Raw genomic sequence first — 113535 nt, forward strand, 5'->3', positions numbered from 1 at the left:
CGTCTGCGCCTGGCTGCTCAATGCGACGGCGAGGACGATGTGCGGGGCGGAGAAGGCGATCGAAATCGCCAGCTACGCGCTGATCGCAGCGTTCGGTGCCCGGCTGGTCTGGGTCAAGGGCGGCGGTTTTTTCCGGGCGCTCCAGCTGCCGCGTCCGGCGCTGGCGTTGGCCGGCACGCATCAGCATGACCATGACCATCACGATCACGTGCACCGGGACCATGGCCATGATCACCATCGTCACGCGCATGACGATCACGGCCATCACCACCACGAGCATCATGGCCACGACCACGATCATGACGCGGAACACGTCCATGACGAGCATTGCGGCCATTCGCACGGGCCGACGCCGGCCGAGCTCGCAGGCCCGGGCGGCTGGCGGCGTGGTCTGAGCGCGATCCTGACGGTCGGAATCCGGCCGTGCTCGGGCGCGATCCTGGTGCTGGTGTTCGCGCTGGCGCAGGGCCTGTTCTGGGCTGGCATTGCCGCGACCTTCGCGATGGGGTTCGGCACCGCCATTACGGTCGCCGCGATCGCGCTGGTTGCGGTGTCGGCGCGCGGCATGGCCGAGCGGCTGAGCGCGGTGCGCGACGGCGGCGGCATGCTGATCATGCGCGGCCTGGAATTCGCTGCCGCCGGTCTGGTGCTGCTGTTCGGACTCGGGCTGCTGTTCGGCTATGTCGCGGCCGAACGGGCGACGTGCTTGTGAGGTCACCTCGCCTGCTTGCGGGGAGAGGTCTCCTGAGTGAGGGGCGCATCGCTGCGAGGGTTCCCTCTCCCTTTGCGGGAGAGGGTTAGGGATAGGGGTGCCGCTTGCTCCACTGCTTGTTGGGTGCGAGCGCTTACCAGGCGGCGTGCGAGATGTTGGCTGATGGAGCTTTGCTCGCCCTCGTACATCTCGCCCGGGGCCACCCCTCTCCCCACCCTCTTCCGCAGGGGGAGAAGGAGCCTGACCGGCGCACTCACCTCACTAGGAACGGAGGCGGGGAGAGAGGCAACTCAGCTCGTCAGATATCCCCTGATCGCCGGCAGGAAGAAGATCGCGATGTTGATCGCGAAACCGATGCTCCAGAGGATCGAGCGCAGCGTCGGGCGGTTGCCGATATAGGTGAAGACGTAGGCGATCCGCACGATCAGGAACAGCACCGCGAGTTCGTCGATCAGCCGCAGCGGGCCGACGCGGTATTCGGCGAGCAACACGGCGAAGGCGAAGAACGGGAAGGTCTCGATGCCGTTCTGGTGGGCGCCGAGCGCCCGCGAGCGGATCGGGTCGTCGTAGAAATCGGGATCGCGCGGCCTGGAATTGTCGAAGCTGCGAAAGCTGATCCATTTCACCGATACGATCGTCAGGAGCGAAAGCATCAGCGTCCCGAAGACGCACCATTCGGCGATCGTCATGGTTCCCCCCATTCACGGGGCGGAAGGTAGCCAACTCGCGCTCTGCTTGACAAGGTTGGAGCAACGCGCGAAGCCCAAAGCCCCAAGCGAAGGATTTTAGGCGCAAGGCCATCATGAGCACGGTAATTCCCTTCGAGAGTGCGAAGCCTGCCGCGGCGCCGAAGCCGGAGCGGGTCGGCGTGCTGCTGGTCAATCTCGGCACGCCGGATACCGCCGACGCCGCGGGCGTGCGGGTCTACTTGAAGGAATTCCTGTCCGATCCGCGGGTGATCGAGAATCAGGGCCTGGTCTGGAAGCTGATCCTCAACGGCATCATCCTGCGCGTCCGTCCGGCCCGCAAGGCGCGCGACTATCTGAAGATCTGGAACACCGAGAAGAACGAGTCGCCGCTGAAGACCATCACGCGCTCGCAGGCCGACAAGCTGGCGGAGGCGATCGCCGATCACGACCACGTCGTGGTCGACTGGGCGATGCGCTACGGCAATCCGTCGATCAAGGAACGGATCGAGGCGCTGGCGGCGCAGGGCTGCGGCCGGCTGCTGGTGGTGCCGCTCTATCCGCAATATTCCGCGGCGACGTCGGCGACCGTCTGCGACGAGGTGTTTCGCGTGCTGGCCGGCATGCGCGCGCAGCCGATCTTGCGGGTGACGCCGCCTTATTACGACGACCCCGATTACATCGAGGCGCTGGCGGTCTCGATCAACGACCATCTTGCGACGTTGCCGTTCCAGCCGGAGGTCATCCTCGCCTCGTTCCACGGCATGCCGAAGGACTATGTCGACAAGGGCGATCCCTACCAGGCGCAGTGCATTGCCACGACCAACGCGCTGCGCAAGCGGCTCGGGCTCGATGCCTCGAGGCTGATCCTCACCTTCCAGTCGCGTTTCGGCAATGCCGAGTGGCTGCAGCCCTATACCGACAAGACCGTCGAGAAGCTGGCGAAGGACGGCGTGCGACGTATTGCCGTGGTGACGCCCGGCTTCTCCGCCGACTGCCTGGAGACGCTGGAGGAGATCGCCCAGGAGAATGCCGAGATCTTCCGGCATCATGGCGGCGAGCAGTTCGCGGCGATCCCCTGTCTCAACGACAGCGTCGGCGGCATGGACGTGATCCGCCAGCTGGTGTTGCGCGAGCTTCAGGGCTGGATCTAGCAAGGCTGAAGCGCTTTGTTAACGATCCGTGACAACCGACATCGCGGTTCGTTCAGCCTTCGTGCATCTGGTGGCCCGCACGACCGCCTCCTATGTGCTAGGGAGAACAACAGCCGGCTGAACCGGCGAAGCGGTCCTGCCGACCAATGCACGACCGTGCCTGGAGGACTTCATGACTGGCTTCGACATTTTCGCGATCGCGTTTGTTCTTCTCGTCATCGTCACGCTGTTCGCCGGGATCAAAACCGTTCCGCAGGGCTATGACTGGACCATTGAGCGGTTCGGCAAATACACCCGCACGCTGTCGCCCGGCCTCAACCTGATCGTGCCCTATTTCGATCGCATCGGGCGCAAGATCAACATGATGGAGCAGGTGATCAACATCCCCGAGCAGGAGGTGATCACCAAGGACAACGCCACCGTGACGGTGGACGGCGTCGCGTTCTACCAGGTGTTCGACGCCGCGAAGGCGAGCTACGAGGTCGCCAATCTCAACCAGGCGATCACGGTCCTGACCATGACCAACATCCGCTCGGTGATGGGCTCGATGGATCTCGACCAGGTGCTGTCGCATCGCGACGAGATCAACGAGCGGCTGCTGCGCGTGGTCGACGCCGCGGTGTCGCCCTGGGGCGTCAAGGTCAACCGCATCGAGATCAAGGACATCGTGCCGCCGGCCGACCTGGTCGAGGCGATGGGCCGGCAGATGAAGGCCGAGCGCGTCAAGCGCGCCGACATCCTGCAGGCGGAGGGGCAGCGGCAGTCGGAGATTCTGCGCGCCGAGGGTGCAAAGCAGGGCCAGATCCTGCAGGCGGAAGGCCGCAAGGAGGCCGCCTTCCGCGACGCCGAGGCGCGCGAGCGGTCCGCCGAGGCTGAGGCCAAGGCGACGCAGATGGTCTCCGAATCGATTGCCAAGGGCGACGTCGCGGCGCTGAACTATTTCATCGCCGACAAGTACATCAAGGCGTTCGGGCAACTGGCCGATTCACCGAACCAGAAGGTGCTGATGCTGCCGATCGAGGCGACCAGCATCCTGGGCTCGCTCGCCGGTATTGGCGAGATCGCCAAGGCGACCTTCGGCGAGAGCGCCGCATCGGCTGCGGCGGCCGCGCGCCGCGGCTCGGTGCCGCCGGCCGGTCCGACGCCGCCACCGCCGGTGCCGCCGCAGCGGTGAGGACGTGACGGCGTCGCGTCCACAATGGTAGAGGTCACGTCATGGCCGAGATGTTTTCGACATTGGGTACCTGGAACTGGCTGATCTTCGGCTTCATCCTGATGGCGCTGGAGCTTGCAGCGCCCGGGGTGTTCCTGTTCTGGCTCGGGCTCGCGGCGCTCGTGGTCGGCCTGCTGTCCTTCGTGTTCACGCCATCCTGGCAGATCCAACTCCTGATGTTCGCGGTGTTTGCCGCGCTCGCGGTGCCGGCCTGGCGGCATTTTGCCAGGGGAGCGACCGAGGCGAGCAGGAGCAATCCGTTCCTCAACCGCCGCAACGAAGCCCTGGTCGGCCGCGAGTTCACGCTGGAGAAGCCGATTGTCGACGGATCGGGCACTGTACGGATCGACGACACGGTCTGGCGCGTCGCCGGCCCCGACGCGCCGGCGGGAAGCCGCGTGAAGGTGGTGCGCGCCGACGGCGCCAGCCTGACGGTGGCCGCGGTCTAGCTGCCTGCCTGCCTGCTCCAGCGCTCGGCGAAGCGGTTGAGCGGTGTGAAGGTCGCAAACAGCTCCCAGCCGAGCGCGGTGAGACGGTAACCTTCCTCCGACAACTCGACGAAGCCGGCCTCGCGCAGCTCGGTCAATCGCGTTTGCAGAATGGTCGGCGAGGCCTCGTCGCAGGCGGTGCGCAGCGCACGCGAGGTCAGCGCGCCCTCGCGCAGCTCCCAGACGATGCGCAAGGTCCAGCGCCGACCCAACAGATCGAGCAGCGCCATGATCGGGCGGCCGGACCGCGAGCCGCGGACGCTCGGTTTTGCGCTCGGAACCTGCTTCGGCATGTCGCGCTCCCGCTCGAATCTCTCTTGCACACCGCTACAGATATTGTAGCGTATCGCTACATTAAATGTAGCAACAGGATCAGCCCATGTCACGCATCGCGCCGCTCGATCCGCCCTATGCGGCGGACGTTCAACAGCACATTTCGACCGCATCATGCGCGGCAAGCCGCCGCTGGTGCTGTTCCGCACGATGGCCGGCCATCCGCGCGCGTGGGAGAAGTTTCGCGGCGGCAGCCTGCTCGACCGCGGGCCGCTCTCCTTGCGGGACCGCGAGATCGTGATCGACCGCACCTGCGCGCTCAACGCCTGCGAATATGAATGGGGCGTGCATGTCACGGCGTTCGGCGCCGCGGCCGGGCTGTCGGAAGAACAGGTCCACGCCACCGTGCGCGGCAACGCCGATGCCGATTGCTGGTCGCCGGCCGAACAGGCGCTGATCGCGGCGGTCGATGCGCTGCACGCGCGTGCGACGCTGGACGACGCGGAGTTCGCGGCGCTGTCAGCACACTACGACGACGATCAGGTGCTGGAGATCATCCTGCTGTGCGGCTTCTACCGCACCGTCTCCTACCTCGCCAACGCGCTCGCCCTGCCGCTGGAGGCGACCGCGGCGCGGTTTCCGCAGTGAGCGTCATTCCCCGGTGCGCAATTGCGCATCTGAGGGCGACGCGAAGCGGCGAGCCCGGAATGACGGAGGAACCTACGCCACGCCGGCGCGCAGCAGATCGTGCAGATGGATGATGCCGACCGGCTTCTTGGCATCGGTCACGATCAGCGTCGTGATCTTGGAGGCGTTGAGCAGCTCGAGCGCTTCGCCGGCCAGCGTGTCGCGGCCGATCGTCTTCGGGGTCCTGGTCATGACCTCGTCGACCGACAGCGTCAGCAGGTCGGGGCGCGTCAGCTGCCGGCGCAGATCGCCGTCGGTGACGATGCCGGCGAGATGGCCGTGGCTGTCGACGATGCCGACGCAGCCGAAGCCCTTCGACGTCATCTCGACCAGCGCGTCCGACATCTTGGTGCCGAGCGGCTTCAACGGCAGCGCGTCGCCGGTGTGCATCAGGTCGCGGGCATATTTCAGCAGCGCGCCGAGCTTGCCGCCCGGATGCAGCACGCTGAAATCGGTCGAGGTGAAGCCGCGGCCCTCGAGCAGCGCGATTGCCAGCGCATCGCCGAGCGCCAGCATCATCAGCGAAGACGTGGTCGGCGCAAGATTGTGCGGACAGGCCTCGCGGGCCTTGGGCAGCGTCAGCTGCACGTCGGCGGCCTTGCTCAGCGTCGAGTCCTTGTCGGCGGTCATCGCGATCAGAGGAATGCCGAAGCGCGCCGCATAGGCGATCAGGTTGCGCATCTCGGGCTGCTCGCCGGACCATGACAGCGCAAGGATCACGTCGTCGGCGGTGATCATGCCGAGGTCGCCATGGCTCGCTTCCGCCGCGTGCACGAAGAACGCCGGCGTGCCGGTCGAGGCGAAGGTCGCGGCGATCTTGCGCCCGATATGGCCGGACTTGCCGAGCCCGGTCACGATCAGCCGTCCCTTGGCCTTGCAGATCAGCTCGGATGCAGCCGTGAACGGCGCGCCGAGATCGGACCGGAGTGCCGCGGAGAGCGCAGCGACGCCGCTGGCTTCGGCATCGAGGGTGCGGAGCGCCGACTGAACGGCGCCGTCATCGGGGCCGGATGATTTGGTCATCAGCGGTTTCGGTTTGGCCATTTCGGATTCCAGGGGAGGGGTTTTGCACCCGGGCATCTCCCTTAGCACGTTCGATTCCGCGACGCGACGCGCGGCGGCGGATCCTCAACGGCTCATTAACCATAATTGTTTTAACTCCATTAACGACGTTTTTCGCCGCCCGGCGAGATGCGTATGTCAAGTATATGAATTCGTTGGAGTATTTCCATCGTGTGGCGGCGGCCAGCAAGCGGCCCAAATCGGCGCGGACGTCTCGTTCGCGTGGCTTTGCCATGTCTTTTGCTGACTGCTCCTGAGCTGATCGCGACGACCGGGCTCAGCAGTGCCCAGACCGTGACGCCCGACCTGTTCAGCCCCAACCGGCAGAGCCAGGTGATCAACCCGGAGTCGCCGCTGCGCCGGACCACCGCCGACGCGATGGATCCGCTCAACGGCCTCAGATTGCCGGACGCCGATCCGAGCCGGCGAGCCTTGCCGTCGTCGACATCAACCTCAACCTCGGACCGTGTCGGGCAGGTCCCGACTTACGGTCTTCCGGCCGCCAATGGCGCCGCGACCTCGGGCTATGACGCGCTCAATCGCAAACGCCTGAAGCCGAAATACTATCCAGGCCAGGCCAAGCCGAAGCCGCCGCCGGGACCCGGCTCGCCGGTGCCGCCGCCGCCGCCGCTGACCGCGGCCGGGCAGTTGCGGCTGTCGATCCCGCCGTCGGAGACCGCCAACAAGCCGCCGCTGCCGCCGGCGATGGCCGGCACCATCGTCGGTCAGCCGCCGCGCAAGCGGCTCAAGATCGACGACGATCCGTTCGGCGCGGTCGGCGACTACGCCGGCTCGTTCATGGTCAAGACCGCGGTCGAGGTGATGGCCGGCTACGACACCAATCCGGGCCGCTTGAATTCGCCGCAGGGCAAGGCGTTCTACATGGTGGCGCCGGAATTCGTCGCGATCTCGGACTGGGAGCGTCACGCCGTGGTCGCCGATCTGCGCGGCTCCTTCACCGGCTACGGCTCCCAGCTGACGCAGATTGACGGCACGCCGCTGTCGGCACCGCTCGACGTCGACCGTCCGAGCTTCACCGGCCATATCGATGGCCGTCTCGATGTCTCGAGGGACACCCATCTCACGGCGCAGGCCCGCATGCTGGTCTCGACCGACAATCCCGGCAGCCCGAACGTGCAGGCCGGCCTCGCCAAATATCCGCTCTACTCTACGGTCGGCGGCACCTTCGGCATCGACCAGAATTTCAACCGCATGCAGGTCTCGCTCGGCGCCACCGTCGATCGCACCGACTACCAATGGTCGAAGCTGACCGACGGCACCTCGTCGTCGAACGACGACCGCAACTTCACCCAATATGGCGGCGTCGGCCGCGTCAGCTACGAGCTCAACCCGGCGGTGAAGCCCTTCATCGAGGTGCAGGGCGACAGCCGCGTCCACGATCTCTTCCTCGACCGCGCCGGCTACGCGCGCGATTCATCGGGCGGCTATGCCAAGGCCGGCACCTCGTTCGAGTTCACCCGGCTGTTGTTCGGCGAAGTCTCGATCGGCTACGCGATGCGCGACTACGCCGACACAAGGCTCAACCGGCTCGAAGGCCTGCTCACCACGGCCTCACTGACCTGGACCGCGACGCCGCTGACCACGGCCAAATTCTATTCCGACACCCAGCTCGGCGAGACCACGCTGCCGGGCACCTCCGGCGTGCTGTCGCGCACCTACACCATCGAGGTCGACCACGACTTCCGCCGCTGGCTGACCGCGATCGGCAAGTTCAGCTACGGCACGCTCGAGTACAAGGGCGACAACCGCAACGACACGATCTACTCGGTGTCGGCCGATTTGATCTACAAGATGACCCGCAGCCTGTGGATCAAGGGCACCCTGCGCCGCGACTGGCTGGATTCGAACTTGGCCGGACAGAGCTCGGCATCGACGGTCGTGATGCTGGGCGTGCGGGTGCAGAACTAGCGGTGAGGATACGCAAGTCGAACCACGCGTGAACTGTCATGCCCCGCGCAGGCGGGGCATCCAGTACGCCGCGGCCTCTCGGCTCAATCTCTGACGTTTCTGGAATACTGGATCGCCCGCTTTCGCGGGCGATGACAGCAGCGTTTGTGAGATGCAGTTCGACGTGTCTGCCGAGGGCTTACCCCGGCAGGTCGGTCTTGCCCATCAGGAAGCCGTCGATCGAGCGCGCGCACTGGCGGCCTTCGCGGATCGCCCACACCACGAGCGACTGGCCGCGGCGCATGTCGCCGGCCGAGAAGATCTTGGCGCGCGAGGTCCGGTAGTCCTGCAGCGATGCGCGGACGTTGCCGCGCTGGTCGAGCTCGACGCCGAGCGTCTTGAGCAGACCCTCGTGCACCGGATGGACGAAGCCCATCGCCAGCAGCACCAGCTCGGCGTCGAGCGTGAACTCGGTGCCGGGCAGCGGCTTGAACTTGTCGTCGACCTTGACGCAATGCAGCTTGCTGACCTTGCCGTCCTTGCCTTCGAACTTCGTGGTCAGCACGGCGAATTCGCGCACCGCGCCTTCGGCCTGACTCGACGAGGTTCGCATCTTCAGCGGCCAGTTCGGCCAGGTCAGGCCCTTGTTCTCGTGCTCGGGCGGCGCCGGCATGATCTCGAGCTGGGTGACGGACTTCGCGCCCTGACGGAACGAGGTGCCGATGCAGTCCGATCCGGTGTCGCCGCCGCCGATCACGACGACATGCTTGCCGCCGGCGAGGATGTCGGCGGCACCATTCAGCGGCTCGCCGGAGACGCGGCGGTTCTGCTGCGGCAGGAAGTCCATCGCGAAGTGGATGCCGGAAAGATCACGGCCGGGGATCGGCAGGTCGCGCGGGGCTTCCGCGCCGCCGGTCAGCGCCACGGCGTCATACTGCTTGGCCAGCTCCTGCGGATCGATCGCGCCCGGGGTGCTGCCGCCGACGGCCTTGCCGTAGTGGAAGGTGACGCCCTCGGCTTCCATCTGCGCCACGCGGCGGTCGATGATGCCCTTCTCCATCTTGAAGTCGGGAATGCCATAGCGCAGCAAGCCGCCGGCCTTGGCGAACTTCTCGTAGACATGCACCTCGTGGCCGGCGCGCGCGAGCTGCTGGGCTGCGGCGAGGCCCGCGGGGCCGGAGCCGATCACGGCGACCTTCTTGCCGGTCTTCTGGGGAGCGATCTCCGGCTTCAGCCAGCCATTGTCCCAGGCGCGGTCGACGATCGCGCATTCGATGGTCTTGATGGTGACCGGGTTGTCGTCGATGTTCAGCGTGCACGACGCCTCGCACGGCGCCGGGCAGATCCGGCCGGTGAATTCGGGGAAGTTGTTGGTCGAGTGCAGGTTGCGCGAGGCCTCTTCCCAGTTGCCCTGATATACGAGGTCGTTGAAATCGGGGATCTGGTTGTTGACCGGGCAGCCCGGCGTGCCCGGCTGGACCGAGCCGGTGCCGTGGCAATAGGGGATGCCGCAATTCATGCAGCGCGCGGCCTGGTCGCGCGTGTCCTTCTCGCTCAGCGGAATGACGAACTCGTTGAAGGTCTTGAGTCGATCGGCGACCGGCTCGTACTTGCGGTCATGCCGCTCGATCTCGAGAAAACCTGTGATCTTACCCATTGAAACCCGATGCCCCTGCATCTCAGTTGTTCCGTCGTTCCGGGCTGCGCCGCGGGGCGCAGACCCGAAGTCTCGAAGTGGCTTTGCGCAATTCCGGGTTCGCGCCAGGCGCGGCCCGGAATGGCGCGTGGTGTGACTTAGGCGCCGATCGCGATCTTCGGCTCGGCGTCGGCGTTGGCCTTCATCTCCTTCAGCGCGCGGCGGTACTCCACCGGCATCACCTTGCGGAATTTGGGCAGCCAGGCCTTCCAGTTGGCGAGAATCTCCGCCGCCTTCCTCGAGCCGGTCAGCTTGGCGTGACGCGTGATCAGGACATGCAGCCGCTCCACGTCGGAGTCGAGCAGGTTCTGGAACACGTCGACCCGGCCATGCGCCTCGAGATCGCCGGAGTGGTGGTAGGTGTCGGCGTTGATCATCTCTTCCGACAGCACCGGCTCGAGCTCGACCATCGACAGATTGCAGAGCTTGTTGAAGTCGCCGGCCTCGTCCAGCACATAGGCGATGCCGCCGGACATGCCGGCCGCGAAGTTGCGCCCGGTCTTGCCGAGCACGACCACGATGCCGCCGGTCATGTATTCGCAGCAATGATCGCCGGCTCCTTCGACGACCGCGACCGCGCCGGAGTTGCGCACCGCGAAGCGCTCGCCGGCGATGCCGCGGAAGTAGCATTCGCCCGCGATCGCGCCGTACATCACGGTGTTGCCGACGATGATCGACTCTTCCGGCACGATGCCGGAGATCTTCGGCGGCTTGACGATGATGCAGCCGCCCGAGAGGCCCTTGCCGACATAGTCGTTGCCTTCACCCTCGAGCTCGAAGGTGACGCCCTTGGCGAGCCAGGCGCCGAACGCCTGTCCGGCGGTGCCCTTCAGGCCGACATGGACGGTGTCGAGCGGCAGGCCGGCATGGCCGTAGATCTTGGCCACCGCGCCCGACAGCATCGCGCCGGCGGAACGATCGGTGTTGTTGATCTCTTCCTCGATCCTGACCGGCGCGCCGCGATCGAGCGCGGCCTGCGCCTGCTCGATCAGCCGGCGGTCGAGCACGGCTTCCAGATGGTGGTTCTGGCTCTCCGAGTGATAGATCGTCTGGCCCTTCTCCTCCTTCTGCCGCACGAACAGCTTGGAGAAATCGAGGCCCTTGGCCTTCCAGTGCGAGACCAGCGCGGTCTGGTCCAGCATCTGGACCTGGCCGACCATCTCGTCGAACGTCTTGTAGCCGAGCTGGGCCATGATCTCGCGGACTTCCTCGGCGACGAAGAAGAAGTAGTTGATGACGTGCTCGGGCTGGCCGGTGAAGCGCTTGCGCAGCACCGGATCCTGGGTCGCGACGCCGACCGGGCAGGTGTTGAGGTGGCACTTGCGCATCATGATGCAGCCGGCGGCGATCAACGGCGCGGTGGCGAAGCCGAACTCGTCGGCGCCGAGCAGCGCGCCGATCACGACGTCACGGCCGGTGCGGAAACCGCCGTCGACCTGCACCGCGATGCGGCTGCGCAGCCGCTGGCGCACCAGCGTCTGGTGGGTTTCGGCAAGGCCGATCTCCCACGGCGAGCCGGCATGCTTGATCGAGGTGAGGGGCGAGGCACCGGTGCCGCCCTCGAAGCCCGCGATCGTCACATGGTCGGCGCGCGCCTTGGCGACGCCGGCGGCAACCGTGCCGACGCCGACTTCGGACACCAGCTTGACCGAGACCTGGCCGTCCGGATTGACGTTCTTGAGGTCGTAGATCAGCTGGGCGAGGTCTTCGATCGAGTAGATGTCGTGATGCGGCGGCGGCGAGATCAGGCCGACGCCCGGCGTCGAGTGCCGGACGCGCGCGATGGTCGCGTCGACCTTGTGGCCGGGCAGCTGGCCGCCTTCGCCGGGCTTGGCACCCTGCGCCATCTTGATCTGCATCATGTCGGAGTTGACGAGGTATTCCGTCGTCACGCCGAACCGGCCCGAGGCGACCTGCTTGATCGCCGAGCGCATGCTGTCGCCGTTCGGCATCGGCTTGAAGCGGTCGGACTCCTCGCCGCCCTCACCGGTGTTCGACTTGCCGCCGATCCGGTTCATCGCGATCGCGAGCGTCGTATGCGCCTCGCGCGAGATCGAGCCGAACGACATCGCACCGGTCGAGAACCGCTTGACGATGTCCTTGGCCGGCTCGACGTCCTCGAGCTTGACCGGCTTGCGCTTGTCGTCCTCGGCGCTCTTGATCCGGAACAGGCCGCGCAGCGTCAACAGGCGCTCGGACTGCTCGTTGAGGATCTTGGCGAACGCCCGGTAGCGCTCCTGCGAGTTGCCGCGCACGGCATGCTGCAGGGTCGAGACCGATTCCGCGGTCCAGGCATGGTCCTCGCCCCGGGTGCGGTAGGCATATTCGCCGCCGACATCGAGCGCGGTCTTGTAGATCTGGCCGTCACCGAACGCGTCGGTGTGGCGCCGCACGGTCTCCTCGGCGATCTCGCCGAGGCCGACGCCCTCGATCCTGGTGTGGGTGCCGGCGAAATACTTGGCGACGAAGTCCGCCTTGAGGCCGACCGCGTCGAAGATCTGCGCGCCGCAATAGGACTGGTAGGTCGAGATGCCCATCTTGGACATCACCTTGAGCAGGCCCTTGCCGATCGACTTGATGTAGCGCTTGACGATCTCGTAGTCGTCGAGCGCGCCGGGCAGCCGGTCCTTCATCGCAAGGATGGTTTCGAACGCGAGATAGGGGTTGATCGCTTCCGCGCCGTAGCCGGCGAGGCAGGCGAAGTGATGTACCTCGCGCGGCTCACCGGATTCGACCACCAGGCCGACCGAGGTGCGCAGGCCGGTGCGGATCAGGTGGTGATGCACGGCGGCGCAGGCCAACAGCGACGGGATCGGGATCCGGTCGGTGCCGGTCATGCGGTCCGACAGGATGATGATGTTGATGCCCTCGCGCACCGCGCCCTCGGCGCGCGCGCAGAGCTCGTCGAGCACCTGCTCCATGCCCGCCGCGCCGAAGCCGGCGTGGAAAGTGGTGTCGAGCGTGCGCGACTTGAAGTGGGTCTCGGCGACGTCGGAGATCGAGCGGATCTTCTCCAGGTCCGCATCGGTCAGGATCGGCTGCCGCACTTCGAGGCGCTTGGTCGAGGCGACGCCCTGCAGGTCGAACAGGTTCGGCCGCGGCCCGATGATCGAGACGAGGCTCATGACGATTTCCTCGCGGATCGGATCGATCGGCGGGTTGGTCACCTGGGCGAAGTTCTGCTTGAAGTAGGTGAACAGCTGCTTCGGCTTGTCCGACAGCGCCGAGATCGGCGTGTCGTTGCCCATCGAGCCGGCGGCTTCCTCGCCGGTGGACGCCATCGGCGTCATCAGGATGGTGATGTCTTCCTGGCTGTAGCCGAACGCCTGCTGGCGATCGAGCAGCGGGAGGTTCGAGCGCACGCCCTTGGCCGGCGCGTCTGGCAGCTCCTCGAGCTGGATCTGGGTGCGATGCAGCCAGTCGCTATAGGGGTGGCTCTTGGCGAGGTCGGCCTTGATCTCGTCGTCCGGAATCAGGCGCCCCTGCTCGAGGTCGACGAGCAGCATCTTGCCGGGCTGCAGCCGCCACTTGGTGACGATCTGGTCCTCCGGAATCTTCAGGACGCCCATTTCGGACGCCATCACGATGCGGTCGTCCTTGGTGACGAGGTAGCGCGCCGGGCGCAGGCCGTTGCGATCGAGCGTCGCGCCGATCTTGCGGCCGTCGGTGAAGGCGATCGCAGCCGGGCCGTCCCACGGCTCCATCAGCGCGGCATGATATTCGTAGAAGGCGCGACGCTGCTCATCCATTAAGGGATTGCCGGCCCACGCTTCCGGAATCATCATCATGACAGCATGCGGAAGGGAATAGCCGCCTTGCACCAGGAATTCGAGCGCGTTGTCGAAGCAGGCGGTGTCGCTCTGGCCTTCATAGGAGATCGGCCACAGCCGGCTGATGTCCTTGCCATAGAGCTCCGAATGCACCGAAGCCTGCCGCGCCGCCATCCAGTTGACGTTGCCGCGCAGCGTGTTGATTTCGCCGTTATGGGCGATCATCCGGTAGGGATGCGCCAGCGACCAGGTCGGGAAGGTGTTGGTCGAGAAGCGCTGATGCACCAGCGCCAGCGCGCTGTCGAAATCGGCTTCGTGCAGGTCGGGATAGTACTTGCCGAGCTGGTCGGCGAGGAACATGCCCTTGTAGATCACGGTGCGGCACGAGAACGAGCAGGGATAGTAGCCGGCCATGCCGCGGTCGCGGCGCTGATAGATCGCCTGCGAGATCGACTTGCGCAGGATGTAGAGCCGGCGCTCGAAATCGTCCTCGGTCTTGGCCGCACCATTGCGGCCGATGAAGACCTGCATGTGATAGGGCTCGGTCGGCTTCACGGTGACGCCGAGCGAGGAATTGTCACTGGGCACGTCGCGCCAGCCGAGCAGCTTGAAGCCTTCGTTCTTGATCTCGTCGGCGATGATGCTCTTGATCACGTTCCGCCACGCGGCATCGCGCGGCATGAACAGCGCGCCGATGGCGTATTCGCCGGGCTGCGGCAGCTTGAAGCCGAGCTCGGAGGTCTTGCGCGCGAAGAAAGCGTGCGGGATCTGCACCAGGATGCCGGCGCCGTCGCCGGCGCGCGGGTCGGCGCCGACGGCGCCGCGATGCTCGAGGTTGCACAAGATGCTCAGCGCGTCGGAGACGATCTGGTGCGACTTCTGGCCCTTGATGTTGGCGATGAAGCCGACGCCGCAGGAGTCCTTTTCCAGGCTCGGATCGAACAGGCCTTCGGCTTCCGGACGCCAAGTATGAAGTTCAAGCGGGTGGAGCTCGCGGGCGGGTTCGGCGGCTTTCGAGTCCGCGGTCGCCGACAGCGCACCTGTCACGATGTTTTCGCGCTCGAATTCCGACCCGCTCATGTGTCCTCTCCCTTGCGTAAGGGGCCTCACCCTATTTGGCGCACCTTGGACGTTGCGGCACCCACCGGGCCACCGCTCGTCCGCCGCGAGCCGCATTTTCCTAAATTCAGGCGACGGGCGTTTCAACGTTCCCTGCGGAACGGCCCTGCCTGCAGCATTCTCGGAGCCCGGGGCGCCGAGGACCTCCTCGCGAAGGTTCTCGTTGCAATCCCCATGCCGGGATGGCCTCGAAATTGAGACAGCCTTGCTGTCCTAACATCGACCTTGCCAAATTTTTGTCTATCACACAAGCGCGAGGAAGTCCTCGCCCGCATGCTCGGAACGAACGGCTCGGGGGCCCCCGCCGCGCCCCCGATTCGAAGCAAACACGCCGTGATCTGGCCCAAGGAGCGACCAAGGACTGCCGGATTTCAAACCGAAATTTCATCGCGGACAAGCCAGCAAGAGAGCGGAAAGCTCCTGAAGTCGGGCCAGACAGGAGTTACGGCGATGAAGTTGTTCACAGGTTCGGTCGCTGCCGCCGCTCTCGCGTTCAGCGCAGCCTCGGCCGAGGCGCAGCTCGTGACCTCGGCTCGGGCCGGCAGCCCGTCCTTCGTCAGGGTATCCGACATCGACGGCCCCTACGCGGCGATGCCCGAGGTTCCGCCGCCGCCGCGTTTCGGCCGCGTCCCGAGCCTGTTGCCGCCGGTCGAGGTCTACACCGTGCTGCGCGAGAACGGCTACCTGCCGCTCGGCGCCCCGCAGCAGCGCGGCTTCGTCTACACGATCTCGGTGATCGACCAGGGCGGCGACGACGGCCGGCTGGTGATCGACGCCCGCGACGGGCACATCGTCCGCTTTACCCCGGCCTATCGGCTCGGCGACAATTACGAGGAGGAGATGAGCGCGACCTACGGCCCGGTCGGCCCGATGCCGCGGCCGATCCAGGCGAGGGTGCCACGGCCGCCGCTCCCGATTCCGCATGTCGCAAGCCGCGTGCCGGTACCGAAGCGGAGCCCGCTTGCGGCCAAGGCGCAGGCTCCTGCCGCAGCGGCCCAGGCCGCCGTGCCGCAGACTGCCGTGCCTACCCAGGCGGCAGTACCTGCGCCAGCCGAGCAGGCCGCGGCAGCGCCAGGGCCCGCCGAGACCCAGGCGGCGGCGCCGCAGGCCGTTCAGCAGGCCGAGGTCCCAACCGTCGGTCGGGCCGCGTCACCGCCGGCGGCGCCTGCGCCTGCGATCCTGCCGACGCAGGAGATGCCGAAGGTACAGGGGTTGGAATAGCGGCAACCGGCCGCAAAAAAACGCCCCGGTTTCCCGGGGCGTTTTCGCGTTCAGCCAATATCTGCTGACGCGGGGGGCATTGCTTAGGCCGCGACCTTCGCCGAGCCGTCGACCACCTGCGGGGCCTTCTCGCCGCCGCCGATCGGAATGCTGCGGGGCTTCTTGGCCTCGGGAATCTCGCGGACGAGATCGACGTGAAGCAGGCCGTTCTCGAGCGAGGCGTTCTTCACCTGCACGAAGTCGGCAAGCTGGAAGACGCGCTCGAAGGCGCGCGAGGCGATGCCGCGATAGAGCACTTCCGCGCCGTTGCCGGAGTTCTCGTTGGCGGATTTCTCGCCCTTGATCGTCAGCGTGTTCTCCTTCGCGACGATCGAAAGCTCGGCCTGCGAAAAGCCGGAGACCGCGACGCTGATCCGGTAAGCATTCTCGCCGGTGCGCTCGATGTTGTAGGGGGGATAGCCGGGGCTGCCGTCCGAAGTCACCTGATCGAGCAGGTTGAAGAGGCGGTCGAAGCCGACGGTGGAACGATAGAACGGAGTGAGGTCGTAGCTACGCATAGAATAGTCCTCCAGTGAGCGACTGTTTCAGTTACCCGCCCGCCATCGGGCCGGGCTTAGATGTGTGCAGCCTGATGTTTCGGGTCCGAAACACTGGTAGCGGCCTGCACTAGGGTGATATGGGAGGGGTCACGTCGCGTTCAAGAGGCGGAAACCGCGTCGCTTTTCTGGCGCCGGCGTCCTTGATCTCCACCCTGTCTCACCACGTCGGTCTCCCGCATGACGCTCGTCTCGATTCCCGCCAACCCGGTTCCGGACGACGTGGTCAGCGGCACTATCAAAACATCAGACGGAGCCGAGCTGCGCTTTGCGCGTTGGGCGCCGCCCCCCGGCCGCAAGGGCACGGTCTGCGTGTTCAGCGGGCGCGGCGAGATGATCGAGAAATATTTCGAGACCGTGCGCGATCTGCGGGACCGCGGCTTCGCGGTGGCGATGATCGACTGGCGTGGCCAGGGCCATTCGTCGCGGCGGCTGCGCGACCCACGCAAGGGTTATGTGCGCAACTTCGCCGACTACGAGACCGACGTCGAAGCCTTCGTCCAGCAGGTGGTGCTGCCGGATTGCCCGCCGCCCTATTTCGCGCTGGCGCATTCGATGGGCGGCGCGGTGATGCTGCGCATCGCGCATGCCGGCAAGCGCTGGTTCGATCGCATGGTGCTGTCGGCACCGATGATCGACCTGCCGCGCGGCCGCGTCTCCTTCTTCCCGAGCGCGCTGCTTCGGATCATGCGCCTCACCGGACAGGGCAGCAATTACATCCCGGGCGGCAACAGCGAACTGGTCGGCCTTGCGCCCTTCATCGGCAATCCCGTAACCAGCGATCCGGTGCGCCACGCCCGCAACGCGGCGATCCTGGAAGAAGACCCGACGCTCGGCATCGCCGCGCCGACGATCGCCTGGGCCGACACCGCGTTCACCGCGATGCGCACCTTCCGCGGCATGTCGTATCCCTCCGAAATCCGCCAGCCGATCCTGATGCTGGCGGCGAGCAATGACGAGGTGGTGTCGACGGCGGCGATCGAGGAGTTCGCCTACCATCTGCGCGCCGGCTCGCATCTCGTGATCGCCGGCGCCAAGCACGAGATCCTGCAGGAGCAGGATCGCTACCGCGCGCAGTTCTGGGCGGCGTTCGATGCCTTCGTGCCGGGCACGCCGCTGTTCAAGTGAGCAGCGGAGCGGTCACGATGCGGCGCGCTGCCCGCCCGGCTGCATATGCTTGAGCAGCACCGGCGCGGTCTTTGCCATGCCGTTGATGGTCTCGAAGGCGAGCTTGATCGCTACGGCTTCCGCGATGGCGCGTCGCGTTTTGGTCAGCACCTTCACGAGGGCGAGCTGAGACACGGTCGACAGGTCCGTGCGGCTGGGGAAAGCTGCGGTGCGGTTGGCAAAGGCGAGCCGGCGCAGCTCGAACGCAGCACGCAGGGGCGGCATTTTCGGCGCATGGCCCGGTGCGACGCCGAGCGGGACGAATCCCCATTGGCCTGCTGGGGCGTTCGGTCCGCGTGCCGCGGCATAGCTTTGATAGATCCCCGCAATGTCCGGAAAGATGCGCGGATCCCAGGCGCCGCCCGGCGCGCCCGCATGGGTCAGGATGCCGTAGAGGGCGCCGAACGTGCTCGTGATCGGGACCTCCCGCCAGTCGGTGCGATCGCCGGACAGCACCATGTTGATCCTTTGGGAGAAGATCGCGCGTCCGGGCGCGTACGGATGGTTGTCGACATCGAGTTCGTCGGCATTGCGCATCGCGCACTCGCCGACGAAAGCAGCCGTGGCGGAGATCATGTCTTCGCACCGGAACATGCCCTTGCTCTGCCCTTCAGCCATCGCTTGCGCGAGCTGCGACAGTCGCTCGACCAGATCGGAGTGTTGATTTTGCATTGCCGGCCGTCCTCGGAGGTTTGCCGGCGAGAGTTTGACCGTTCCTTCATTAAGAATTCTTATGCCGAATACCGACAAGCCGCTGCATCTGATCGCGGTTCGATCCGCTGTAGACAGCAGGGCGATTGCGGCATCCCCTATTCCGGACGCAACTGCGTCCCGGGAACTCAGCCGTTGAGCAGCGCGACGATGCGGTCGGGAAAGCGCTGCTCGACGAACAGGGTCCTGACTTCGGCGACGCTGAGATAGCGGTCCTTGCCTTCGCCCTTGCCCATGATGTCGAGCAGTACGGGCCATTCGCCGAGCATCAGCAGCGGATAGTAGCAGTGCAGGATGGCGTAGGACGGCGGATGCTGGTCCTTGGCGCGCTGGAAGTTCGCCGCCATGAAGGTCTTGATCTCGGCGGCCGACAGCCCGCGTTCGACGCTGCCGTCGGAGGCCTTGTAGTCCGAGCCGAAGGTGGCAAGCCGCGCGATCTCGTCTTCATGCACGACGGCATGCTGGTCGAGGATGCGCGAGCCGGCGCCGTGCTTGTCGAGCGGGCCGTTGCGCAATTGGTCGAGGATCGCGCCCTGCAACAGGCTGCGCATCTGGCTGAACGGGCTGATGCCGTTGGCCATCTGCGCGACCATGAAGATCTTGGCGCCGGCGCTGAGCGCCGCAAGGCCGGTCTTGCCGGTGGCGCGGTCGATGGTTGCGGTCAGCTGCGGTAGCGGCACGATGTGGCCGCCGACATAATTGCCGGCGACCAGCGCGCGCAGGAACGGGCAGGGATTGTCAGGGGAGACCTGCGGGGCGGGCGCCGCGCTTGCAGCCGTATCGGACATCAAACCACATCCTGAAAAGCTTCAGCCTAGAAAGCATCCGTTACCGGTGAATGAATTCGCTCAGGAATCGACGGCGAATTTCGACGCGGATGCAACCAGAGCGAGTTTGCCGAAGGGGAGGCCGGCTTTCAAGAGGCCGTCGCGATAATGCGCGATGTCGGCCGGGTTCTTCCAGTGGAAATTGCGCAAGTGACGTTCGACCGTCAGCTTGGGATGGTTGGCGAGTAGCGCCTCGGCCGCCTGCGCGGCTTCGTCGACACGGCCGAGCTGGGCGAGCGCGGCGGCGCGCACCGCAAGGCCCTGCAGATGGTTCGGGTTGAGGTAGAGCGTTTCGCGCGACCACGACAGCGATGCGTCATATTGCCCGAGCAGGTAATGGCTGAACGCGTTCAAGGCGCCCCATTGATAACGCGGGTCGCTGTTGCCGCGCTGGACCGCCGTCGAGAACAGCTCGACTGCCTGGCGATGATCGCCGATCACCATGTGGCAGATGCCGAGCACGCCGCGCGCGCCCATGTCGTAGGGGTTGAGCTCGATTGCCCGCTTGATGGCATCCATCGCGGCTTCGTAGTGGCCCTGCATCGCGTGCAGATAGGCCAGCAGCGAAAATGCGAACGATGAGCGCGGATCGAGCCGGACGCTGCTCTCGGCCAGGCTGACCGACGAGGCCCACAATTCGCGCGTGCTCGGAATCCAGCCGAACTGGACGCTCTGGATCTGGATCAGCGCGAGATAGGCGCGCGCGATCGACAGCGCGGGATCGAGCTCGATCGCCTCCTTGAACAGCGCGATCGCGGTTTCGCTATCGGCCTTGGTCTGGTGATAGTAGTGCGACAGGCCCTTCAGGAAGCGATCCCACGCGGTCAGCTCGGAGTTCGGCGAGCGGGCCGGCGCCGAGGCTTCGGCGCGGTAGATCTCCTGCGCGACCGCGGCGGAGAGGTTGGCGGTGATCTCGTCCTGCATCGCGAACAGGTCGCCCATGTCGCGGTCGTAGCGGCCGGTCCACAGCTGTTCGCCCTTCTCGGGCGCGATCAGCTCGGCGGTGACGCGGATCTTGTTGCCGGCGCGCCGCACCGAACCCTGGATCAGATAGGTGGCGTCGATCTCGCGGGCGATCAGGCGCGTCGAGACGTTCTTGCCCTTGTAGGCGAAGGTCGAGTTGCGGCTCAGTACGCGATAGAAGGATTGCAGCGACAGTGCATGGATCAGATCTTCGGTCAGGCCGTCCGAAAAATATTCGTCGGCGCTGCCGCTCAGATTGTCGAACGGCAGCACGCCGACGATCGCGGTCCGGTATTGCCCCGGCAGACGCGGCCCGTCTTCCGGCGTGTGCTCCTGGGTATCGGATCCGGCCGGTGCCCAGGTCCAGACATTGACCGGCTCGGCGATGTTCTTGAAGCGATGCGGGCCGGCATCGGTCAGCGTCACGGCAAGCCGCCGCCCCGCCTCGGTGCGGGCCTTGTCCGACACCGCGATGCCGCCGGGCGATGCCACCGTCTCGAGACGCACGGCGATGTTGACGTCGTCGCCGAACACCTCGTCCTCGTCGGCCATGACGTCGCCCATGTGGACGCCCATCCGGAAATGCATGGCGCGGTCGGCCGGCAAATGTTCGTTGCGCTCGGCCATCAGGGTCTGCATTGCGACGGCGGCCTCGATCGCTCCGATGATGCTCGGAAATTCCAGCAGGAAGCCGTCGCCGGTGTTTTTGACGATCCGGCCGCCATGGTTGAGGATGATCGGATAGATCGCGCTGCGGTGCGCCTTGAACGAGGCATGCGTCCCCGCCTCGTCGACGCCCATCATGCGGGAATAGCCGGCGATATCAGCGCAAAGAATGGCAGCGAGCCGTCTTTCCATGTCTCCCGTGCCCTGGAATGGCCACTTAGCCGAGGTGACCGAATCCGATACTTACAAGACAGCTCGGGTCCGGCGGAAGCTCGGTTTACGGGCACCTATAATGCATTGTAGCAGGAATTGGCATGCGACCAACGGATCGTACAGTCCGTTTCTCTACCGAATTCGTGTGTCGCTGGGATGGCGCAGCTTGGCTGACCGTCCTTTCCGGTTCGTTACTTACATAGGTTAATCTCGCCGCATGCTGGGAATTCACGAACTTTGGTTGTTTGTCCTGTCCGGGCTGCTGCTCAACGTCACGCCCGGGCCGGATACCGCTTATATCATTGGGCGCACGATTCAGCTCGGGTGGCGCGGCGGTGCGGCTGCAGCAATCGGTATCAGCTGCGGCTGCCTCGTCCACGTGCTGGGTGCCGCGATCGGGCTGTCGGCGCTGCTGATGGCGTCGTCGACCGCATTCCTGGCCGTCAAGCTGATCGGCGCGGCCTATCTGGTGCTGACCGGCCTGCAGATGTTGTTGTCGCGCACCAAGCCGATCGCGGAGGTCGCGGGGCAGGCCGGCGAGACCTCGATCTCGCGCGTGTTCTGGCAGGGCGCCCTGACCAACATCCTCAACCCCAAGGTGGCGCTGTTCTTCCTGGCCTTCCTGCCGCAATTCGTGGCGGCGGACTCAGCCCATAAGACGCTCGCCTTCCTGGTGCTCGGGCTGATCTTCATCACCGGCGGCACGCTCTGGTGCCTCGGCCTCGCGGCCTTTGCGGCGAAGGCCGCCGGCGGCATCCGGCAATCGGCGGGCGCGATCGGCTGGATCAACCGCTCGCTCGGCGCGCTGTTCATCTATCTCGGCGTCCGCGTCGCCATGCTGGAGGCGCGCTAGCGGTCGCCAGAGCGTTTTCGAGCGAGGTGGCTTACCGGTTCGCGTGAAGAAAACGCGTCAAACAAGAATCTAGCCGTGGATCTTGAGCAGCGCGCTGCCGGCGAGGTAGATGCCGAGCAGGATCATCGAGATCAGGAACCAGCGGCGGAACACGTCGGGCTGCATCCTTGTGCGGACCGCCTGGCCGATGAACATGCCGGTGAATGACGCCATCATCGCCACCGCACCCGGCAGCGCGGTCGCCGCAGTCAGCAGGCCCGAGGCCGTGAGGTTGAAAGCGAGCGCCAGGGTCGCGTTGGTGAAGAAGACGCCGAGCGCCTGCACCAGCTCGTCCTTGTCCATGCCGATCGCCTGCATGAACGGCACCGAGGGGATGACCTGGACGCCGGTTGCGGCCGAGATCAGCCCGGTGATGAGGCCGACGATGCCGCCGACCCATTTCTCATGGCGCCGCGCGACCTTGAAGTTGAACCGGCTCAGGCCGACGATCGCGTAGATCACCAGCAGGGCACCAAGCACCACGGTGCCGTAGGCCGCGTAGGGCCCGGTCAATAGTCCGGCATTGATCCAGATTCCGACGACGGTGCCGAGCATCAGCGGCCACAGCCGCCTGAGGATGTCGCGCAGATAGGGGCCGACGAAGGTCTGCCAGATATTGGTGACGATCGCCGGCACGATCACGATCGCAATCGCCTGGCCCGGCGCCATCGTGGTTGCGAGCAGCCCCATCGCGACCGTCGGCAGACCGAGGCCGAGCGTGCCCTTGACGAAGCCGGCGAGCAGGAAGGCGAAAGCGATGAAGATCAGCAGATGGTCGACCATGGCGGGACATTGACCGATCGACGCGATCGGCACAATCTGGAGGTTACGGAGTTAGCCTTCGGGCATCCCGAAGGGGCGGAACGGAAAAAATGATGCGGTTCGACCTGATCGACTTGCAGTTGTTCATTGCGGTTGCCGATGCGCGAAGTATCACGCAGGGCGCGGTGCGCGCAAACCTTGCGCTGGCCTCTGCCAGCGAGCGGATCAAGGGCCTCGAGGAGGCGCTCGGCGTCGCACTGCTCAAGCGCGGCCGCCGCGGCGTCGAGCTGACGGCGGCGGGCGAGAGCCTGCTCGGCCATGCCCGCATCGTGATCCACAATGTCGAGTCGCTGCAAAGCGATCTCGCCGCCTATGCCAGCGGGGTGCGCGCCAACGTGCTTCTGCTCGCCAACACCTCGGGTCTGTCGGAGCATCTGCCGCGCGCACTCGCGGCCTTCCTGCACGAACATCCCGATATCAGCGTCGATGTCGAGGAGCGCGAGAGCACCGATATCGCGACCGCGATCGCCAGCGGCGCCGCCGATCTCGGCTTCGCAGCCGAGCACGCGCTGCCCGACAGTGTCGAGCGCTTCCTGTTCAGCGAGGACCGCCTGATGCTGGTGGCGCCGCGGCGCAGCGATCTCGGCAATCGCCGCCAGATCGACTTTCAGGAGGTGGTCGGGCGCGATTTCGTCGGCCTCACGGCGACGTCGGCGTTGCAGGTCCATATTTCCCGCCATGCGGCAAAGCTCGGTGCGCGGCTGCGCTTCCGTGCCCGTCTGCGCGGCTTCGACGCGATCTGCCAGATGGTTGCAGCCGATGTCGGCATCGCGGTGATTCCGGAAACCGCGGCCCGGCGCTGCGCGGCTTCGATGCCGATCACGACGATAAGGATTCGCGACGCCTGGGCCAATCGCCGGCTCACGATCTGCGCCCGCAGCTTCAAGGCGCTGCCGCGCGCCGCCAAACAGCTCGTGGAATATTTGCAGGCCGAAGCGCAGCGCTGATCAAGGAGAGTGCCATGCTCACCGTCTGGGGCCGCCGCAGTTCGTTCAATGTGCAGAAGGTGATGTGGCTGATCGGCGAGCTCGAGCTGGCGCATCAGCATATCGATGCCGGCGGCGCGTTCGGCGGGCTCGATGCACCGGCCTTCCTGGCGATGAACCCGCACGGCCGTGTGCCCGTCATCAGGGATGACGAGGCAACCGTCTGGGAATCCCACGCCATCCTGCGCTACCTCGCCGCGCGCTATGGCAACGGTCGCTTCTGGTCCGACGATCCCGTCGTCCGGGCGCGGGTCGACGGCTGGATGGACTGGTCGCAGACCGCGCTGCAGCCGGATTTTCTCGGCGGCGTGTTCTGGGGATTCTTCCGCACCCCTGAAGCGCAGCGCAATTGGCCGGCGATTGAGACGGCGCTCGCCCGCTGCGAGCAGCATTTCGCCAAGCTGGAACGCCTCCTTGAAAGCAACCCGTTCCTGCTCGGCGAGACATTGTCGTTCGCCGACATCACCGCAGGGACCTCGCTCTATCGCTATTTCGAGCTCGAGATCGCACGCCCGCCGTTGCCGGCCGTCGAGCGCTGGTATCGGAGGCTGCAACAGCGCCCGCCGTTTCGTGAGCACGTCATGCTTCCGTTCGAGGAGCTGCGCGGCCGGCTCGATTATTAGCGTTACTTCGCCGTCACCACGCCGGCGTCCTCGATCACCTTCGCCCATTTCCTGATGTCGGCAGCGATGAAGTCGCGGAAATGCTCCGGCGTGTCGCCGGCCAATGTCAGGCCCTGCTCGGCGAGCTTTGCCTTCACGGCCGGATCGGCCATCGCCTCGGTGGCGATCATGTTCAGCCTCGTGATAATCGCCGGCGGCGTTCCTGCGGGGGCGACCATGCCGTACCAGTTCTCGATGATCAGGTCGGGCATGCCGGCCTCCGTCGTGGTCGGCACGTCGGGCGCGGTCGGGGCGCGCTCGCGGCCCCCGAGCGCGATCGGCCGCAGCGTGCCCGCCTTGATCTGCGGCAGGATCACCGGCAGGTCGAGGAAGGTCATCTGCACCTGCCGACCCAGGAGATCGTTCACTGCCGGCGCCGCGCCGCGATAGGGCACGTGGACGATGTCGATCTTCGCCGTCAGCTTGAACAATTCGCAGGCCAGATGCGGCAGGCTGCCGGGGCCGGAGGAGGCGAAGTTGAGCTTGCCCGGCTGCGCCTTGGCGAGCGCGACCAGCTCGCTCATGTTCTTTGCCGGCACGTCGGTGGCGACGACCAGCATTTCCGGCACGGTGGCGACCAGCGTCACCGGGGCGAGATCCTTCAGCGTATCGTAGGCGACCTTTTCCATGCTCGGGCTGATCGCGAGCGCGCCGGCGCTGGCGATCGCAACCGTGTAGCCGTCGGGCGCGGCCTTCGCGACCGCGTCGGTGCCGAGCACGCCGCCCTGGCCGGCGCGATTGTCGACGATGATCGGCTGCTTCACCAGTTCCGATATCTTCTGTCCGATCACCCGCGCGATGATGTCGTTCGGCCCACCCGGCGGGAACGGCACGATCAGCCGGATCGGCTTGGTCGGGAACTCCTGGGCCGAAGCTGCAATGGGCGTGAGAAGCAGGAGAACGGCTGCCAACAGCCTGCCGCAAATCGTCATGTGCGCCCACCCCTGACTTTTCTCGTTGCAGTCAGGATGTGCGCAGATCAATCGTCCGGCAACCCGAGAATCAGGCGTTGAGCAGCTTCATCGCGGCTTCGTGCACGCGCGGATCGCCGGCTGCGATGATGCGGCCGCCGCCCTGCGCCGGCTTGCCGTCCCAGGTGGTGACGACGCCGCCGGCGCCGGTGACGATCGGGATCAGGCCGGCGATGTCGTAGGGCTTCAGCTCGGTCTCGATCACGAGGTCGAGATGGCCGGCCGCCAGCATGCAATAGGAGTAGCAGTCGCCGCCGTAGCGCGACAGCCGCGCCGCGTTTTCGACCCGGCCGAAGCGGGCGCGGTCATCCGGATTCATCAGAAGCGGGCTCGTGGTGAAGGTGGTCGCCTCCTTCAGCGAGGCGCAACGCCGCACCGAGAGCCGCCGTCCGCCCGACGGCCCGGAATAATTCGCCGAGCCGTTGTCGCCGGAGAAGCGCTCGCCGATATAGGGCTGGTGCATCATGCCGAATACCGGCGTACCTTTGTGCAGCAGCGCGATCAGCGTGCCCCAGATCGGAAAACCGGCGATGAAGGACTTCGTGCCGTCGATCGGGTCGAGCACCCAGACATAGTCGGCGTCTTCGCGCTCATTGCCGAACTCCTCGCCGACGATGCCGTGCTGGGGGAAGTTCGCCTTGATCAGCCGTCGCATCACCGCTTCGGCGGCGCGGTCGGCTTCGGTGACCGGATCGAAATCGTTCGAACTCTTGTTGTCGACCGAAAGCGAGGTGCGGAAGAAGGGCAGGATGGTTTCGCCGGATGCGGTCGCGAGGCGGCCGATGAAGGCGGTGAAGTCGATGACCGTCACGGCTTGTCCCTGAAATGCGCAAAACGACGCGGTAGAGGTCGGATGCGTTCTTGCCTAGCTCAATCCAATGCTGTGCGCACGATTAACGCAGCGTTATCCCAGCCTGATGACCCGGTTTCGGACTTTCGATTTGGCTTCGGATTCGAAAGCCTCTCTGGCTGCTGGCCGGATCACGAAGTCGCGAGTTCTGGTATACAAGCTATGCGCAAAGCGCCGTCTGACCGGGGTTTATCCCGTAAGTCTCTGATACTGAACAACAAAAATTTCCGGCGCGGGCCTGTGGCAAATGCGACAGCCTACTAACAAATACGCAGGAAATGTTTCGAAAGTTCTTGCGTTTTGTGCAGCGCGGTCGCATATTGTTGCGGTGCGGTAGCGCCTCGCGCTATCGCTGCCCTCCTTGGGCGTTTCCTCCCTAGACTTGGGCCGCTTGTTCATTCAAGCGGCCCTTTTTTCTTGGTTCGACGACTTCCCGGCGTGAATGCGGAATCCAATTTCGCATCCGGTCACGCCACCAACTGAATTCCCCGTTCACGACTTCGTCGATCACCGCATGGCTAGTCGACGACGCAGCTACTCAGCAGCCGCCTGGAATGGGCCGAGATCTCCGAACGGAATCTTTGCGAGAGCATCGGCGAGTGTCGCGAAGTCGGCGGCCACCTGGGCGAAGCGCGGTCCGCGCTCACGGTGGCGCTCATCCATATAGACCGCGCGGTTGAGCTCGATCTGCACGGTGTGCAGGCCGCTCGCCGGGTTGCCGTAATGCTCGGTGATGAAACCGCCGGCATAGGGCTTGTTGCGGCCGATCGAATAGCCGAGCGAGCTCATGATCTCCTCGACGAGGTCGGGCAGCAGCGGCGCGCAGCTCGTGCCATAGCGGTCGCCGATCACGACGTCGGGCCGGCGCGGCTCGTCGCGCGACACGCCGATCGACGGCATCGAGTGGCAATCGACCACGATCACGGCGCCGAACGCCTGGTGCGCCTTGTTGATCAGCCGGCGCAGCGCGCGGTGGTAGGGCTTGTACAGCACCTCGATCCGCCGCAGCGCGTCATCGACGTCGAGCCGCTCGCGGTAGATCTCCTGTCCGTCGCCGACCACGCGCGGGATGGTGCCGAGGCCGCCGGCGACCCGCATCGAGCGGGTGTTGGCGAAGCTCGGCAGCCGCCCGGTGAACATCCGCGGGTCGAGCTCATAGGGCTCGCGGTTCACGTCGACATAGGAGCGCGGGAAGTTGACCCGGACGATCGGAAAGCCGCGCTCGCTCACGCCGGCGATCAGCTCGTCCATGAAACTGTCTTCGGAGCGGCGCAGCGCCGCCACATCGATGCGCGATGCCTCGAGGAATTCGGCCGGGTAGACCGAGCCCGAATGCGGGGAATTGAAGATGATCGGCGCGCGCCAGGCCTGCGGCTCAACGATCTCGAACGGGGGCGACAACTCGCCAGCAAATTCGGTCATTCCCTTGGCGCCGTCCCTTGCGTCCGCCTCGCCCCGCAAGAACTGGTTCTGCCGGAAAAGCGGAGATTTATGGGCAGGCATTGTCGGTAATCGCGATCATTCTGCCAAGTGAAAAGAGTGTGGCGCGCCCTGGAACGCGTCTTAAAAGCGGGAAATGCCGCTGATGGTTGATTCGACGCGTGGTTCGGTCCACAAATCGCTGGTGCGCATTTGCCGCTGGCTTGACGCAAATTTCACCCGAAATTTACCGTCTGTCGGGCTTACTGTTCGGACTGCTCCTCCAGCCGGATTCGACGATTCCTGCCATGCCGAAAATACTTCTCGCCGAAGACGACACCGATATGCGCCGCTTCCTGGTCAAGGCGCTCGAAAATGCGGGATTCAAGGTCTCGCCGCACGACAACGGCATGTCGGCCTACCAGCGGCTGCGCGAGGAGCCGTTCGAAATGCTGCTGACCGACATCGTGATGCCCGAGATGGACGGCATCGAGCTGGCGCGCCGTGCCTCGGAACTCGATCCCGATATCAAGATCATGTTCATCACCGGCTTCGCCGCGGTGGCCCTCAATTCCGATTCGGAGGCGCCGAAAAACGCCAAGGTGTTGGCCAAGCCCGTGCACCTCAGGGAATTGGTCAGCGAAGTGAACAAGTTGCTGGCGGCCTGATTCGCCAAAAAACCTTCACTTTGCATCCTTGCCTGCCCCGCCGCGGTCCGTTATAGGGACCCGATCCAAACATGGCTTTGGGTGCGTAGCTCAGCGGGAGAGCACTACCTTGACATGGTAGGGGTCACAGGTTCGATCCCTGTCGCACCCACCACGCTTCGCCCTGACGGGCTTCGCGTGGCGCAGCCACGCCGGAGACCGCCAGAGCGAAGCGTGTCCGGCGTAGCTTGAACGCGAAGTGAAAGCGAAGACGGACGACCGCGCCGAAGCCCAAAGGGCGCAGGCGGGCCGTTGGCCGCGAGCTTCGGCTCGTCAAGCCACGCGTCGCGATGACGGTTCGGATGAGATACAGCTTCGCGTTCTCGCGACGTGGCGTGGCTGGATGCCTCGGTTGAGGACGAGCACTGCGCGTAGCGGGATAACGCAATCCCAGCCAAATTTAGGAAGCGCCCAGCTTGGTGTCGCAATTCGGCACCCGGCCGAACCGGCCGTGTAGTCCGCGCCAGAGGCCGGCGCATAGAATGTTCAGGAGCTTGCGCATCGACTTTCCCCTCGACATCCGCATCGGTGATCCTGCTGATGTCGGTGACCGAAGGACAGAGCCAAATCTGGGCAGGCCTGCGCAGTTTCTAAGCAGGCCGCCCACGCGGCCGCGCCGCGCGTGCCGGAAAATCTCATCAGATTCAGTTGCCGGTGCTTTGGCACGCCTCGTGCATCAAAGGCGCTGAGTTGGCCGCTAGGGTTCCGATCTTGCCAGGCAAGATGCTGGTCCGAGAGCAGCCGCTTGCGGGGGAGACATCCCCGCAGGTGCACGGCGGGATAAAAGCCCGGGAGACCTCGTTAGCCAAGGGATTGGCGGAGCGATGGTCTTTTCGCCAGTCCCTTTTTGTGAAGTTTCGCAAGAGGGATCGGCAATGAACAAGTTCTCTTTCTTCCTTCGCTCTGTTGTCATCGGCTGCGCGGTCGTGCTCGCGGCGGCGCCCGCGGCCGAGGCGGCGCCGAAGAAAAGCTTCAAGGTCGCCTGGTCGATCTATGTCGGGTGGATGCCGTGGGGCTATGCGGCCGACACCGGCATCGTCAAGAAATGGGCCGACAAATACGGCATCACGATCGAGGTCAAGCAGTTCAACGACTACGTCGAGTCGATCAATCAGTATACCGCCGGCGGCTATGATGCCGTCACCATCACCAACATGGATGCGCTGTCGATTCCGGCAGCCGGCGGCGTCGACACCACAGCGGTCGTGATGGGTGACTTCTCCAACGGCAACGACGCGGTGATCCTCAAGAACAAGTCGGACCTCGCCGCGATCAAGGGCCAGACCGTCAACCTGGTTGAATTCTCGGTGTCGCATTATCTGCTGGCGCGGGCACTCGAGACCTCCAAGCTGAGCGAGAAGGACGTCAAGGTCGTCAACACCTCCGACGCCGATATCGCCGCCGCCTACAAGACCCCTGACGTCAATGCGGTCGTGACCTGGAATCCGATCGTGACCGAAATCCTCGGCTCGCCCGATGCCAGGAAGGTTTTCGACTCCTCGCAGATCCCCGGCGAGATCATGGATCTGATGGTGGTGAACACCGCGGTTGCCAAGGACAATCCGGATTTCGCCAAGGCGCTGGTCGGCATCTGGTACGAGACGCTGTCCAGGATGACCGCCAACGATCCCGCCGCGAAGGCTGCCAAGGAGGCGATGGCCAAGGCCTCCGGCACCGACCTCGCCGGTTTCGACAGCCAGCTCTCGACCACAAAACTGTTCGACAAGGCAACCGACGCCGAAGCTTTTACGCGCAGCAAGACGATCGGGACGACGATGGACCGGGTCCGTAAATTCCTGTTCGAAAAGGACCTGCTCGGCAAGGGCGCGAAGTCGGCCGACGCCGTCGGCATCGAGCTCGCCGACAAGTCGGTGCTCGGCGACAAGTCGAACGTCAAGCTGCGCTTCGACCCGACCTTCATGGACGAAGCCGCCAAGGGCAAGCTCTGAGGGCAGGCCCTGACGCCACGGCGCGATCCCCAAAGCAGGAGCCGACGATGCGACTTGTGAACATACGGCCGGGACGGCAGACGCGATTCTATCTGCTCGCGCTGCCGTTCCTGTTGGTCGCAATCGCCTACTTCGCCAGCTCCGGCGCGCGGCTCGCGCAGAACCCGAACGACAAGCTGCTGCCGGCGCTGCCGAGCATGGTGCAGGCGGTCAAGCAGATGGCGTTCGAGGTCGATCCGCGCACCGGCGGCTATCTGATGGCCTCCGACACCGTCGCGAGCCTCGGGCGACTGGGGTCGGCGCTGGCGATCTCGACGACGGCGGCGCTGGTGCTCGGCATCGTGATCGGGCTGCTGCCGGGCGCCAATGCGCTGCTCGGACCGTTCGTATCGGTCACCTCGATGGTGCCGCCGCTGGCGCTGCTGCCGATCCTGTTCATCGTGATGGGGCTCGGGGAGAATTCGAAGATCGCGCTGATCGTGATCGGGACGCTGCCTTGCATGATCCGCGACCTCGCCATGAAAGTGCAGGAGTTGCCGCGCGAGCAGATCGTCAAGGCGCAGACGCTCGGCGCCTCGACCTGGCAGATCGCGCTCCGCGTCGCAATGCCGCAAACCCTGCCGCGGCTGATCGACGTGCTGCGGCTGCAGCTCGGCCCGGCCTGGCTGTTCCTGATCGCGGCCGAGGCGATCGCCTCCGATTCCGGGCTCGGCTATCGGATCTTCCTGGTGCGGCGCTATCTCGCGATGGACGTCATCATCCCCTACGTCGCCTGGATCACGCTGCTCGCGTTCCTGATCGATGTCGGCCTGCGCGTTCTGCAACGCAGGGCGTTTCCCTGGTTTGCCTCGGTGAGGGCGGAATGAGCGCGATCCGCTTCGACGACGTCTGGAAGGAATATGGCGACCACATCGTGCTCGAGCGCATCACGATGGAGGTCGAGCCGCGCGCTTTCATTGCGCTGGTCGGTCCGTCCGGTTGCGGCAAGACCACGCTGCTCCGCATGCTGCTCGGCGAGGAGCAGCCGAGCCGCGGCCGGATCCTGGTCGACGGCAAGCCGTTGCCCGCCGAACCGGACGCCGACCGCGGCGTGGTGTTCCAGCGCTACTCGGTGTTTCCGCATCTCACCGTGTTGCAGAACGTGATGCTCGGGCGCGAACTGCGCGACGCCAAGTTCACCGCCCGCCTGTTCGGCGCCGCGCGGCGCGCCGCGGCGGACGATGCCATGAAGCTGCTCGCAGAGGTCGGGCTCGCCGGCCAGGAGAACAAGTATCCGTCGGCGCTGTCGGGCGGCATGCAGCAGCGCCTCGCGCTGGCGCAGGCGATCATGCGCGGCCCAAAGATCCTGCTGCTCGACGAGCCGTTCGGCGCGCTCGACCCGGGCATCCGCGCCGACATCCATGTGCTGATGAAGCGGCTATGGAATGAGACGCATCTCACCGTCGTGATGGTCACGCATGACCTCAGCGAAGCGTTCGGGCTCGCGACGCGCGTGATCGCGCTGGAGCGCTCGCGCAATCGCCCGGAGGAGCGCGAGCGTTACGGCGCCACCGTGTCGCGCGACCTCGAGATATTTCCGCGCCGCAGCGCAGAGCCGCGCGCGATCATTCAACCAGCTCCGATCGGGACGACCCGATCAGGCAAGGAGCATCAGCCGGGACGGCCCGGCGCTCTCGTCTTGAAGGAGCAACCATGATCCTCACAGAGGAACAGAAGGCCGAGGTCGCGGCGCATACGAGGCGCTACAACGAGCTGAAGGCGGCGGGGCAGGAGCATGCGCCGCGCGCGCTGCCGGCGCCGACCGCGCGCGACGCAGTACCGATCGCCGCTGCGGCGATCATCCATCGCGAGGTGATTCCGGCCGGCTGGTACTGGACCACGCGACTGGACCGCGGCGATACGCTGCGCATCGTCAACAATTCGGGGACATCCACGGTCAGCCTGCTCGCCTGGAATGCGACCGATCCCAGTGAACGGCTGAACCACGCCGACACCATCAAGGTGCAATGGGCGGCGCGGCTGCAGAAGGGACGCGTGCTGCTGTCCGACATGGGGCGAGCGCTGCTCGGCCTCACCGAGGACACCAGCGCGGCGCATGACGCGGTGGTCGGCGGTTCGACGGCTGCGACCAACCAGGCGAAATACGGCGACGGCAATTTCCGCAACACGCGCGACAACTTCATTCTCGCAGCAAGCAAGCTCGGGCTCGGCCGCCGCGACGTGCATCCCTGCGTCAGCTTCTTTGCGCCGGTCGCGATCGACGCGGACGGCAAGTTCGTCTGGTCGGCGCAGCGCCGCGCGAAAGGCGACTTCGTCGATCTGCGCGCCGAGATGGACCTGTTGATTGCGCTGTCGAACTGCCCGCATCCGCTCGATCCTGCTGTGACCTATCCGCAGGCGAGCGTGGAGATCGTACGTTACCGCGCCGATGCGCCGGCGGCGGATGATTTGTGCCGAACCGCGACGGCTGAAGCGATCCGCGCCTATGAGAACAACGCGCTGTATTTCGGCGAGACCACCGAAGGAGCAGTGCAATGACCGCGCAATCCGCCCAGACCAACGGCCGCATTGTCCTCGACGTTGAGATTGCCGCGCGAAAGCCGTGGTCGGCGATCATCCGCAAGGGCCAGACCCTGCGGATCACCGATACCCATGGCCAGCAGGCGGTGGATACGCTGTTCTACTGCGCCAGCGATTTCGGCGAGCGCTACAGCGGCCAGGATACGCTGCGCGCGCAGGGCTCGGCCTATGTCGGGCTCGGCACCAACATCATGTCCAACGAAGGCCGCGTGATGCTGCGCGTCACGGCCGACAGTTGCGGCCTGCATGACACGTCGGCGGGGGCCTGCTCCTGCGAGAGCAACACCGTGCGATTCGGTCACCAGACCCGCTACCAGCATGCCTGCCGCGAGAACTTCGTGGTCGAAGCCGCGAAATACGGCCTCTCGAAGCACGACATCGTGCCGAACCTCAACTTCTTCATGAACGTGCCGATCGATCCGGCCGGCAACTTCACCGTGGTCGACGGCGTCTCGAAGCCTGGCGACGCCGTTGAGCTGGTCGCCGAGATGGACGTGCTGTGCCTGATTTCGAACTGCCCGCAGATCAACAATCCCTGCAACGGCTTCTTCCCGACGCCGGTCCAGGTGACGATCTTCGAGCCGGAGGCGTGAGGCATGTTCAGCAAGGTCCTGATTGCCAACCGCGGCGAGATCGCCGGGCGGATCGGCAGAACGTTGCGCCATATGGGCATCGCTTCGGTCGCGGTCTATTCCGACGCCGACCGCTTCACCCGGCCGGTGCTCGAGGCCGACGAGGCGGTGCGCATTGGCCCGGCGCCGGCCGCCGAGAGCTATCTTAACGTCGATGCGATCATGGCGGCGTGCCTTGCGACCGGCGCGCAGGCGGTGCATCCCGGCTACGGCTTCCTGTCGGAGAACCGCCGCTTTGCCGAGCGGCTCGCCGAGCACGGCATCAGGTTAATCGGGCCGCGGCCGGAACATCTCGACGCCTTCGGCCTCAAGCACAAGGCACGCGAGATCGCGGAGCGGAGCGGCGTGCCGCTGCTGCCGGGCTCCGGCCTGCTGGAGACCATCGACGAGGCCGTATGCGAGGCCGAGCGGATCGGCTTTCCGGTGATGCTGAAGAGCACGGCGGGCGGCGGCGGCATCGGCATGCAGCTCTGCCACGACGTCGCGACGCTGCGCGAGCGCTTTGCGTCCGTGCAGCGCACGGCGCGCGCGAGCTTTGGCGATGCCCGGGTCTATCTCGAGCGGTTCGTCGCGCGCGCCCGCCACATCGAGGTGCAGATCTTCGGCAACGGCAGCGGCGACGTGGTTGCGCTCGGCGAGCGCGACTGCTCGCTGCAGCGGCGCAACCAGAAGGTCTTTGAGGAGACGCCGGCGCCGGGGCTCTCTGGCGAGGTCCGGCAGCGCCTGCATGAAGCCGCGGTGTCGCTCGGCAAGGCGGTGGCTTACGAATCCGCCGGCACGGTGGAGTTCATCTACGACGTCGAGCGGGAGGATTTCTACTTCCTCGAGGTCAACACCCGCCTGCAGGTCGAGCATCCCGTCACCGAGCAGGTCACCGGCGTCGATCTCGTCGAATGGATGATCCGGCAGGCGGCCGGCGAGGACGTGCTGGGCACCGCGGGCACGCTTGCGCCAAAGGGCGCGGCGATCGAGGTGCGGCTCTATGCGGAGAATCCGGGCGCCGGTTTTCGCCCGAGCGCGGGCCGGCTGACGCAGGTCTCTTTCTCGCCGGATGCGCGGATCGACGGCTGGATCGAGACCGGCTCCGAGGTGACGCCGTTCTACGATCCGATGCTGGCCAAGATCATCGTGACGGCCGACACGCGCGAAGCCGCGATCGCGCGGCTGACGCAGGCGCTGGATGAGACGGCTATTGCCGGCATCGAGACCAATCTCGATTATCTGCGTGCGATCGCCACGTCCGACGTGTTCCGCAGCGGGCAGGTCGCGACCAGCGTGCTCGGCGCGTTCGCCTATCGTCCCCGCACCATCGATGTCGTTGCACCCGGTGCGCAGAGCGGCGTGCAGGAATTGCCCGGCCGGCTGCACCTCTGGCATGTCGGCGTGCCGCCGAGCGGTCCGATGGACGAACGGTCGTTTCGGCTTGCGAATCGCGTGGTGGGAAACCCGGAGACGACGACCGCGCTCGAACTGACGGTCAACGGACCAACCCTGCGCTTCAACACTGATGCGATCGTCGCGGTCTCGGGCGCGCAGATGAAGGCGGCGCTCGACGGCGTCGAGATTGCGTATCACGAGCCGATCGCGGTGCGCGCCGGTCAGACGCTCGCGATCGGCAGCATCAAGGGGCCGGGTCAGCGCAGCTATCTCGCCGTGCGCGGCGGCTTCAATGTGCCTCAGATTCTCGGCTCGCGCGCGGTGTTCGCGCTCGGCGCCTTCGGCGGTCACGCCACGGGCTCCTTGAAGGCCGGAGATGTTCTGCATATCGGCGCGGAAGCAACTGGCCTGGCGCCGCCGCAGCGCGCCACAGAGAACGAGCGGCCGCAGCTCACGTCGGCGTGGCAGATCGGCGTGATCTATGGCCCGCATGGCGCGCCTGATTTCTTTCTTGACGAGGACATCGAGACGCTGTTCTCCACGAGCTACGAGGTGCACTTCAACAGCGCCCGCACCGGCGTGCGGCTGATCGGCCCCAAGCCGCACTGGGCACGGACCGACGGCGGCGAAGCCGGGCTGCATCCGTCGAACATCCACGACAACGCCTATGCGGTCGGCTCGATCGACTTCACCGGCGACATGCCGATCATCCTCGGCCCGGACGGGCCGAGCCTCGGCGGCTTCGTCTGTCCGGCGGTGGTCGCGCGCGACGAACTCTGGAAGGTCGGTCAGCTCCGGCCGGGCGACACCGTCCGTTTCGTTCCGGTGAAAAGCGACGATCCGGTTGCCGGCCCCACCGTCCTCAAGGCACCGGAGCTCGGTTCTGCGATCGTCGGTCGCAACGATGACGGTCCGATCCCGGTGGTATACCGGCGCGCCGGTGACGACAATCTGCTGGTCGAATACGGCCCGATGGAGCTCGACATCGCGTTGCGGCTGCGCGTGCATGTGCTGGCGCAGGCATTGGAGGACGCAAAGCTCGGCGGCCTGATCGATCTCACGCCCGGCATCCGCTCGCTCCAGATCCACTACGACGGTACGACACTGTCGCGCGGAAAACTGCTCGATGTGCTGCGCCGGATCGAGCGCCAATTGCCTGATGTCGATGCGATGCGGGTGCCGAGCCGCACGGTACACCTGCCGCTGTCGTGGCGCGACCCGCAGGCCGAGCTGGCGATGCGCAAATATCAGGAGCTGGTGCGATCAGATGCGCCGTGGTGTCCGTCGAATGTCGAGTTCATCCGGCGCATCAATGGGCTGGCGAGCGAGGACGACGTCCGCCGCATCGTGTTCGACGCCGACTATTTCGTGCTCGGCCTCGGCGATGTCTATCTCGGCGCGCCGGTGGCGACGCCGCTCGACCCGCGGCATCGGCTGGTGACCACCAAGTACAATCCGGCGCGGACCTGGACGCCGGAGAACGCGGTCGGGATCGGCGGCGCCTATATGTGCATCTACGGCATGGAAGGGCCGGGCGGCTACCAGCTGTTCGGCCGCACCATCCAGGTCTGGAACACCTGGCGCACGACGAAAGTGTTCGAGCCAGGCCATCCCTGGCTGCTGCGGTTCTTCGACAAGATCCGTTTCTTTCCGGTCGATGCCGACGAACTGCTGGATGCCCGCGCCGCGTTCCCGCACGGGCAATACGACATCAGGATCGAGCAGGGCGAGTTCTCCTACGCCGACTATGCGCGAACGTTGGCCGGCGCGCAGTCGTCGATCACCACATTCAAGGCGGCGCAGCAGGCCGCGTTCGATGCCGAGCGCCGACGCTGGCGCGAGCTGAAGCTCGACGAGGCGCCGGCTGAATCGGCCGAGATTGCCGCCGTTGCGACCGGCATTCCCGACGGCCAGGTCGGCGCATTTTCGGAAGTACCGGGCAACATCTGGAAGATCCTGGTCGAGGAGGGCGCCAAAGTCGCGGCCGGCGATGTGCTCGCGATCATCGAATCCATGAAGATGGAGATCTCGGTGCTCTCGCCGGCGGCCGGCCGCATCGCATCGGTTCCGGTGAAGCCGGGACAGACGCTGCGGGCGGGCGATGTCGTGGCATTGATCCGGCCGGAATAGATTCCGCGTCACGAGCGATCTGCTGCGGTCCTGTCCCCGGCATTGCTCTATGGGGGCCGATCGGATGGAAGCCGACCTCGCCATGCCTCGTTGGCGAGGAGCCGGCGCTGCCGGTCGGCGATGGCTGGCCATCCGGAGCGCACCACGCTGAGGACCGCAGCGTCGGCCGATGGACCTTCATCGCAGGCAAAATAGGCGCGAAGCCGTCCTTCGCAGTGAAAGCCGAGGTCAGCGTAGAGCTCGAGCGTACGCCGCAGCCGCCAATCCAGATGCACCTCGGCCCGCTCGACGGCGAGCACCTCGAACGCATACCGCGTCATGAGATGCGCGACATGGCTCATGAGCAGGATCTCGCCAAATCGTCCGCTGCTCCAGATCGGCGCAAGCGTCGCCCGCTTTTCGTTCGGCTCGAGTGCCGCGAAAGCGGTAAGGCCGATGACGTCGCCGGACCCGGTATCCTCGATCGCGAACGCGGCCGTGACGTTGGCGCAGCTCAGCGCGGCAGCCGCGCGCGCGGCCGCGGACTGGCCGGAGCCGCCGCGATCGAGCTGCCGAAGCATGCCGGCGTCCCCGAGCGGCCTTACCCGCGAGATTTCAGAACCGCGGATCCTCCTCAGCAGGATGCGGTCAGTGGCCAAGGCGGCATGGTTGTCCACGAATTGCATGCCCTATTGACGCATCGAACCGATATGCCGTCAAATGACTGAAATGGCAGTTCGTATGCGGATTGGTCATGTTCCTGAATCCGAGACACGTCGACCTGTTCCGTGAGGTCGTGCGTCACAACGGAATCACCAAGGCGGCCCTGAGCCTGCGGATCGGGCAGCCCTTCGTCAGTCGCGCCATTGCGCGGCTGGAGCGCGAGATCGGCTTCGCGCTGTTCGTACGCGGGCGCGGCGGTGTCACGTTGACGCCGGAAGGCGAGATCTTCCTGCATGAGGTCGAGCGCAACCAGGCCGGACTGGAGTATTTGGCGCGTGCGGCGCGCGGCATTCGCGCGAGGGGCAGCGGGACGCTGAGGATCGCCTGCCTTCCGGCATTCACCTATTCGTTGATGCCGCGGATCGTCAGCAAATTCTCCAGGAAGAACCCTGGCATCATGTTGTCGGTCGCCGTGCATAGTCCTGAACGGGTCTGGAGTCTGGTTGCCGCAGGCCAGTGCGATGTCGGGCTGGCACGACCCCAGTCAGGTTTTGCGGCGGTCGACGACGAACTGCTGATGACGACCGACGCCATCTGCGTGCTGCCGCGTCAGCACCGGCTGCGGTCCAAACGATTGATTATCCCAAAGGACCTGCACGGCGAGGCGATGATTGCGCCAGCCCCAGGCGCGCCGCATCGGTCGCGCCTCGAACGCGCCTTCGAAGACGCCGGGGCCGAGGTCAGAACGGTGGCGGAGATTCAGTACAGCATGCAGCGCTGCGCTCTGGTTGCACAGGGACTGGGTTTCTCGATCGTCGATCCCGTCGTGGCGCGGGATTTTGCCAGCGCCCGGATCGTGCTCAAGCCGTTCACGCCGCGGCTGGAGCTCACGACCGTGCTGCTGTTCCCGTCGCAACGGCCGCGCAGCCGTCTTGCGCTCGAATTCTGCGACCTACTTCGCGCCGAGACCGCGGAATACAGGAAGCCCGCCCGCGCGCCGGCCTGACCATCCGTGCCGCATGTTCCGCGCTGCCAGACGCAGCGCGTCATGACGGATGAGCTGCTCGCGACAGCTCCGTGTAGGACGCGTTGCGCGCGGCACGCGAGAATCGTTGTAGGCGTTGGAAATTATCGATGACAAGATTTGCGATTGTAAGTACGCAATTTCGTAGCTGCGATGCTGGCAACTGCGCAGCCGGCATTGAGCTGGCCGCCGGGGTTGTCGCTGGGATCAAGCGAGGCGCGTGATATGTGCTTGCGCCGACGTGGCCGACGCGGTTGAATTTGACGATTCCAGAATTAGCGGCCAAGCTGAATCTCTTTCCGAGATGCGGCGCCAGCTGCTTCTCCAACAACAACATAAGAACTTGCCGTGCGAGGGCGCGGTTCAAGATTCTCCTTTTGCCAATGTGGCCCATCGTTGAGAGGATGCTTTAGATGCAGGCAAGGTCGCCATCAGAGTCACCAGAGCGTTCTTTGGAGGCGACATCGGATTTCGTGACACGGCTTGATAACGCCAACAGTGAAGCAGAGATCGTGGCTGAGGTGATGCGCCAAGTCTCCGGCTACGGCGCGAGCTCGTTCATTGCTGTCGTCATTCCGAGGCAGGGCATGCGCGCTGCGGACTCCCGGTGCATTCTGCTGAACTCCTGGCCGGCCGACTGGCTGAAGCGCTATATCGCCCTGAATTACTCCGAGCACGATCCGATCAGGCGCTGTATTCGCGAGAGCCATCGCCCGTTTCTCTGGAGTGAGATCGCCCCGCAATACCTTGAGCATCCCTTGTCGCGCCGGATCGTGGCGGAGGCCGCGACGTTCGGATTGAAGGAGGGATTTGCGCTTGCGTTGCCGTCTCTGGACGGCAATCTGATCGGCTTTGCGATTGCGGGCGAGAGCCTCAAGGTCGATGCTCGGAAGCGGCACGAACTGCGGATCATCGCGACCTATGCCGTCGGCCGCGCGCTTCGTTTGCGGAACATGGTCCAGCTGCAGCCGGCGATCAACGTCACGCTGCGTGAACGCGAAGCGGTGCAGCTCGCGGCCTCCGGGTTGAACGAGCGCGAGATCGGCGCAAGGATGGGCATCTCGGGCCACGGCGTCGACAAGCATCTGAGATCGGTTCGCGAGAAGGTGCAGGCGCGCAACACGGCTCAGGCGATTGCTGAACTCCTGCGGCTCCGGCTCATCACCTGACGGCAGGCCTCACACCTCGAGCCATTCCTCGCGAATGGCGGCGTTGTTCTTGAGCTGCTCGGGGGTGCCTTCGAACACCACGCGGCCGTGGCCCATGATGTAGACCCGGTTCGAGATCTTCATCGCGATCGACAGCTTCTGCTCGACCAGCAGGATGGCGACGCCGGCCTTCGCGATCCGCGCGATCAGCTCGCCGACCTGCTGCACGATCAGCGGCGCGAGACCCTCGGTCGGCTCGTCGATCATCATCAGCTCGGGATCGCCGAGCAGGGTGCGGCAGGTGGTCAGCATCTGCTTCTCGCCGCCCGACAGCACCCCGGCCGGCGTATCGGCGCGGCGGGCGAGGTTGGGGAACATGTCGAGCATCTCCTGCAACCGCCACTTGCCGGGGCGGCGCGGATCCTTGATGCCGAGGATCAGGTTCTGGCGCACCGTCAGGCTCGGGAAGATGTCGCGATGCTCGGGCACATAGCCGAGGCCGAGGCGGGCGATCTTGTGGCTCGGCAGACCCGCGATGTCCTGGCCCTTGAAGCGGATGGTGCCCTGCGGCGGCACCTCGCCCATGATCGCCTTGACGGTGGTGGAGCGGCCGACGCCGTTGCGGCCGAGCAGGCTCACCACCTCGCCGGCCGCGATGTCGAGATCGACGCCCTGCAGGATGTGGCTCTTGCCGTAATAGGCGTGAAGATTCCTGACTTCGAGCATCAGTCGACCTCCTCGCCGAGATAGGCTTCCTTGACCTTCGGGTTGCCGCGGATCTCCTCAGGCGTGCCGGAGGCGATGATGTGGCCGTAGACCAGCACCGAGATGCGGTCGGCGAGGCCGAACACCACGCTCATGTCGTGCTCGACGATGACGAGCGTGCGGCCTTCGGTGAGACGGCGGATCAGCGCGACGGCGCGCTCGGTCTCGGCGTGGCTCATGCCCGCGGTCGGCTCGTCCAGCATGATGACGCTGGCGCCGCCGGCGATCGTGATGCCGATCTCGAGTTCGCGCTGCTCGGCATAGGTCAGGAGGCCCGCCGGCACGTCGCGGCGATGGCTGAGATGGATATCGTCGAGGATCTGCGCGGTGCGCTGCTTCACCTCGGGCAGGCTGTCGACGTTCTTCCAGAACGCGTAGCGATGCCCGGTCGCCCACAGCACGGCGCAGCGGACATTCTCCCACACCGTCATGCGGGCGAACACGTTGGTGACCTGGAACGAGCGTGACAGCCCGCGGCGGTTGATCTCGAATGGCCGCAGCCCCGAGGTCACCGCGCCGTTGAGGCGGATCTCACCCGAGGTCGGCTTGATGTGGCCGGAGATCAGGTTGAACGTCGTCGACTTGCCGGCCCCGTTCGGGCCGATGATGGCGTGACGCTCGCCCTTGGCGACGCTCAGATTGAGGTCGCGGATGATCTGGACATTGCCGAAGCTCTTCTCGACGGCGTTGACTTGAATGGCAGCGGTCATGCGAGATACCCCCGATCACGGGCCACCGTCGCGGCGCGATCCCAGGCCTCCGCGACGCGCTTCCAGGTGATGCGCGCAACCATGAAGCCGCCGACCAGCAGCACCGCAGCAGCCACCCAAGTCGTCGGCGCGGTCGCGACGAACGGGATGCCGAGCAGGTTGATCGGATCGCCGCCGGAGAAGCGCGCGACGGTCTCGATGGTCAGGATGATGCCGAGTGCAAACGCCAGCGTCGGAACCGCCGCGACCAGGTAGGACGGGATCACCGTGCCGAGCGTTCCGGCGCGGATCAGCGGACGATGCTTCATCAGGATGCCGGCGATGCCGCCGGGTGCGAACATCACGATGCCGATGAAGATGATGCCGAAATAGAGCTGCCAGACCGAGGTGACGCTGGTCAGCCCGAGTTGCAGATAGGTCACCAGGATGGCCCCGAGGATCGGGCCGAAGAAATAGGCGGTGCCGCCGATAAACGCCGAGAACAGCACGAGGCCGGATTGCGTCGCACCGAGATAGGCGGAGTTGGCGATCTCGAAATTGATCGCGGCCAGCCCGCCGGCGATGCCGGCGAAGAAGCCCGCGAACATGTAGGCGAGATAGCGCACCACATGCGGATCGTAGCCGATGAACTCGACGCGCTCCGGATTGTCGCGCACCGCGTTGCAGATGCGCCCCAAGGGCGTCCGGGTCAGCGCATACATCGCGATCGCCGAGACCAGCACCCAGAACGCGATCAGGTAATAGACCTGGAGCTGCGGTCCGAAGGTCCAGCCGAACAGCGGCATCAGCGAGGTGCGGTCGGTGGTGATGCCGGATTCGCCGCCGAACACGCTGCGCAGGATCAGCGAGGACGAGGCGACCAGTTCGCCGATGCCGAGCGAGATCATCGCGAACACCGTGCCGGCGCGCTTGGTCATGACCCAGCCGACCACGACCGCGAAGGCCATGCCGCCGATGCCGCCGACCAGCGGAATCACCGGCAGCGGGATCGGCCAGTTGTGGCTCGCGACTGCGTTCATGGCGTGGACGGCGAGGAAGCCGCCGAGGCCGTATTGCACGGCGTGGCCGAACGACAACAGGCCGGTCTGGCCGAGCAGGATGTTGTAGGACAGCGCGAAGATGATCGCGATGCCGATCAGGCTGAACGAGGTCAGCGAGCCGCCGGAGGAGAACACCAGCGGCAGCACGACGAGTGCGGCGGCCGCGAGCAGCCAGACGCCATAGAAGCCGAGGCTGCCGCCGGACTCCTGCTTGGCCGCGGCGGGGGCGGGCGTGGGAGCGTTCGTCATGACTCGCGCGTCCCCAACAGGCCCATCGGGCGGAAGATCAGCACCAGCACCAGCAGCAGGTAGGGCAGGATCGGCGCGATCTGCGCGATCGTGACGTTCCAGATGTCGGTGAGCGGCGAGGGGCCGAGGCTCGGATCGAGCGGACCGAACACGCTGGCCAGCGAGCCGTTCAGCGCGACCGCGAAGGTCTGGATCAGGCCGATCAGCAGCGAGGCGATGAAGGCGCCGGGCAGCGAGCCGAGGCCGCCGAACACGATGACGACGAACAGGATCGGGCCGAGCAGCGCCGCCATGTCGGACTGCGTCACCAGCGAGGGACCGGCGATGACGCCGGCAAGACCGGCGAGCGCGCTGCCGACGCCGAACACCAGCATGAAGACGCGGCCGACATTGTGGCCGAGATGGCCGACCATGCTCGGATGGGTCAGCGCGGCCTGCACGATGAGGCCGACCCGGGTCCGCTTCAGCGTAACCAGGAGCGCGATGAAGATCACGACCGAGACCACCAGCATGAAGATCTTGTAGGCGGGGTAGTTGGTGGAGAACACGGTGAAGGCCGGGAAGTCGAGCGCGGCCGGGACGCGGTAGTCGACCGGGCTCTTGCCCCAGATCATCGAGACGATCTCTTCGATCGCGAAAGCCAAACCAAAGGTCAAAAGCAGTTCGGCGACGTGGCCGTGCTTGTGGGTGTTGCGCAGGCCGTAGCGCTCGACACCCATGCCGACCACGCCGACCAGCAGCGGGGCGATCACCAGCGCCGGCCAGAAGCCGATCCAGCGGGTGAGCTGAAAGCCGAAGAACGCGCCCAGCATGTAGAAGCTGGCATGCGCGAAGTTGAGCACGCCCATCATGCTGAAGATGACGGTGAGTCCGCTGGACAGCAGAAACAACAGCATGCCGAACAGGACGCCGTTCAGCGTCGAGATGACGATGAGCTCAGCCACGGCGCACCCGCTTGAGAGACCAATGGTTCACGTGATCAAAGACCTGTCGAAGGAATTGAGGTCCGGCACCGACGCTGCCGGATGACGAACGCCTCCGCAACCCCGGAGGGGCGCGGAGGCGCATTCCGAGGCGGCCGATCAGGGCCGCTTCATGTTGCAGGTGGTCGGAAGCATGGTCTGGGCGGTATCGATCTTGGAGACGATGTGCCAGCCCCAGCCGGTGTTCTCCTCGTCGAACGGCTCCTTGGTCTTGTCGGCCAGCGAGCCGAACGAGGAGATGTAGATCGGCTGGAAGAACTGGTGATCGTCCTTGCGCATGAAGCCCTCGCCGCCGTCGAACACCTCGAACTTCAAGTCTTCGAGCGCGGCCGCGACCTTCACCGGGTCGATCGAGTTGGCTTTCTCGGCGGCTGCCTTGAACATCCGCATCTCGTTCACCGCGCGCGGATACCACACGGAAATGCCGGTCTTGGCGCGGAAGTCCTTCTCGAAATCCATCGCCGCCTTGTTGCCGGAGTTCGGCACGCCTTCGCTGATCTGGAACACCTGGTTCTCGAGGCCGGTCTGCTTGATCGCGGTCGGTCCGCCGGCGCCGCCGGCATAATAGGTGTACCAGTTGACCTTGAGGCCGGCGTCGGCCGCGGCCTTCAGCAGCAGTGCGAAGTCCTGGCCCCAATTGCCGGTCACGACGGTGTCGGCACCAGACGCCTTGATCTTGGCGATGTAGGGCGAGAAGTCGGTGACCTTGAGCATCGGATGCAGCTCGTCCCCGACGATCTGGATATCCGACCGCTTTTCGCCCAGCATCTTGCGCGCCGTTGATCGCACCGACTGGCCGAACGAGTAGTCCATGTTGATCAGATAGACCTTCTTGATCGACGCCTGGCCCTTCATATAGTTGGTCAGCGCTTCCATCTTGATGTCCGAGTTCGCATCCCAGCGGAAATGCCAGTAGCTGCACTTCTCGTTGGTCATGCTCGGATCGACCGCGGCGTAGTTGAAGTAGAGCACTTCCTTGCCGGGGTTGCGCGAATTGTTCTTGGTGACGAAGTCTTCCAGCGCAGCGCCGACCGACGAGCCGTTGCCCTGGGTGATGTAGCGGACGCCGGCGTCGACCGCCTTCTGCGCCTGCACCAGGCCTTCCTGCGGATTGGTCTTGTTGTCGAGCGGAACGATCTCGACCTTGTGGCCGAGGATGCCGCCCTTGGCGTTCAATTCGTCGGCGAGATACTGGAACGTCTTCAGGCCGCCTTCGCCAACGCTGGCGCCGCCGCCGGAGAGCGGATCGATGTAGCCGATCTTGATGGATTCCTGCGCGGACGCCGCGCCTCCCAACACCGTCAGTGCTGCCGTGGCAGCAACGATCAGCTTACGCATCCTGCTTTCTCCCTTGCTCGTGTTTCTTGATCTTCAGCGATCGAAGCCGTCTCTTAGCCTCAATTGCCGAGCCTTCGCAACTTTCGCTTTGAATACTGCGTCAAGTTTTCGCGCGAGGTATTATAATGTTATAGGCTATAAATGTTTCGAGATGCCGCGAGATCCGGCGCAGATTTGAACCGCAAGTAAACTTTTGGATGAGGCGTTCGGCAGTTCGTTTGGAACCTATGCCGTCCGACGTCCGCCAGACGAGCCGGCGGCATTATAGCGGCGGGACGCGAATTGGCGATTCAACCCCGCCGGCGCGGCTTGAGGCCCGAGAGGAAGAGCCGCGCGAAGTGATCGGCGATCTCGACGGCAGACCAATCACGCCTGATCTTGAACCAGATCGGATACCAATGCCCCATGCCGGTTAAAATCCGCTCGGCGAAATATCTGTCGATGCGACGGAAGCGGCCCTCGTCGATCCAGCGTTGATAGCTGTCCTGGTCTCGCCGGATCGTCGCCAGCACCTGTCGGACATATTCCTTCCGGTCCACGTCGTTGAGATAGTTGATGTTGTGATAGGTCGCCTTCGGTCCGCAGGGCGTGTCGTGCAGCATCAGCAGCAGGCGGATCCGCTGAACGGTGTGTTCGAAGGCGCCGAGGCTGTGCTCCTGCAGGTGCTCGTGAATGGCGATTTCGCCGGCGAGCCCGCGTCGCAGGCAAGCCAGCAGCAGGCTCTCCTTTTCACTGAAGTGATAGTAGATCCCGGCGCGGGTCATGCCCGCATCCGCGGCGATGCTCTCGAGCGACGTGCCCGACACGCCCCTGCGGTTGAAGCTGTCGGAGGCGATCGACAGCATCCTGTCGAACTTCGCAGCCCGCTTGTTCAGCCTCGCGCGGGCCTCGAGGAACGGCGCAAGGCTGAGCGGTTCGGGCATCTCGGGAACCGCGATCTCGCGCCGGTACACGCCGTGCGTGATGATGTCGTCGATGGCGTCGATCGCCTGCTGGCGCGTGTAGTAGTCGCGTTCGGACAGCCAGAACGGCACCCAGTCCAGGATGGAGATTAGCGCCACCGCGGTCAGCAGCGGCTCGTCGCAGGCGACCGAGCCGTCCGCCACGCCGCGTTCCAGGATGTCCGCCAGCCGCGCGGCGTTCTGCCAGCGCCTGGCATGGACCTCGCTGCTATAGGGCGCGGCGAGCGCATCGATATCGGTGAACAGGATCATGCGCTGGCCTTCGGGCCGCAGCCTGCCGCGCACGAAGCGCCTGATGATCTCGAGCCCGTCGATGCCGGGCTCGGCGGCGGCTTCGATCTCGTGCCGATAGATCGCCAGTCCCCGCAGATAGCAGTGGAAGATCAAATCTTCCTTGTCGCGGAAATAGTGGTACAGCGCGCCCGGCACGGCCCGAACCGACGCCGCGACCTGCTCCATCGTCACGTTCGCATAGGAGTGGCGGGCAAACAGCCGGGAAGCTGAGACGAGGATTTCCTCAGCCCGGTCCGTTACATCGGCGGCGACTTGCAAGCTCGAATGCCCTTCCTGAACGCGGCACGAAAATCCGCACGTGAGATAATCCCCTTGGCAGCCGCTTGTCGATCTGCGATAGACCGTGGCATACCATACACCAGCGGTCTTTTGGAGAGAACATGGCGCGCAACATTCTGATCCTTGGAGCTTCCTACGGCTCCCTGCTGGGGACCAAGCTTTTGATGGCGGGGCACAACGTGTCGCTGGTGTGCCGCAAGAACACCGCCGACCTGATCAACCGCGAGGGCACCGAGGTTCGCATCAAGCTGCGTGATGAGAAGGAGCATCGCTCGATCTTCTCGCGCGACCTGCCGGGCAAGCTCGACGCCGTCACGCCCGCCGACGTCGACGTGTCGCGCTACGACATGGTCGGCCTTGCGATGCAGGAGCCGCAATACACCAACCACACCGTTCGCGTGCTGATGATCAAGATCGCGGCGGCGAAGCTGCCCTGCCTCTCGATCATGAACATGCCGCCGCTGCCCTATCTGAAGCGGATCCCCGCGCTCGCCGGCATGGACCTCGAGGAGGCCTACACCAACGCCCAGGTGTGGGAGCGCTTCGAGCCGGGCCTCGTCACGCTGTGCTCGCCCGATCCACAGGCGTTCCGTCCGCCGGAGGAGAAGGCCAACGTGCTGCATGTCGGCCTGCCGACCAACTTCAAGGCCGCCGTGTTCGCCGACGACAAGCACAACAAGGTGCTGCGCGAGCTCGAGGCCGACATCGACGCGGTGACGCTCGACGGCCAGGACGTGCCGGTGAAGCTGAAAGTGTTCGACTCGCTGTTCGTGCCGCTGGCGAAGTGGTCGATGCTGCTGACCGGCAATTACCGCTGCATCACGCCGACTGAGCCGCAATCGATCCGCGACGCCGTGCACGGCGACCTCACGCGCTCGCAGGCGATCTACGATCATGTCGACGGCATCGCGCGCAAGCTCGGCGCCGACCCGGCGGACCAGGTGCCGTTCGCGAAATACGCCAAGGCGGCCGAAAGTCTGCTCAAGCCGTCATCGGCGGCCCGCGCGGTCGCCGCCGGCGCGCCGTTCATCGAGCGCGTCGACCTCTTGGTGAAGTTGATCTCGCACCAACTCGGTAACCCCAGCGCAGAGATCGACCGCACGGTCGAGACCGTCGATCAGAAGCTGAACGAGAGGATCGTGCAGGGCGGCTCCGGCGCGGAGTAGCCGCGTTGATGGCGAGGGCATCACGATATCGACGGAACGTAAGGTGAGCACGCCAGTCGGGCTCCCTCCTCCGCAAGGGGGGAGGGAGCCCGACTGCTGGTGGCTCCCTTACGCGGTGCGTGTCGAGGATCGCGATGCTGCGCCGTCAGTCCTGATGCGTAACGGCCAAAATCGTCACCGACCGCGTCTGGTGGCTCGGCGTCTGGAAATCGATGGTTTGACCGACCGACAATCCGATCAATGCGGCGCCGACCGGCGTCAGCACCGAGATGCGGCGGAGCGCGATGTCGGCTTCGTGCGGATACACCAGCACGACTTCCCTGACGTCGCCGGTCTCGTCGTCGCGGTAGCGCACACGTGAGCCCATGCGGACCACGTCGTGCAGGTCGGCATCGTCGGCGACGACCTGGGCGCGGTCGGTCTCGCGGGCGAGGAACTGGGCCACGCGCGGAAACACCGCCATGCTGGAATCGGCCAGCGCGCTGAGGCGATGCGCCTCGCTCGCGGTGATCACGATCGGCGGCAAGGCCGCGGCGGAAAAGCGGTTCTGAATGCTCTGGGGCATGTCGGTTTGACCTTGCGGTTGATCGAAGGCGCAACAGCGCCGGCGCGCGAATACTTCGCGCGACACGACGGATTGAAATGGTGTTGATGACGTCTAAGGAATCCGGACGGCGCGCGATCGCCGGCCGGCTAATTGCCTGCGTGCAGACGTCCGGCGCGCAATCCGAGGCGCGCAATGCGGGTGTCGATGCTCAGCATGTCGATCATGGCAGCATCAACATAGCCGCTCGTGCCGTCGCATCCATTGCGGCGAAAGCGCGCACGCGCCGCACGTCAGGGCTGGCCGATGCCGGTGAGGCCGAGCGCAGCACCTGCGGCGAGCGCGAGCAGCGGATGGATGCGGGTCGTGGTGGTGGCGATCGCGACGCTGGCCGCGATCAGGATCGTGCCCCAGCTCGAGGCAGAGGCGTGGGTTATGATGATGGCGCTGGCGGTGACGAGGCCGGCGGTGACTGGGACCAGCCCGGCCTGCACGGTGCGCCGCCAGGGTCGGTCCTTGAAGCGCTCCCAGAGCCGCAGTGCAAAGCCGGTGACCAGCGACGACGGACCGAACTTGGCGAGCGAGGTCACCAGCACGCCGGAGAAGCCCGCGACATGCCAGCCGACCAGCGGCACCACCATCATGTTCGGCCCGGGCGCGGCCTGCGCCAGCGCGAAAAGCGCGCCGAATTCCTGCGCCGTCATCCAGTGATGGATGTCGACCACCTGACGCTGCATCTCGGGCAGGATGGTGTTGCCGCCGCCGAAGGCCAGTAGGGAGAGCTCGGCGAAGATCAGTGCGAGCGTGACGAGGGTTGCAGTCATGATGCCTGCCTCGCGCGCAGCAAGATGCTGAGCGGCGCCAGTGTCAGCAGCGTCGGCAGCAGCGGCAGCCGGAGCACCGCGATCGCGAGCACGCAGAGCGCGCCGATGACGAGGCCGAGCACATCGCGGCGCAGCGGCCAGGCGATCTTGATCGCGGTGGAGATCAAAAGCCCGGCTGCGGCTGCGGCGAGGCCGCCGAACAGATGGCGCACGACGAGGTCGTCGGCGAAACGGGCGTAGATCATGCCAAGGCCGATCACGACGGCGGTCGGCACCGCGATCAGCCCGATGATCGAGGCGAAGGCGCCGGGAATGCCGCGAAACTTCAGCCCGACCGCGACCGACATGTTGATGATGTTGCCGCCGGGCAGGAACTGGCAGAGCCCGAGCAGGTCGGTGAACTCGGCGCCGGTGAGCCAGCCGCGCTTCTCCACCATCATGTGGCGCGCCAAGGGCAGCACGCCGCCGAAGCCGGTCAGTCCGAGGATGAAGAAGCCCGCGAACAACTCGCCGATATCGGGCGCCTCGTGCTTGGTGGTGAGGGTGGCGGGGGCTGCATCCATCGGCGCGTCGGCTCCGTTTCTTGTCGTGTTCGACCCGAACCTAGTTTGCGATGCTCCAAATATCAAATATATGGATCATTGAATTATCATATCTGCTGTATATGGATCGGTCCTATGATCGAGCTGCGCCATCTCCGCTATGCCGTCGCGGTCGCCGAGGAAGGCCATATCACCCGCGCTGCCGCTCGCCTCGGCATCCAGCAGCCGCCGCTGAGCCAGCAGATCCGGGCGCTGGAGGCCGCGATCGGCGCGCCGCTGTTTCGCCGGCAGCCGCGCGGGGTCGAACTGACAGCCGCCGGCCGCGCCTTCGTGGAGAAGGCACGCGCGATCCTGCGCGACACCGACCTCGCCGTGGAAGCCGCGCGCCGCGCCAGCCGCGGCCAGGAGGGCCAGCTTGCGATCGGCTTCACCTCGTCGGCGGCCTTCCATCCCTTCGTCACCGGCGTGATGCGCGAAATGCGCGAGCGCGCGCCGGCGATCAGATTGTCGCTGGAGGAGGCCTCGACCGGCGAGCTGATCGAAGCCGTCGAGGCGGACCGGCTCGATGCGGCGTTCGTGCGCTCGCCGAGCGAGCGGCTGGAGAATCTCACGATCACGCATCTGCTCGACGAGGAGATGCTGGTCGCGTTGCCCGACCATCATGCGCGCGCCCGCAAGGACACGCGGCGCCGGATTTCGCTGGCTTCGCTCGCCGACGAGCCGCTGATCCTCTACCGCCGCCCGACCGGGCCGGGCCTCTACGACAGCATCATCGCCGCCTGCCGCGCGGCGGGCTTCAGCCCGAAGGTCGCGCAGGAGGCGACGCGGATGGTGTCGACGCTCAGCCTCGTCGCCGCCGGGCTCGGGATTTCGATCGTGCCGGAATCGATGGCGCGGCTCGAGACCGCAGGCGTCTCCTATCTCCGCCTCGACCGTGCCACGGGCCTGGTCGCCCCGCTCGCGCTGGCGCGCAAGAAAGGCCCCGCCGGCGGCACGCTCGGCCGCCTGCTCGCCATCGTGACGCGGCGGGTCAAGGACCGCGCCGAAACTTAGCGCGCTGCGCCGTCACGCCCCCATGGGGTTGAAGGCCGGTCCGGACCGTTGCCGCGGGATACGCACGCCGCGCCCGGCCAGATCACGCAACTGCACGAACATCATCGCAGTCATCAATGCGTCGTTGAAGGCATCATGCTGTCCAAGCGGCGGAATGCCGAGATCGCGCAGGATCGCGGCGAAGGAGAGGTCGATCGACGTGTTGGGAGGCGCGCCGCCATATTTGCGTTCGTAGTAGAGCCGTGAAACCTCGATGCGGTCGTTGGGCAGCTCGATTCCCACCAGCGGAAGGACGTACTTGTCCAGCATGGCGATGTCGAAGTCGACATAGTAGCCGACCAGCGGGCGCGGACCGATAAAGCGCAGGAAACTCGGCAGGACCTTCCAGACGATCGGCGCTGCCTCGACGTCGGACCGGCGCAGGCGGTGGATCTTGATGGATTCCGCGCCCATCTCGCTGTCGGGGTGGATCACGACTTCGAAATGCTCGCTGGTCAGAATCCGATTGCCGCGGATCTTGATTGCAGCAATGGCCACGACGTCGTCCTTGCGCACGTTGAGACCGGTGGTCTCGCAATCGATCACGACAAACTCGTCGTCCGGAGCCCGGCCGAACATGAAGCGATACGACTGGTCGCTCAGGGTCGCCTGATGCAGCAGCCGCTTGATCGCACGGGGCAGCATTTTAGAACATGCCGAGTTTGAAATGATGGCGGACAATGTCGCGGAATTGCTTGACCACCTGGAGCGCGTCGCGCAGCAGGTGGCGTTCAATGCTGGACAGCTGTGCCGGTCTCACCAAGGTCCCCGATACGCCCGCGGATGCGGCGAGTTGCCCGTCGAGCCGAAGCGTCAGCAGGAAGCGGAAGGCCTGATTCAAATCGCGTCCGAGGTCGGTTCGCAGTACGCCCAGCTCGCATAGCCGCGCGATCCGCTTGTCGGTGGAGGTCTCGCGCAGGCCCTGTTCGAGCGCCAGGCTGCGGACGCCGTGCACGACGGGAAAGATGCCGCCTTTCTTGAGGTCAAGTGCGTCTCCCGTGCCCTCGGAGGTAATCAGGTTGTTGAACAGGCCGATCGGGGTTTCAAAGGCGTCGATTGCGCGGGCGAAGTGGGCGAGGAACGCCTGTTCGCCCCGGACCATGTCGATCAGCGCCGCCTTGGCGCTGTCGAGCAGTTGCGCGTTCCCCGCGATCGCCTGCGCGTCATAGATGATCGCCACGTTCATATGCGCGGTCTGGTCGGGAAGCACGATCCATCGGCGGAAATCCGCGAGATAGTCCGAGAGCGGCTTCGACCACGCCGGATTGCGCACCATGATCTCGCCGGGACAGGGCGGAAAGCCGAAGCTCTCCAGAGTCGTGGAGAATTCGCTGCGGAACGGCTGAAGGATTTCGCTTCGGACCGGACCGGCCAGGATAAGGCCGTTGTCCTGGTCGGTGCGTGTGGTCTGCTCGCCGCGTCCCTCGCTGCCCATGACGATCAGACAGCCGCTGGTTCGCAACTCGGCAGGCGCGATCATTTCGAACAGTCTGGACAGCAGGCGCCGGTTGAGGTCGGAGGCGATCTCCGCGATCACCTCCACCTTGACGCCCTGTCTTCGCAGTGCCCGCGTTTGCGCCTCGATCTCGCGCGCAGCGATCGCCAGATCCTGCGGGCTGGAGGCGCGATCGATGCGGCCGGCGACGACCTGGGCGCTGCTTGCCAGGAATCCGAGAAGGTCGATGTCTTCGAGAATGCCGACGAACTGTTCGCCATCGCGCACGGCAAGGCGCCGCTTGTTGTACTTCGTCATGAGCAGCAGCGCCGAGGAGACGAAATCGTCCGGCCTGACCGACACGATGTCGAAATTGGCAAACTCGCCGACCGGCGTTTCGATCGGCTTACGCCGTAACACCGCGGCCTTGGACAGGTTCATGCCCGTGATGATGCCGATCCGCTCGCCACTGCGCACGAACAGCGCGTTGCTGTCGATCTTGTGCATCAGGTGACCGGCAGCTTCAATCGTGTCGCTCGCAGCCACCAATGCCGGAGGATGGAGGAACAGCTCGCTGACCTTGGCGTGCATCAGCGAGCCGTAACGTTTCGCTTCCTCGTCGTTGGCGAGTTCATCGAGCTTCCGGGAGATGTCGCGGTAGAAGAATGCTGCAAATCGTGGGTTGGCCCTGATCAGGTTGAGCGCGACGGCCCTGGGGATCACGTAGCAAAGCGTTTCGTCGCGGGCGAGAAACTGATGCTCGCTCTCGCCGTGAACCAGCGCGCGGCTGTCGAAAGTGTCCTTGGGGCCGAGCAATGCGAGCAGGGCGGCCTCGCTGCGCTCCTCGACTGTGCCCTTGATCACGACATAGAGCGCGTCGGCCGGGGCGTCGCTGCCGATGATCGTCTCACCCGGACTGAAGTATACGATATCGAGCGACGCCCGCAACGTCTCGCCCTCGTGCGGCGTCAGACGATCGAACGGCGGGTTGCTGATGTCGAATGCCTTGGGCATTGCGGTCTTCCGGGGATGCGGACAGCGTGGACGACCTGACGGTTGACCTTGGAAAGGCGGCACCGGCCGGTCCACGCGACCCGTCCGGTGCCGAAGCGCGGTTGTTCAAGCCTGCTCTAGTGCGTCGTCGCCGAGGCTGCTCCGATGCCGGTCTGGCTGCGGACATATTGTGCATCGAAGCCGCTACGGTCGATCGCGCCGCGCTTGCTGCGATCCAGTGTGGAGACCAGCCAGATGCCGGCAAATGCCAGCGCCATCGAGAACAGCGCCGGATTGTCCAGCTTGACCGGTGCCGATCCCTTGGCGAATCCCAAGGTCACCTCCCAGACCGCCGGCGAGAGAACGACGCCGACGACGGCACTGATCAGGCCCAGGAATCCGCCGATCAGCGCGCCCCGCGTCGTCAGTCCTTTCCAGAAGATCGACATCACGAGCACCGGGAAATTGCAGGATGCCGCAATGGCGAAGGCGAGGCCCACCATGAAGGCGACATTCTGGTTCTCGAACACGATACCGAGGAAAATCGCCAGTACGCCAAGCACCAGCGTCGCGACCTTCGAGACGCGAATCTCATCCTGCTCGTTGGCATTGCCGCCCTTGATCACCATGCCATAGAGGTCGTGGCTGATGGATGATGCCCCGGCGAGGGCCAACCCCGACACCACCGCGAGGATGGTGGCGAAGGCGACGGCGGAAATGAAGCCAAGAAACAGGTTGCCGCCGACGGCGTTGGCGAGGTGAATCGCCGCCATGTTGGAGCCGCCCTTGATTGCCGCGATTCCGCTCTTGGTCTTCTCGAGGATGCTCCCGTCCAGGAACATCGCGTCGGTCGACACCAGGGTGATCGCGCCGAAGCCGATGATGAAGGTCAGGATATAGAAATAGCCGATGAAGCCGGTGGCGTAGAACACCGATTTGCGCGCGGCCTGGGCGTCCTTGACGGTGAAGAAGCGCATCAGGATGTGAGGCAGCCCTGCCGTTCCGAACATCAGCGCCAGGCCCAGCGAGATTGCCGACAGCGGATTGGAAATCAGGCTGCCGGGCTCCATGATCGCGAGCTTCTTGGGATGCACTTGGGTTGCCTTGGCGAACAGCGCTTCCGGGCTGAAGCCGTATTTATAGAGGACGGCTCCGGCCATGAACGTCGCGCCCGAGAGCAGCAGCACCGCCTTGATGATCTGCACCCATGTCGTCGCCTTCATGCCGCCGAACGTCACGTAGACCATCATCAGGCCGCCGACCAGGACGACTGCGATCCAGTAGTCGAGGCCGAACAGCAACTGGATCAGCTTGCCGGCCCCGACCATCTGGGCGATCAGATAGAACGCGACGGTCACCAGCGAGCCGCATGCCGCCAGGATGCGGATGTCGGTTTGCCCGAGCCGAAACGACGTCACGTCGGCAAAGGTGAACTTGCCGAGGTTGCGCAGCTGCTCGGCGATCAGGAAGGTGACGATCGGCCATCCCACCAGCCAGCCGACCGAGTAGATCAGGCCGTCGTAACCCGAGGTGTAGACGAGGCCCGAGATGCCAAGGAACGAGGCCGCAGACATATAGTCGCCGGCGATCGCAAGGCCATTCTGAAAGCCGGTGATTCCGCCGCCTGCGGAATAGAAGTCGGCCGCCGATGCGGTCCGCTTTGCGGCCCAATAGGTGATGACGAGCGTGAGGCCGACAAATCCGACGAACATGCCGATCGCCGCCCAGTTGATCGCCTGCTTGGCGCCGCCCTCGACGGTACCCGCTGCAAGAGCGAGCGTGGGCACGCTCGCGAGCAGGATTGCCAGCAACCAGGAGAGCTTTTTCATCAGCGGTTCTCCTCGATGATCTTGCGAATGAGTCCGTCATAGCTGGAGTTCGCCCGGCGCACATAGATGCCGGTCAGCACGAAGGCGAGCACGATGACGGACAGTCCGATCGGTATGCCGATCGTTGTCACGCCGCTGCCGAGCGGTGTGCCGAGAAACTTGGGAGCGTAGGCGATCAGCAGGATGAAGCCGAAATAGACGATCAGCATCATCAGCGACAGCATCCAACCGAGCGACGAACGCCGGCGCACGAGCTCCTGGTAGTTCGGATCGCGTTCGATCCCTGCGAGATTGTTGCTCACATCATGATCCCTGGTGTTCTTCCCGTTGAGACAGCCCCTTGGCCGGGGTACTCGGGCTCTATTGCGCTGTCCGCGCTGCAGCCTCCATGATCCAGATCAAAAAAAGTCGGCCTTATCGGAGGGAACGGGTCGCCGGCCGCGCCATCGGTGTTGCGCGAAATGGCCGGAAATCGCCGCCGGCTCGGCTGCCACGTTCGAATGGCGCGGAATGTGGGGACTTTGGCGGGACCGGATTGCGTCGCGGGGCTAGATCACGCGCATCGAACCCGCTTGATGTTCGGCTGATGGCATCAGCTCAGCTTCGGAAACTGCGCGGGTTCAATCATCACAGTGAAAGGCAGTTCCCATGACACGTTTTCCTGTCCATACGCTCGATACCGCCCCGGAAGCCTCGAAGCCCTCGCTGCGCGACGCCGAGGCGCGATTTGGCATGATCCCCAACCTTGCGGCGGCGATGGCGACGTCGCCCGTGCTGATCCAGAGCTTCATCGGCATCTTCGACAAGGTCCATGGCGGCAGTTTCGCCGAGCCGCAGATCCAGACCGTGCTGCTCACCGACGCGGTGACCAATCGCTGTAGCTGGGCGGTCGCACTGCATTCCGTGCTCGGCTTGCAGGCCGGTCTCGATCCGGCCGACGTCGAGGCGATGCGGGCCGGACGCTCGCCTGCGGACAAGCAGCTCGGCGCGCTCTCGACGCTGGCACGGACATTGATCGAAAAGCGCGGGCGGCTCGACGAGCAGGACACCGAGACGTTCCTGGCGGCCGGGTTCAGCAAGGAGCTGCTGCTCGAGGTGATCACCATCGTGGCGGCGTCGACCATCACGAACTACACCGGCAGCGTGACCAATCCGCCGCTGGAAGCGGGGTTGCAGGCGCATGCCTGGAACGGCTGAGTATCAGACATTGCGCGCCGGCCATGCGCGCTCGCTTCACCTCTCCCCATTGGGGAGAGGTGAACTTCCGCTGCCGATCCAGGTTCGACCCAATTCCATCATGCCTGGCCCGCAAACCTCGCGCGGTAGTCCTGCGGCGTGGTGGCCAGCAATCGCAGGAAGCTGCGGCGCATGGTCTCCTCGGAGCCGAAGCCGCAGCGTTGGGCGATCCGCTTGATCGGCAGCCGCGTCTCCGAGAGCAGGTGCCGGGCACCCTCGACCCTCAGGCGCTCGATCGCGCGCGCCGGCGTCAACCCAGTCGCCTCGGCATAGTGCCGGCTGAAGCTGCGCTCGCTCATGCCGGCCTGGTTCGCCAATGTGGGAAGCGAGAGATCGTCGGCCAGATGGCTGCTGATCCAGTCATGCAGCGCGCTGAACCTGTCGTCGGCCGTTTGCAGCGACAGGATCTCGCTGAATTGCGCCTGCCCGCCGGGCCGCTTGAGAAACACCACCAGATAGCGCGCGACGGCAAGCGCCGCCGCGCGGCCGAGATCATCCTCGACCAGCGCCAAAGCGAGATCGATGCCCGACGTGACGCCGGCCGATGTCCAGAACGTTCCGTCGCGCACGAAGATCGGATCGGACTCGACCCGGACGTCGGGAAAGCGCGCGGCGAGCTCTTCCCAAAATCCCCAATGTGTCACGGCGCGACGGCCGTCGAGCGCGCCTGACGCGGCGAGCAGGAACGCGCCGGTGCAGACCGATGCGGTGCGGCGGGCGTCTGCGCTACGCTTGCGCACCCAATCCACCAGGATGCGATCGGACGATGCGGCGTTGACGCCATCGCCGCCAGGAATCACCAGCGTGTCGACCGCGGTACCGATGGCGGGTAACGGATGCACCGCGATCCCAACGCCGGCCGACGCCTCGACCGTCGGGCCGTCCTTGGCAACGACGCGGACGTCGTAGGGCTCGGCGTTGCCTGCCCTGGCCGTCAGCGCGTTGGCCGACGCGAACACCTGCAACGGCCCGGTGACGTCGAGCAGTTGCACCGCTGGATAGGCCAGCACTTCGATCACGCGCCGGTTGCTTGGCGGAGAATGTGGGGGCTTTGGCGTCATCGCCGAAGCGTGCCGCGCTAGGTTTGCTTTGTCCATAGTGCAAGGAGAGCCCGATGATTGCCCATGATGTCCACCTGCGGATCGGATCGCTGCTGTTCGAAGGCGTCGACCAGATCGACTTGACCGGTCCTTTCGAAGTGCTGTCACGGATTCCGAATTCGACCTACCGCATCTACGCCAAGACCATGGAACCGGTGCGCGACCTCAAGGGTTTGCGCCTGACGCCGGATGCGACGCTGGCCGAGGCGCCGCCGCTCGATGTGCTGCATGTGCCGGGCGGCTTCGGTCAGGAAGCCCTGATGGAGGATGCGGAGGTACTCGGCTGGATCCGCCAGCAGGCGGCGGGGGCTTGCCGTATTTTTTCGGTCTGCACCGGTGCATTGCTGTGCGGCGCGGCGGGCCTGTTGAAGGGACGCAGGGCGACGACGCATTGGGCGTCGCTGCATCTGCTGCCGTACTTCGGGGCCACTCCGGTCAACGAGCGCGTCGTGATCGATGGAAGCTTTGTGTTCGCCGCCGGGGTCACTGCAGGCATCGATGGCGCGTTGCGGCTCGCGGCCGAACTGCGCGGCGACGACGCGGCGCGGGCGATCCAGCTCTACATGGCCTATGCGCCGGAACCGCCGTTCGACAGTGGCACGCCGGAGACGGCACCACCCGAGATCCTGCAGCGGACGCGCGAGGCGACACACGCGATCACGGCGCAACGGGAAGAGACCGCGCGCCGCGCGGCCGCCCGGTTGGGCGTGATCGTGCCGGAGTCCGAGCGCGCGGGCTAGAACCCCGTTCCGATTGAATCGGAACGGGGTTCTAGATTCTTGTTCTGGCGCGTTTTCTTCACGCGAACCGGTGTCCACTTCGCTGGAAAACGCTCTAATTGCCCGGCTCGAAGCTGCAGTCGGCGCCGCCGCCGGCCTTGTCCTTGATCACCTGGGGATCAAGAGTGCAGGACAGTTTCGACAGCGCCTCGTAGATCGTCCCGGCGGCGCCGTCGCCGGGCACGCCGGCGAGCGCAATGGTGGCGTAGATCGCGTTGGCCTCGCTGCCCTTCACGGTGTGGGTCCTGCTGCCGAAGGTCAGCACGCAGGAACGCGAGGTGATGTCGACATTGCTGGCGCGGCAGACGACCTTGTCGGCGGTGACGGTGATCTTCCTGGTGACGTGGACGTTGCTGTCGCCGTTGAAGAAAGCGGCGACCGCCTTCTTCTCCTTGGCCGGCAGCGCCGAGGTGGGCGCCACCACGCCCGCGAGCGCCAGCGCGACCGAGCCGGACGCGATCGCGGGCGCAGCCCACGCGGCGGGCGAGGCCAGCGACAATGAACATGCGAGGATCGTCAGTCGGCCCAGTCTCATTCCAGTCTCCTGTCAGCGCGCTTTCCGCAGCGCGAAATCGCTAGCACGTCCTGTGGTCGGGGTGGGTGACGCCCTTCACACGCCGTCCCGCAACTTCGCGTGAGGCCGCTGCGCGCATGGGGCAGGGCGGACCCGCGTGGACCGGCTTGCACGATCGCGCCATCGGCGTCACAGTCCCGTCTGCGGCAGCGATGCCGCCAACAACGACGACAAGAAGGTCAATCCGGGGAACGCCATGGCGGCCACGCGCATCGATTGCGACATCCATCCCGCGGTGGGGGGAACGCGCACCACGCTGCTGCCCTATCTGAGCGATCACTGGAAGGAACAGGTGGTCAGCCGCGCCATCGACGGGCTCGACCTCAATTCCTATCCGCCGTCGATGCCGCTGTCGGGCCGTGCCGATTGGCGGCCGGCCGACGGCAGCAAGCCCGGCAGCGATCTTGCCATGGTGCAGCGCGGCGCGTTCGACCAGCTCGGCGCCAGCCACGCGATCTGCAACGTCGTCTATGGCGCGCAGGCGGTGTTCGATTCCTATATGGCGGCGGACTTCTGCAAGGCGATCAACGACTGGATCGCGGCGGAGTGGCTTGCCAGGGACTCGCGGCTGCGCGCCTCGATCGTGGTGCCGATCCAGGCACCGGATCTTGCGGTCGAGGAGATCGAGCGCCGCGCCGGCGATAACCGATTTGTCTCCGTGCTCGTGCCGTCGCAGGGCGAGATGCTGCTCGGGCGGCGGCATTACTGGCCGATCTATCAGGCCGCGGAGAAATACAGGCTGCCGATCGCGATCCACGCCGGCAGCGCCTATCGCGGTGCGCCGAGCTCGATCGGCTGGCCGTCCTATCGCTACGAATATTATCTCGCCGAGGCGCAGGCGTTCCAGGCGCAGACGCTGAGCCTGATCTATGAGGGCGTGTTCGGGAAGTACCCCGGATTGACCGTGGTGCTGATGGAGTCGGGCGTCAGCTGGCTGCCCGCCTTCATGTGGCGCGCCAACAAGACCTGGCGCGGCGTGCGCGTCGAGGTGCCATGGGTCGAGCGCGAGCCGGCCGCGATCATCCGCGAGCATTTCCGGGTCACCATGCAGCCGTTCGACGCGCCGCTGGATGCGACGGGTGTTGCCGACATCATCGACCAGATCGGCTCCGACAAGATGTTCCTGTTCGCATCCGACTATCCGCATTGGCAGTTCGACGGCGACGATCCGGTCCCGCCGCATCTGCCCAAGAGCCTCGTCCAGCGGATGTGCGAAGACAATCCGCTGGAAACCTTTCCGCGTCTGAAGCTCGACGCCTGACCATGACGAAGCTCGACATCACATCGGCAGTGCCACACCTCTCCCCACCGGGGAGAGGTCGGCGCGCAGCGCCGGGTGAGGGGGCGCAAGTCTCGCGAGGGACCGCAAGGCCCTCACCCGGATTGCATCTGGCGATGCAATCCGACCTCTCCCCGATGGGGAGAGGTGACGGCCACACCGGCTCAATTCAATGGAGGATCGCATGAGTGACGTCATCGACCGCCCGATGCTCGACCAGGAAACGACCGCTGCGACACGGCTGAAGATCATCGATTGCGACATCCATCCGAGCATCCATTCGCATAGCGACCTCAACGAGTTCCTGCCGAAGCGCTGGCAGCAGCATCTCAAGGAATACGGCAGCCATTTGCGTACGCCCTATATCGGCACCACGCCGTATCCGCGCTCCTCGCCGCTGATCGCGCGGCGCGATGCCTGGCCGCCGACCGGCGGCGTGCCCGGCTCCGATCTCGATTTCATGCGCAAGCAGCACCTCGATCCGTTTGATGTCGAGTTCGGCATTTTGCAGGTGCTCGATCTCTTCATCTTCTCGCAGCAGAACCTGGAGTTCGGCGCCGCGATCCAGCGCGCCATCAACGACTGGCAGCTGGCGTTCTGGGCGCATCGCGATCCCAGGCTGAAGGCATCGATCCTGGTCGGGCAGGACGGCTCCGACCTCGGTCTTGCCGAGATCGAGCGCTGCGCCAAATCAGGCGAATACATCCAGATCAACGTCTCGCCGCGCGCCAACGAGCCGCTCGGCCGCCGCCGCTACTGGCCGATCTACGAGCGCGCGCAGGCGCTCGATCTGCCGCTCGGCATCCATGTCGGCGGCTATGGCGGGCACGCGCCGACCGGCGGCGGCTGGCCGTCCTATTACTGCGAAGAGCACCAGTCCAACGCGCACACCGTGGCCTCGAACCTCACGAGCCTGGTGCTGGAAGGCGTTCCCGAGCGCTTCCCGAAATTGAAGATCGTGTTCATCGAGGGCGGCTTCGGCTGGATCCCCGCGACGATGTGGCGGATGGACCAGCACTTCGAACGCTTCCGCAGCGAGGTGCCGCATCTGAAGCGCAGGCCGAGCGAATATGTGAAGGAGAGCTTCTGGTTCACGACCCAGCCGATCGACGAGCCCGATGAAGCCAAGCACCTGCGTCAGCTGATCGAGTGGGTCGGCATCGACCGTCTGCTGTTCTCGTCGGACTATCCGCACTGGGACTATGACGACGCCCGCTACGCCTTCAAGACGCCGCTGACGGACGCCGAACGGCGCAAGATCTTCAACAGCAACGCGCGTGCGGTTTACAAATTCTAGGACTGAGATGACCCGTCACATCGTCGCGCGCACCAGCGAAATACCTGCCGGCGGCAACAAGGTGTTCGGCATCGAGGGCCGCGACATCGTCGTGTTCCACGTCAACGGCGAGTTCTTCGCGCTGCTCAACCGCTGCCCGCATGAAGGCGCGCCGCTGGAGAAGGCCGCCTGCGTCGCGCGCCTGACCTCGCCGGAGCCCGGCATCTATCAGCGCGACCGTGTCGGCGAGATGCTGCGCTGTCCGTGGCACGGCTGGGAGTTCGACATCCGCAACGGCCAATCCTGGTTCGACCCGAAGCGGTTCAGGATCCGCTCCTATCCGGTCGCGGTCGAAAGCGGCGCGGAGTTGCAGAAGGGCCCTTACGTCGCCGAGACGTTTCCGGTGCACATCGAGGACAATTACGTGATCGTCGAGGTTTGACCGTTATTGCGATATTTGCAATAATGAAGTTCCTACGACGGTCATTATAATCATCGATGCAATGAGCCACCTTGAGGTCGCGGTCGGGAATGGCCCCGTCCACGACATGAGGAACGGCACCATGAAGCTCTATCACTTCGCGCTCTCCGGTCACGCACATCGCGCCCGCCTGTTCATCTCCCTGCTCGGAATTCCGCATGAGTTGGTCGAGGTCGACCTCGGGTCCGGAGCACACAAGACGGCGGAATTCCTGGCGCTCAATCCGTTCGGCCAGGTGCCGGTGCTTGACGACGACGGCACGATCATCGCGGATTCCAACGCGATCCTGGTCTACCTCGCGACCAAGTTCGGCCGCACCGACTGGCTGCCCCAGGATGCGAAGGGCGCCGCGACGGTGCAGCGCTGGCTCTCGGTCGCCGCCGGCGATCTCGCCTTTGGTGCCGCCGCGGCGCGGCTCATCACCGTGTTCGGCGCGAAGTTCAATCCGGACGACGTGATCGCGCGCGCCCATGTGATGCTGAAGCGGCTCGAGGCTCATCTCGCCGATCGCGACTGGCTGGTTGGCGCGCAGCCGACCATCGCCGACGTCGCACTCTACAGCTATTTGTCGAGCGCGCCGGAAGGCAATGTCGATCTCTCCGCCTATCCGCACGTCAACGCGTTCCTGCGCCGGATCGAGGCGCTGCCGGGCTTCGTGCCCTTTGCCAAGACCCGCGTCGGTCTGTCCAAAGCTGCGTGATGTGCTGAGCGGGCGCGTCCCAGGGCGCGCCCGTGCAAGCCCGAAAGGGAGGGCAAGGCAATGAGCGACAGGCGAACCATGAGCAAGCTCGCGGCCTGGCATGCCGGCGAGAAGGCGATCCAGCAGCGGGTCGGCGTCGCCGAGAAGATGGAGGCGGTCGGCCAGCGCGCGGTGCGCGATTACATGCCCGACCAGCATCGCGATTTCTTTGCGCAGATTCCTTTCATCGTGGTCGGCAGCGTGGACCGGAGCGGCGACGCGTGGGCCTCCTTGCTGGCCGGCCGGCCCGGCTTCATCGCCTCGCCGACATCGCGCAGCCTCGAGATCGCTGCACGGCCTGATCCAAGCGATCCCGTCAGTGAAGGCATGCGCGAGAGCGATGCCGTCGCGTTGCTGGGCATCGAGCTGCACACGCGGCGGCGCAACCGCGCCAACGGGCTGCTCCGTGCATCGTCCGGCCAGGCGCTGAGCTTCGAACTCGATCAGAGCTTCGGCAACTGCCCGCAATACATCCAGCTCCGCGATTTCGCTTTCGTGCGCGAGCCGGATCAGCCGTTCACCGGCGAAATCGAGACGAACACGGCGCTCGATCAGGCCGCGCGCGACATGATCCAGGCGGCAGATACGTTCTTCGTGGCGTCCTATGCCGAGCGCGAGGACCGTCGCCAGGTCGACGTCTCGCATCGCGGCGGCAGAGCAGGCTTCGTTCGCGTCGCCGCCGACGGCACGCTCACCATTCCGGATTTCGCCGGAAACCTGTTCTTCAACACGCTCGGCAACATCCTCGTCAACGGCAAGGCTGGACTGGCCTTCGTCGATTTCGAAACCGGCGACATGCTGCAACTGACCGGCGATGCCGAAGTGATCCTGGATTCGCCCGAGATCGCGGCGTTCCAGGGTGCCGAACGGCTGTGGAGTTTTCGGGCCCGCCGTGTGGTGCGCAGGCGCGGCGCGTTGCCGCTGCGCTGGGCGTTCCGCGCCGAAGGCTGGTCGCCGAATGCATTGATGACCGGCGACTGGGCGCAGGCCGCAGATCGCATCCGCGCAGCCGAGCTTGCGACGCAGTGGCGTCCCTTCAAGGTCGCCAGAATCGTCGACGAGAGCCGCTCGATCCGCTCGTTTCATCTGCAGCCGGACGACGGCGCGGGGCGGCTGCCGCACCGGGCGGGACAGCATTTGCCGATCCGCATCGCGCTCCCCAACGCCGACAAGCCGACCATCCGCACCTATACATTGTCGGTCGCGCCGTCGGACGGCATGTACCGCATCAGCGTGAAGCGTGACGGCGTTGTGTCGCAGCATCTGCACGACGCCATCCGTGTCGGCGACATCATCGAGGCGCGCGCGCCGGCCGGTGGTTTCACGATCGATGCGCGCGAGAAGCGGCCGGCGGTGCTGCTCGCCGGCGGCGTCGGCATCACGCCGCTGCTCGCGATGCTGCGCCACGTGGTCTATGAGGGGCTGCGCACCCGCGGCATCCGGCCGATCTTCCTGTTCCAGGCCGCGCATGCCAAGGCGGAACGTGCGTTCGGCGACGAATTGCAGCAACTGGCTGCGGCCGCCGGCGGCGCGGTCCGGATCATCCGCGTGCTCAGCGACGTCGATGGCGCCGAACAAGGCACGGATTACGACGCCGCGGGGCGGATCGACATGGCGCTGCTGTCGCGTGTCCTGCCGTTCAACGACTACGATTTCTATCTGTGCGGGCCGCCGCAGTTCACCCAATCGCTCTATGAAGCCCTGCGCGACTACAACATTGCCGATCGCCGGATTCACGCCGAGGCATTCGGGCCATCCTCGCTGGCCAGGACGCCGGACGTGGCCGCGCCGGTGTCGCCGCGCCGGCCGGCCGCGACCGCGCCGGTCCCGGTCGCCTTCACCGCATCGCTGAAGGAAGCGCGCTGGACGCCGGAATCCGGAACGCTGCTCGAACTGGCGGAAGCACGCGGCCTCAGTCCTGCCTTCAGTTGCCGGGAAGGCAATTGCGGAACATGCCGGACGAAACTGCTGGCGGGTGCCGTGACCTATCAGAAGCAGCCGACCGCCGCGGTGGCCGATGACGAGGTGCTGATCTGCTGCGCCGTGCCGGCGAAGCCGGAAGCGGAAGGCGAGGAGCGGATCCAGCTCGATCTCTGACCGGCCGGGCGCTTCAAATCGCCTCACGATTCAGGCGAGCAGGCCCAGCACCTGGTCGATCACGGCCTTCACCTGCTTCGAATCCGGCGTCTGGTGCGCGAGCGCCATCAGTCCGGCATGCACCACCATGACCGTGTGCGCGGTGACGTCGGGATCGAAGCCCTTCTTGAACTGGGCGCGGTCGGCGCGCAGCCGCGTGCGCAACAGCTCCTCGAGCCGCCGGTTGTAGCGCTCGATGCTCTTGCGGAGCGCGGCCTGATCGAGCGAGCCGTCGGTCGCCGAATTGATCGACAGGCAGCCGCGCTGCCCCTTCTCGCCCGAGCAATACGGGATGAAGCCGGTCAGCCACTGCCTGATCGCCTCCCGGGCCGGCCCCGGCTGCGCCAGCACGCGCTCGGCCCAGCCGAGGATGCCGTCGTGATAGCGGTCCAGCACCCGCAGGAACAGCGCGTGCTTGTCGCCGAACGCTGCATAAAGGCTCGGCTTCGCGATCCCGCTCGCCGCCGTGATCTCGTCGAGCGAGGTCGCCTGAAACCCCTTCTGCCAGAATACCTGGCGGGCGATCTCCAGGACGTCGTCCGGATCGAAACTGCGCGGCCTTGCCATGGTGCTGTTTTATGTACTCCCGCGTCCGATGTGAAGCCTTCACCTTACCGTGAAGGCAAATCCAGTCATTGACGTTGCCCATATTCTGTACTTACAAGTATAGAATAAAATCGGGAGATAGTGCCATGAAGGCGGTTCAGGTGGTTGCGTTCGGACGTCCGGCGGAAGCGGTGAGACTCAACGAGGTGCCCGATGTCGGCAGCCCCGGGCCGAACGAGGTGGTGGTCGCGGTCGAGGCCGCGCCGATCAACAACTCGGACTTCATGATCATCGCAGGGCGCTACGGTTACCTGCCGACGCCGCCGGCGACACTCGGGATCGAGGGTGTCGGGCGCGTCATCGCTGCGGGCGCGCAGGTCAAGAACCTCAGGGAAGGTGACCGCACGCTGATCCCGTTCACGATCCCGACCTGGACCGAACGGCTCAAGTTCACGCCGTCCTGGCAGCGTCCGTTGCCCGAAGCTGCCGACATCCAGCAGCTATCGATGATCGCGGTCAATCCGGCGACCGCCTATCTGCTGCTGACCGATTTCGTCAAAATCCCGCGCGGCGGCTGGGTGATTCAAAACGGCGCCAATTCGGCGACGGCGCGCGCGGTGATCGCCATCGCCAGGTCGCTTGGGCTCAAGACGGTCAACATCGTCCGCCGCGAGGAAGTCGTGGATGAAGTCAAGGCGGTCGGCGGCGATATCGTGCTGGTCGACGGGCCGGATCTTGCCAAACGCGTCGCCAAGGAGACCGGCAAGGCGCCGATCCAGTTGGCGCTCGACGTCGTCGGCGGCGCGTCGGCCTTGAACCTGATGAACTGCCTGGCGCCGAAGGGTGTGCTCGTCATCTACAGCGCGATGAGCGGACAGCCGTTCTCCGGCTCGGCCTTGAGCGTGATCTTCAACGAGGTGTCCGTGCGCGGTTTCTGGCTCGCCCACTGGGGCAAGACTGCGACCGACGAGGCGCTGGCCACGATGTACGACCATCTCGTGCCGATGGTTGCCTCAGGGGCGATCAGCGCCCCGGTGGTCGGGAGCTATGGCCTCGAGGGATTTGCGGAAGCCATTGCGAAGGCGGCGGCATTCAAGGGCAAGGTGATCTTCACGCCGAACAAGGCCTGAACAAGCTCACGCGTGCTTGCCCGCCCGCTGCGGCAGCGCGAAGACCAGGGCCGCGATCGCAACGAAGATCGCGGTGCCGACGAGATAACCGAGATTCATCGACATCGTGACCGCATCGCCGCCGGTTTGGCCGAGCGTCGTGGCGAGAATCTTGATGATCCAGAAGCCCAGCGTGACGGCGGGAACCTTGCCCGTGCGCTCCGCGGTGGTGTTGTCGAGCAGCATATCCATGGGGTGGTCACTCCAAGATTCGTCACTTCGAGATACACCGCCGGCGGTCGATGCCGCCGGCGGGTGGTCAAATGATGGACGACGGGATCAGGCCTTCATCTGGTCCATGATCGAGAGCAACTCGGCGAGCGCCTTCCTGCATTTGGCGGCGTCCGGATTGGTCTCACGCACCGCCTCGAGCGCGCGATCGATCGCCTTGTCGACCGTGTGCCAGTCCGCGGCCGCGCGCGGCTTCAAGCCGGCTTCCGCTTCGTCCCATTTGGTTTCGAGATCCTTGATCCGCGTCTTGGCGCCGGCGAGGTCTCCCTTGTCGACAAGTGCTGCGACATCGGCGGCGATGCTGCGGAACGGCGTCAGGTCGCCGAGTTTGGAGGCGGCGGCTTGCGCGCGTGGCAGCAGGGTCAGGCCTCCGCTCGCATGCGGAAATGGTGAAGTCACCACGAGAGCGTGGATTGCGGCAAGTGCGAGGATCGTTCTGTTCATTGTGGTTCTCCTGTTAGGGTTGCTTCGGCGGACGACCTCTTGGACGGGCGGCGAACTCATGCGCGGGGTGATGCTTCGGGGGTTCGCTCGCTGCCGTCTGCGAACGAGAGCCAGCCGACCAGCGCGGCGATCACCGCGAGGAAGGCGAGGCTGGTGTAGATCGTGCCGAAGCCGAGGCCGCCATAGTCGCGGGATTGCGACAGCATGTCGCCGAACGAGGCGCCGAGCGGCCGGGTCAGGATGTAGGCGATCCAGAACGCCAGCACCTCGTTGGCGCCGAGCGCGTAGGCAGCAGTGACGCCTGCGATCAGCGCCATGAACACCACGACGCCGACGTTGAAGCCGAGGCCCAGCGCTTCGGTGGCAAGGTCGCCCGCGGCGGTCCCGAGCGCGAAGGTGAACAGGATCGCCGCCCAGTAGAACAATTCGCGCCGCGTGGTCACGATGCTGTGGATCGACAATGTCCGCTCGACCGCGAACCAGATCGCAAAGGTCGCCGCCAGCGCGGTCGCGAACAGCGCCGTGCTGACGTAGAGGCTGATCTCGAGCTTGTCGGTCAGCGCATCGGTGATCTGCGTGCCGACGATGCTGACGAGCACGACCGTCAGCCAGTAGACCCATGGCACGTATCGGCCCATCCGCAGCTGGACAGCCAGCACGGCCGCAAGCAGGGCCGCCATGATCAGGCCGGTCACGCTTGTGCCAAGGCCGACATGGACGGCGAGATAATCGGCGCCGGTCTCGCCGACCGTGGTCGACATGATCTTGATCAGCCAGAACACGAGGGTGACTTCGGGGACCTTGTTCAGCATGCTGCGGCCGATGCGTCGGGTAACCTGCACGGTGGTGAACTCCGCTGTGGGATCGCCGGCGGTTCCGCCGGATTCGACACGGAGCGTGCCCTACGAGACTTAGCTCCGGCTTAGCCGGGCCGCGTGGCCGCCACGCAGGCGCCGAAAGCCCTAAGTTCCGGCTAAGTCGAAGCTGATATGATCGCGCTTGTGTCGCGGGTTGCGCGATACGAAGCAGTTTCGCCGGGTGGAGCTCCGGCACGGATCGGGATGGACGGACGGGCGATGCGGGTGCTCTTGGTCGAGGACGACAGGATGATCGGCGCCGCCGTCGTCGAGGCGGTGCGGGATGCCGCCTATGCCGTCGACTGGGTGCGCGATGGCGATCTCGCCGTCGAAGCCAGCCGCAGCGAGACCTACGATATCGCACTGCTCGACCTCGGACTGCCGTTGACCGACGGCCTCGACGTCCTCAAGGCGATCCGTGCGGCCTCGATGCGCCTGCCCGTCATCATTCTCACCGCGCGCGACGCGCTTGACGATCGCATCCGGGGACTCGATCTCGGCGCCGACGACTACCTGGTCAAGCCGTTTGAGATCGCGGAATTGCTGGCGCGCATGCGTGCGGTGTTGCGGCGCGAGGGCAGCGGATCGGCGCCGGTGCTGACCAATGGCGAGCTGCAACTGGACCCGGCAACGCGGGAGGCCGCCTTCGGTGGAGAAAAAGCCGTGCTCAGCGCCCGCGAGTTTGCCCTGCTTCAGGCGCTCTTGAACCGGCCGGGAACGATCCTGTCCCGTGCCGAGCTCGAACGCCAGATCTATGGCTGGAGCGAGGAGGTCGAGAGCAACGCAGTCGAGTTCCTGATCCACGCGGTGCGCAGAAAGCTCGGCGCGTCAGCGATCAGGAACGTGCGCGGCGTCGGATGGATGGTGGATCGTTCGAGATGATGGGATCGCTGCGCGGGCGCCTGTTCGTTGGACTCACGGCGATCATTCTGCTGACGGGCGCCGTCGGCGGAATCCTGGCGTACCGATGGGCCTACAGCGAAGCGATCGAGATGCAGGACTCCGTCCTGATCCAGATCGGCAGCTTCGCGCTGAGCGCTCCGCTCCGGCAAAGCCGCCCGGTCACCGGTGTCGATGCGGAAGCCGAGGTCGCCGTCGTCGAGTTGGGCGAGGCGCCGCGCGGCGCCACTGACGATCGCCGGCTGTGGGGCCTGACGGATGGGCTGCACAATGACGTCTATCACGGACAGCCGGTCCGCGCGCTGCTTCGGACGCGGTCGGACGGCAGCCGCTTTGCGGTGACGCAGCAGACCGAGATCCGCACCGAGATCGCAGGAGACATGGCGGTGCGCACGCTGTTGCCGATCGCCGCGCTGGTGCCGTGCCTGCTGCTGATGACCGCATTGGTGATCGCCCGATCGTTCCGCCCGATGTTGCGCCTCGCCGGCGATCTCGACGCCGGCAGGGTGGACGACATCGGCGCGCTGCCCGCAACCGGCACGCCAAGCGAGCTCCGGCCGTTCCTTGGCTCGATCAACGGATTACTCGGGCGGACGCGCGTCATGATGGATCAGCAACGGCGCTTCATCGCCGACGCGGCCCATGAACTTCGAACGCCGGTCACCGCGCTCAGCCTGCAGGCGGAAAACCTTGCCTCGCTCGACATGCCCGCGGAGACGCGCGAGCGGCTCGATGCGTTGAAGAGCGGCATGCGGCGCACCAGGCATCTCCTCGAGCAACTCTTGGCGCTGGCGCGTCAAGACGCTGCGCCATCTGCCGTAAGCGCCGCGGTGGAATTGGACAAGATCGCAAAGGGTGTCGTCGCCGATCTGCTGCCGGAGGCGGCGGCTCGCAACATCGATCTCGGTTTCACGACCGTCGAGGCGGTCGCCGTGAACGGTGATCCGATGTCCCTGACCTCGGCGGTCCGGAACCTGGTCGAGAACGCGATCAAGTTCACGCCCAATGGCGGCGCCGTCGATCTCAGCGTCCATCGCGAGGACGCCATGGCGGTCATCCAGATCGAGGACACCGGGCCGGGGATTCCGCCGCAGGATCTGGCGCAGATAGGCGAGCCGTTCTTTCGCGGCGGCCAGCCGAGCGGCGAGGGGGCCGGGCTCGGGCTCTCGATCGTGAAGCGGATTGTGGATCGTGCCACGGGTTCGATCCTGTTCGAGAATGTGACCGGCGCCGGACGCTCGGGCCTGCGCGTGACCGTCAAGCTGCCGGTGGCCGATCCGTAAGGCCAGGCGGCCGCTCTGAGGCTATGTCCCCGCAGTAGGGCGGGCTCGGCGCATGCTCAGGGAACGCGACCGGGCTGCTTCCTTCAAGCATTGGGATCGTTCGCATTGGGATAGAATAGCTGCTGGCCGTTGATCTTGTAGCCGGCGATCGCGCTCTGTCCTTCCGGCGAAATCAGAAAGTCGATGAAGCGCTGGCCGGCTTCCTTCTTCACCGTGGGATGCTTGGCCGGATTTACCAGCATCACGCCGTACTGATTGAACAGCCGCTTGTCGCTTTCGACCAGAACTGTCACGTCGCCGCGATTCTGGAACGCCAGCCACGTGCCGCGGTCGGACAGCAAATAGGCGCTCGACGCCGAGGCCATGCTCAGCGCCGCACCCATGCCCTGGCCGATTTCCTTGTACCAGGAGCCGCGGTCGTTCGCGATGTCGATGCCGGCTTCTTTCCAAAGCCTCAGCTCGGCAATATGGGTGCCGGAATGATCGCCACGGGAGACGAACGGCGCGGCTCTGGTCTTGATGGTTTGCAGCGCGGCGAGGACACCCTGGCCCTTGATGCCTGCCGGATCGTCCTTCGGACCGACGACGACAAAGTCGTTGTACATCACGGGATAACGTTTCACGCCGTACCCCTCCGCAAGGAACTTCTCCTCAGCCGATCGGGCATGCACGAACACGACGTCGGCATCGCCGCGGCGCGCGGTGTCGAGCGCCTGACCGGTGCCTTGTGCCAGCACCTTCACCTCGAGGCCCGTCTTCTGCTTGACGATCGGGAGCAGGTAGCTGAACAGCCCGGAATCCTGGGTGGACGTCGTCGACGCCACGACAATGGTCTGATCTTCCGCCCAAGTTGGATGCGTGACGGTCTGCCCGCCAAGCACGGCAAGCGCGATGATTGCGAGGATACGGAGTGAGCCGAGGCAGTGCTTCATGCGGGCGATCTCCCTTGAACGACGATATTGTTTGGGGCTTCAGCGACCGGCCAAGATGCGTCCAATCAGGAAGCTCAATGCGCTCACGGTCATCGACAGGATGACGAGGATGATGCCAAGCGCCAGCGCAAGGCTTAGCTCTCCCTTGCTCGTCTCCAATGCGATGGCTGTGGTCATGGTGCGGGTATGCCCGCGCACGTTGCCGCCGACGATGATGATCGCGCCGACCTCTGCGATCGCCCGGCCGAAAGCCGCGAGAAACGCGGTCAATAGCCCGTCGCGTCCGATAGCCATGAGCGTCCAGGTGGCACGCAAGCGCGAGGCGCCGTCGACGAGAAGGGCATCGCCGTAACGAGCCCAGACACCCACCATCGTCCGGTGCACCAGCGCAATGACGATCGGAATGCCGAGAATGGCCTGCGCGATCACCATGGCGGTCGGCGTAAACAGAATCCCCAGCGCCCCCAACGGCCCCGATCGGGACAGCAGCAGGTACACGGCAAGTCCCACCACCACCGGCGGCAACCCCAACAGCGCATTGACGACGACGATCAACGCAACCCTGCCCCGGATCCGGTAGATGGCCAGCGCTGTGCCCATCGGCGCCCCGATCGCGAAGGCAACGAGGCTCGCCGTCAGGCTGACGCCAAGCGACAGGCCGACGATCTGGCGTAGCTCCGGATCAAAGTGGCCGATCAGGCCGGCAGCCAGTTCCAGCGCTTGGGTGAAATCATTCATGGTCTCTTACTAAGCCAGACCTCAGCAAATAAGCAAAATCATCGAGGTCTTGAGACCCGCCCCGCTTACCGCTACCAGTGCGATCCGGAAGCAATGCCAAGCGCATTGGAGATAAGGACGGTTCTCATGGCAAGCACGACGGCGGAGCTCGAAGCGCTCCTGATGCAGCGGTCGCTGACCGATCCGCAGCTTTTGGCGACGGCGGAGGCGGCGTCGGACTTCCGGATCCTGCCCGATGCCACCGTCATCAAGATCGGCGGGCAGAGCGTGATCGACCGCGGCCGTGCCGCCGTCTACCCGCTGGTCGACGAGATCGTCGCCGCGCGCAAGGCGCACAAGCTGCTGATCGGAACCGGCGCCGGCACCCGCGCCCGGCATCTCTATTCGATCGCGGCCGGGCTGCGGCTGCCGGCTGGCGTGCTGTCGCAGCTCGGCGCCTCGGTCGCCGACCAGAACGCGGTGATGCTGGGCCAATTGCTCGCCAAGCACGGCATCTCCGCGGTCAGCGGCGCCGGCCTGTCGGCCGTGCCGCTGTATCTCGCCGAGGTCAACGCCGTGATCTTCAGCGGCATGCCGCCCTATGGCCTGTGGATGCGGCCTGCGCCCGAGGGAATGATCCCGCCCTACCGCACCGACGCCGGTTGCTTCCTCGTCGCCGAACAGTTCGGTTGCAAGGCGATGATCTATGTGAAGGACGAGAACGGCCTCTACACCGCGAACCCCAAGACCTCGAAGGGCGCGACCTTCATTCCGAAGATCTCGGTCGCGGAGATGAAGGCCAAGGGCCTGCAGGATTCGATCCTCGAATTCCCGGTGCTCGACCTGCTCGCCAGTGCACGCCATGTCCGCCAGGTGCAGATCGTCAATGGCCTCGTCCCCGGCAATCTCACCCGCGCGCTCGCGGGCGAACATATCGGCACCATCATCACCGCGAACTGAGCAGAGACACGACCATGGATGACACCATCAAGCACGTCGCTTCGCCGCTCGCGCGCCAGACCCTGCTCGACGGCGATCTCACCCGTCCCGTCGCCGGCGGACGTTCGATTCCGCTGCTGCCGTGGCTGCAGGTGATCAAGATCGGCGGCCGCTCCATCATGGATCGCGGCCATGAGGCGATCCTGCCGATCGTCGGTGAGCTGCGCGCACTGCTGCCCGAGCACCGCATGCTGATCCTGACCGGCGCCGGCATCCGCGCCCGCCATCTCTACAGCGTCGGCCTCGACCTCGGACTGCCGGTCGGCTCGCTCCAGCCGCTCGCGGCGAGCGAGGCCGGGCAGAACGGCCATATCCTCGGCTGCTTGCTCGCGCCGGACGGCGTGTCCTATATCGAGCATCCGACCATCGCGAGCCAGCTTGCGATCCACCTCTCCGCGTCGCGCGCGGTGGTCGGCAGCGCGTTCCCGCCCTATCACCATCACGAGTTTCCGAACTCGCGCATCCCGTTGCACCGCGCCGACACCGGCGCGTTCCTGCTCGCTGATGCGCTCGGCGCCGCCGGGCTGACGATCGTCGAGGATGTCGACGGCGTCTACACCGACGATCCCAATGGTCCCGAGGGCAAGAAGGCCGAGCTGCTGCGTGAGACGAGCTTCGCCGATCTCGCCAGGCTGAAGGGCACGCTGCCGTTCGATCCCGCGCTGCTCGAGGTGATGGCCAATGCCAGGCACATCGAGCGCGTGCAGGTCATCAATGGTCTGGTTCCCGGCCGGCTCACCGCGGCGCTGCGCGGCCAGCATATCGGCTCAATCATCCGCACCGGCGCGCGGCCGGCGTAACACGAGCCGCAGACTCTGCTTCACCTCTCCCTGTAAGAATGGGGCGAGGGAGTCGAATGCCGCCAGAGCGATTACTTGATCGTGGCGTGCACGGTGATGACGGAGGTGCCGGAGGCCTTCGGCCCTTGACCCGTCGCCTTGATGGCAAAGCTGTCATTGCCCTTGTACTTGGCTTTCGCCCGGTACTCGAAGGTCGTCGCGTTGATCTTCTTCAATTTGCCATAGGCCGGCTTCTGCGAGATCGACGAATCCGTCACCGTGCCGCGGATCCCGATCGGGATCTGGCAGCTTTCGCCTGAGGCGATATCGATATCGCCGGTCGAGTTTTCGCCCCAATCCGCCAATGTCGCCGACATCGAGCATTCCGGTATGAGCTGCGCGGCGGAGGCCGGCGTGACTCTTGATACTGCAAGGATGAGCGCCACTGCGGCGACCACGATACACGGTTTCATGCAAGGCCCACTGCTGAAGGTTTTCGGCGCTTGAATCCTGCAACGCGGGAGCAGGGCAGGCAAGGGCTTCGCCGCACCCGAGCGGCATGTGTTGAAATGCTTCGAGGCTTGTTGTGTCGCAAGACGCTACCGCTGGCTCGCTTGAGGTTTCGACCTTGCGCCGGCCAGCGCCGGGGGGACCGCCAGGAGCAGGCAAACCGATTCCACCAGCAGCTCATGTGCGCGGTCGACGATGTCGTCCAGCGAACTCGTCTTGGCGAACATCGCCTGGGCTTCCGCCAGCAACCGCTCTCGCGTCGGGACGCTGGGCAGATGCAGGTCGGCACGGTGCTGCAACAGAGCAAGCGCCTCCCGCACCGACAATCCGGTTTCGTGCACCGACGTTCTGATGGCCTGCGCGATGTATTCGGGATTGAAGCGGCTGGCGAGCTGTTCGGCCGTTCGCTTGACCACGCGCGATCCCAGGCGCTGCTCGTTGCGGAGCACCTGCGCGGGCGGCGCCTTCAGCTCCCGGACGATGCCGAGCCAGGACAACGCCACCAGGACATAATAGGTCGCATCGATCTCCCACCACCGGAAGCCTTGCCGCGCACTGCTCTGGTAGGCGTGATGATTGTTGTGCCAGCCCTCGCCCATCGTGAACAGGGCCAGCAGCCAATTGTTGCGGGAGTCGTCGCCCGTCACATAGCGCTTGCGTCCGTGAGCATGCGCAAGCGAGTTGATGCAAAACGTCGCGTGATACACCAGCACCGTGCTCCAGAAGAAACCGACCACCAGTCCCGGCCATCCGGCAATCAGGAAGCACAGGGCTGCGACCACGATCGCCGGCAAGACCTCCAGCCTGTGCAGCCACATCAACTCCGGATAGACGGCAAAATCCGAAACTTTCGTCAGATCCGTTGCATCATGCTGTCGATAGAAGATCCAGCCGACATGACTGTACACGAAGCCCTTATGCCGGGGTGAATGCACATCGTGCTCGGTATCCGAATGAAGATGGTGATGCCGATGTTTCGCGGCCCACCAAAGCACGCTTTTCTGGGCGCTGCTTTGGGCAAGGAATGCCAGGATGAATTGAAACGTCCGGCTCGTCGCGTAAGCCCGATGCGAGAAGTAGCGATGATAGCCGGCGGTGATCGCAAACATGCGCAGCCAGTACAGCGCGACGCAAATTGCGATCGCCTGCCATGAGACGCCGGTCCAGATCGCCGCCAGACACCCCGCGTGGACCAACACAAACGGCAGGACCTGCGGGTACATGATGTCGTCGTGCTGGTCTGGATCGATATTGGTGGACACGCGCGTGACCTCAGTTGCTTCGATGCGCGGGCCGCCGGGCAGGGCGGCCTTTGCGCGCTGTAATAGGTAGAACCCCACAGCCGGTAGACAAGTCGCGGGGTCGCGAAACCAGAGGCTCTGCTAGTCTATCGGTCGTCAAAGCAGCATGGCGCCGATTGCCGCAGCTCATGCCGCGCGCAGATTTTCCGCTGGATGGGGACACCGGCGCTACTCCTTCTTCGCCGTCAGTCCGTCGACCATCGCGCGCGTCAGTGTCGCGATCTCGCTGCGCAGCTGGTCGATCGGCACGGCGATCAATTTGTGCTCCAGCCCGAGCGCGACCATGCCGTGCACGGCGGAGAACAGGCTGCGTGCGGTGACGCCGAGCTGCGCCGGCGAGCGCTGCGGAAACAGTGCTGCGAGCGGCTTGTAGATGTGGCGGAACAATTCCATCTGCTCGGTGATCGCCCATTCCGGCACCGGCTTGCCGGGCTGCATGCGATGCTCGAACAGCGCTCGCCACAGTTCGAGATTGTCGGCGGCGAAGTCGCAATAGGCGACCGCGATCCGCACCAGCATCTCGCGCGGCGCCGCCGCTCCGCCGATCTCCGCCAGCGACAATGAGGCATCCAGCCGGGCCAGCGTGCGTGAGCCGACGCGCAGGATCAGCTCGTCGACATCCTCGACCAGATTGTAGACGCCGCCATTGGCGACACCGATTTCCTGGGCCAGTTCGCGGGTTTTCAGGCCGCCGAGGCCCTTTGCCGCAATTGCCCGTTCCGCCGCCTCGATCAGCGCTTCGCGTAGTTTTGCTCGTCGTTCCAATGCCTTGGACATGTTTCACCCGTCGTTAACCGCAACCTTGAGCGTCGCTCAAATAATACTTGAGCAATGCTCATTATATGGTACAAGAGATTCATGAGCGATGCTCATAACAGGGAGCGACCAAATGTTCAAAACCGTTTTGACAATTTTCCGCGGCAGCGTGGCGGCAGCGGAAGAGGAACTGCAAGACCGGACCGCGCTGGTCGTCCTCGACCAGCAGATGCGTGATGCCGCCGCCGCCGTCGACCGCTCGAAGCGGACGCTGGCCCTCGCGATCGCCGGCGACGCGCAGGAGGGCCGCCGGCTCGACGCCACCAACACCCGGATCGCCGATCTCGAGGTGCGCGCATCGGCGGCGCTCGAGGGCGGCCGGGAAGACCTCGCGCGCGAAGCCGCGCAGGCGATCGCCAACCTCGAAGCCGAACGCGATGCCGCGATGACCGCGCGCACGCTGTTCGCCACCGAGATCACCCGGCTGAAGCGCCACGTCGCCAATGCCGAGGCGCGCATTGCCGAGCTTGATCGCGGCCGGCGCCTCGCCCGCGCGTCCGAGGCGGTGCGTTCGCTGCGCCGGAGCGGCATCGAGGCGGCGCGGCCCTACGAATCAACGCTGCCGGAAGCGGAAGCGACGCTGAAGCGGCTGCGCGAGCGGCAGATCGAGATCCAGGCGGCCGACGACGCGCTGTTCGAGATCGATACCGCCTCGGGACCGGTCGTCGTCGCCGAGAAGCTCGCGGAGCAGGGTTTTGGCCCACGCATGAAATCGACGGCCGACGACGTGCTGGCGCGGCTCAAGGCCAAGCGCCCGCCCGCCGCCTGAACCTCTCGCCTGCAACTGAACCAACATCAAACCTCGCAAGATCAAGGAGACCACCATGAACCAGACGATCCAACCCCACAGCAGCGGCTGGGTGACCTTCACCTACGCATCCTTCGCGGCTTCCGCCTTCCTCGTCGCCGTCGGCGTGTTCTTCCTGCCGATCGACCTCTGGATGAAGGGCTATCTCACGATGGGCATCGTGATGCTGGTGCAGACCTGCGTCACGCTGACCAAGACGATCCGCGACAATTACGAGAGCGGCAAGTTCGTCAACCGCATCGAGGATGCCAAGGCCGAGCGCCTGCTGATGGAAGTCTCCAAGGCGGCGTGAGCTGGAGGCATGCGAAGCGGCGGGTGTCTTGCACCCGCCGCTTTCGTTGTTCGGACCAACTTGTTCCGTTTCCGGAAGGCCTTGTTTACCCTGCGGCGAGCAGCGTCAGGTTGCGCTCATGGCTCCTTAACAGGGGCGAGTGCAGAGATCGCGCCCGAGGGACAGAGAGAAATGGCGTCCACCGACAATCCTACGCCGGCTTCGCGCGGCAGCTCGGGCTTTGCCAAGGTGCGCGCGGCCTTCGACGGCCTGCGCAACCATGCCGGCTTCTGGCTGAAGGCACTGTCGCAGCCGACCATCGATCTCACCTTGCGCACCCAGGCCGGCCAGCGCACCCGGATCGTCGAATCCCCCGGCCTGTCGCTGCCCAAGGACGAACTCGACGCGCTGGTCGGGCAGCTGCGCATCGTCGCCGCCAAGACGCTGCCCGAGGAGAGCCTGACCTACGGCATCTTCTCCGGCGAGCCCGAGCGGCTGTCGCGCGCTGTCGTCACTTTGATCTCCGAGGAAGACACCGGCCGGCCGATCGCCTTCAATGCGCTGTCGGTGATGGACGTGCCGCTCGACGGCGAGCCCGTTGAAGTGACCCATCTCGGCCTCGTCATGGTCGATCCCGATGTGCGCGGGCAGGGGCTGTCCTGGGTGCTTTATGGCCTGACCGCGCTGGTGCTGTTCGCCCGCGACGGCTTGCGGCCGAAATGGATCTCCAACGTCACCCAGGTGCCGGCGGTGGTCGGCATGGTCAGCGACACCTTCTCGGATGTATTCCCGTCGCCGCTGCCGGGCGCCCGGCAGAGCTTTGCGCATCTGCAGCTCGCGCGGGGCATCATGGCCCGGCATCGCGCGGTGTTCGGTGTCGGCGAGGAGGCCGGCTTCGACGAGGCGCGCTCGGTCATCACCAATGCCTATACCGGCGGCTCGGATGCGCTGAAGAAAACCTTCGAGATCGCACCGAAGCATCGCAATGCCGTCTACAACGAGTTCTGTGAGCGCGAGCTGGATTACGGCCGCGGCGATGACGTGCTGCAGCTCGGCCGCGTCGATCTGGCCGGCGCGCGCCGTTACATCATGAGCGAGGTGCCCTCGGGCTCGCTGCCGGCATTGCTCGCGGCGTCCGCGATGCTGGCGCTGCAACGGCTGGTGTTGCCGGTGGTGTACTGGCTGGACGACAGCCGCGCCTTCGGCACGCTGCGGCCGCGCCGGCAGGACAGCGGGGCGGTGCGATGAACTTCGACTATTACTCCTTCACCGGCCGCAACATCGGCTTCATCGACGAGCACGAGCAGCAGCTGTTGCGCCAGGCGCGGGTGTTCGTCTGCGGCGTCGGCGGCATGGGCGGCGCGGCCTTCATGGCGCTGGCGCGCGCCGGCGTCGGCCGGTTCGTGATCGCCGACATCGACCGCTTCGAGGTCTCCAACCTCAACCGCCAGGTGTTCGCCTTCGCCGACGAGGTCGGCCGCGAAAAGGCGGCGGTTGCCGCGGAAGCCGCCAAACGCATCAACCCGACCATCGAGATCGAGGTGCTCGGCGAGAACTGGACCAGCGAGCTCGCCGGGATCGCCGAACGCTGCCCGGTCATCGTCAACGGCATGGACGACATCGCCGCCGGCGTGCATCTGTACCGGACCGCCAAGCACGCCGAGGCAACCGTGATCGACGCCTATATGTCGCCGCTGCCGTCGGTGATCGTGGTGCGCCCGCGCGATCCGCGGCCCGAGCAGCGCCTCGGCTTTCCCACGCTCGGCAAGGACTGGACTGACATCACCGACGACGACCGCCGCGCCGCGATGCGTGCCGAGATCGAGCACGTGATGCTGCATTCCTCGTCGCGCAACTATGTCGACCTCGCGATCGCCGGCGAGGTCGCGGCCGGCCGCCGCAGCCGGATGTCGTTCGCGCCGATGGTGATCTCGACCGGCATGCTGATGGCCTATGAGGCTGTCGCGCTGATCCTCGGCCGCAGCTCCGGCACCGATTGCCGCGGCTGGTTCCTCAATCCGCACCGGCCGGCGATCGAGAAGCCGCGCAACGCGCTGGTCGCGGCCCTGATGCGTCCGCTGGTGCGGCGCGCGATCGTTCAATTGACGGGCGTCGCATGACCTCCGGGGTGATCGCCGATTCCATCGTCAATCTCTGCGGCGCCATCGGCGTCGCGGTGGCGATGATGACGTTCTATCGGCGCGATCCGAGGAGCCCGCTGACCCGCCGCCTGCTGCTCGCGCTCGGCGTGATCGCGACCCTGTTCCTCGACCGTGGTCTTGCGTGGTGGAGCGGAAGCTTCGTGCTCGATCGCCTCTCGGTGATCCCGGCCGCGCTGATCCCGCTCGGCGCGCTGATCGTCACCGAGGGCATCCTGCGGCGGCACGCGCCGCGCCCGGTCAAGATCGCGGCGCTCGCCGGCGGCATCCTGCTCGGGCTCGGCGGCACGTTCGGGCTGCAGCGCTTCGTGATGCCCTATGCGATCACGCTGGCGCTGTTCCAGCTCGCAGGCTTCGCCACCTGTGCACTGCTGCTGGCGACGCGCGACCGCGCCGCGCTGATGGCCTCCGAGAACCGCAGCATCGGCCGCATGGCGGTCGGCGCGCTGGTGGTGATCCCGTTCATCCTCACCGATTTCCGCACGCTGTTTCCGGACATCCCGGTGCGGCTCGGCGCGCTGGGGGCACTGCTCACGGTCACCGTGATGCTGATTGCTGGCGGCGGCGCCGAGACGCGCCGGCATGGCCTTGCCATGATGGCGCTGCGGCTGATCTCTTCGGGCCTGCTCGGTCTCGCTGCCAGCTTCATGGCGCCTGATGTCGATGCCGCCCAGATGGTCCGGTTCGTCGCGGTCGCGATCGCCGGCGTCCTGACCATCGGCCTGATGACGGACGCGCTGCGGGCACTGTTCGAATCCCAGGAGCCGGGCGTGCTCAACTCGGTCGCGGCGTCGCCGGCGCAGACCCGCGAGCAGCTGATCGCTGAGCTCGCGCGGCATCCGATCTTCGAAAGCGCGCGGCGCTTCCGTGAAGACGAGCTCGGGCCCTACGATCCGCCGCTGCTGCGCGACTTCCTGTCGGCGCGGCGCGTGCTGCGCTCGTCCGAAGCGCCGTGGGGATTGGTGTCGACCGACCCGGCCGCCGAGCGCATCGTGTCGCTGATCTCGGCCAACAACGCCTCCCACGTCATCGTGCTCGGGCATGATCCGCTCGACCTGATCGTGCTCGCCGTGCCGGTGACCGCGGCCGATCCCGCCACCGAAACCGCGCTGGCGCTGGTGCGGCGGCTGCTGGCGCTGACCCCGGAGGCCAAATGACAACAGAGATCCGCGAGGGCGACCGCAAAGCGGCCTTCGACGCCGCGCTCAATGCCTATGGGCCCGACAGTCTCTACGTGCCGCCGCTGTGGAGCGATTTCGACCGGATGTTCGATGCCGCGAAAAACCCGTTCGTCACCGAGGGCCATGGCCGCTATGCGCTTTTTTCAGCGCATCGCGACGGAAAACCGGTCGGCCGCATCGCCGCCTCGATCCACGACGCCTCAAACCGCAAGCACGGCACCCGTCACGGCGCGTTCGGCTTCTTCGACTGCATCGACGACGTCGAAGTGGCCGATGCGCTGCTGCGCGCGGCCGAGCAATGGCTGTCGGCGCGCGGCATGAGCCGGATTGCCGGCAATTTCAATCTGACGGCGATGCAGCAGATCGGCGTCGTGACCGACGGCTTCGACCATGCGCCGTTCACCGACATGATGTGGTCGCCGCCGCATATCGCGCAGCACCTCGAACGCGCCGGTTACTCCGCGACCTTCCCGATGACGACGTTCGAGATCGCACTCGATGGCGGCAAGCCGGAGCAGCTGCTCGGCGACAAGCAGCGTGCGGTGCTGGCCGATCCGGATTTCGTCTGGCAGCCGATCAAGCGTTCCGCCTTCAAGGTGCGGCTGGAGGATGCGCGGCTGATCCTCAATGACGGCTTTGCCGACAACCCGATGTTCGTGCCGCCGACCGCGGCGGAATATCTGTTCCAGGCCGGCGACATGATGTGGATCATCGACAAGCGGATTTCGACCGTGGTCTATCACCGCGGCCGTCCCGCCGGCGCGATCATTGCGATCCCCGACCTCAATCCGCTGATCAAGGCGATCGGCGGCCGCATCGGGCTGACCGCGCCGTTCAAATTCGTGCAGCATCGCATGATGAACACCCGCGCGGTGCTGATCTATCAGTCGGTCTGTCGTGACCTGCACAATCGCGGCCTCAATGGCGCGATGCTCTACCGCACCGCGCTGGCGTTGCAGCAGGCCGGCTACCGCACGCTCGGCGGCACCTGGATCGCGGACATCAATGCTCCGTCGCTGCGCCAGGTCGAGAAGGCCGGCGCCCGGCCGCTGCACCGGCTGCACCTGTTCACCAAGCGGCTGGCTGCGGCATGAGCGAACTGACGCCCGATCTGCTGCGTGAGCTGGTCGCGGAGGCGCGGCTGGCGCCGAGCGTCCACAATATCCAGCCGACGCGCTGGCGCTTGCTCGGCGACGGACGGCTGGCGCTGGTCGACGACACCGGCGTCCGCGCGCCGGTCGCCGACCCCGCGGGACACGATGTGCTGGTCTCGCACGGCGCGGCACTGGAGGGCATGAGCCTCGCCCTCAACCGCCGCGGCCTTGCGATCACGGCCATGACCACCATCGAGCAGCCGCTGTCGCCGCAATATGCCCTGCTCTGCAGTTTTGCGATCAGGCAAGGTGTCGCGCCCGATCCATTGGCCGGCCATGTGGCGCACCGGATGTCGTGGCGCGGCAAATTCACGAAGTCGGCGGATGATCCTGCGCCGCTGGTGCAGCTTGCCGTCGCGCGTGACGATTCGATCTGCATCTGCCATCGCCAGACAATCACGGAGATCGCCGGTTGGGCCGACCAGGCCGAATTCTCCTTTATCCACGGCGACGACTACCGGGCCGAGCTGCTCGGGTGGATGCGGCTGTCGCCCGGTCATCCGCACTATCAGCTCGACGGACTCAATCGCGACGTGCTCGCCATGAACGCGGTCGAGGCCACGGCTGCCCGCTTCGTGCTCGGCAGCCTGTTCAGGCCGCTCGATCGTCTCGGCCTCGCCGCATCGTTGCTTGCCGACCGCGCCAAGACCGCCTCGGCATCGGCGATCGTCCTGTTCTGTCGTCCGGTCGGTGAGGATCCACTCACGACGGGGCGGCATTTCTATCGCAGCTGGCTGGAGATTGACCGCGCCGGGCTCGCGGCATGCCCGATTTCGGCGCTGGCAGATCATCCCGACTTCAACGAGCGGCTGCGCAAGCTCGGCAAGGTCGGTGCCGACCTGCGCCTCGTCAACGTATTCCGCGTCGGCCGGCCGGAAAAACTGCTGAATCCGCGGCATTACCGGATGCCGGTGGATCGCTTGATCGTCTGATCGGTACCCCCTGTCAAAGCTTCACGCGGCCGTGCTAAGAGGCGGCCCGCAAACCAATGACCGGTGGGATGATGTCGAAGCAATCGTTGCGCGAGGAAGCGGAACGCCTGATCCGCGAGACCATGGAAAAACGGAACCTGGTCATCAAGCAGGGCACGACCCGGATCGAGGCGGTCTGCGGCAAGTGCGGCGCGCCGAACCGGGTGCAGGCGGAGAAGGGTCAGACCCGCGTCAAGTTCACCTGCAAGAACTGCGACCACAAGCAGGAAACGCTGTAGGACGCTTCCGTCGTCATTGCGAGGAGCGGAGCGACGAAGCAATCCATCGTTCCGTGCACGCTGCAGCATGGATTGCTTCGCTCCGCTCGCAATGACGCGCCGCGTAGGATGGGTGGAGCGCAGCGATACCCATCATCTCGCCGCGCTCAGCAGAACGAACTCGGTGAGGCGCTGGTGGCGCAGCCCGAGACGCCGGTCCGCGTGCGGGCGAATTAATCCGGACGCGGTGACGTCCCCCGCAGATTCATCCATCGTCGTCATTCCGGGGCAGCCCGAAGGGCTGAGCCCGGAATCCATCGTGCCACAAAGCCTGCGGCCCGATGGATTCCGGGCTCGCGCTGCGCGCGCCCCGGAATGACGAGAGCATCAAGTGTGCAAGGATGGGTGGAGCGCAGCGATCCCCATCAAATAGCGGACCGCAGGAGAGGTGATGGGTTTCGCTGCGCTCCACCCATCCTAAGATTCTCTTCCTACTCCCCTTTCGCGAAAGCTGCGAACGCGTCGCCGTAATCCTTGTGCCAGCGCGACAGCGGCGGGCGGTTCTCGACGATGTCGCCGGCGGCCCACAGGATGCGGCGTTCGTCGAGCGCGCGCGGCACATCGTTGTCGGGGCAGAGGATGTAGAAATCGCCGGCCTCGAGCCGCTCGATCATGAAATCGACGGTCTGCTCCGCGGTCCAGGCGCCGGCCGGCTTCTCGGTGCGGCCGCGCGCAGTCAGACCGGTGAAGACGAAGCCCGGGATCAACAGATGCGCCGTCAGCTTGCAGCCGTCGGTGTTGCGCAGCTCGTGCTGCAGCGCCTCGGTGAACGCCTTCACGCCGGCCTTGGAGACGTTGTAGGCGGGATCGCCCGGCGGCGTGGTGATGCCCTGCTTGGAGCCGGTGTTGATGATCAGCCCCGGCCGGCCGCGCTTGATCATGTTGGGCACGAAGGCCTGGGTGCCGTTGATCACGCCCCACAGGTTGACGCCGAGGATGCGCTGCCAATTGTCCGCGGGTCCGAACATCGCGCTGCCGGGCTGGATGCCGGCATTGTTCATCAGGATGTCGGTGCCGCCGAACCTTTTCGCGACGCCGGCTTCGAGCTCCGCAACCGCGTCCGCGCGGCTGACGTCGACCGCCGCCGTCATGATGTCGGCCGCGCCGCCCGGCGCCGCAGATGACAGTTTTGCCGCGGCCGCCTTCAGCCTGTCGTCGCCGAGATCGGCGATGCAGACCTTCATGCCGGCCTCCGCAAATCGCAGTGCGGCAGCAAGCCCGATGCCGGATGCCCCTCCGGTGATCACGGCAACATGATTGGCTGATATCACGGGGTGCGGCATCGTCGGTCTCCGGACACATATGTGGCTGAGGTTCTAAATCATCGTACCATGCAGGCAGGCGCATGGGAGGTTTTCATGCGCGCCACCCTCGACAACGCTCGCCTCGCTTTACGGTTTCGCGGCCGCGCTGTAGAATTCGGGATATAACGCTTCCAAAACACCTCAGCCGACAATTTGACAGGGAGTGCAAACATGGCTGTTTCGCAGGCAGTTCCGATCACGCGCCATCCTTATGCCGACGGCTCCTACAAGAAGATGCTGATCGACGGCAAATGGGTCGACGCCGCCTCCGGCAAGAAATTCGAAACCCACAACCCCGCCACCGGTGAATTGCTCGCGACCGTCGCCGAGGGCGACGCCGAGGACATCAACCGCGCGGTTGCGGCGGCGCGGCGCGCCTTCGAAGGGCCGTGGAGCAAGGTGAAGCCGTTCGAGCGGCAGAACATGCTGCTCAAGCTCGCCGAGCTGGTCGAAGCCAATTTCGAGGAACTGTCCCAGCTCGACACGCTCGACATGGGCGCGCCGATCAGCCGCACCCGCGGCAACCGGCTGCGCTCGCTCGGCATGCTGCGCTATTACGCAGGCCAGGCCACCGCAATCCACGGCGAGACCATCGAGAACTCGCTGCCCGGCGAGATCTTCTCCTACACGCTGAAGGAGCCGATCGGCGTGGTCGGCGCCATCATCCCCTGGAACGGTCCGCTGACTGCCTCGATCTGGAAGATCGGCCCGGCGATCGCGACCGGCTGCACCGTGGTGCTGAAGCCGGCGGAGGAATCGCCGCTGACCTCGCTGCGCATCGGCGAGCTCTGCATGGAGGCCGGCATTCCACCCGGGGTCGTCAACGTCGTGCCGGGCTATGGCGAGACCGCGGGCGCCGCGCTGGCATCGCATCCCGATGTCGACAAGGTCGCCTTCACCGGCTCGCACGTCACGGGGCAGTCGATCATCCGTGCCTCGGCCGGTAACCTCAAGCGGGTTTCGCTTGAGCTCGGCGGCAAGTCGCCGGACATCGTGTTCGCCGACGCCGATCTCGATGCGGCGGTGCCGGGAGCCGCGATGGCCGTGTTCGCCAATTCGGGGCAGATCTGCAGCGCCGGCACGCGCCTGTTCGTCGAGCAGAAGGTCTATGACGAATTCGTCGGCCGCGTCGCCGAGTTCGGCAAGAAGCTGCAGGTCGGCAACGGCCTCGATCCCAACACCCAGATCGGGCCGCTGGTGTCGCAGCAGCAGATGGACCGCGTCTCCGGCTATCTCGACATCGGACAGAAGGAGGGCGCCACGGCACTTGCCGGCGGCGGCCGCCTCACCGAGGGCGCGCTCTCGAAGGGCTATTTCGTGCAGCCGACGGTGTTTGCCAATGTGCAGGACAACATGCGCATCGCGCAGGAAGAGATCTTCGGCCCGGTGATCTCGGCGATCTCGTTCAAGGATCCGGACGAGCTGATCAAGCGCGCCAACGCCACCACCTTCGGCCTCGGCTCCGGCGTCTGGACCACCAATGTCAGCAAGGCGCACCAGGTCGCGAAGGCGCTGCGCGCCGGCTCGGTCTGGGTCAATTGCTACCAGGCGATGGATCCGGCGGTGCCGTTCGGCGGCTACAAGATGAGCGGCTACGGCCGCGAGTCCGGCAAGCAGCACGTCGAGGAATATCTCAACGTCAAGGCGGTCTGGATCAAGACGGGCTAGCGCCTGAAACAAGGCGCATATCCTCGCTCACCGCTGTCATCGCCCGGCTTGCCGCCTCCGCTAAAGCTTCGGCGCGCCGAGGTCCGTGGCCTCGTCGAAGCCTTGGCGAAGACGGGACCGGGCGATCCAGTACGCCGCGGCTCCTCGATTCAAGCGCAGACGTCTCTGGAATACTGGATCACCCGCATGCGCATGCGCGGGTGATGACACTGAGCAAGCCCCTCATCCCGGGGAGCCTGCCGAAGGCGGGCGTTCCGAAGGATGGCCGCGATGGCATTGCCGCGAAATGCGATGAACCTTGTCGCCTGTGGGGGCACCCGGCGAGGGCACATAATTTCGGAATATTAGAAATATACCCCTGAGTTGCCCGACGTGTCAAGTTGCGTTGTCGAGCGCCGGCCGCCACCGGCTCCTTTGCATGGGGTTGTTTTCGATATTTTCGAAAGCGGGTCCCTGCGTTGACCGCCGGTGCACTCACCGCCCTACGGCCTTCTTCGGCTTGCCGATGTCGCTGCGCAGCGCCTCGAGCTCCTTGCGCACGGCACTCGCCGCGTCGCGTTCGATCTTGCGGTAGCGCGCCACCAGGGAGAGGCCGAACGGGGTCAGCACCGCGCCACCGCCGTTCTTGCCGCCGGTCTGCCGCTCCACCGCCGCCTGCCGGCAGATGCGATTGATCTCGTCGACCAGGTCCCAGGCGCGCTTGTAGCTCATGTCCATGGCGCGGCCGGCGGCTGAGATCGAGCCGCATTCTCTGATGTGTTCCAGCAGCAGGATCTTGCCCGGCCCGATCCGGTCCTCGGCATCGAGGTCGATGCGGACGCTGAGGGAGGGGAGCGATGAGGCGCTCGATTTCGACATGGGAGACCTTCTCTCGGCAACAGATTGCCACTACCTCCTTTCATGAACAAGATGAACCCGTTAGATAACGGGCAATGACATAAGATTAATTGGGGTAGGCATGACTTCTTCGTCGCTGTTTTCACCGCTCAAGGTCGGTCCCTACGAGCTGAAGCACCGTGTCGTGATGGCGCCGCTGACGCGGATGCGGGCGGCGCGGCCGAGTCTGGCGCCGCGGCCGATGAACGCGGAATATTACGCGCAGCGCGCGACAGAAGGCGGCCTGCTGATCGCGGAAGCCTCGCCGGTGGTCGCCACCGGCTTCGGCAATCCCGGCGTCCCCGGCATCTACAGCGAGGCCCAGATCGCGGGCTGGCGCGAGGTGGTCGATGCGGTGCACGCCAAGGGCGGCTTGATCTTCCTGCAGCTCTGGCACGTCGGCCGCGTCTCGCACTCCTCGTTCCAGCCTGACGGTGCGCTGCCGGTGGCGCCGTCGGCGGTTGCGATCCCCGCCGAGTTCAAGTGCATGACGGCGGACGGCAAGGTGGTCGAGTACGAGACGCCGCGGGCGCTGGAGACCGCCGAGGTCGCGCTGATGGTCGAGGCTTACAGGCAGGGCGCGAAGAACGCGCTCGCCGCCGGCTTCGACGGCGTCGAGATCCACGGCGCCAACGGCTATCTGATCGAGCAGTTCCTGCAATCGAAGAGCAATGTGCGGACCGATCAGTATGGCGGCTCGATCGAGAACCGCGTCCGCTTCCTGCTGGAGGTGACGCAGGCGGTGACCGAGGTTTGGGGCGCCAACCGCGTCGGCGTCCGGCTGTCGCCCTACGGCATCGCCAATGGTAGCGGCGAGGCCGATCCGATGCCGCTCTACAGCCACGCCATCAAGGCGCTGGACAAGTTCGGGCTCGCCTATCTGCATTTCATCGAGCCGCGCGCCTCGGGCACCGGCCGTGCCGATGTCGATTGGAAGGATGTGCCGTCGGCGATGGTGCTGTACCGGCCGATGTGGAGCGGGGTGCTGATCACGGCCGGCAATTTCGTCGGCGACAGCGCAGAGCGCGCACTTGCCGAGGGCCATGCCGATGCGATCGCGTTCGGCCGCTACTTCATCTCCAACCCGGACCTGCCGCGCCGTTTGCAGCGCGGCTATCCGCTGACCAAGTACAACCGCGCCACCTTCTACGCCGGCGAGGAGAAGGGCTACACGGATTATCCCGTGCACGACGAGCTGGCGCAGGCGTAACTTCGTCATTTCGTAGCCCGGATGGAGCGCCGAGATGTTTCCGGACGACGAGTTCGAGCCGACCAAGAAGCCCAAGCCGGTGGCGCTGGCGAAGCCTGCGGTCGGTCAATGCCTGTGCGGCAAGGTCCGGTTCGAGATCGACGTGCCGGCGCGCTGGGCCTGGCACGACCACACCGCCGCCAGCCGCCGTGCGCATGGCGCGGTTTATGCGACCTATGTCGGCAGCTGGAAGAAGCGCTTCCGCATCACGCAGGGCGAAAGCGAGCTGTCGCGCTACGAGGATGCGAAGAGCAAGACCGCGCGCAGTTTCTGCGCCAATTGCGGCACGCCGATTTGCTACGAACGCGCGCGGTCGCCGCACATGGTCAACATCCCGCGCGCGCTGTTCTCGGGGCGCACCGGCCGGCAGCCGCTCTACCACATCGCGATCGAGGAGTTGCAGGAGTGGGCCTACACCGGCGAGCCGCTGGTGCCGCTGAAGGGCTATCCGGGCGTGGTCTGGCAGCGGTCGAAAAAGAAGAAGCGCAGTGAGCGCGAGGGGATGTTCTGATGCATGATCCGGAAAAGTGCGAAGCGGTTTTCCGAAAAGATCATGCACAAAAGAACGCGAACTGCGCTCGTCAGCTTCCGGACAGGACGGCTGCACGGAAACGCGGGCGTTGTCAGTGCTTCACGTAGATGACCTCATCCGTTCCGGCGTATTCCTCGGTCCATCCTCGCTTGTCCACGAGGAACCTCTTCAGGGGTTCGTGCGCCTTCACCCAGAGCACCGTGTCGATCTTGTATTTGTCGAGGACGGCATCCCAGGCGGGCTCGTCGATCTCCCATTTGATCAGGCTGAAATAGTCGCGCAGCAGTTCATCGGGATAGGCAGTGGCTGAACGGCCATCGATGAACACGGGCACCGTACCGCGCGTGTAGAAGATCAGGAGTCCGCCGACGTTCCAGTGGTTCAGAAGCCGTGCATGCGGAAAATGCGTCTGCAGATAGCGCGCATCCTGCTCTGACAGCAGCTGCGGAAGCGCGAGCGCCGGTTTGACATGGATCAGCGTCAGCGGCAGCGCGCACATTCCAACGATCCCGGCCACCAGCAACGAGGTTTGCACCTTGAGCTCGTTCAGCTGCTTGGGCAGCAGCCGATCCAAATGCAGCGCCAGCGGCACCGCCGCGAACATGAAGAAGAACGACATGTATCTGTATTGACAGAATCCCAGGAGCAGGAACAGCCAAGCCAGCAGCCGCGACTCCAGAGGAACGCTCGAAGCCGTGGGGTGGCGGAGCTCGAACGCGACGAAGATGGCGATATAGACGATGCCGGGAATGCTCCCCGGCATGGTGAAGTTGTCAGCGTAAGACCACCACTCGGTGATATGCGCCTGCGCAAAGTGGCCGAGCGTGGTCGCGACGCCGTCATAGATATGCCAGCCAAGCGGATTGATGAGGACCGCGACGAGGCAACCGGCGACCGCAAAACTGTAGATCCTGAGGCCAGCCCAGTCTCGCTTGAGCACGGACACTGCGCCAAAAAAACCAATGAGCAGCAGCCCGAGCATGAAGCCGCCATGCAGATTGGCCCAAAGCACCATCATCACGGGCAGCAGGAACCATCGGGTTCGCTTCAAGCACTCTGCGTAGAAGATGACGCAGAACACCATGGTGGGCGTGTTTGGCGACGCCGAGAGATAGGAGTTCGGGGCTGTCGCAAAAGCCGGGTAAAGCAGGCAGGCGGCCAGAACGGAAATGCCGACCGCGAGCGCCGAGGCGCCGCTGCCGAGGCAGATCGATGTGAGATATCCGGCGATGACAGCGCCACACGCAACGATCGACAATGTGAGGCCGGTATATCCCGTGTATTGAAACACGACGCTGGCGATCACGTCCCAGAGCCAGGAGAGATTATACCATTGTCTGTCGCCGAGCGTGAATGACCACGGATCCTGGAACGGGATGCTGCCGCGTTCTCTGATCAGGTCTCCCGCCGCGAGGTGCCATCCCAGGTCGAGGTGACCGAGCAGAAGCGGCGCGTTTGCCAGGTAGTACACCGATGAGAACGCGATCACGAAGAGATAGATTCCCGGCTTCGCGAGCTTGATCGTTCCTGGTCCTCTCTCAAGCCTGGTGCCGTTCCAAGCCGTCAGCGCGTCCATGAATCAGTCCTGCGATCGAAGCGGGGCCTGCGGGCCCTGCGTGCTTTCGGCCTGCCTGGCGGATACAAACAACCGCCGCTTTAGGACACTCTCGCTAAAGTAGCGTTAATCTCGGCGGCGCAATTCGATGCTGCCCGCCGAGGGAGTTTCCTGGAACTTGCGCTCACCATCGTGCCGGCATGGTCAACGCCAGGCGCGCGCCTGCGGAATGCGGCCATGACCGGCGGCTCGATTGCTCCCAAAGCGCAAGTTTGATCATCTCATCCGGTGCCGTTGGCCAACGTGCTGGCAGGCGTGGAGGGAACATGAAGAATCGCATCACCGGCCGCTCGGCATTCCTGGCATTGCTGAAGGATGAAGGCGTCACCCATCTGTTCGGCAATCCCGGCACCACCGAACTGCCGATCATGCATGCGCTGAAGGACCATCCCGATCTCACCTATGTGATGGCGATGCAGGAGAGCCTGGTGGTTGCGATGGCCGACGGCTTCAGCCGCGCCTCCGGCAAGCTGGTCGCCTGCAACGTCCATGTCGCGCCCGGCCTCGGCAATGCGATGGGCTCGCTCTACAATGCGAGCTTCACCGGCACGCCGCTGATCCTCACCGCGGGCCAGCAGGAGCAGGGCCATGGCCTGACCGAGCCGGTGCTCTATGGCCCGCTGGTGCAGATGGCGACGCCGCTGGTGAAATGGGCGGTCGAGGTGACGCGGCTCGAGGACTTGCCGCGCATCGTGCGCCGCGCCGCCAAGATCGCGACCACGCCGCCGACCGGGCCGGTGTTCATCTCGCTGCCGGGCGACATCCTCAACGCCGAGGCCGGCATCGAGCTCGGCCGCTCCACCCGGGTCGACACCAGGGTCCGCCCGTCGGAGGAATCGCTGAAGGCGCTCGCCGCGCGCATCCTCAAGGCGGAGCGTCCGGTGATCGTCGTCGGCGACGAGATCGTCAAGAGCGACGCGCTGCGCGAGGCCGCCGATCTCGCCGAGACGCTAGGCTGCCCGGCGTGGCAATCGTCGACGCCTTATGGTTCGCATTTCCTGTCGGAGAGCCCGAGCTTCATGGGCGCGATCGCGCGGCTGCAGAAGGTCGCGCGTGACGTGCTGGCGCCGCATGATCTGCTGATCGCGCTCGGCGGCGATCCCTTGCGGATGTCGGTCTACAGCGAGGTCGATCCGCTGCCGGACGGGCTCTCGATCGTGCAGGTCGGGCTGGTCGACAGCGATCTCGCCCGCAACTATGGCGCCGAGATCGCGGTCAAAGCCGACGTCAAGGAGACGCTGCGCGCGCTGGTGCCAGCATTGAAGGAGACCGGCGGAAGCGCGCTGGAGACGCGCGCGAAGCAGGGGCTCGCGGCGCTCGCACCGAAGAATTGGGCGGCGAAGCGCAAGGCGCTGGTCGAGCAGATCTCGAAGGCGAGCCAGACTTCGCCGATCGACCCGGACTGGCTGGCGCTGCAGGTCGTGGAAGCGATGCCCGACAATGCGATCCTGGTCGATGAGGGCCTCACCTCGTCGCGCCAGATCATCGGCTTGCGGCCGCATCGCGACGGCTACGGTTATCACGCGCTGGCTTCCGGCGGCATCGGCTGGGGCCTGCCGGCCGCGGTCGGCGTCAGCCTCGCCAATCCGACGCGCCCGGTGGTGTGCTATTCCGGCGACGGCTCGTCGATGTATTCGATCCAGTCGTTGTGGACCGCGGCCAACCACAAGCTGCCGCTCAACTTCGTCATCGTCAACAATGGCGGCTACCGCATCATCAAGCAGCGCCTGCTCGCTTTCCATGGCGATGACAATTATGTCGGCATGGACTTCATCGACCCGCCGGTCGATTTCACGGCGCTTGCGCGCTCGCTCGGGCTCGAGGCGATCAAGGTCACCGATCCGCAGGAGCTGAAGGGCACGCTGAAGTCGGCGTTCGCGAGGCCCGGTGCCAAGTTGATTGAAGTGGTGGTCAGCAATTCCGTGAATTGAAGGAGCCGCACGCTGGCTCTCTCACCGTCATCTTGTAGAGCGCGCAAGAGCGCGCTCCTCAGGATGACGGAAGAAAGAGCATCCTCTACTCCGCCGCAGCACCCCGCTTCACGCGATACCGGCTCGCCGGATGCGCGTCGTCGAGCTTCGCACGTCCCGCGCCGAACAGCTTCTCGCGCAAGGTGCCTTTGGCGTATTCCCGCTTGTAGCGGCCGCGCTTGACGAGCTCCGGCACCAGCATGTCGGCGATATCCTCGAAATCGCCGGGCGAGATCGCGAAGGCGACGTTGAGGCCGTCGACGTCGGTGTCCTCGAACCATTGCTCGATCTTGTCGGTGACCTGCTCCGGCGTGCCGACCACCACGGGGCCGGCGCCGCCGATGCCGACATGCTCGGCGACCTCGCGCACGGTCCAGACCCGGTCGGGATCGGCGCGGGTGACATTGTCCATCGCGGAGCGGCCGGCATCGTTCTGCACGTGACGGACTTCCTGGTCGAGTGAGTAGGTCGAGAAGTCGACCCCGGTCCAGCCCGACATCAACGCCAGCGCGCCCTCATGGCTGATATGGCTGCGGTACTCCGCATACTTCGCCTTGGCTTCGGCCTCGGTCGGCGCCACCACGATGCACATCATCGAGAACATCAGGATCTCGGCGGCATTGCGGCCCTTCGCTGCCGCGAGCTCGCGGATCGCCGAGACCCGCGGGCCGATCACCTTCGCCGACGGGCCCGACATGAACACGCATTCGGCGTGCTCGGCGGCGAATTGCCGGCCGCGCGGCGAGGTGCCGGCCTGGTAGAGCACCGGCGTGCGCTGCGGCGACGGCTCCGACAGATGGATCGCGTTGAGCCGGTAGTTGGCGCCCTCGTGCTGCACACGGTGCACCTTCGACGGATCGGTGAAGATGCCGCGCGCGACGTCGCGGATCGCGGCGTCGTCCTCCCAGCTGCCTTCCCAGAGCTTGTAGACCAGCTCCATATATTCGTCGGCGAGCTCGTAGCGGTCGTCATGCGCGGTCTGCTTGTCCTTGCCGGCGCCGCGCGCCGCCGAATCGAGATAGCCGGTCACCACGTTCCAGCCGACCCGGCCATTGGTCAGGTGGTCGAGCGTCGACATCCGTCGCGCGAACGGGTAGGGCGGCTCGAAGGAGAGATTGCTGGTGACGCCGAAGCCGAGATTTTCGGTCACCGCGGCCATCGCCGGGATCAGCATCAACGGCTCGTTGGCCGGGGTTTGCGCCGCGTTGCGCAGCGCCGCATCCGGATTGCCGGCATAGACGTCATAGACGCCGAGCACATCGGCGAGGAACAGCCCGTCGAACCGTCCACGCTCCAGCGTCTTCGCGAGGTCGGTCCAGTAGGACAGCTTGTTGTAGTCCTTGGTGCGGTCGCGCGGATGGGTCCACAGCCCCGGCGACTGATGCGCCACACAGTTCATGGCAAAGGCGTTGAGCCGGATCTGTTTTGTCATTGTCGAAAACCTTGGTCGAAACCTTGAGCGCCGCTTCGATTGCTGCCCGGTTGGGCGTCCCGCGTCAAATTGGTGCGACTTCCCACGTTTTGGCAAGGGCCCTTCGCGATTCACACCCTTCCGGTGGCGGGCCGATCCCGATAGGTTGCCGGCCTCCAGAAGCATGATCCGGATGTGCGACGCAGCGATCCGACGGGATCATGCCAAGAAATCATCTCAAGCCGCGACCGGACGAAGGAACAATCATGGCGACACGGGAAGACGCAATCGCGAACGTGCGAGAGCATTTTCAATCGGGACAGTTCCTGAAGGAGCTGGACCGCAGGGTCGGCTACCAGACCGAGAGCCTGAATGCCGACAAGGCCGACGCGTTGCGCGCCTATCTGGTGGAGAATTTGCAGCCGGCCTTCGCCGAGCTCGATTTCAAGACCAGGCTGATCGAGTCGCCGACCGGTCGCGGACCCTATCTGATCGCCGACTACCAGGAAGATGCCGCGCGGCCGACCGTGCTGACCTACGGCCACGGCGACGTCGTCGACGGTATGGTCGGCGAGTGGCGCGACGGGCTCAATCCCTGGCAGATCACGGTCAAGGGCGATCGCGCCTACGGCCGCGGCACCGCCGACAACAAGGGCCAGCATTCGATCAACATGGCCGCCCTTCGCGCGGTGAAGCAGGCGCGCGGCGGCAAGCTCGGCTTCAACGCCAAGTTCATCATCGAGACCGGCGAGGAGATCGGCTCGCCCGACCTGCGCGAAGTCTGCGAGGCGCATCGCGAGGAGTTGAAGGCCGATCTGTTCATTGCCTCCGACGGGCCACGGCTGTCGGTGGAACGTCCCACCATCTTCCTCGGCTGCCGCGGCGGCAACCGCATCCATCTCGATGTCAATCTGCGCGAGGGCGGCAATCATTCCGGAAATTGGGGCGGCGTGCTGGCCAATCCTGCGACGATCCTGGCGAACGCGATCGCAAGCCTGGTCGACGGCAAGGGCCGCATGAAGCTCGACATCCTCAAACCGCCGCCGATCTCAAACCGCGTCCGCGCCGCGCTCGCCGACGTCGAGATCAAGCCGACGGCGGACGAACCTCAACTGGCGGAGGATTGGGGCGAGGAGGGCCTGACCGCCGCCGAGCGGCTCTATGCCTGGAACACGCTCGAAGTGCTGGCGATGTCGGCGGGCAATATCGAGAAACCCGCCAACGCGATCCCCGGCAGGGCGAACGCGGTGCTGCAACTCCGCTTCGTGGTCGGCACCAAATATCTCGAAGTGATCGACGGGGTGCGCGACTATCTGCACAAGAACGGCTTTCCGATGGTCGAGGTGTCGGGCGCGCAGCGTTTCGGCGCCTCGCGCACCGACATGGACAGCCCATGGATCGACTGGGCGGCGAACTCGATCCGCGCCACCACCGGCAAGGCGCCGGCGGTGCTGCCGAACTTCGGCGGCTCGCTGCCGAACGACGTGTTCTCCGAAGGCCTCGGCCTGCCGACGATCTGGGTGCCGCATTCCTATCCGGGCTGTTCGCAGCACGCGCCCGACGAGCACATCCTGCTGCCGGTGACCGAGGAGGCGCTGACCATCATGGCCGGCCTGTTCTGGGATCTCGGCGAGGCGCCGCTCAAGGGTTGAAGTGCAGCGCGCGCATTTTCTCCGTCATCCCCGCGCAAAGGCTAAGCCGTTGCGCGGGGGTGACGGGGAAGACTTGGATGAGCGGGACGAACCCGGCCGTGACCCGCTCGGAGAGTAGTGCCTGACACGGCCAAGGAATCTAGATGACTCTATCGACGCCGATCACCTCCGAAGCCAACGCTACCACCAAAAAGAACATCACCCGCCTGATCGTCGCAACCTCGGTCGGCAACGCGCTCGAATGGTACGACATCGCGGTCTATGCCTATTTCGCGGTCTACCTCTCCAAGGCGTTCTTCCCAGCCAATGATCCGACCACCTCGCTGCTTTTGACCTTCGGCAGCTTCGGCCTGTCGTTCCTGATCCGCCCGATCGGCGGCGTCGTGCTCGGCGCCTATGCTGACCGCCACGGCCGCAAGGCCTCGCTGATGCTGTCGATCGTGCTGATGACGTTCGGCACGCTGGTGCTGGCGCTGATGCCGACCTTCGAGACGATCGGCATCCTGGCGCCGATCGCGGTGATGCTGGCGCGGCTGGTGCAGGGCTTTTCCGCGGGAGGCGAGTTCGGCTCCTCGACCGCACTCCTGGTCGAGCACATGCCCGAGCGCCGCGGTTTTGTCGCGAGCTGGCAGTTCGCGAGCCAGGGCGTCAGCGGCCTGCTCGGCGCGGGCTTCGGTGCACTTCTGACTTCGCTGATGAGCCCGGAGGATCTGCAATCCTGGGGCTGGCGGCTGCCGTTCCTGTTCGGCGTGCTGATCGGCCCGGTCGGGATCTATATCCGCAACCATGTCGACGATGCGACCCCGCCGCCTGCCACGAAGCAGGAATCGCCTGTCGCGGAGGTGTTCAGGCAGCAGAAGCTCGCCACCATCCTTGCGATCGGTGCGCTCGCGGTGTCGACCGCGGTGAATTATTTGATCGTCTACATGCCGACCTATGTGGTGAAGACACTGAACCTGCCGCCGACCGTCGGCTTCATGGCGGCGCTCGTCGCGCAGACCGCGGTCGCGCTGCTGGCGCCGATCGCGGGCTTCGTCTCCGACAAGATCGGACGCACCACGCACATGATCCTGTTCGCGCTGCTGCTGTTGGTCTCGATCTTCCCGGCCTTCCTGCTGCTCACGGGCAAGCCGACGCCGACGATCATCCTGCTCGGCGTGCTCTGGCTCGGCGTCCTCAAGTCGCTATATTACGGGCCGCTGGCCGCGCTGATGTCGGAACTGTTTCCGCCGGCGACGCGCGCGACCGGCCTCGGTCTCAGCTACAATATCGGCGTCACCATGTTCGGCGGCATGGGGCCGGCGATCATGACCTGGATGGGAAGCTTTGCACTGATCGGCGAACTTGCGCCGGGCTATTATCTCACCGCGGTCTGCATCCTCAGCCTTGCTGCCCTCTTCACAATCAGAAGGATGCGGCTCGCATGATTTTCGTGAAACGAAATTCAATAATCTCGCTTGCTGCAAAGCAGCGTAGATAGTCGATATCAAAGTTTCATCTGACGAAAGTATACGGTGTCCGCTGCACATCATCCGTTCTAGGATGATGTCCGCCAGGCGTATCTCTTCATGCCCGGTCCGGAATCGGAATTGAAGGCAAGGAAGATCAGCGCATGAACGCCTCCACGACTGCGACCGCGCGGAACAGCCGCAAGAGGCAATCACCGGAGCCGGGCCAACCCGACAAGTTCAACGCGATCCAGAAGGTCTGCGCGATCCTGCGCGTGCTGGCGCAGCGCTCGCCGTTGCGGCTGACCGACATCGCCGACACCACCTCGCTCAACAAGGCGACCGCGCTGCGCATCCTCAATTCGCTGATCGAGGAGGGATTTGTCTCCAGGGTCACCGGCGCCAAGACCTATGAGCTCGGCCAGGAGGCGCGGGTGATGGCGGTCGGTGCGCGTCGCTCGGTCGACATCGCGGAGCTGGCGCAGCCGAGCCTGTTGCGGCTGTCGGAGCGTTCGGCCGACACGGCGCTGCTGTCGGTACGATCCGGCGTCGAGGCGCTGTACCTGGCGCGCTCGGTCGGCAGCCACCCGCTGCAACCGAATTATCTGCAGATCGGCAGCCGCCGTCCGCTCGGCGTCGGCGCCGGCGCGCTGGCGCTGCTGGTCTGGCTGCCTGACGCCGAGATCGAGGCCGTGATCGAGGTGATCGTGCCGCGGCTGGCGAAATCGCCGCGCATTACGCCAAAATTCCTGCGCGAGCGGATCGCGGTGGCGCGCAAGGTCGGCCACACCGTGCTGCTCGACGCTGCATTCCCCGGCATGGGCGGCGTCGGCGTTCCGGTCCGCGATGATGCCGGCGAGGTGGTCGCCGCGCTGTCGATCGGCGCCGCCACCGACCGCATCCGGCGCCGCGAAAGTGAGCTCGCCGACATGCTGAAGAAGGAAGCCCAGGTGCTGGCCCGCGCGATGGCCCAGGCGCCGAAGAATGTGCGGCCCGCAAAGGTCACGAGCTGACCCGATCGGGCGTCGGGATTTGGCAGTTCCTGGCAGCAGGAATTCGGCTGTTCCGGCCTGCGCGCTGACCAAGCGGGTCGGTTTAATCAAGCGATTAATCTGAGGAACCCAAGGGTGTCAGCGGCTTGCGAGAACGGGCGGTTGCCGTCATCATGGCCGCGCTCGCCGAGGAAACCTGCCCAACAAGATGACGCTATCGCCTGACGCCACCGACGACGCTGTGACGACGGCGTTTGCCGGCCTTCCCGCATTGCTCGACCGGGCGCCTCGGCTGGTCTCGCGCGGCCGGCTGCTCGATTGCGACTGCCTGATCGGCCCGACGGCGCGGCCGTTTCATGCCGCGATCCGCGCCGGACGCATCGTCGAGTTCGTGCCTTCGCCGGTCCTGATGCGCTCATGGCGCTTCGCCTATCGCGCGACGCCGCGGGCCTGGGCCGCCTATTGGCAGGCCGAGCCGAAACCCGGCTGGCACGATTTGCTGGCGCTGACCAAGCGTGGCGAGGCGGTGCTGGAAGGCGATTTGCATCCCTTCATGGCGCATCTGCAGTATTTCAAGGATCTGCTGGCGCTGCCGCGGCAGCATTTCGCGGCGGCCAGCTCATGAACGGTGACATCGAGCCGATGGTCGGCCGCTACGTTCACGTCGAGATCGGCGGCGAGCTGCACCGCATCTATTTCGAGGAGAACGGAAAGGGCATCCCGCTGGTCTGCCTGCACACCGCGGGCTCCGATGCGCGGCAGTGGCGGCATCTGCTCGCTGACGCGCAATTTGCCGAAAATTTCCGCATCATTGCCTTCGATATGCCCTGGCATGGCAAGTCGAATCCGCCGATGAGCTGGACCGGCGATGAATACCAACTCACCACCGCGCGCTACACCGAGACCATCCGTGCCTTCTGCCGTGCATTGCGGCTGGAGAAGCCCGTGGTGATGGGCTGCTCGATCGGCGGACGCATCGTGCTCAACCTTGCGATCGAACATGCCGCCGAGTTCCGCGCGCTGATCGGGCTCGAGGCTGCCGACTTCCAGGCGCCGTGGTATGACACCGACTGGCTGAACCGCCCCGACGTTCACGGCGGCGAAGTCTGCGCCGCGCTGGTGTCGGGGCTGATAGCGCCGCAGAGCCCGGCGCCTGCGCGGATGGAAACGCTGTGGGGCTACAAGCAGGGCGGCCCCGGCGTGTTCAAGGGCGACCTGTATTTCTACCGTGTCGATGGCGACCTGCGCGGTCGCGTCGCGTCAATCGATACTAAAGTATGCAAGCTCTACCTGCTTACGGGCGAGTATGATTTCTCCTGCACGCCCGAGGACACGCGGCGGACGGCAGCGGCTATAGGGGGCGCCAGCGTCACGATCATGGAGCATCTCGGTCATTTTCCGATGAGCGAGAATCCCGGACAGTTTCGCCGCTACATCGCACCCGTCCTCGCCGACATTCTCACGCATTCAATCGACCGTTCCACGAAGGAGTAGACGTATGACACGCAAATATCTCATTGGCCTCGCGCTCGCCGCCGCGTTCGGCGCGAGCCAGGCTCAGGCCGAGGAGCTGACCGGCACGCTGAAGAACATCAAGGACACCGGCGCGATCACGCTCGGCTACCGCGATTCCTCGATCCCGTTCTCCTATCTCGACGACAACCAGAAGCCCGTCGGCTACGCCATGGACATCTGCTACAAGATCGTCGATGCCGTGAAGAAGGAGCTCAAGCTCGACAAGCTCGAGGTCAAGCTCAACCCGGTGACCTCGGCGACCCGTATCCCGCTGATGGCCAACGGCACCGTCGACCTCGAATGCGGCTCGACCACCAACAATGCCGAGCGCCAGAAGCAGGTTTCCTTCACCAACTCCCACTTCCTCACTGCCAGCCGCTACGTGACGAAGAAGGCGAACAAGATCAACTCGATCGACGACCTCAAGGGCAAGACGGTGGTCTCGACCGCCGGCACCACCAACATCAAGCAGCTGACCGAGGCCAACCTCGCGCGCGGGCTGAGCGTCAACATCATCCCGGCCAAGGATCATGCCGAGGCCTTCCTGATGGTCGAGACCGATCGTGCAGTCGCCTTCGTGATGGACGACATTCTGCTCGCGAGCCTCGTCGCCGGCTCGAAGTCTCCGGATGACTACGTCATCTCCAAGGATGCATTCTCCAAGCCGGAGCCCTACGGCATCATGCTGCGCAAGGATGACGCGCCGTTCAAGAAGGTCGTCGACGCCGCCACCGCCGCGCTCTACACCAGCGGCGAAGGCCAGAAGATCTATGACAAGTGGTTCACCCAGAAGATTCCGCCGAAGGGCCTCAATCTCAACTCGCCGGCCGGACCGGAGATGAAGAAGCAGTTTGCGAAGCCGTCGGACTCGCCCGATCCGGACGCCTATCTGGTGAACTGATCACGATACAGGACCCGTCGTCCCCGGGGGGGCGGGTCCTGAAAGTTAGCGTGTCCGGCCATTTTTGGAGGAGAATGGCCGGACATTTGCATAGACGCCGCGCGCAATGTCGGCGTAATGCGTGACCGGCGCGATCGCGTGGGGGACCCGTGAACTATAACTGGAACTGGCACATCTTCCTTGAGCCGAACCCGATGGGGACCGGCACCTATCTCGACTTGTTGCTGTCGGGGCTGGTGGTCACCGTCAAGGTATCGGTGCTCGCCTGGATCATCGCGCTGGTGGCCGGCTCGGTGATCGGCGTGCTGCGCACGCTGCCGTCGCGGACGGCGTCGTGGATCGGCTTCTGCTGGGTCGAGTTCTTCCGCAACATGCCGCTGCTGGTGCAACTGTTCCTGTGGTTCTTCGTGCTGCCCGAGCTGCTGCCGAAGTCCGCCGGGCTCTGGTTGAAGCAGTTGCCGAATGCGCCGTTCTGGACCGCCGCGATCGGCGTCGGCCTGTTCATGTCGGCGCGCGTCGCCGTGCAATTGCAGGCGGGCATCACCTCGCTGCCGCGCGGACAGAAGCAGGCCTCGACCGCGCTCGGCCTCACCACGGTGCAGACCTATCGCTACGTGCTGCTGCCGATGGCGTTCCGCATCATCCTGCCGCCGCTGACCTCCGAGTTCCTCAACACCATCAAGAACAGCGCCGTCGCCATCACGATCGGACTGATCGAATTGACCGGCCAGGCGCGCTCGATGCAGGAGTTCTCGTTCCAGGTGTTCGAGGCCTTCACCGCGGCAACCGTGCTCTATCTTCTCCTCAATTTCGTCGTGGTCACCGCGATGCGCTTCCTCGAGCGCTATGTCGCGATCCCCGGCTACATCACGGGCAAATGACGATGCTCGGCAATTTCGATTTTGACGTCATCCGCCGCGCGCTGCCCTATCTGTTCTTCGAGGGCATGCGCTTCACACTGACCCTGACGGCGCTGGCAGCGCTCGGCGGCCTCGTGTTCGGCACCCTGATCGCCTTGATGCGGTTGTCGAGCTACAAATGGCTCGGCCGCATCGCCGGCTTCTATGTCGACTTCATCCGCTCGCTGCCGCTGGTGCTGGTGATCTTCTGGTTCTACTTCCTGGTGCCCTATATCGGACAGTGGCTGACCGGCGCGTCGCGGCCGATCACGGTCGGCGCCTTCGCGTCCTCGCTGATCACCTTCATCATCTTCGAGGCGGCGTATTTCTCCGAGATCATGCGCGCCGGCATCCAGTCGATCTCGAAGGGCCAGCCGGCCGCGGCCAGCGCGCTCGGCCTGACCTACGCGCAGTCGATGCGCTACGTCGTGCTGCCGCAGGCGTTCCGCAACATGCTGCCGGTGCTGCTGACGCAAACCATCGTGCTGTTCCAGGACACCTCGCTGGTCTACGTGCTGTCGATCCCGGATTTCCTCGGCGCCGCCAGCAAGGTCGCACAGCGCGACGGCCGTCTGGTCGAAATGTACCTGTTCGCCGCGCTGGTCTACTTCGTCATTTCCTGTGTCGCGTCGTTCGGCGTCCGCCGCCTGCAGTCGCGTATCGCCATTGTAAGGTAGCTTTTTACATGCGGGTTTCAGTTCGGGGCACGGACTCCTTCACCTCTCCCAAAGGGAGAGGTCGGATCGCGTCAGCGATCCGGGTGAGGGGTTTCGCTCCGTCGTTGGACCGTGACCCCTCACCCGGCGCTGCGCGCCGACCTCTCCCTTTGGGAGAGGTGAAACCGTGCTCGCTGCTGCTGATGAGAACCAAATGATCGAGATCAATCACGTCAATAAATGGTACGGGCCGGCCTTCCAGGTGCTGAAGGACTGCACCACCAGCGTTGCCAAGGGCGAGGTGGTGGTGGTCTGCGGCCCGTCCGGCTCGGGCAAATCGACCCTGATCAAATGCGTCAACGCGCTGGAGCCGATCCAGGGCGGCGACATCACGCTCGACGGCGTCAAGGTCAACGATCCCAAGACCGACCTGCCGAAGCTGCGCTCGCGCGTCGGCATGGTGTTCCAGCACTTCGAGCTGTTCCCGCATCTGCGGATCATCGACAATCTCTGCCTCGCGCAGGAGAAGGTCCTGGGCCGCAAGCATGACGACGCCATGGCCAAGGGCATGAAGCTTTTGGAGCGCGTCGGGCTGAAGGATCATGCCAAGAAGTTTCCCGCCGAATTGTCCGGCGGTCAGCAGCAGCGCGTCGCGATCGCCCGCGCGCTGGCGATGGACCCGATCGCGATGCTGTTCGACGAGCCGACCTCGGCGCTCGATCCCGAGATGATCAGCGAGGTGCTCGACGTGATGGTCGACCTCGCCCGCGAGGGCATGACCATGATGGTGGTGACCCACGAAATGGGCTTTGCCAACAAGGTCGCCGACCGCGTCATCTTCATGGACCGCGGCGAGATCGTCGAGGACGCCAAGAAGGCGGATTTCTTCGGCACGCCCCGCAGCGACCGCGCGCAGAAGTTCCTGTCGAAGATATTGCAGCACTGAGGCGCTGACCCATCCACGGCGTCATTCCGGGGCGCGCCACTTGGCGCGAGCCCGGAATCCATTTCACCGCGGAAAAGCGGCCCAATGGATTCCGGGCTCGATGCTTCGCGTCGCCCCGGAATGACGAGGGCGGGGTTTTCCCCCGTTAACAATTTGCGTATACGAAGGCCTGAAATTCGTCCTTCGTTCGCAGGAGAACTCGCGTGGAAAAGATCGCTTACGTCAACGGCTCGTACGTGCCGCATTCCGAGGCCAAGGTCTCGGTGTTCGACCGCGGATTCCTGTTCGCCGACGGCATCTACGAGGTGGCCGCGGTGCTCGAGGGCAAGCTGATCGACAATGCCTCGCACCTGGCCCGGCTGAAGCGCTCGGTCGGCGAGATTCAGCTCGCGCTGCCGGAGACGCTGGAGCGGATCGAGGAGATCCAGAAGGAGCTGGTCAAGCGTAACCACCTCGTCAACGGCATGGTCTATCTCGAGGTCACCCGCGGCGCCGACAAGGGGCGCGATTTCGCCTTTCCGAAGGCGGAGGCGAACGTCAAGCCGACGCTCGTGATGTTCACCTCGGAAAAGGACATCATCAACGCGCCCTCGGCCAAGACCGGAATCAACGTCATCACGGTGCCCGACATCCGCTGGGAGCGGCGCGACATCAAGAGCGTGGCGCTGCTCGCGCAGGTGCTGGCCAAGCAGGCCGCGGCTGCGGCCGGCGCCGGCGAAGCCTGGATGATCGAGGACGGCAAGGTCACCGAGGGCGGCTCGTCCTCGTCCTTCATCGTCACCCAGGACGATGTCATCGTGACGCGGCAGAACGGCAACGAGATCCTGCCGGGCTGCACCCGCAAGGCGGTGGTCAAGCTCGCCGAGGAGCGCCAGCTGCGCATCGAGGAGCGTGCCTTCACGGTCGAGGAAGCGCTCGCCGCCAAGGAAGCCTTCATCACCAGCGCCTCGGTGTTCGTGCAGGGCGTGGTCGCGATCGACGGCAAGACGGTCGGCAACGGCAAGGTCGGCCCGATCACCGACCGCCTGCGCGAGATCTATGTCGAGTTCGCCCTGGCGACGGCGGTTTAATCTGTCCCCACTCGCGCTGTCATCGCCCGGCTCGACCGGGCGATCCAGTATTCCAGAGGCTGCGGTGTCTGAGCCGACACCGCGGCGTACTGGATGCCCCGCATGAAGCGGGGCATGACGGTGGAATAGATGGCGGACAGTATCGCCCTCACGCCGTCACCTTTACTTTCACCGGGTGTACCGCGCGGAAGCCAATCGCGATCCGGTTCCAGGCGTTGATGGTGCCGATCAGCGTGGTCAGGTTGACCAGCTCGCCGTCCGTGAATTCGGCGCGCACCGCCTCATAATCGGCGTCGGGCGCGTGCGTCTCGGAAACCAGTGTCAGCGCTTCGGTCCAGGCCAGCGCCGCGCGCTCGCGCTCGCTGTAGAGCGGCGACTCGCGCCATGCGTTGAGCAGATAGAGCCGCTGCTCGGTCTCGCCATGCTTGCGGGCGTCCTCGGTGTGCATGTTGATGCAATAGGCGCAGCCATTGATCTGCGACGCACGGGTCTTCACCAACTCGATCAGCGATTGCTCGAGGCCGCTGGCGGTGACTTGGCTCTCTACCGCGACCAGCGCTTTGATGGCGTCGGGGGCGGCCCGGTAGAAGTTCATGCGGGGTTTCATTGTCGTCTTCCTTGGTTGTGATCTGGATTCAATGCGCGCCGCCGCCGCCGGCGAGCTGGCCCGGCTTCTTCAGGCAGAGGGTTGCAACCAGCGCGATGATCAGCGCCACGCCGAGCAGATAGAAGGTGTCGCTGAAGGCCAGGATGTAGGCCTGCTTCTGCACGACATTGCCGATCGCGGCGATCGCGCGACGGGTGGCGGCGGCCTGGTCGGCGACGCCGTGGTTCATGAAATACTGCGTCAGCTGCGCGATCCGGCTGCGGGTTGCCTCCTCCAGCAGCGAGACCGACTGCATCAGCACGTTGGAATGATACTGCTCGCGCTTGGTCAGCAGTGTCTGCAGCGCGGCGATGCCGATCGCGCCGCCGAGGTTGCGCATCATGTTGAACAGCGCTGACGCCGATCCGGCATTCTCCGCCTCGATTCCAGCCGTTGCGACCGCCGACAGCGGAGCGAAGGCAAGCGCCTGACCGACGGCACGGACGATGTTCGGCCAAAGCAGCTGATCGGTGGCATAGTCGTTGGTCATGTAGATGTTCATGAAGTTGGAGCCGGCGAACAGCGCAAATCCGAGACCGATGACGATGCGCGGGTCGAACCGCTGCATCAGCTTCGGCACCAGCGGGATCAGCACGAGCTGCGGCAGGCCGGTCCATGCCAGCACCATGCCGATCTGCTCGGAGTTGTAGCCCTGGATGCGCGCCAGATACTGCGGCAGGATGAACACCGAGCCGTATAGCGCAATGCCCATCAGGAAGTTCGCCAGCATGCCGAAGCCGAAATTGCGGCGGGCGAGCAAGCGCAGATTGAGCAGCGGCTTCTCGACGGTGAATTCGACGATCAGAAAGGCGACCAGCGCCACGGCCGCGATCACCGACAGGCGGACGATGAAGGGCGAGCCGAACCAGTCGTCCTTGTTGCCTTCCTCCAGCACCGTCTGCAGCGCCGCGAGGCCGATCGCCATGGTGATGATGCCGAGCCAGTCGCCCTGGCGCAGCAACGACAGCTTCATCGGGCTCGGATCGAGCGAGACGAACAGCATCGCGATCATCACGGCGCCGGGCACCAGGTTGACGTAGAAGATGTACTGCCAGCCCCAGTTCTCAGTGAGATAGCCGCCGATGGTCGGGCCGATCGCGGGCGCGAACGTCGCCGACAGCGCGAACAGCGCGAGCCCGATCGGCTGCTTCGCCTTCGGCAGCAGCGTGATGATCAGCGTGAACGCCATCGGGATCAGTACGCCGCCGGTGAAACCCTGCACGGCGCGCAGCGCGATCATCTGCGGCAGGTCCTGCGCCAGCGCGCAGGCTGCCGAGAACACCAGGAACAGGAACGCGTTGGTGAGCAGATAGGTGCGCACCGAGAACACCTGCGCCAGCCAGCCGGACAGCGGGATCACCACGATCTCGGCGATCAGATAGGAGGTCGAAATCCAGCCGCCGTCGTCGATGCCAGCGCCGATGCCGCCCTGAATGTCGGCGAGCGAGGCGTTGACGATCTGGATGTTGAGCACCGCCATGAAGGCGCCGAGCGTGGCGCCGACCACCGCGATCCAGGTCCTGGCCGGGATCGCCGGTGTTGCAGGCGCAGCCGGTGCGGGGAGGTCGGCGGCGTTGGCTGTGGGCTGGAGTGTGGTCATCGGGGTCGTCCTTGCTGTCCCACGCAAGATGTATTAGGCGGCCACTTTCGATAATCCGGGAAGGAGTGGAAGGATTGTCCGGCGTAGGTTGATAATCGTGATCGAGCTTGCGACCGCGCAGCCAGTCCAGCGCGCCGTTCGGTTTGTGTGTGTCGATTAGTGAGGTGAGCACACCGGATTGGCTCCCTCCCCCGCAAGGGGGGAGGGAGCCCTACCGCCGGTGCTCATGGCTCGAAGAAGGGGACGGAGGAAGACGCAGCAAAAACGCGATCGACCACCGTTGCGGTGATCGATCGCGTCAAGCCGGTTGAAGAGGTGCTTTGCGCTAACCGCCGTTCGCCCGCATCGCCGACGCCAGCCGGCGCTTCTCGTCGCGCTCGGCCAGCACCGTCGCCTTGGTGTTGACGGTGGGGATTGCCGACATGCCCGGCCGCAGCAGCCCGGTCAGGCTGTGATCGTCGAGCACGATCTTCACCGGCACGCGCTGCACGATCTTGGTGAAGTTGCCGGTGGCGTTGTCGGGCGGCAGCAGCGCGAATTCGAGGCCGCTCGCCGGCGACAGGCTGTCGACGTGACCCTTCAGCGTGGTGCCGCGAAAGCTGTCGACGGTGAGCTCGACCGGCTGGCCGTTGCGCACATGGGTCAGCTGCGTCTCCTTGAAATTGGCGACCACATAGACCGCATCGAGCGGCACCACGGCCATCAGCTGGGTGCCGGCCTGCACGTATTGCCCGACACGCAGCGTGCGGGCCCCGACCGTGCCGTCGACCGGCGCGGTGATCTTCGCATAGGACAGGTTCAGCTCGGCCTGCTGCTCGACCGCACGGGCGCGATCGACTTGCGCTGCGGCCTGGGCGCGTTGCGTGGTCAGCACATCGACCTTGCGCTGCGCCGCCGACAGCGCCGACTTCGCGTGCTGCAATTGTGCGGTGTTGGCGCGCAGCGCCGCGTCGGTCTGCTGCGCGCGCTGAATGGTGCCGGAGCCGGACTTCATCAGCCCGTCGTAGCGGGTCTGCTCCTCCTGGGCGAACTTCAGATTGGCCTCGGCGGCGGTGACGTCGGCGGTGCTCTGGTCGATGATCGGCTGCTGCAATTCGAGCTGGGCGTCGAGGTTGCGCACTGACGCTTCCGCGGCGTTGACGTCGGCCTTGGCCTGACCCAGCGCGGTGCGGTAATCGCGGTCATCGATCTCGGCCAGCAATTCGCCGGCCTTCACCGGCTGGTTGTCGGTGACCAGCACCCGGGCGATGTAACCCGACACCTTCGGGGCGATGATCGTGGAGTCCGCCTTCACATAGGCGTCGTCGGTCGACTCGAGGTAACGGCCGGTGGTGACATAGTCGTAGCCGAAGTCACCGGCGACGGCGATGCCGAGCAGGGCAGCGAGCCCGAGGCTCACCCGCTTGACCGTCTGCCGCGACGGGCGAAGGCCGATTTTGGCCGGTTCTTCAGGGACATAGGCGGTGGTCGACATGGTCTTCTCCTGGCCGAACATTTGCGTCCTTCCAGAAAGGGCGCCAGTTTCGGCCCTTTAGATGCAATGTCCTCCCCGCTGTGATAATCCCGATAAAACTGGAAGCATTATCAAGCCAGCGCTGATAATCCGGACCTTGCCGCATGGATCGCCTGACCAGTTTGACCGCGTTCGTCCGGGTCGTTGATTCCGGCGGCTTCTCCGCGGCCGGCCGCAAGCTCAACATGTCCACGACAATGGTGAGCAACCACGTGCAGTCGCTGGAAGATCGCCTCGGTGCCCGACTGCTCAACCGCACCACGCGCAAGGTCAGCCTCACCGAGGTCGGCCAGGCCTATTACGACCGCTGCGTCCATATCCTCGCCGACATCGAGCAGGCCGACGACATCGCCGGCGCATTGCAGTCGGTGCCGCGCGGCACGCTGCGCATCTACACCAACACCCATCTGGCGCAGTTCCTGTCGCCCGCGGTCGTCGAGTTCCTGGCGACCTATCCGGAGGTCAAGGTCGACCTCGCGATCGGCGAGCGCAATGTCGACCTGATCGACGAGAACTACGATCTCGCGGTGCGCATGCTGCCGCCGCCGGATTCCAGCCTGATCGTGCGCAGCATCGCCACCTGGCGGCATGTGCTGTGCTGCTCGCACGGCTATATCGAACAGCACGGCAAGCCGACGCAGCTCGCCGACCTCGCGGAACGCAATTGCATCCGTCACGTCAACTATCCCTATGGCGACGACTGGCATTTCGTCGACCGCAAGGGCACGCAGGCATCAGTGAAGGTCAGCGGCAATCTGATCGCCAATAGCGGCGACACACTGCGGCTCGCCGCCTTGGCCGGCGTCGGCGTGTTTCTCGCGGCGGGCTTCCTGGTCCGTGACGAGCTCGAGTCCGGCCAATTGGTCCGCCTGTTGCCCGAGTACCGGCCGGTCGAGTTCACCATGAACGCGGTCTATCCGCACCGGCATCATCTCTCGGCGAAGGTTCGGACCTTCATCGACCTCCTGGTGCATCACGCCACCGAGCAGCAGAAGCTGATCAATCCGTATTCGTGAGCGGGCGTGGGTTGACGGGACTGGCAGCACGGCGCTCGTCATGGCGGCACGCATCCCTTGCATGGCGCTCCCGTGTATCAAGGTCGCCTCATCTGCCGGGGCCTGCCATGCCGCTTCGTCTTCTCGCATCGGTTCTGTTCGCGCTCGCAGCATCCCTGCCGCTGCACACGCCCGCACGCGCCGCCTATCCCGATCACATCGTCAGGATCGTGGTGCCGTTCGCGCCGGGCGGCGGCACCGATGTCGTCGCGCGCACGCTGGCGCAGGAGATGCAGAAGGATCTCGGCGTTGCGGTCATCATCGAGAACAAGCCGGGCGCAGGCACCATCATAGGCACGCAGAGCGTCGCCGCGAGCCCACCCGACGGCTACACGCTGCTGATGGCGACCTTCGCCAATGCGGTCAACCCGAGCCTCTACCGCAAGCTGCCTTACGATCCGCACAAGGACCTTGCACCGGTGGGGCTGGTGGCCCGCTCGTTCAACATCGTTGTGGTCAATCCAGCATCGCCGATCAAGTCGATCGGGGACCTGATCGCAGCCGCTAAGGCCGATCCGGAAAAACTGTCCTACGGAACCTACGGCACCGGCACCTCGGCGCATCTCGCCGGCGAGTTGTTCAAGCGCATGGCCGGCGTCAACCTGACCACCGTGCCTTACAAGGGCGCGGCGCCAGGGATCACCGACCTGTTGGGCGGCCAGATCCAGGTGATGTTCACGACGGTCGCAAGCTGCGCGTCGCTGGTCGAGGCCGGCCAGCTGGCGCGATCGCCGTGACCTCGACTGAGCGCTCACCGTCATTCCCGAAATTGCCGACCGTGTCGGAAACCGGTGTGCCCGGCTACGCAGCGGAATCCTGGTACGGCCTTTACGCACCTGCGAACACGCCTCCCGACATCATCGACCGCCTCAACAAATCAGCCGCCAGGGCGGTGCAGGCGGAGGCCTTCAAGAAGCTCAGCGTCAATGAGGGCCTCGTGATGGTCGCTGCACCGCCCGCAGACCTCGACCGCTATTTTGCTGGTGAGGAGGCGCGCTGGCGCAAGGTGATTGAGGACGCCGGCATCAAAGCTGAGTAGACTGGTTGCCCGGCGCAACGATCACATCTTTTTGCATCGCCATGCCGCAACCGTGATTCTAGACGCAATCAATGGTTCCTGGGGTCGTTGATGACGGGACACCGGCAACACCGCCGGTTTGATCAGGGCCTCGGGCTGGGGAGTGAGCCATGTGGATTCTGTTGCTGCTGCCGTTTATCGGCTTGCTATGGGTGCCGTTCTATAATTTCGCCGAGCCGTCGCTGTTCGGTTTTCCCTTCTTCTACTGGTACCAGCTCGCCTGGGTGCCGATCTCCTCGCTGCTGATCTGGCTGGTCTATCGCAGCCGTACGCCTGACAGCGACGAGACACGGTGAGGGGGCAGCCATGACCGACCATATCGCCTGGGTGGCGCTCTCCGTCTTCATCTTCTTCTTCGCCCTCGTCACCGTGATGGGCTTCTTCGCCGCGCGCTGGAAATCCGGTCCGGTGAACGAACATCTCGACGAGTGGGGTCTCGGCGGCCGCCAGTTCGGCACCTGGATCACCTGGTTCCTGGTCGGCGGGGATTTCTACACCGCCTACACCGTGATCGCGGTGCCGGCGCTGGTCTATGCGGTCGGCGCCTACGGCTTCTTCGCGCTGCCCTACACCATCATCGTCTATCCCTTCGTGTTCGCGGTGATGCCGGTGCTGTGGAAGAAGGCGCATGCCAACGGCTACGTCACCGCCGCGGACGTGGTCCACGGCGCCTACGGCTCGCGCGCGCTCGAGCTCGCGGTGGCTCTGACCGGCCTGGTCGCGACCATGCCCTATATCGCGCTGCAACTGATCGGCATGGAGGTCGTGATCAAGGCGATGGGCCTGACGGGTGAATTGCCGATCATCGCTGCTTTCGTGATCCTTGCGCTCTATACCTACAGCTCCGGCCTGCGCGCGCCGGCGCTGATCGCCTTCGTCAAGGACATCATGATCTACATCGTGGTGCTGACGGCTGTTGTCGTGGTGCCCTCGAAGCTCGGCGGCTATGGCGCGGTGTTCTCGGCGGCCCACGACGCCTTCACGGCCAAGGGCGGCGCCACCGGACTGACGCTGAAGCCCGCGCAATATCTGCCCTATGCCACGCTGGCACTCGGCTCGGCGCTGGCAGCCTTCATGTATCCGCATACGCTGACCGGGATCTTCGCCTCGAAGTCGGCGGATACCATCCGCAAGAACGCGATCCTGCTGCCGGCCTATACGCTGCTGCTCGGCCTGATCGCGCTGCTCGGCTACATGGCCTATGCCGCCAACATCAAGGTGACCTCGCCGAACGACGTGGTGCCGATGCTGTTCAAGACGCTGTTTCCGGAATGGTTCGCAGGCTTCGCATTCTCGGCGATCGCGATCGGCGCGCTGGTGCCGGCGGCGGTGATGAGCATCGGCGCCGCCAATTTGTTCACCCGCAATGTCTGGAAGCACTACGTCAATCCGGGCATCTCGCATGCCGGTGAGGCGTCGGTGGCCAAGATCACCTCGCTGGTGGTGAAGGTCGGCGCGCTCGCCTTCATCCTGTTCCTGCCGACGCAATATGCGCTCGACCTGCAACTGCTCGGCGGTCTCTGGATCGTGCAGACGCTGCCGGCGCTGGTGTTCGGCCTGTTCACCGTCTGGTTCCGCGCCGAGGGCCTGCTGCTCGGCTGGGCGGTCGGCATCGGCTGGGGCACCTACACGGCGTGGAGCAATGGGCTGAAGCCGCTCGCCAGCATCTCGCTCGGCGATGCCAGCTATACCTTCTATGTCGGGCTCGGCGCGCTGTTGCTCAACATCGTGGTGGCGGTGATCGCGACCGTCCTGGTTGGGTTGATCTCACCCGCCAAGCGCGGCGCGGCGGCCTGAGCCGTCGTGCGTATCTGACGGGGCGGGGGTGAGAAGCGCGGTGAGCCGCGCTACCTCCGCCTTGGTCTTGTCGATCGCGGCGTCCTTCACCGATCCGTAGCCGCGGATCTCCATCGGAGCCTTTGCGATCGCGACCAGATCGGCCAGCCGCGCGGCATCGAGCTTGCCGAGCATGGTGTCGATCAACGCCTCGTACCAGCCGATCAGCTCTCGCTCGGCGCGGCGTTCCGCGGTGTAGCCGAACACGTCGAACGGCGTGCCGCGCAGCACCTTGAGCTGCGCGAGCAGCCGCAGCGGGGTCTGGATCCATTGCCCGAACGCGCGCTTCCTCGGCCGGCCGCGCGCGTCGCGCCGCGCCGGCAGCAGCGGCGGCGCGAGGTGGTACTGCACCGTGAAGTCGCCGTCGAACTTATGCTTGAGCTCGTCGAGGAAGTCGGTCTGCATATGCAGCCGCGCCACCTCATATTCGTCCTTGTAGGCCATCAGCTTGAACAGCGAACGGGCCACGGCGTCGGTGAGGGGAAGGTCGTTTGGGTTCTGTTCAGTCTGTCCGCGCGCTCGGTTCGCCTCTCCCGCTTGCGGGGGAGGGGGCGCACCTTCGTTGCGGTCGCCGCCGAGTGCCGCCTCAGCGTGGCGGACACGATCGACGGCCGCACGGTAGCGCGAGGCGTAGGCCGCGTTCTGGTAGTCGCGCAGGAAGTCCGTGCGTCGCGTGATCACCTGGTCCAGCGTCTCCTGCTCCTTCGCGGCAGTATCTTCCGCCTTCGGCAGGAAATCCGGATCGACAAAGGCGAGCCGGCCCCAGGCGAAGGCCTGTTTGTTGCGCTCGATCGCGACGCCGTTCAGCTCGATCGCGCGCGTCAGCGCCTCCAGCGACACCGGCACCAGGCCCTGCTGCCAGGCGAAGCCCAGCATCATGATGTTGGCGTAGACGCTGTCGCCGAGCAGCCGCTCGGCCAGCGCGTTGGCGTTGAGGGTGGTGAGATTACCCGATCCGATCACTCGCTCGATGGCGCGCAGCCGAACCGGCGAGGCGAGGTCGGCGTCGCGGAAGCGCACCACGTCGCCGGTCGGCATCTCCGCGGTGTTGACCGCAGCGCGCATGCCCTTGCGGTACGTGCCGGACGCCTTGGCCGACGAGCTCACCACGAGATCGCAGCCGATCAGCGCGTCGGCTGCGCCCTGGTCGATCCGCACCTGATGCAGCGCGTCGGGCTTGGCCGCGAGCCGCAGGAAGCTCAACACCGGACCGAATTTCTGCGCAAAGCCGGTGAAGTCGAGCACCGAGACGCCGCGCCCCTCGAGATGCGCGGCCATCGCGATCAGCGCGCCGACCGTGATGACGCCGGTGCCGCCGACGCCGGTGACGAGGAGATCATAGGGCTTGTCGAGTGCCGTGAACTCCGGCGCCGGCAGCGTGGCGGCGCGCGCCAGCGGATCGATCGCGCTCGCATTCTTGGCCGGCCGCTTGCCGCCTTCGATAGTGACAAAACTCGGGCAGAAGCCGTTGAGGCAGGAGAAATCCTTGTTGCAGGTCGAGAGATTGATCTTGCGCTTGCGGCCGAACGGCGTCTCCTTCGGCTCGACGCTGAGGCAGTTGGATTCCACCGAGCAGTCGCCGCAGCCTTCGCAGACGAGGTCGTTGATGTAGGCGAAGCGTTGGGGATCGGCGATCGTGCCACGCTTGCGGCGGCGCCGTTTCTCGGTCGCGCAGGTCTGCTGATAGATCAGCACCGTGACGCCGGAAATGTCGCGCAGCTCGCGCTGCACGGCGTCCATCTCCTCGCGGGCGTGGATGGTGACGCCAACCGGCAGGTCCGCCGGCGAAAAATGCGCGGGATCGTCCGACACCAATGCGATTCGCGACACGCCTTCGGCGCGGACGCTGTGCGCGATCGCCTGCACGCTGACCGGGCCGTCCACCGGCTGGCCGCCGGTCATTGCGACGGCGTCATTGAACAGGATCTTGTAGGTGATGTTGGCTTTCGCCGCGATCGCCTGGCGGATCGCCATCGAGCCGGAATGATAATAGGTGCCCTCGCCGAGATTCTGGAACACATGGCTGTTGCCGGTGAATTTCGACGACGCCGCCCAGTTGACGCCTTCGCCGCCCATCTGGATCAGCGACGAGGTCTCCCGGTCCATCCAGCTCGCCATGAAGTGGCAGCCGATGCCGGCCAGCGCTTTCGAACCCTCGGGCACTTTCGTCGAAATGTTGTGCGGGCAGCCCGAGCAGAAATACGGCGTGCGCGTCGCGCCCGGCACCGC

Annotated in this window: 103 protein-coding genes, 1 tRNA gene and 3 pseudogenes (2 of these 107 cut by a window edge); 61 read left to right on the forward strand and 46 right to left on the reverse strand. The window is 65.2% G+C overall.

The annotated features are described in order from the left end of the window. Positions 1–712, forward strand: the 3' portion of a protein-coding gene (locus JQ507_03785) for a nickel/cobalt transporter (protein ID QRI70668.1). 413 nt of this gene lie to the left of the window's left edge; the window shows 712 of its 1125 coding nt (coding positions 414–1125); the start codon falls outside the window, past its left edge; the stop codon is at positions 710–712. A 290-nt stretch (positions 713–1002) separates the two neighbouring features. Here JQ507_03785 and JQ507_03790 read toward each other — a convergent pair whose 3' ends face one another. Continuing rightward, positions 1003–1401 carry an MAPEG family protein gene (locus JQ507_03790; protein QRI70669.1) on the reverse strand — a complete coding sequence of 133 codons (399 nt, stop codon included), beginning with the start codon at positions 1399–1401 and terminating at the stop codon, positions 1003–1005. A gap of 113 nt (positions 1402–1514) precedes the next feature. On the opposite strand from JQ507_03790, the gene JQ507_03795 reads away from it, so the two are divergent. From JQ507_03795 to JQ507_03805, 3 genes are all read left to right on the forward strand, one after another. Next, positions 1515–2552 carry a ferrochelatase gene (locus JQ507_03795; GenBank protein ID QRI70670.1) on the forward strand — a complete coding sequence of 346 codons (1038 nt, stop codon included), beginning with the start codon at positions 1515–1517 and terminating at the stop codon, positions 2550–2552. 172 nt (positions 2553–2724) lie between these two features. Continuing rightward, positions 2725–3726, forward strand: a complete 1002-nt coding sequence (locus JQ507_03800) for an SPFH/Band 7/PHB domain protein (protein QRI70671.1) — start codon at positions 2725–2727, stop codon at positions 3724–3726. 41 nt (positions 3727–3767) lie between these two features. Beyond that, the gene (locus JQ507_03805; protein QRI70672.1) at positions 3768–4214 is read left to right on the forward strand and encodes an NfeD family protein; all 447 of its coding nucleotides are present in this window, start codon (positions 3768–3770) and stop codon (positions 4212–4214) included. Here JQ507_03805 and JQ507_03810 read toward each other — a convergent pair. Continuing rightward, positions 4211–4546 carry a helix-turn-helix transcriptional regulator gene (locus JQ507_03810; GenBank protein ID QRI70673.1) on the reverse strand — a complete coding sequence of 112 codons (336 nt, stop codon included), beginning with the start codon at positions 4544–4546 and terminating at the stop codon, positions 4211–4213. The genes JQ507_03805 and JQ507_03810 overlap by 4 nt on opposite strands. A gap of 86 nt (positions 4547–4632) precedes the next feature. On the opposite strand from JQ507_03810, the pseudogene JQ507_03815 reads away from it, so the two are divergent. Next, positions 4633–5174, forward strand: a pseudogene (locus tag JQ507_03815) (carboxymuconolactone decarboxylase family protein). Positions 5175–5246: 72 nt separating this feature from the next. Here JQ507_03815 and JQ507_03820 read toward each other — a convergent pair. Then, positions 5247–6257 carry a KpsF/GutQ family sugar-phosphate isomerase gene (locus tag JQ507_03820; protein QRI70674.1) on the reverse strand — a complete coding sequence of 337 codons (1011 nt, stop codon included), beginning with the start codon at positions 6255–6257 and terminating at the stop codon, positions 5247–5249. Positions 6258–6446: 189 nt separating this feature from the next. On the opposite strand from JQ507_03820, the gene JQ507_03825 reads away from it, so the two are divergent. Further along, positions 6447–8204, forward strand: a complete 1758-nt coding sequence (locus JQ507_03825; protein ID QRI70675.1) for an outer membrane beta-barrel protein — start codon at positions 6447–6449, stop codon at positions 8202–8204. A 178-nt stretch (positions 8205–8382) separates the two neighbouring features. Here the strand turns inward: JQ507_03825 and JQ507_03830 are convergent, their stop codons facing one another. Together JQ507_03830 and gltB are read right to left on the reverse strand one after the other, a co-directional pair. Then, positions 8383–9840: a glutamate synthase subunit beta gene (locus tag JQ507_03830; GenBank protein QRI70676.1), complete on the reverse strand. Its 1458-nt coding sequence runs from the start codon at positions 9838–9840 to the stop codon at positions 8383–8385. Positions 9841–9977: 137 nt separating this feature from the next. Next, positions 9978–14729: a glutamate synthase large subunit gene (gltB, locus tag JQ507_03835; protein QRI70677.1), complete on the reverse strand. Its 4752-nt coding sequence runs from the start codon at positions 14727–14729 to the stop codon at positions 9978–9980. A 489-nt stretch (positions 14730–15218) separates the two neighbouring features. Here gltB and JQ507_03840 point away from each other — a divergent pair, with 489 nt between their 5' ends. Then, positions 15219–15989 carry a hypothetical protein gene (locus JQ507_03840; GenBank protein QRI70678.1) on the forward strand — a complete coding sequence of 257 codons (771 nt, stop codon included), beginning with the start codon at positions 15219–15221 and terminating at the stop codon, positions 15987–15989. A gap of 83 nt (positions 15990–16072) precedes the next feature. On the opposite strand, the gene JQ507_03845 is transcribed toward JQ507_03840, so the two are convergent. Then, positions 16073–16546: an Hsp20 family protein gene (locus JQ507_03845; GenBank protein ID QRI70679.1), complete on the reverse strand. Its 474-nt coding sequence runs from the start codon at positions 16544–16546 to the stop codon at positions 16073–16075. A gap of 219 nt (positions 16547–16765) precedes the next feature. Here JQ507_03845 and JQ507_03850 point away from each other — a divergent pair, with 219 nt between their 5' ends. Further along, positions 16766–17713 carry an alpha/beta hydrolase gene (locus tag JQ507_03850; protein QRI70680.1) on the forward strand — a complete coding sequence of 316 codons (948 nt, stop codon included), beginning with the start codon at positions 16766–16768 and terminating at the stop codon, positions 17711–17713. A 12-nt stretch (positions 17714–17725) separates the two neighbouring features. Here the strand turns inward: JQ507_03850 and JQ507_03855 are convergent, their stop codons facing one another. From JQ507_03855 to JQ507_03865, 3 genes are all read right to left on the reverse strand, one after another. Then, complete coding sequence (locus JQ507_03855; GenBank protein ID QRI70681.1) at positions 17726–18502, reverse strand: hypothetical protein; 777 nt, start codon at positions 18500–18502, stop codon at positions 17726–17728. 89 nt (positions 18503–18591) lie between these two features. Next, positions 18592–19251, reverse strand: coding sequence for a hypothetical protein (locus tag JQ507_03860; protein ID QRI70682.1), 660 nt, complete (start codon positions 19249–19251; stop codon positions 18592–18594). A 60-nt stretch (positions 19252–19311) separates the two neighbouring features. Continuing rightward, complete coding sequence (locus JQ507_03865; GenBank protein ID QRI70683.1) at positions 19312–21111, reverse strand: tetratricopeptide repeat protein; 1800 nt, start codon at positions 21109–21111, stop codon at positions 19312–19314. A 238-nt stretch (positions 21112–21349) separates the two neighbouring features. On the opposite strand from JQ507_03865, the gene JQ507_03870 reads away from it, so the two are divergent. After that, the gene (locus tag JQ507_03870) at positions 21350–21985 is read left to right on the forward strand and encodes a LysE family translocator (GenBank protein QRI70684.1); all 636 of its coding nucleotides are present in this window, start codon (positions 21350–21352) and stop codon (positions 21983–21985) included. A gap of 69 nt (positions 21986–22054) precedes the next feature. On the opposite strand, the gene JQ507_03875 is transcribed toward JQ507_03870, so the two are convergent. Then, complete coding sequence (locus JQ507_03875) at positions 22055–22807, reverse strand: sulfite exporter TauE/SafE family protein (protein QRI70685.1); 753 nt, start codon at positions 22805–22807, stop codon at positions 22055–22057. Positions 22808–22899: 92 nt separating this feature from the next. Between JQ507_03875 and JQ507_03880 the strand changes: the two genes are divergently transcribed. Both JQ507_03880 and JQ507_03885 read left to right on the forward strand, forming a co-directional pair. After that, positions 22900–23793, forward strand: a complete 894-nt coding sequence (locus JQ507_03880) for a LysR family transcriptional regulator (GenBank protein ID QRI73163.1) — start codon at positions 22900–22902, stop codon at positions 23791–23793. Positions 23794–23807: 14 nt separating this feature from the next. Continuing rightward, positions 23808–24455, forward strand: a complete 648-nt coding sequence (locus tag JQ507_03885) for a glutathione S-transferase (GenBank protein ID QRI70686.1) — start codon at positions 23808–23810, stop codon at positions 24453–24455. Between the two features lie 2 nt (positions 24456–24457). On the opposite strand, the gene JQ507_03890 is transcribed toward JQ507_03885, so the two are convergent. The 3 genes from JQ507_03890 to JQ507_03900 form a co-directional block, all read right to left on the reverse strand. Next, positions 24458–25426: a tripartite tricarboxylate transporter substrate binding protein gene (locus JQ507_03890; protein ID QRI70687.1), complete on the reverse strand. Its 969-nt coding sequence runs from the start codon at positions 25424–25426 to the stop codon at positions 24458–24460. Between the two features lie 70 nt (positions 25427–25496). Further along, a complete protein-coding gene (gene hisN, locus JQ507_03895) occupies positions 25497–26276 on the reverse strand; it encodes a histidinol-phosphatase (GenBank protein QRI70688.1) in 780 nt (259 codons plus the stop codon). A 573-nt stretch (positions 26277–26849) separates the two neighbouring features. Further along, positions 26850–27737, reverse strand: a complete 888-nt coding sequence (locus JQ507_03900) for an N-formylglutamate amidohydrolase (GenBank protein ID QRI70689.1) — start codon at positions 27735–27737, stop codon at positions 26850–26852. A 305-nt stretch (positions 27738–28042) separates the two neighbouring features. On the opposite strand from JQ507_03900, the gene JQ507_03905 reads away from it, so the two are divergent. The 8 genes from JQ507_03905 (at position 28043) to uca (ending at position 37109) form a co-directional block, all read left to right on the forward strand. Next, entirely contained in the window at positions 28043–28402 is a 360-nt protein-coding gene (locus JQ507_03905) for a response regulator (GenBank protein QRI73164.1), read from the forward strand. A gap of 79 nt (positions 28403–28481) precedes the next feature. Further along, positions 28482–28556: transfer RNA gene (locus tag JQ507_03910), tRNA-Val, on the forward strand. Positions 28557–29316: 760 nt separating this feature from the next. Further along, a complete protein-coding gene (locus tag JQ507_03915) occupies positions 29317–30390 on the forward strand; it encodes an ABC transporter substrate-binding protein (GenBank protein QRI70690.1) in 1074 nt (357 codons plus the stop codon). Between the two features lie 47 nt (positions 30391–30437). Continuing rightward, entirely contained in the window at positions 30438–31256 is an 819-nt protein-coding gene (locus JQ507_03920; GenBank protein ID QRI70691.1) for an ABC transporter permease, read from the forward strand. Continuing rightward, positions 31253–32086, forward strand: a complete 834-nt coding sequence (locus JQ507_03925) for an ABC transporter ATP-binding protein (protein ID QRI70692.1) — start codon at positions 31253–31255, stop codon at positions 32084–32086. The genes JQ507_03920 and JQ507_03925 overlap by 4 nt, the downstream gene beginning before the upstream one ends. Beyond that, positions 32083–32928: an urea carboxylase-associated family protein gene (locus JQ507_03930; GenBank protein ID QRI70693.1), complete on the forward strand. Its 846-nt coding sequence runs from the start codon at positions 32083–32085 to the stop codon at positions 32926–32928. Before JQ507_03925 ends, JQ507_03930 begins: the two co-directional genes overlap by 4 nt. Then, entirely contained in the window at positions 32925–33563 is a 639-nt protein-coding gene (locus JQ507_03935; GenBank protein QRI70694.1) for a DUF1989 domain-containing protein, read from the forward strand. Before JQ507_03930 ends, JQ507_03935 begins: the two co-directional genes overlap by 4 nt. 3 nt (positions 33564–33566) lie before the next feature. Further along, positions 33567–37109 (forward strand): urea carboxylase, encoded by a 3543-nt coding sequence (gene uca, locus JQ507_03940; GenBank protein ID QRI70695.1) that lies wholly within the window; start codon positions 33567–33569, stop codon positions 37107–37109. A gap of 47 nt (positions 37110–37156) precedes the next feature. Here the strand turns inward: uca and JQ507_03945 are convergent, their stop codons facing one another. Next, entirely contained in the window at positions 37157–37774 is a 618-nt protein-coding gene (locus JQ507_03945; GenBank protein ID QRI70696.1) for a GNAT family N-acetyltransferase, read from the reverse strand. A 68-nt stretch (positions 37775–37842) separates the two neighbouring features. On the opposite strand from JQ507_03945, the gene JQ507_03950 reads away from it, so the two are divergent. After that, positions 37843–38757, forward strand: a complete 915-nt coding sequence (locus JQ507_03950; protein QRI70697.1) for a LysR family transcriptional regulator — start codon at positions 37843–37845, stop codon at positions 38755–38757. Between the two features lie 491 nt (positions 38758–39248). Further along, positions 39249–39944 (forward strand): autoinducer binding domain-containing protein, encoded by a 696-nt coding sequence (locus JQ507_03955; protein QRI70698.1) that lies wholly within the window; start codon positions 39249–39251, stop codon positions 39942–39944. A gap of 9 nt (positions 39945–39953) precedes the next feature. On the opposite strand, the gene JQ507_03960 is transcribed toward JQ507_03955, so the two are convergent. The 6 genes from JQ507_03960 to JQ507_03985 all read right to left on the reverse strand — a co-directional run bounded on the left by JQ507_03960 (position 39954) and on the right by JQ507_03985 (position 46429). After that, positions 39954–40649: an ABC transporter ATP-binding protein gene (locus JQ507_03960; protein ID QRI70699.1), complete on the reverse strand. Its 696-nt coding sequence runs from the start codon at positions 40647–40649 to the stop codon at positions 39954–39956. Continuing rightward, positions 40649–41398: an ABC transporter ATP-binding protein gene (locus tag JQ507_03965; GenBank protein ID QRI70700.1), complete on the reverse strand. Its 750-nt coding sequence runs from the start codon at positions 41396–41398 to the stop codon at positions 40649–40651. The genes JQ507_03960 and JQ507_03965 overlap by 1 nt, the downstream gene beginning before the upstream one ends. Beyond that, on the reverse strand, positions 41395–42687 hold the full coding sequence (locus tag JQ507_03970) for a branched-chain amino acid ABC transporter permease (GenBank protein QRI70701.1): 1293 nt from the start codon (positions 42685–42687) through the stop codon (positions 41395–41397). The genes JQ507_03965 and JQ507_03970 overlap by 4 nt, the downstream gene beginning before the upstream one ends. After that, positions 42684–43631 (reverse strand): branched-chain amino acid ABC transporter permease, encoded by a 948-nt coding sequence (locus JQ507_03975; protein ID QRI70702.1) that lies wholly within the window; start codon positions 43629–43631, stop codon positions 42684–42686. Before JQ507_03975 ends, JQ507_03970 begins: the two co-directional genes overlap by 4 nt. A gap of 138 nt (positions 43632–43769) precedes the next feature. Next, entirely contained in the window at positions 43770–45008 is a 1239-nt protein-coding gene (locus tag JQ507_03980; GenBank protein ID QRI70703.1) for a branched-chain amino acid ABC transporter substrate-binding protein, read from the reverse strand. A gap of 290 nt (positions 45009–45298) precedes the next feature. Further along, positions 45299–46429, reverse strand: coding sequence for a TetR family transcriptional regulator (locus JQ507_03985; protein ID QRI73165.1), 1131 nt, complete (start codon positions 46427–46429; stop codon positions 45299–45301). A 215-nt stretch (positions 46430–46644) separates the two neighbouring features. On the opposite strand from JQ507_03985, the gene JQ507_03990 reads away from it, so the two are divergent. Then, on the forward strand, positions 46645–47709 hold the full coding sequence (locus JQ507_03990; protein ID QRI70704.1) for a hypothetical protein: 1065 nt from the start codon (positions 46645–46647) through the stop codon (positions 47707–47709). Positions 47710–47854: 145 nt separating this feature from the next. Here the strand turns inward: JQ507_03990 and rnk are convergent, their stop codons facing one another. The 3 genes from rnk to JQ507_04005 form a co-directional block, all read right to left on the reverse strand. Continuing rightward, positions 47855–48235 carry a nucleoside diphosphate kinase regulator gene (rnk, locus tag JQ507_03995; GenBank protein QRI73166.1) on the reverse strand — a complete coding sequence of 127 codons (381 nt, stop codon included), beginning with the start codon at positions 48233–48235 and terminating at the stop codon, positions 47855–47857. 311 nt (positions 48236–48546) lie between these two features. Beyond that, the gene (locus JQ507_04000; protein QRI70705.1) at positions 48547–49077 is read right to left on the reverse strand and encodes a chromate transporter; all 531 of its coding nucleotides are present in this window, start codon (positions 49075–49077) and stop codon (positions 48547–48549) included. After that, positions 49074–49640 (reverse strand): chromate transporter, encoded by a 567-nt coding sequence (locus JQ507_04005; GenBank protein QRI70706.1) that lies wholly within the window; start codon positions 49638–49640, stop codon positions 49074–49076. The genes JQ507_04000 and JQ507_04005 overlap by 4 nt, the downstream gene beginning before the upstream one ends. A 114-nt stretch (positions 49641–49754) precedes the next feature. On the opposite strand from JQ507_04005, the gene JQ507_04010 reads away from it, so the two are divergent. After that, on the forward strand, positions 49755–50672 hold the full coding sequence (locus JQ507_04010; protein QRI70707.1) for a LysR family transcriptional regulator: 918 nt from the start codon (positions 49755–49757) through the stop codon (positions 50670–50672). Between the two features lie 12 nt (positions 50673–50684). On the opposite strand, the gene JQ507_04015 is transcribed toward JQ507_04010, so the two are convergent. From JQ507_04015 to JQ507_04030, 4 genes are all read right to left on the reverse strand, one after another. After that, on the reverse strand, positions 50685–51356 hold the full coding sequence (locus tag JQ507_04015; GenBank protein QRI73167.1) for a 3'-5' exonuclease: 672 nt from the start codon (positions 51354–51356) through the stop codon (positions 50685–50687). A gap of 1 nt (position 51357) precedes the next feature. Then, positions 51358–53160, reverse strand: a complete 1803-nt coding sequence (locus tag JQ507_04020; protein QRI70708.1) for a cyclic nucleotide-binding domain-containing protein — start codon at positions 53158–53160, stop codon at positions 51358–51360. A gap of 116 nt (positions 53161–53276) precedes the next feature. Beyond that, positions 53277–54968 carry a cation acetate symporter gene (locus JQ507_04025; GenBank protein ID QRI70709.1) on the reverse strand — a complete coding sequence of 564 codons (1692 nt, stop codon included), beginning with the start codon at positions 54966–54968 and terminating at the stop codon, positions 53277–53279. Beyond that, positions 54968–55270: a DUF485 domain-containing protein gene (locus JQ507_04030; protein ID QRI70710.1), complete on the reverse strand. Its 303-nt coding sequence runs from the start codon at positions 55268–55270 to the stop codon at positions 54968–54970. Before JQ507_04030 ends, JQ507_04025 begins: the two co-directional genes overlap by 1 nt. Positions 55271–55616: 346 nt before the next feature. Between JQ507_04030 and JQ507_04035 the strand changes: the two genes are divergently transcribed. Next, the gene (locus JQ507_04035; protein ID QRI70711.1) at positions 55617–56165 is read left to right on the forward strand and encodes a carboxymuconolactone decarboxylase family protein; all 549 of its coding nucleotides are present in this window, start codon (positions 55617–55619) and stop codon (positions 56163–56165) included. Positions 56166–56263: 98 nt separating this feature from the next. Here JQ507_04035 and JQ507_04040 read toward each other — a convergent pair whose 3' ends face one another. Then, complete coding sequence (locus JQ507_04040; GenBank protein QRI70712.1) at positions 56264–57301, reverse strand: GlxA family transcriptional regulator; 1038 nt, start codon at positions 57299–57301, stop codon at positions 56264–56266. Between the two features lie 17 nt (positions 57302–57318). Between JQ507_04040 and JQ507_04045 the strand changes: the two genes are divergently transcribed. Then, positions 57319–58044: a DJ-1/PfpI family protein gene (locus JQ507_04045; GenBank protein ID QRI70713.1), complete on the forward strand. Its 726-nt coding sequence runs from the start codon at positions 57319–57321 to the stop codon at positions 58042–58044. 94 nt (positions 58045–58138) lie between these two features. Here the strand turns inward: JQ507_04045 and JQ507_04050 are convergent, their stop codons facing one another. Beyond that, positions 58139–58618 carry a hypothetical protein gene (locus tag JQ507_04050; GenBank protein QRI70714.1) on the reverse strand — a complete coding sequence of 160 codons (480 nt, stop codon included), beginning with the start codon at positions 58616–58618 and terminating at the stop codon, positions 58139–58141. A 235-nt stretch (positions 58619–58853) separates the two neighbouring features. Here JQ507_04050 and JQ507_04055 point away from each other — a divergent pair, with 235 nt between their 5' ends. The 5 genes from JQ507_04055 (at position 58854) to JQ507_04075 (ending at position 64529) form a co-directional block, all read left to right on the forward strand. Next, on the forward strand, positions 58854–59918 hold the full coding sequence (locus JQ507_04055) for an amidohydrolase (GenBank protein ID QRI73168.1): 1065 nt from the start codon (positions 58854–58856) through the stop codon (positions 59916–59918). A 202-nt stretch (positions 59919–60120) separates the two neighbouring features. Further along, a complete protein-coding gene (locus JQ507_04060) occupies positions 60121–61233 on the forward strand; it encodes an amidohydrolase (GenBank protein ID QRI70715.1) in 1113 nt (370 codons plus the stop codon). Positions 61234–61240: 7 nt separating this feature from the next. Continuing rightward, positions 61241–61654, forward strand: a complete 414-nt coding sequence (locus JQ507_04065) for a Rieske (2Fe-2S) protein (protein QRI70716.1) — start codon at positions 61241–61243, stop codon at positions 61652–61654. 121 nt (positions 61655–61775) lie between these two features. Continuing rightward, entirely contained in the window at positions 61776–62393 is a 618-nt protein-coding gene (locus JQ507_04070; GenBank protein QRI70717.1) for a glutathione S-transferase family protein, read from the forward strand. A gap of 60 nt (positions 62394–62453) precedes the next feature. After that, positions 62454–64529, forward strand: coding sequence for a pyridoxamine 5'-phosphate oxidase family protein (locus JQ507_04075; GenBank protein QRI70718.1), 2076 nt, complete (start codon positions 62454–62456; stop codon positions 64527–64529). Positions 64530–64559: 30 nt separating this feature from the next. On the opposite strand, the gene JQ507_04080 is transcribed toward JQ507_04075, so the two are convergent. Then, on the reverse strand, positions 64560–65135 hold the full coding sequence (locus JQ507_04080) for a TetR/AcrR family transcriptional regulator (protein QRI70719.1): 576 nt from the start codon (positions 65133–65135) through the stop codon (positions 64560–64562). Positions 65136–65260: 125 nt separating this feature from the next. Here JQ507_04080 and JQ507_04085 point away from each other — a divergent pair, with 125 nt between their 5' ends. Further along, on the forward strand, positions 65261–66244 hold the full coding sequence (locus JQ507_04085) for a 2-enoyl thioester reductase domain-containing protein (protein ID QRI70720.1): 984 nt from the start codon (positions 65261–65263) through the stop codon (positions 66242–66244). 36 nt (positions 66245–66280) lie between these two features. On the opposite strand, the pseudogene JQ507_04090 reads toward JQ507_04085, so the two are convergent. The 3 genes and pseudogenes from JQ507_04090 to JQ507_04100 form a co-directional block, all read right to left on the reverse strand. After that, a pseudogene (locus JQ507_04090) lies at positions 66281–66469 on the reverse strand (hypothetical protein). 93 nt (positions 66470–66562) lie between these two features. After that, complete coding sequence (locus tag JQ507_04095) at positions 66563–66958, reverse strand: hypothetical protein (GenBank protein ID QRI70721.1); 396 nt, start codon at positions 66956–66958, stop codon at positions 66563–66565. A gap of 56 nt (positions 66959–67014) precedes the next feature. Then, positions 67015–67770: a hypothetical protein gene (locus JQ507_04100; protein ID QRI73169.1), complete on the reverse strand. Its 756-nt coding sequence runs from the start codon at positions 67768–67770 to the stop codon at positions 67015–67017. 264 nt (positions 67771–68034) lie between these two features. Here JQ507_04100 and JQ507_04105 point away from each other — a divergent pair, with 264 nt between their 5' ends. Then, positions 68035–68697 carry a response regulator transcription factor gene (locus JQ507_04105; GenBank protein ID QRI70722.1) on the forward strand — a complete coding sequence of 221 codons (663 nt, stop codon included), beginning with the start codon at positions 68035–68037 and terminating at the stop codon, positions 68695–68697. Then, positions 68694–69998, forward strand: a complete 1305-nt coding sequence (locus JQ507_04110; GenBank protein QRI70723.1) for a two-component sensor histidine kinase — start codon at positions 68694–68696, stop codon at positions 69996–69998. Before JQ507_04105 ends, JQ507_04110 begins: the two co-directional genes overlap by 4 nt. Before the next feature lie 83 nt (positions 69999–70081). Here JQ507_04110 and JQ507_04115 read toward each other — a convergent pair whose 3' ends face one another. Both JQ507_04115 and JQ507_04120 read right to left on the reverse strand, forming a co-directional pair. Next, complete coding sequence (locus JQ507_04115) at positions 70082–70930, reverse strand: extracellular solute-binding protein (protein QRI70724.1); 849 nt, start codon at positions 70928–70930, stop codon at positions 70082–70084. Between the two features lie 39 nt (positions 70931–70969). After that, positions 70970–71668, reverse strand: a complete 699-nt coding sequence (locus JQ507_04120) for an ABC transporter permease (GenBank protein ID QRI70725.1) — start codon at positions 71666–71668, stop codon at positions 70970–70972. Positions 71669–71794: 126 nt separating this feature from the next. Between JQ507_04120 and JQ507_04125 the strand changes: the two genes are divergently transcribed. Together JQ507_04125 and JQ507_04130 are read left to right on the forward strand one after the other, a co-directional pair. Beyond that, positions 71795–72607: a uridine kinase gene (locus JQ507_04125; protein QRI70726.1), complete on the forward strand. Its 813-nt coding sequence runs from the start codon at positions 71795–71797 to the stop codon at positions 72605–72607. A 14-nt stretch (positions 72608–72621) separates the two neighbouring features. Beyond that, a complete protein-coding gene (locus JQ507_04130; protein QRI70727.1) occupies positions 72622–73446 on the forward strand; it encodes a molybdenum storage protein subunit alpha in 825 nt (274 codons plus the stop codon). A 71-nt stretch (positions 73447–73517) separates the two neighbouring features. Here JQ507_04130 and JQ507_04135 read toward each other — a convergent pair whose 3' ends face one another. The 3 genes from JQ507_04135 to JQ507_04145 all read right to left on the reverse strand — a co-directional run bounded on the left by JQ507_04135 (position 73518) and on the right by JQ507_04145 (position 76013). Then, positions 73518–73802 carry a hypothetical protein gene (locus tag JQ507_04135; GenBank protein QRI70728.1) on the reverse strand — a complete coding sequence of 95 codons (285 nt, stop codon included), beginning with the start codon at positions 73800–73802 and terminating at the stop codon, positions 73518–73520. A 222-nt stretch (positions 73803–74024) separates the two neighbouring features. Further along, positions 74025–75158, reverse strand: a complete 1134-nt coding sequence (locus JQ507_04140) for an acyl-CoA desaturase (protein QRI73170.1) — start codon at positions 75156–75158, stop codon at positions 74025–74027. Positions 75159–75404: 246 nt separating this feature from the next. Then, positions 75405–76013, reverse strand: coding sequence for a TetR/AcrR family transcriptional regulator (locus tag JQ507_04145; protein ID QRI70729.1), 609 nt, complete (start codon positions 76011–76013; stop codon positions 75405–75407). A gap of 112 nt (positions 76014–76125) precedes the next feature. Here JQ507_04145 and JQ507_04150 point away from each other — a divergent pair, with 112 nt between their 5' ends. From JQ507_04150 to JQ507_04185, 8 genes are all read left to right on the forward strand, one after another. Then, on the forward strand, positions 76126–76821 hold the full coding sequence (locus tag JQ507_04150) for a PspA/IM30 family protein (protein QRI70730.1): 696 nt from the start codon (positions 76126–76128) through the stop codon (positions 76819–76821). Between the two features lie 55 nt (positions 76822–76876). Next, on the forward strand, positions 76877–77152 hold the full coding sequence (locus tag JQ507_04155; protein ID QRI70731.1) for a hypothetical protein: 276 nt from the start codon (positions 76877–76879) through the stop codon (positions 77150–77152). Positions 77153–77323: 171 nt separating this feature from the next. Next, entirely contained in the window at positions 77324–78379 is a 1056-nt protein-coding gene (locus JQ507_04160; GenBank protein QRI70732.1) for a hypothetical protein, read from the forward strand. Continuing rightward, positions 78376–79251: a ThiF family adenylyltransferase gene (locus JQ507_04165; GenBank protein ID QRI70733.1), complete on the forward strand. Its 876-nt coding sequence runs from the start codon at positions 78376–78378 to the stop codon at positions 79249–79251. Before JQ507_04160 ends, JQ507_04165 begins: the two co-directional genes overlap by 4 nt. Next, positions 79248–80447 carry a hypothetical protein gene (locus tag JQ507_04170; protein ID QRI70734.1) on the forward strand — a complete coding sequence of 400 codons (1200 nt, stop codon included), beginning with the start codon at positions 79248–79250 and terminating at the stop codon, positions 80445–80447. Before JQ507_04165 ends, JQ507_04170 begins: the two co-directional genes overlap by 4 nt. Beyond that, positions 80444–81565: a GNAT family N-acetyltransferase gene (locus JQ507_04175; protein ID QRI70735.1), complete on the forward strand. Its 1122-nt coding sequence runs from the start codon at positions 80444–80446 to the stop codon at positions 81563–81565. Before JQ507_04170 ends, JQ507_04175 begins: the two co-directional genes overlap by 4 nt. Then, the gene (locus JQ507_04180) at positions 81562–82557 is read left to right on the forward strand and encodes a hypothetical protein (GenBank protein ID QRI70736.1); all 996 of its coding nucleotides are present in this window, start codon (positions 81562–81564) and stop codon (positions 82555–82557) included. Before JQ507_04175 ends, JQ507_04180 begins: the two co-directional genes overlap by 4 nt. Before the next feature lie 71 nt (positions 82558–82628). Next, positions 82629–82835, forward strand: coding sequence for a hypothetical protein (locus JQ507_04185; protein QRI70737.1), 207 nt, complete (start codon positions 82629–82631; stop codon positions 82833–82835). 470 nt (positions 82836–83305) lie between these two features. On the opposite strand, the gene JQ507_04190 is transcribed toward JQ507_04185, so the two are convergent. Next, the gene (locus JQ507_04190; protein QRI70738.1) at positions 83306–84157 is read right to left on the reverse strand and encodes an SDR family NAD(P)-dependent oxidoreductase; all 852 of its coding nucleotides are present in this window, start codon (positions 84155–84157) and stop codon (positions 83306–83308) included. 192 nt (positions 84158–84349) lie between these two features. On the opposite strand from JQ507_04190, the gene JQ507_04195 reads away from it, so the two are divergent. After that, on the forward strand, positions 84350–85846 hold the full coding sequence (locus JQ507_04195) for an aldehyde dehydrogenase family protein (protein ID QRI70739.1): 1497 nt from the start codon (positions 84350–84352) through the stop codon (positions 85844–85846). A gap of 474 nt (positions 85847–86320) precedes the next feature. Here the strand turns inward: JQ507_04195 and JQ507_04200 are convergent, their stop codons facing one another. After that, positions 86321–86704, reverse strand: coding sequence for a winged helix-turn-helix domain-containing protein (locus JQ507_04200; GenBank protein ID QRI70740.1), 384 nt, complete (start codon positions 86702–86704; stop codon positions 86321–86323). 100 nt (positions 86705–86804) lie between these two features. Between JQ507_04200 and JQ507_04205 the strand changes: the two genes are divergently transcribed. Both JQ507_04205 and JQ507_04210 read left to right on the forward strand, forming a co-directional pair. Continuing rightward, positions 86805–87932, forward strand: a complete 1128-nt coding sequence (locus JQ507_04205) for an alkene reductase (protein QRI70741.1) — start codon at positions 86805–86807, stop codon at positions 87930–87932. Between the two features lie 79 nt (positions 87933–88011). Then, positions 88012–88482: a GFA family protein gene (locus JQ507_04210; GenBank protein ID QRI73171.1), complete on the forward strand. Its 471-nt coding sequence runs from the start codon at positions 88012–88014 to the stop codon at positions 88480–88482. A gap of 112 nt (positions 88483–88594) precedes the next feature. Here the strand turns inward: JQ507_04210 and JQ507_04215 are convergent, their stop codons facing one another. Further along, positions 88595–90079 carry a hypothetical protein gene (locus tag JQ507_04215; protein QRI70742.1) on the reverse strand — a complete coding sequence of 495 codons (1485 nt, stop codon included), beginning with the start codon at positions 90077–90079 and terminating at the stop codon, positions 88595–88597. A 305-nt stretch (positions 90080–90384) separates the two neighbouring features. Between JQ507_04215 and JQ507_04220 the strand changes: the two genes are divergently transcribed. Further along, positions 90385–92049, forward strand: coding sequence for a thiamine pyrophosphate-binding protein (locus JQ507_04220; protein ID QRI70743.1), 1665 nt, complete (start codon positions 90385–90387; stop codon positions 92047–92049). 85 nt (positions 92050–92134) lie between these two features. On the opposite strand, the gene JQ507_04225 is transcribed toward JQ507_04220, so the two are convergent. Continuing rightward, complete coding sequence (locus JQ507_04225; GenBank protein QRI70744.1) at positions 92135–93520, reverse strand: LLM class flavin-dependent oxidoreductase; 1386 nt, start codon at positions 93518–93520, stop codon at positions 92135–92137. Between the two features lie 245 nt (positions 93521–93765). Between JQ507_04225 and JQ507_04230 the strand changes: the two genes are divergently transcribed. From JQ507_04230 to JQ507_04275, 10 genes are all read left to right on the forward strand, one after another. Beyond that, positions 93766–95151, forward strand: coding sequence for a M20 family metallopeptidase (locus JQ507_04230; GenBank protein QRI70745.1), 1386 nt, complete (start codon positions 93766–93768; stop codon positions 95149–95151). 143 nt (positions 95152–95294) lie between these two features. After that, on the forward strand, positions 95295–96578 hold the full coding sequence (locus JQ507_04235) for an MFS transporter (GenBank protein ID QRI70746.1): 1284 nt from the start codon (positions 95295–95297) through the stop codon (positions 96576–96578). Between the two features lie 185 nt (positions 96579–96763). After that, entirely contained in the window at positions 96764–97612 is an 849-nt protein-coding gene (locus JQ507_04240) for an IclR family transcriptional regulator (GenBank protein ID QRI70747.1), read from the forward strand. A gap of 187 nt (positions 97613–97799) precedes the next feature. Then, a complete protein-coding gene (locus JQ507_04245) occupies positions 97800–98216 on the forward strand; it encodes a hypothetical protein (protein QRI70748.1) in 417 nt (138 codons plus the stop codon). After that, positions 98213–99085: an alpha/beta hydrolase gene (locus JQ507_04250; GenBank protein ID QRI70749.1), complete on the forward strand. Its 873-nt coding sequence runs from the start codon at positions 98213–98215 to the stop codon at positions 99083–99085. Before JQ507_04245 ends, JQ507_04250 begins: the two co-directional genes overlap by 4 nt. Positions 99086–99089: 4 nt before the next feature. After that, the gene (locus tag JQ507_04255; protein QRI70750.1) at positions 99090–100007 is read left to right on the forward strand and encodes an amino acid ABC transporter substrate-binding protein; all 918 of its coding nucleotides are present in this window, start codon (positions 99090–99092) and stop codon (positions 100005–100007) included. 149 nt (positions 100008–100156) lie between these two features. After that, entirely contained in the window at positions 100157–100888 is a 732-nt protein-coding gene (locus JQ507_04260) for an amino acid ABC transporter permease (protein ID QRI70751.1), read from the forward strand. Between the two features lie 2 nt (positions 100889–100890). After that, the gene (locus JQ507_04265; protein QRI70752.1) at positions 100891–101583 is read left to right on the forward strand and encodes an ABC transporter permease subunit; all 693 of its coding nucleotides are present in this window, start codon (positions 100891–100893) and stop codon (positions 101581–101583) included. 193 nt (positions 101584–101776) lie between these two features. Continuing rightward, positions 101777–102508: an amino acid ABC transporter ATP-binding protein gene (locus tag JQ507_04270; GenBank protein QRI70753.1), complete on the forward strand. Its 732-nt coding sequence runs from the start codon at positions 101777–101779 to the stop codon at positions 102506–102508. Between the two features lie 203 nt (positions 102509–102711). Then, positions 102712–103578 (forward strand): D-amino-acid transaminase, encoded by an 867-nt coding sequence (locus JQ507_04275; GenBank protein QRI70754.1) that lies wholly within the window; start codon positions 102712–102714, stop codon positions 103576–103578. A gap of 148 nt (positions 103579–103726) precedes the next feature. On the opposite strand, the gene JQ507_04280 is transcribed toward JQ507_04275, so the two are convergent. From JQ507_04280 to JQ507_04290, 3 genes are all read right to left on the reverse strand, one after another. Further along, entirely contained in the window at positions 103727–104185 is a 459-nt protein-coding gene (locus JQ507_04280) for a carboxymuconolactone decarboxylase family protein (protein QRI70755.1), read from the reverse strand. Positions 104186–104213: 28 nt separating this feature from the next. Next, positions 104214–105824 carry a multidrug efflux MFS transporter gene (locus tag JQ507_04285; protein QRI70756.1) on the reverse strand — a complete coding sequence of 537 codons (1611 nt, stop codon included), beginning with the start codon at positions 105822–105824 and terminating at the stop codon, positions 104214–104216. A gap of 325 nt (positions 105825–106149) precedes the next feature. Continuing rightward, complete coding sequence (locus JQ507_04290; protein QRI70757.1) at positions 106150–107298, reverse strand: HlyD family secretion protein; 1149 nt, start codon at positions 107296–107298, stop codon at positions 106150–106152. 143 nt (positions 107299–107441) lie between these two features. On the opposite strand from JQ507_04290, the gene JQ507_04295 reads away from it, so the two are divergent. The 4 genes and pseudogenes from JQ507_04295 to JQ507_04310 all read left to right on the forward strand — a co-directional run bounded on the left by JQ507_04295 (position 107442) and on the right by JQ507_04310 (position 111267). Beyond that, positions 107442–108353, forward strand: a complete 912-nt coding sequence (locus tag JQ507_04295) for a LysR family transcriptional regulator (protein QRI70758.1) — start codon at positions 107442–107444, stop codon at positions 108351–108353. 107 nt (positions 108354–108460) lie between these two features. Beyond that, positions 108461–109431: pseudogene (locus JQ507_04300) on the forward strand (tripartite tricarboxylate transporter substrate binding protein). A 149-nt stretch (positions 109432–109580) separates the two neighbouring features. After that, complete coding sequence (locus tag JQ507_04305) at positions 109581–109766, forward strand: DUF3311 domain-containing protein (GenBank protein QRI70759.1); 186 nt, start codon at positions 109581–109583, stop codon at positions 109764–109766. Positions 109767–109776: 10 nt separating this feature from the next. Beyond that, positions 109777–111267, forward strand: coding sequence for a sodium:solute symporter family protein (locus JQ507_04310; protein ID QRI70760.1), 1491 nt, complete (start codon positions 109777–109779; stop codon positions 111265–111267). Here the strand turns inward: JQ507_04310 and JQ507_04315 are convergent. Then, positions 111238–113535: the 3' portion of an indolepyruvate ferredoxin oxidoreductase family protein gene (locus JQ507_04315; protein ID QRI70761.1), read on the reverse strand. It continues 1263 nt past the right edge of the window; only the last 2298 of its 3561 coding nucleotides appear in the window; its start codon lies beyond the right edge, outside the window; its stop codon occupies positions 111238–111240. The two genes, JQ507_04310 and JQ507_04315, sit on opposite strands and share 30 nt — an antisense overlap.

Source organism: Bradyrhizobium sp. PSBB068 (assembly GCA_016839165.1).
In the GTDB taxonomy this organism is placed as follows: Bacteria; Pseudomonadota; Alphaproteobacteria; order Rhizobiales; family Xanthobacteraceae; genus Bradyrhizobium.

Excerpts from the sequence above, each read along its gene's own strand:
- JQ507_04240 (QRI70747.1), top strand. The coding sequence starts at position 96,764 with ATGAACGCCTCCACGACTGCGACCGCGCGGAACAGCCGCAAGAGGCAA.
- JQ507_04305 (QRI70759.1), top strand. The coding sequence starts at position 109,581 with ATGTGGATTCTGTTGCTGCTGCCGTTTATCGGCTTGCTATGGGTGCCG.
- JQ507_04020 (QRI70708.1), bottom strand. The coding sequence starts at position 53,160 with ATGCCCAAGGCATTCGACATCAGCAACCCGCCGTTCGATCGTCTGACG.
- JQ507_04270 (QRI70753.1), top strand. The coding sequence starts at position 101,777 with ATGATCGAGATCAATCACGTCAATAAATGGTACGGGCCGGCCTTCCAG.
- JQ507_04000 (QRI70705.1), bottom strand. The coding sequence starts at position 49,077 with ATGACTGCAACCCTCGTCACGCTCGCACTGATCTTCGCCGAGCTCTCC.
- JQ507_04155 (QRI70731.1), top strand. The coding sequence starts at position 76,877 with ATGAACCAGACGATCCAACCCCACAGCAGCGGCTGGGTGACCTTCACC.
- JQ507_04135 (QRI70728.1), bottom strand. The coding sequence starts at position 73,802 with ATGTCGGCGACATTGGCGGATTGGGGCGAAAACTCGACCGGCGATATC.
- JQ507_04170 (QRI70734.1), top strand. The coding sequence starts at position 79,248 with ATGACCTCCGGGGTGATCGCCGATTCCATCGTCAATCTCTGCGGCGCC.
- JQ507_04040 (QRI70712.1), bottom strand. The coding sequence starts at position 57,301 with ATGGACAAAGCAAACCTAGCGCGGCACGCTTCGGCGATGACGCCAAAG.
- JQ507_04075 (QRI70718.1), top strand. The coding sequence starts at position 62,454 with ATGAGCGACAGGCGAACCATGAGCAAGCTCGCGGCCTGGCATGCCGGC.
- JQ507_03920 (QRI70691.1), top strand. The coding sequence starts at position 30,438 with ATGCGACTTGTGAACATACGGCCGGGACGGCAGACGCGATTCTATCTG.
- JQ507_03890 (QRI70687.1), bottom strand. The coding sequence starts at position 25,426 with ATGACGATTTGCGGCAGGCTGTTGGCAGCCGTTCTCCTGCTTCTCACG.
- JQ507_04220 (QRI70743.1), top strand. The coding sequence starts at position 90,385 with ATGAAGAATCGCATCACCGGCCGCTCGGCATTCCTGGCATTGCTGAAG.
- JQ507_04045 (QRI70713.1), top strand. The coding sequence starts at position 57,319 with ATGATTGCCCATGATGTCCACCTGCGGATCGGATCGCTGCTGTTCGAA.
- JQ507_04195 (QRI70739.1), top strand. The coding sequence starts at position 84,350 with ATGGCTGTTTCGCAGGCAGTTCCGATCACGCGCCATCCTTATGCCGAC.
- JQ507_04285 (QRI70756.1), bottom strand. The coding sequence starts at position 105,824 with ATGACCACACTCCAGCCCACAGCCAACGCCGCCGACCTCCCCGCACCG.
- JQ507_03805 (QRI70672.1), top strand. The coding sequence starts at position 3,768 with ATGGCCGAGATGTTTTCGACATTGGGTACCTGGAACTGGCTGATCTTC.
- JQ507_04180 (QRI70736.1), top strand. The coding sequence starts at position 81,562 with ATGAGCGAACTGACGCCCGATCTGCTGCGTGAGCTGGTCGCGGAGGCG.
- JQ507_03925 (QRI70692.1), top strand. The coding sequence starts at position 31,253 with ATGAGCGCGATCCGCTTCGACGACGTCTGGAAGGAATATGGCGACCAC.
- JQ507_04005 (QRI70706.1), bottom strand. The coding sequence starts at position 49,640 with ATGGATGCAGCCCCCGCCACCCTCACCACCAAGCACGAGGCGCCCGAT.
- JQ507_04115 (QRI70724.1), bottom strand. The coding sequence starts at position 70,930 with ATGAAGCACTGCCTCGGCTCACTCCGTATCCTCGCAATCATCGCGCTT.
- JQ507_04050 (QRI70714.1), bottom strand. The coding sequence starts at position 58,618 with ATGAGACTGGGCCGACTGACGATCCTCGCATGTTCATTGTCGCTGGCC.
- JQ507_03795 (QRI70670.1), top strand. The coding sequence starts at position 1,515 with ATGAGCACGGTAATTCCCTTCGAGAGTGCGAAGCCTGCCGCGGCGCCG.
- JQ507_03950 (QRI70697.1), top strand. The coding sequence starts at position 37,843 with ATGTTCCTGAATCCGAGACACGTCGACCTGTTCCGTGAGGTCGTGCGT.
- JQ507_04310 (QRI70760.1), top strand. The coding sequence starts at position 109,777 with ATGACCGACCATATCGCCTGGGTGGCGCTCTCCGTCTTCATCTTCTTC.
- JQ507_03810 (QRI70673.1), bottom strand. The coding sequence starts at position 4,546 with ATGCCGAAGCAGGTTCCGAGCGCAAAACCGAGCGTCCGCGGCTCGCGG.
- JQ507_03965 (QRI70700.1), bottom strand. The coding sequence starts at position 41,398 with ATGACCGCTGCCATTCAAGTCAACGCCGTCGAGAAGAGCTTCGGCAAT.
- JQ507_04070 (QRI70717.1), top strand. The coding sequence starts at position 61,776 with ATGAAGCTCTATCACTTCGCGCTCTCCGGTCACGCACATCGCGCCCGC.
- JQ507_03980 (QRI70703.1), bottom strand. The coding sequence starts at position 45,008 with ATGCGTAAGCTGATCGTTGCTGCCACGGCAGCACTGACGGTGTTGGGA.
- JQ507_04060 (QRI70715.1), top strand. The coding sequence starts at position 60,121 with ATGAGTGACGTCATCGACCGCCCGATGCTCGACCAGGAAACGACCGCT.
- JQ507_04225 (QRI70744.1), bottom strand. The coding sequence starts at position 93,520 with ATGACAAAACAGATCCGGCTCAACGCCTTTGCCATGAACTGTGTGGCG.
- JQ507_03840 (QRI70678.1), top strand. The coding sequence starts at position 15,219 with ATGAAGTTGTTCACAGGTTCGGTCGCTGCCGCCGCTCTCGCGTTCAGC.
- JQ507_04010 (QRI70707.1), top strand. The coding sequence starts at position 49,755 with ATGATCGAGCTGCGCCATCTCCGCTATGCCGTCGCGGTCGCCGAGGAA.
- JQ507_04080 (QRI70719.1), bottom strand. The coding sequence starts at position 65,135 with ATGGCAAGGCCGCGCAGTTTCGATCCGGACGACGTCCTGGAGATCGCC.
- JQ507_03960 (QRI70699.1), bottom strand. The coding sequence starts at position 40,649 with ATGCTCGAAGTCAGGAATCTTCACGCCTATTACGGCAAGAGCCACATC.
- JQ507_04035 (QRI70711.1), top strand. The coding sequence starts at position 55,617 with ATGACACGTTTTCCTGTCCATACGCTCGATACCGCCCCGGAAGCCTCG.
- JQ507_04265 (QRI70752.1), top strand. The coding sequence starts at position 100,891 with ATGCTCGGCAATTTCGATTTTGACGTCATCCGCCGCGCGCTGCCCTAT.
- JQ507_03930 (QRI70693.1), top strand. The coding sequence starts at position 32,083 with ATGATCCTCACAGAGGAACAGAAGGCCGAGGTCGCGGCGCATACGAGG.
- JQ507_04120 (QRI70725.1), bottom strand. The coding sequence starts at position 71,668 with ATGAATGATTTCACCCAAGCGCTGGAACTGGCTGCCGGCCTGATCGGC.
- JQ507_03830 (QRI70676.1), bottom strand. The coding sequence starts at position 9,840 with ATGGGTAAGATCACAGGTTTTCTCGAGATCGAGCGGCATGACCGCAAG.
- JQ507_04150 (QRI70730.1), top strand. The coding sequence starts at position 76,126 with ATGTTCAAAACCGTTTTGACAATTTTCCGCGGCAGCGTGGCGGCAGCG.
- JQ507_04215 (QRI70742.1), bottom strand. The coding sequence starts at position 90,079 with ATGGACGCGCTGACGGCTTGGAACGGCACCAGGCTTGAGAGAGGACCA.
- JQ507_04230 (QRI70745.1), top strand. The coding sequence starts at position 93,766 with ATGGCGACACGGGAAGACGCAATCGCGAACGTGCGAGAGCATTTTCAA.
- JQ507_04015 (QRI73167.1), bottom strand. The coding sequence starts at position 51,356 with ATGCTGCCCCGTGCGATCAAGCGGCTGCTGCATCAGGCGACCCTGAGC.
- JQ507_03860 (QRI70682.1), bottom strand. The coding sequence starts at position 19,251 with ATGTCCGATACGGCTGCAAGCGCGGCGCCCGCCCCGCAGGTCTCCCCT.
- JQ507_03990 (QRI70704.1), top strand. The coding sequence starts at position 46,645 with ATGGCGCGCAACATTCTGATCCTTGGAGCTTCCTACGGCTCCCTGCTG.
- JQ507_04250 (QRI70749.1), top strand. The coding sequence starts at position 98,213 with ATGAACGGTGACATCGAGCCGATGGTCGGCCGCTACGTTCACGTCGAG.
- JQ507_04295 (QRI70758.1), top strand. The coding sequence starts at position 107,442 with ATGGATCGCCTGACCAGTTTGACCGCGTTCGTCCGGGTCGTTGATTCC.
- JQ507_04175 (QRI70735.1), top strand. The coding sequence starts at position 80,444 with ATGACAACAGAGATCCGCGAGGGCGACCGCAAAGCGGCCTTCGACGCC.
- JQ507_04025 (QRI70709.1), bottom strand. The coding sequence starts at position 54,968 with ATGAAAAAGCTCTCCTGGTTGCTGGCAATCCTGCTCGCGAGCGTGCCC.
- JQ507_03900 (QRI70689.1), bottom strand. The coding sequence starts at position 27,737 with ATGACCGAATTTGCTGGCGAGTTGTCGCCCCCGTTCGAGATCGTTGAG.
- JQ507_03875 (QRI70685.1), bottom strand. The coding sequence starts at position 22,807 with ATGGTCGACCATCTGCTGATCTTCATCGCTTTCGCCTTCCTGCTCGCC.
- JQ507_03800 (QRI70671.1), top strand. The coding sequence starts at position 2,725 with ATGACTGGCTTCGACATTTTCGCGATCGCGTTTGTTCTTCTCGTCATC.
- JQ507_04145 (QRI70729.1), bottom strand. The coding sequence starts at position 76,013 with ATGTCCAAGGCATTGGAACGACGAGCAAAACTACGCGAAGCGCTGATC.
- JQ507_04290 (QRI70757.1), bottom strand. The coding sequence starts at position 107,298 with ATGTCGACCACCGCCTATGTCCCTGAAGAACCGGCCAAAATCGGCCTT.
- JQ507_03820 (QRI70674.1), bottom strand. The coding sequence starts at position 6,257 with ATGGCCAAACCGAAACCGCTGATGACCAAATCATCCGGCCCCGATGAC.
- JQ507_04190 (QRI70738.1), bottom strand. The coding sequence starts at position 84,157 with ATGCCGCACCCCGTGATATCAGCCAATCATGTTGCCGTGATCACCGGA.
- JQ507_03870 (QRI70684.1), top strand. The coding sequence starts at position 21,350 with ATGCTGGGAATTCACGAACTTTGGTTGTTTGTCCTGTCCGGGCTGCTG.
- JQ507_03915 (QRI70690.1), top strand. The coding sequence starts at position 29,317 with ATGAACAAGTTCTCTTTCTTCCTTCGCTCTGTTGTCATCGGCTGCGCG.
- JQ507_03985 (QRI73165.1), bottom strand. The coding sequence starts at position 46,429 with ATGGAGCAGGTCGCGGCGTCGGTTCGGGCCGTGCCGGGCGCGCTGTAC.
- JQ507_03850 (QRI70680.1), top strand. The coding sequence starts at position 16,766 with ATGACGCTCGTCTCGATTCCCGCCAACCCGGTTCCGGACGACGTGGTC.
- JQ507_03880 (QRI73163.1), top strand. The coding sequence starts at position 22,900 with ATGCGGTTCGACCTGATCGACTTGCAGTTGTTCATTGCGGTTGCCGAT.
- JQ507_03845 (QRI70679.1), bottom strand. The coding sequence starts at position 16,546 with ATGCGTAGCTACGACCTCACTCCGTTCTATCGTTCCACCGTCGGCTTC.
- JQ507_03970 (QRI70701.1), bottom strand. The coding sequence starts at position 42,687 with ATGACGAACGCTCCCACGCCCGCCCCCGCCGCGGCCAAGCAGGAGTCC.
- JQ507_04130 (QRI70727.1), top strand. The coding sequence starts at position 72,622 with ATGGATGACACCATCAAGCACGTCGCTTCGCCGCTCGCGCGCCAGACC.
- JQ507_04085 (QRI70720.1), top strand. The coding sequence starts at position 65,261 with ATGAAGGCGGTTCAGGTGGTTGCGTTCGGACGTCCGGCGGAAGCGGTG.
- JQ507_04205 (QRI70741.1), top strand. The coding sequence starts at position 86,805 with ATGACTTCTTCGTCGCTGTTTTCACCGCTCAAGGTCGGTCCCTACGAG.
- JQ507_04235 (QRI70746.1), top strand. The coding sequence starts at position 95,295 with ATGACTCTATCGACGCCGATCACCTCCGAAGCCAACGCTACCACCAAA.
- JQ507_04160 (QRI70732.1), top strand. The coding sequence starts at position 77,324 with ATGGCGTCCACCGACAATCCTACGCCGGCTTCGCGCGGCAGCTCGGGC.
- uca (QRI70695.1), top strand. The coding sequence starts at position 33,567 with ATGTTCAGCAAGGTCCTGATTGCCAACCGCGGCGAGATCGCCGGGCGG.
- JQ507_03905 (QRI73164.1), top strand. The coding sequence starts at position 28,043 with ATGCCGAAAATACTTCTCGCCGAAGACGACACCGATATGCGCCGCTTC.
- JQ507_03945 (QRI70696.1), bottom strand. The coding sequence starts at position 37,774 with ATGCAATTCGTGGACAACCATGCCGCCTTGGCCACTGACCGCATCCTG.
- gltB (QRI70677.1), bottom strand. The coding sequence starts at position 14,729 with ATGAGCGGGTCGGAATTCGAGCGCGAAAACATCGTGACAGGTGCGCTG.
- JQ507_04245 (QRI70748.1), top strand. The coding sequence starts at position 97,800 with ATGACGCTATCGCCTGACGCCACCGACGACGCTGTGACGACGGCGTTT.
- JQ507_04105 (QRI70722.1), top strand. The coding sequence starts at position 68,035 with ATGCGGGTGCTCTTGGTCGAGGACGACAGGATGATCGGCGCCGCCGTC.
- JQ507_04140 (QRI73170.1), bottom strand. The coding sequence starts at position 75,158 with ATGTACCCGCAGGTCCTGCCGTTTGTGTTGGTCCACGCGGGGTGTCTG.
- JQ507_04255 (QRI70750.1), top strand. The coding sequence starts at position 99,090 with ATGACACGCAAATATCTCATTGGCCTCGCGCTCGCCGCCGCGTTCGGC.
- JQ507_04165 (QRI70733.1), top strand. The coding sequence starts at position 78,376 with ATGAACTTCGACTATTACTCCTTCACCGGCCGCAACATCGGCTTCATC.
- JQ507_04280 (QRI70755.1), bottom strand. The coding sequence starts at position 104,185 with ATGAAACCCCGCATGAACTTCTACCGGGCCGCCCCCGACGCCATCAAA.
- JQ507_04065 (QRI70716.1), top strand. The coding sequence starts at position 61,241 with ATGACCCGTCACATCGTCGCGCGCACCAGCGAAATACCTGCCGGCGGC.
- JQ507_04185 (QRI70737.1), top strand. The coding sequence starts at position 82,629 with ATGTCGAAGCAATCGTTGCGCGAGGAAGCGGAACGCCTGATCCGCGAG.
- JQ507_03885 (QRI70686.1), top strand. The coding sequence starts at position 23,808 with ATGCTCACCGTCTGGGGCCGCCGCAGTTCGTTCAATGTGCAGAAGGTG.
- JQ507_04095 (QRI70721.1), bottom strand. The coding sequence starts at position 66,958 with ATGAACAGAACGATCCTCGCACTTGCCGCAATCCACGCTCTCGTGGTG.
- JQ507_04125 (QRI70726.1), top strand. The coding sequence starts at position 71,795 with ATGGCAAGCACGACGGCGGAGCTCGAAGCGCTCCTGATGCAGCGGTCG.
- JQ507_03790 (QRI70669.1), bottom strand. The coding sequence starts at position 1,401 with ATGACGATCGCCGAATGGTGCGTCTTCGGGACGCTGATGCTTTCGCTC.
- JQ507_04055 (QRI73168.1), top strand. The coding sequence starts at position 58,854 with ATGGCGGCCACGCGCATCGATTGCGACATCCATCCCGCGGTGGGGGGA.
- JQ507_04110 (QRI70723.1), top strand. The coding sequence starts at position 68,694 with ATGATGGGATCGCTGCGCGGGCGCCTGTTCGTTGGACTCACGGCGATC.
- JQ507_04100 (QRI73169.1), bottom strand. The coding sequence starts at position 67,770 with ATGCTGAACAAGGTCCCCGAAGTCACCCTCGTGTTCTGGCTGATCAAG.
- JQ507_03865 (QRI70683.1), bottom strand. The coding sequence starts at position 21,111 with ATGGAAAGACGGCTCGCTGCCATTCTTTGCGCTGATATCGCCGGCTAT.
- JQ507_04200 (QRI70740.1), bottom strand. The coding sequence starts at position 86,704 with ATGTCGAAATCGAGCGCCTCATCGCTCCCCTCCCTCAGCGTCCGCATC.
- JQ507_03935 (QRI70694.1), top strand. The coding sequence starts at position 32,925 with ATGACCGCGCAATCCGCCCAGACCAACGGCCGCATTGTCCTCGACGTT.